Origin of the sequence: Bacillus sp. 37MA, assembly GCF_000372765.1 — a bacterium.
Lineage (GTDB): Bacteria > Bacillota > Bacilli > Bacillales > Domibacillaceae > Domibacillus > Domibacillus aminovorans.
In genome coordinates this window covers 3,453,565-3,539,324 of record NZ_KB889752.1, presented here as the reverse complement: position 1 = coordinate 3,539,324, position 85,760 = coordinate 3,453,565, and the positions used below count along the sequence as shown (strand labels likewise).

Here is an 85,760-nt window from a genome sequence, read left to right as displayed (position 1 = left end):
TGCATGTATTAGGCACGCCGCCAGCGTTCGTCCTGAGCCAGGATCAAACTCTCCAAAAAGTGTTTGACTTGCTCATTTGTTTATCTGCAGATGACAGGCATCTGCCAGATAAGATTTAAAACCAAAACGTTGACGTTTTTATTGATTTTGTTCAGTTTTCAATGTTCAATCAGTTATGGAGCGGGTGATGGGAATCGAACCCACGACATCAGCTTGGAAGGCTGAGGTTTTACCATTAAACTACACCCGCTTGATCGACCTTTTCATTAAAAGAAATGGTCGGGAAGACAGGATTCGAACCTGCGACCCCTTGGTCCCAAACCAAGTGCTCTACCAAGCTGAGCTACTTCCCGTTTTTTAAAATTCATATGGCGCGCCCGAGAGGACTCGAACCTCTAACCTTTTGATTCGTAGTCAAATACTCTATCCAATTGAGCTACGGGCGCTTATTATAATGGTGCGGCCGAGAGGACTTGAACCTCCACGGGGTTGCCCCCACTAGGCCCTCAACCTAGCGCGTCTGCCATTCCGCCACGACCGCATTAAGCATTTTACACACCTTAATTTCCCTTACCAACAGAATTATATGTTACACGAGCCATGCCAGTGTGTCAACACTTTTTCAAAAAACTTAATGGTGAGCCATGTAGGATTCGAACCTACGACCCTCTGATTAAAAGTCAGATGCTCTACCAACTGAGCTAATGGCTCAAAATGGCTGGGCTAGCTGGATTCGAACCAGCGCGTGACGGAGTCAAAGTCCGTTGCCTTACCGCTTGGCTATAGCCCAATCAAAATGAAAATGGCGGTCCGGACGGGACTCGAACCCGCGACCTCCTGCGTGACAGGCAGGCATTCTAACCAACTGAACTACCGGACCAAACGTAAAAATCACATAGAGAAGAGAAGCCTTGTAAAAAGCCGGCTTCCCGACGATGACCCCTACGGGATTCGAACCCGTGTTACCGCCGTGAAAGGGCGGTGTCTTAACCGCTTGACCAAGGGGCCTTTAAAAAATATTACTCTGGCGGAGAAGGAGGGATTTGAACCCTCGCGCCGGTTACCCGACCTACACCCTTAGCAGGGGCGCCTCTTCAGCCTCTTGAGTACTTCCCCAAATGAATATGGCTCCGCAGGCAAGACTCGAACTTGCGACCGATCGGTTAACAGCCGATTGCTCTACCACTGAGCTACTGCGGAACGACAATAGCGCCTTATCGACAATTAACATTATAGTTTTTTTTTCAATTTTCGTCAATACTTTTTTTATAAAGAAATAAATTAAAAAAAGCTGCTCAACTAAGATAGCAATTGAGACAGCTCTTGTCAATATGTTAATCAGTTATTTCTGATATTTGTCCTCGGCATGCTCCACACACATATTTATATACATTCATTTTCCGATATCGTTTATAAACAATCCCACATTCTAGACAACAATAGTGCAAAACCTGACGTACCTTCTTTTTCTCTTCTTTCCTTGGCAGTGCCTGGCAATAACGGGGAGAACTCGTTTCTATCAAAAGCTTTTTAAAATCAGCATCTCCATGCTTATACCCTTTTCTCTGCAAATGTAGGTGATAATGACATAGCTCATGCTTTATAATACCAATCAATTCTTCCTCCCCGTACTCCAATGCATATTTTTCATTTACTTCAATATGATGTGAATGGAGCAAATAACGGCCGCCGGTTGTGCGCAGCCGTTTATTTATATATGCTTTATGTCGAAATGGACGTTTGAAAAACTGAAGCGACAATTGTTCTGTCAGTTGCTGAACCATTTCATCCGTTATGATCATTGCTTATCTGTCTGAACCATCGTTAGTGCGATCCGTTCTTTATCTGCATCGACACTCTCAACCCAGACCGTTACAATGTCACCTACTGACACAATGTCAAATGGATTCTTCACAAATCCTTTTTTTAATTTAGAGATATGGACGAGACCATCTTGTTTTACCCCTATATCTACAAACGCACCGAAGTCCGTTACATTCCTTACCGTTCCTTCAAGTTCCATTCCTTTTTTCAAGTCTTCCATCTTTAAGACGTCTGTTTTTAACAATGGTGCTGGGAGTTCATCGCGTGGGTCGCGCCCTGGTTTTTGTAGCGATTCAATAATATCGTGCAATGTAATCTCACCGATATCAAGATCCACAGCTGTTTGCTGCACATCGAGTGATCGCAGTGATTCAGCCAATTTTTCCGTTCCGATTTCTTGCTTAGTAAAGCCCAGTTTTTTCAATAAAGCGGACACTTCTTTGTAGCTTTCTGGATGGATAGATGTCTGGTCAAGCGGTTCCTCTCCCCCCGTAATACGTAAAAAACCGATACATTGCTCAAATGTCTTCCCACCGAGACGCGGCACTTTTTTAATGACAGCACGCTTTTGGAATTTTCCATTTTCTTCACGATACTGAACGATATTACGAGCGACGGTTTTATTTAGTCCAGCTACATGTTCAAGCAATGATGGAGAGGCTGTATTTACATCCACCCCTACTCTGTTGACTGCTGTTTCAACGACAAATGAAAGGGAAGCGGATAATTTTTTTTGTGAAACGTCATGTTGATACTGACCTACGCCAATAGATTGTGGATCGATTTTAACGAGTTCTGCGAGCGGGTCTTGAATGCGTCTCGCAATCGACACAGCACTGCGTTCTTCTACCTTTAAATCCGGAAATTCATCGCGGGCAATGTCAGACGCGGAATACACACTAGCGCCTGCTTCGTTCACAATGATATAAGCCGTCTGTTTTTTCAGCTGCGGGATCATTTCAACGACAAATTGCTCCGATTCACGTGAAGCGGTTCCATTTCCAATCGCAATGATGTCCGCTTCATATTGATCGGCGATTTGTTTAAAGAGCTCCTCTGCCTCTTTTCTCTTCGCTTTTGGCGGATGCGGATAGATCACGTTAATAGAAAGTACCTTCCCCGTCTCATCGACGACAGCCAGTTTGCAGCCTGTTCGGTAAGCTGGGTCGACAGCCAGAACAATCTTTCCTTTTAAAGGTGGCTGCAGAAGCAGGTTTTTCAAATTTTCAGAGAAAATATGAATCGCTCGTTCTTCTGCAACTTCCGTCAGTTCATTGCGCACTTCACGCTCAACGGACGGGCGGATTAACCGTTTATACGCATCACGTGAAGCAGCAATAACGATCGATGTTGTTTCACTTCTGTCCGTTGTGATAAACGTTTTTGTTAAAAAGCGTATGACCCGCTCTTCATCGAATACAATGCTGACTTTCAACACATCTTCGCTCTCGCCACGGTTCACAGCAAGTGTGCGGTGAGGCGCAATTTTACTGATCGCTTCTTCATATTCATAATACATTTTAAATATTTCTTTTTCGTCTTCGCCTTTTAATTCTGTTTTTATTTTCCCATATTTCATCATATCAAGACGGATGCGCTGTCTGACGGATGCATCATCTGCTATTTTTTCAGCAATGATATCAGACGCGCCCCCAATAGCTTCTTCTACATCTGTCACCTGATCTGACATGTATTGCGCGGCTTCCCGCTTCACATTTGCCTGCTCCGGAAAGGTCAAAAGCCATTCTGCAAAGGGTTCAAGCCCTTTCTCTTTCGCAATCGATGCTTTCGTTCGCTTTTTCTGTTTGTATGGCCGATATAAATCTTCCACGGCCTGTAATGTAGCTGCTGCTTTTATATGCTGTTCGAGTTCAGGTGTCATTTTTTCCTGTTCTGTAATGGAACGGATCACATCTTCTTTACGCTGCTCCATGTTTTTCCGGTATGTAAATCGTTCAAGTATAGTTCGAATCTCTACCTCATCAAGTGATCCGGTCATTTCTTTTCTGTAGCGGGCAATAAACGGAATCGTGTTCCCTTCTTCCGTTAATTGAATGACTGCACGTACATTTTTCAATACGATATTCGTATCTGCTGCTGTCGCTTTTAATAATTGCTCCTCCATCACCAAGCCTCCGCTTCTTTTATTGAATAATTTCATTTTATCAAAAAAATAAAAAACCCGCTGAATCACAGCAGGTTTCCAACGATAAACGTTGCATCATCATTTGATTTTACCGCTACCTCGTTGAGTTCAGCAGCGATTTGCTCTATTGTTCGATAGCGCATTAATTCTTTCGTATTCAACAAGTTCACTCCGTCTGAATGAACGAGAAATTTACTGCCTTGCTCATACGGAAACCGTTCCATCCGGTAACGCTGCGGACGCCCAGACAAATAGCCGGTAACGGGGAGTGGGTATGTTAACTTCTCATCCGGTCCATATAAATAAAACCGAATATTACCGACACAGCTATATTCAAATTGACGGGTGCTGAATTTGATTTTAAAGAGAGCTGTAGCTGCTCCTCGTTTTTGATAAAGCGATTGATTAATCAATTCCATCAAACTCTCTATCGTCTCCGAGTGCCAATTCTGCTCTACCACTTCAGCAGCAGCATATGAGGATTCATAGGCATATCTGCCGCTTCCAAGACCATCAGCAAGCAGACAAATAAATTCATCGTCTTTCTGATCAACATAATACGTGTCTCCACAAAAAGAATTCCCATCTTTCGAATGGCTGCCAGCACTCATCTCAATGAATGTATTTTTCATATGCTCCATCAAGATAGACGCCCCGTTGAATACGCCTCTGCATGAATCGCTTCTTTCAATTTTTTAATAGCCCGTCTTTGCAGCCTTGATACATGCATTTGAGAAATACCTAACTTGTCACCAGCTTCTTTTTGACTTAAATTTTCCAAATAAGTAAACTGAATGATTTGCTTTTCACGATCAGACAAGACGTGCAATACTTTTTCAAGCACAAGACGCTGATCAACACGCTCATAGCCTTCTTCAGGATTTCCCACAATATCAAGAAGCGTAATCGTACTGCCATCCGAGTCCGCTTCAATCGAGTGGTCGACAGAAAGTGCCTGATAACTTTTCCCCATCTCCATCGCTTCGAGTACTTCTTCTTCGGAAATATCAAGATATTGCGATATTTCATCGACACGCGGCGAACGCTGCAACGATGTTGTTAATTCTTCATTTGCCGATTTAATTTTTGGCCCAAGCTCTTTAATCCGGCGCGGAACATGCACACTCCAAGTTTTGTCACGTAAGAAGCGTTTAATTTCACCGACGACTGTCGGGATCGCAAACGCTTCAAAGCTTTTGCCAAATGAATCATCGTAGCGGCGAATCGCACCTAGTAATCCCATCATACCTACTTGAACAATATCTTCGTGATGGGAGCGGCCTTTTGAATATTTACGTGCGATTGATTCCACGAGGCCTTGATAATGTTTGACAAGCCTTTCCTGTGCTTCTTGATCACCGTTTTCCTGAAATGCTTTAATCCAGTCTATGGCCTGAAGCTTTGCAGCTTGGTTAGGTCGAGACGGTTTCTGCATCCATCTCCACCTGCTCTCCTTCAAGATACTTAGTCATAAACAAAGTGATCCCTTCATTTTGATGCACTTTTACTTCATCCATTAATGTTTCGATTAAGTAAAGGCCTAATCCTCCCTCACGTAAAAATTCTACAGAATGATCTATATATGGGCCGAGCGACTCTTTTGTTTTATGAAAATCAAAACTTTTCCCATTATCGGAAACAACGACTTCGAGATGATCATCGTATAAGCCAAAACCGATCAGCACTTCGCCTTCTTCACCTTTGTACGCGTGCTGGACAGCATTCGTGATCGCTTCACTCGTTGCAATTTTCAAATCTTCAATTGTCTCGTAAGAAAAGCCCATTCGGCTGGCAATCCCAGACAGTGTTAAACGAGTGACTCCGACGAATTCCGGCTTTGCCGGGATTTTCATTTCGATGTAGTCAACTACTGCCATCATTACACGCCACCTTCTGCTACAGAGTTAATATTCATGATGTCTGCGAGTCCTGTTATATCAAAAAGACGTTTTAAACGGTCTGATAAGCCAACAAGTTTTAACGTTCCTTCATTTGCATTTAAGCTTTTAAAAAGGCCTACGAATACACCAAGACCTGTACTATCCATATATGAAACCCCGGACAAATCAATCACGACATTCGCATATTGTTTTTCAGTGTATGGAAAAGCTGTTTCACGCAGTTTAGGTGCTGTATATGCGTCGATTTCACCTGCAAGTGTGATCGTTGTCTGCAGTTCTTGCTCTCGTACGTCAATGGAAATGTTCATTCAAATTAAACCACCTTTTAATAAAATATCTAGATATCTCTATGCTTTCAATACCTTCCTTTTACCCAACTTACCCGCATGGTAAACCCCTGTTATGCTATTCGTTTTAATATAATCAACGTAAAATCATCACGCAGCTGAAAATCCTGTAAATATTCAAGTTCTTTGTAAACTTTATCAGCAATATCCTGAGCGCCGAGCTGTATGTATTTTTCTATATAGCCAATAAGTGTATCGACTTCTAAAAATCCATCTTTCGTCCGGCATTCTGTTACACCATCTGACATGAGCAAAATAACATCGCCTACTTCTACTTTTCTTTCATATTCATTATATTTCGCTTTTTTATCAACACCAAGTAACAGGCCTTTTGCTTTTAATTCTTCAAATATCCCTTTTTCACTGTTATAAAAAAAGCCTGGTTCATGCCCAGCCGAGGAATAATGGAACGTATGATTTTCAGGATGATATAACCCGCTAAACATTGTGATAAACATCGTCGGGTCTACATTTTGTTCAACGACACGATTCAAGCGCTCCAGCACGTCTCCCGGCGCCTGACTGTCATCCGGCATACTATCCATTGAATATTTAATCATCGACATGCAAAGTGCAGCAGGAATTCCTTTTCCAATAATATCGGCAATCGCTACACTAATTGCACCGTTTTCATGGGAAACAAAGTGATAGTAATCCCCACTCATCTGCTTAGCCGGCACACTGATTGCCCCGATATCCAGAGAAGAAAGATGAGGAATCTGTGTACCAAGAAGGGTTTGCTGCATGCTCGCAGCCACTTCAATTTCATTAATCAATTCCCGCTGAATGGTGCGTAAACTTTGATGTTCACGGTAGGCAAGACCATATGCCATCATCACTTCAAGCAAAATATCAAGCGATAAAAGCAATGATTCCGGCAGATCAGGCTCCAACTCCATAATAGATGTTTTATGGAGACTGATCATTTCTTCTGGAGACACTTTACATTCAAGCAATTTTCTGCTGAACTTCTCACTCAAATAAAGCGCCTGTTCAGTTTGATCGCTAATATATGTTTTTAATATTTCTTTATAATTATCGAGCATCGTGTCTCTGAAATTCATCCTTTACCTCCTACCTGAGCCACTTCACCGACTGAATAAGGGTACCTTCTCCTAGAGTGGATTCGATTGAAAATTCATCCATCAGCCGCTTAACGCCCGGCAGCCCTGCGCCAAGTCCACCAGAAGTCGAAAATCCATCTTCCATTACTTTGCGAAGATCGGAAATGCCCGGTCCTGCGTCGCGTGAAATGATCGTCATTCCTTTCTTTGCTCCATTCTCTACCTTTTCTATGATAATTTCCCCCTGGCCTGCGTATAAATAAATGTTACGCGCCAATTCGCTGATCGCAGTCGTGATACGGGCCTGATCCACGATACCAAAGCCAAGCTCTTTTGCGACATTTCTACCAAGCTGTCTCGCCGCTACGATATCCCATTCATTTATTATTTTAACACTAGAGTCCATCATTTCAGTCCCCCAGTTCCCGTTGAAGTTTCTCCAAACCTTTTTCGAGATCCAGTGCAGTCATAACTCCCTCTAAGTGAATACCAAGTTCAATCAATGTAATTGCAACAGCTGGCTGAATACCAGTAATGACCACTTTCGCGCCCATCAACTTTGACATACTAATCACATCACCAAGCACTTTCGCAATAAAAGAATCTATAAAATCAATAGATGTAAAATCGATAACAACGCCGCGTGCACTCGTTTCATGAATTTTATGAAGAAGGTCTTCCTGAAATTGAAGTGCCGTCTGATCATCAAGTTCCCATTGAATCGAAACGAGTAAACAGTCATGCAGTTTTAAAATCGGAATTCTCATGTTCATTCTTGCACCTCCACAATTTTCCTTGACGTGAGCGCTAGCGCCTGCTCGACACCTTTTTTCAGTGTACTAGTCGTTGTCACATCTTCCAGATTAATGCCTAAATTGACGATCGTCTGGGCAATTTCGGGACGAATGCCGACAATCGTACATTTCGCACCGACGAGACGGACCGCTTCTGCTGCTTGAATAATATGATGCGCGACCATTGTATCGACAACTGGTACACCTGTAATATCGATTAAAACGACTTCCGCCCGATGATTGACAACTCCTTCAAGTAAATTTTCCATAATCTGCTTTGCCCGTTCCGTATCGATCGTTCCGATAAGCGGCATAACCGAAATCTTATCAAAAACTGGAATAAGGGGTGCAGTCAATTCCTGAAGCGCAATTTTTTGAAGAGAAACGGTCCGCTCCCATGATGTTGTGTAGGCTTGTGTAATCGTTTTATACATGGGGAACATCCAGTTGTTAATTTCAGCAGCAAATTCGACATAGCTGTTATGATCAATGTTTCCTTCTTTTTTCATTCTATCTTCAACAATTTGTCCAAACACCCGCAAACCATCTGTCATCATCGTCAGCGGCCAGCCTAGCCGGACAATTTTTTCTGAGAATTCGATAGCTCGATCATGAAATGCTTCTACAGACTCTGAAAAATTCGACATGACTAGCTCAACAAATTCCGCACTTGTTTTAATAAACATATGATCGGACATTGTCTGAATAGCCCGTTCGTCTGCTTCTTTGCGCATAAGTTCAATCCATTCATTTAAAATCTCATCGTTATGAGAATATACATATTGATAAATTGTTTTACGCATTCAGTTCGCTCCAATCATCATTCCGTTTCAGCACATCGCAAGCGGTTTCGTCAAAAACGTTCATTATTTTCATTATAAAGGTTATAAGAGCAATTAAAAAGCAGAACCCTCTGCTTATTACAAAAAATTCAGGTTCATAAAAAAAGCATCTACGGTTTCCCCGTAGATGCCTTCATTAAAATTGTATAAGACCTAAACTAATTTGCAAGGCGTCGTCCACTTTCTCCATCATTCCATCGTCTAGCTGCGTTATTTTATCTGTCAGCCGCTGCTTATCTATTGTCCGGATCTGCTCGAGTAAAATGACGGAATCTCTTTCAAAACCGTACCGCTCAGCATTAATTTCGACATGCGTTGGCAGTTTGGCTTTCTGAATCTGAGCTGTAATGGCCGCAACGATAATAGTGGGACTGAACCGATTCCCGATGTCGTTCTGGACGACAAGAACAGGCCGGACGCCGCCTTGTTCGGAACCGACAACAGGAGACAGGTCTGCAAAATATACGTCACCACGTTTTACGATCACACGGTTTATCCTCCACTTACTAAACGTTCGACTGTGTTGCCTGCCTCATATTCAGCCTGCATCGCTTCAGAAGCAATAGCAAGGTTGATTTTCGCCATTTCCATGTATCCGCGGCGCATAGATTCACGAATATGACGCTTTTTTCGTTCACGCAAATACATTTTTGTAGCTCGATAAATAAATTCACTCCGGCTAATTTCTTCCTGCTCCGCAAAACAGTCAAGTTCATTTACAAACTGCTTGGGCAAGTTTACTAACACATCTGTCGTCGTACTGGATTCAGACAAGAACTACACCTCCACCAATCACTACACACGTCTCTTTTTTTTGTTACTGTCATAGACATCATACCATTGCATGTTCTAGGATGGAAGAGGCAATTGAAAAATATTGTATAACAGTGAATAAGGAGTAGCCCACACTGATTACAACAACGGATTAGATACATGAACGACTTGTCCATTCTCTTTATAGACACGCGGAACACGCGCGGTGATGACACACGGAACTTCGTAATTGATCGTCTCGAGTTTTCTTGCCACTTCATCCATTGTTATTTCATCATCACCCTGGCGGCCAATAAGCGTAACTTCCGTACCACAAGAATATTCTTGCGGAAGGCGGATCATACACTGATCCATACAGATTCGGCCAACAATCGGTGTCCGCTTGCCATCAACGAGCACTTCCTGCCCGCTCAGCTTGCGAATCCATCCATCGGCATATCCAATCGGCAATGTACCGATCCACTCTCCTTCTGAGGCTTCGTACGTCGCTCCATAGCTGACTTTCTCCCCCTCATGCATTTGTTTCACATGGATAAGTTTCGTATGCAAAGAAAAAGCCGGCTTCAATTCAAAAGGTAGTAATGATTGAATCTCAAGAGATGGCGTCAGTCCGTACATCGAAATACCAAATCGTACTGTATTAACACCAGCACCTTGAAAACGAAGTGTTGCGGCGCTGTTTGCACAATGAATATAGCGCGGTTTTTCTGAAATAGATGAAACAAGCTCTTGAAAAGTCTGAAGTTGCTTTTCAAAATAAGCTGTATGTACTTCATCTGCCGTCGCAAAATGAGTGAATATACCTTCGAATACATATGATTCAGATTGATTCAGTTTATCGATAATCGACTGCAATTCATCTATCGTTTTCACACCAATCCGTCCCATTCCTGTATCACATTTAATATGTACGCGCAGCGTTTGACCTTTTTCCATATGCACATGAGTCAGCCATTCTTTTTCATGAACGGTTAAAGAAATATTATGTGTTGCTGCAATACCCGCAGTATTAGGACGACTGGCACCGAGAACGAGGATCGGTGCTGTAATGCCTGCTTTTCTTAGTGACAATGCTTCATCTAAAAAAGCAACCGCCAGCCCTTTTGCCCCTGCACGAAGCGCAGCCTTTGCTACCTGCACGTTGCCATGGCCATACGCATTCGCTTTTACAACAGCAAACATTGTCATTGAATCTGCTAAATGTTGAATTGTTTTTGCGACGTTCCACTTTATTGCGTCAAGATTTATTTCCGCCCATGTATCGCGATAATAATCCATCTTTTTCACATCCTATTTTGTCAAAGTCATGATGCTTGCACTTCTATTTTACACACAAAAAAAGCGGCGGTAAACTATGACCGCCGTCCTTTACTTTACTGCACCCGGCTGCATGGAAGCTGCCGTATATTCCATCTCACCTTTCGTCATCACGTCGGATGCCATCATAAATTCAACATCATTATATACCCAGGTTAACGATCCTTCTGCTGATTCACCGGCTGCAAATCCCATATCCGTCATGTTACCTGATGCAGAAACGACACTTTGTCCATTTAAGGCGGATGCTCTTTTTTGAATAAGTGTAAATGGCTTGTCTCCTCCATATGTTAACACGACTCTATCCCCTATTTTCGTTTCATCAATCAGCGTGGAATCCGTTATAGCGACTGGATAATGAACAGTGAATTCTTCTTCCACCGAACCTGCTGTTTCTTTTGTTGTCGTTTCCTTCCGCTCAAAGTCCTTTTTCGAAAATGTTGGATTTAAATCCATATTTTTAAAAATAACAGTAATGACGGGTTTTTCCTGTTTGTCCATCACTTTGACCATCACTGGTGTCAAATCATCTTTATTGAATGTTATTTGCTGACGCGGCAGAATCTTACTATTTGTGTAGCGTGTTTTCGTTTCAAATACATAATGCTTGGCTGTTTCTTTAAATGTCGCTTCTCCATCTGCCTGTATATCTGCAGCGAGTGATTCAAATAAGTAAGACTGACTGCTGTTTTCCGGCCAATTATTATCATACTTAAAACTTTTACCAAGTGAAGGTGTCATAACGTAAATGCCTGATTTGTTTTTCAAAATCGTCTGACTATGCTTATTAGTAACAGAAGCAAGATGAACGCGGTAATACGTGTGCTGCTTATTCCAGATGTCTACGTTATAGCTTTGTTTTTCTTTGCCGGCTTGAATTTCAAGTACGGCTTTCGCTTTATATCCGGCAGCGTTTTTTGCTTTTTCGTTAATCTCCGTCACAACATCTTCTTTCGTCGGCGCTCCGCAGGCAGATACCAGGAGTAAAACGATTGCTAGTAAGCCAATCCACTTTTTCATTGCCGCACCCCTCTCATAAGCACTATATGAGGATGTTTAGGGCAATATTCATTCGATCACAACAACTGCCGCCGCATATTCACGGCTATGTGTAATTGTGATATGTACACCTTCTGAATAAGGACGAATTAAGATCGGTCGTCCCTTATCGTCTGAACTGATTTCAATATCTTGAAATGATAAATGCTCACCAATGCCTGTTCCTTCTGCTTTTGAAAAAGCTTCTTTCACTGCGAATCGGCCGGCTGCGTATTCCCACTGACGGCTTCCGTTTTTATCGTGAAAAAACGTCAGTTCCTGCGGTGTTAAAATACGTTCAATAAACTTGGGCTGCCGCTCGATCAAACGGCGAATCCGATCAATCTCCACAATATCCATGCCAATTCCTTTTATCATCCAGTTCACATTCCTCTCAAAAAAAAGCCATTCCAGTATAGACCGGAACGGCTCATTTCTTATTAATTTGAAGAATATTTACGACGTCCGCCGCCGCCTGATCCACCCGAACCGCCTTTACGGTCACGGTTTCCATAAGAACGTCCGCCGCCTTGACGACCACCACCGCCGCTGCCTGATTTGCGATAGCCACCGCCAGAATTCTTGCTGCGGAAATTATCACGTTTTTGCGGAAGTGAAGATTCATTTGTAATGTGAACCGGTGTACGGTCCGGCTCTTTTGTGATCAATTTTACAGCAGCTGCCACGATATCTTCAGGGCTGTATTGATCAAGCAAATTTTTTGCAAATGTACGATATTCTGTCAATTCATTTTTTGTAATCGTTGCTTCAAGCTCCGTTACAGCTGCTTGCTGCTGACCGCTGAGTGCATCGTCCCACGTTGGAGCTTCCATTGGCGTCATACGTTTTTTCGTTGTACGTTCCACTTCACGAAGATAGCTCATTTCACGCGGATCAACGAATGTAATCGCCATCCCTTCTTTACCGGCACGACCTGTACGGCCAATACGGTGAACATAGCTTTCCGGATCCTGTGGAATGTCATAGTTATAAACGTGCGTGACGCCTGAAATATCCAGACCGCGTGCTGCAACATCAGTTGCGACGAGTACATCGATTTTCCCGGATTTAAAACGGTTCAACACAGTTAGACGTTTCGCCTGTGTTAAGTCACCGTGAATTCCTTCTGCCTGGTAACCGCGAAGGCTAAGTGCATTTGAAAGCTCATCTACGCGGCGTTTTGTACGGCCAAAGATGATCGCTAGCTCAGGTGTTTGAACATCCATTAAACGAGAAAGAATGTCAAATTTATCGCGTTGCTGCACTTTGACGAAATATTGATCGATATTTGAAACCGTCATTTCCTTCGCTTTAATACGGATCATTTCTGGATCTTTCATGAAACGTTCTGCAATCGCACGGATTGGTCCTGGCATTGTTGCCGAGAATAGAAGCGTTTGACGTTCTTCGGGAACATTTGAAAGAATGGATTCGATGTCTTGAATGAAGCCCATGTTCAACATTTCATCAGCTTCATCAAGAACAAGCGTCTGAATATTTTCAAGTTTCAATGTACGACGATTAATATGATCTAAAATACGTCCTGGTGTACCAACGATAATGTGTGGACGTTGTTTTAATGCACGAATCTGCCGTTGAATGTCTTGTCCACCATATACAGCTAATACACGTGCACGTTTTCCGCTGCCGATTTTGTAAAGTTCTTCTGATACTTGAATTGCCAGCTCACGTGTCGGTGCAATAATAAGACCTTGGATTGAATCGTTTTTCGTATCGATTTTTTCAACCATCGGTACACCAAAAGCAGTCGTTTTACCCGTACCCGTTTGCGCCTGTCCAATAATATCTTTTCCTGCAAGGCCTAATGGAATTGTATCCGCCTGAATTGGTGTCGCTTCTTCAAAGCCCATTTTGTCAATAGCTCTCAGCGTCTCAGCGCTTAAGTTTAAATCTTTAAATTTCGTCAATAGTTTCTTCTCCTTCTATGTTAAACTGCTGTCCGCACAAAAAATACCCTTCTACGTTCATGCGAAGAGCAACATGTCTATTGTATCTTATCATTCCACGTCCGAATTTTCAATGCGCATTTTTATAACTCTACGTTACTTGCACAAAAAAGTAAAGACCTTCTCAAAAAGTTCTTTTTTACTTCCTGTATGACAAATTAAATGCTTCGCTTTTGGAGAGTAATAAAGGTGCCGCTCAGCTGATGAAAGGCGCTTGTAAATATATTCTGCACTTGTGACCGGAACAATACCGTCTTCTGTTCCTTGGGCAATAAATACTGGTACTGTAATCTTCTTTAGTTCTGGGCGAGCGAGACGCACTACTTTTTGAAACTGACGCGCGGCGGCCGGCGGCGTTATAATCAGTTTTTCCCGATAACGCAAAAATAATTCATTTTCATGAAGCTGCTTTTTGCGCAAATCCTGCACCATTTCCCGAACGTCTTCTTTTATTTGCGCCGGATTTACATATTTCGCTGCCGCGCTGAGCAGCACAAGTTTACTAATCGAGTAGCGGGCGGTCAAATATGCAGCAATCAATCCTCCCATCGAAAAGCCGATCACATACACTTCTTCACATTCCTCAAACAGTTTTTGAAGTGCTAATTCAGCGCAGTCAACCCAGTCTGTACAAGTACTATCTTTCAACGAAAGCGTATCGCCATGCCCCGGTAAAAGAGGCACAACGAATTTCCAGTCCGTGTGTTGCTGCAAGTAATCCACAAGCGGCTCTACTTCATATGGCGCTCCTGTAAACCCATGTATACAAAGGCAGCCAATCATGACTGCTCACCGCTTTCCACATCTTATTTTGACAGTCCGTCTACTACTTCTTCCAATCTCATACCTCTTGACGCTTTAATTAACAGCAGTTCGCCGCCTTCTAGAACACCATCGACTGCTTTAATTAATTCATGTTTGTCTTGAAAAGCAAAAACTCTGTCCGGACCCAGTGCATTTTTCGCTCCAGCTGCAATAAACTGGCCGAGTGCACCATACGTAAATAAGTAATCGATTTTATCTCCATCAATCACCTGACCCGTCTGATAATGAAACAGTTCTTCATCAAGGCCGAGTTCAAGCATATCACCAAGAATGACTATTTTCCGGTCATAGCCAGGCAGTTCCGATACGAGTGAAATAGCTGCTTTTACCGATGTCGGGCTGGCATTATATGCGTCGTTTATTATCTTTATACCCTTTTTACCTTTCACCCACTCCATCCGCATTTTCGTCAGTTCCACTTTCCGGAGACCTGCTGCCATATCTTCATACTGCACAGCAAACAGGCTGGCCGCTGCAATAGCTGCGAGCGCATTCGTGACGTTATGTTGACCAAGTACAGGTAAATCAAATCGTACGGACGGTTCTTTATTTATAGAAAAAATGCTTCCATTCTCCGTTTGTTCAACAGATACAGGATAAAATGTGTTCGACTCACCCAGACCGAATGTTATCGTTTGAAATAGTACTTCTTCAGTCATTTTTTCAGTAAGATACGGTTCATCTCCTAAATAAACAAGTGTTCCTTCACTCGATAAACCCGCTGAAATTTCCAATTTTGCGTCTGCAATTGCTTCTCTTGAGCCAAGATCTTTCAAATGGGATTCACCGATATTTGTAATAATGGCCACATCCGGTGTAGCAAGCTTTGACAAAAGCTCAATTTCACCTCTGTTGCTCATGCCCATTTCAAGCACGGCAACTTCCGTATCTTCACGTAATGACAGCATCGTTAACGGCAGACCAATATGATTGTTATAATTACCTTCTGTTTTTTGAACACGGTATTTCTCCGCAAACACGGCGGCCGTCATATCTTTAACTGTCGTCTTACCGTTGCTGCCAGTAATACCGACGACTTTCACGTTAAGTGAATCACGATATGCTTTTGACAGCTGCTGGAGCGCAAGCAATGTGCTTTCTACGATCAGCACCGGCAAATCCTCCGGTGCTCCAGGTATATCTTTTTGCCACAAGGCCGCTCCTGCGCCATTTTCAATCGCTTGCCGCACATATTTATGTCCATCTGTATTTTCACCAGTAAAAGGAACAAACAAACAGCTTCCTTCTACTTCACGCGAATCAATTGACACACCTTCAATGAACCGTTCATGCCAGATTGTTACATCATTTTCTACATTTATCATTTTCGTTAACTGCTCAACCGTTTTACGAATCATGAGCGCCCACCTTTAAACCGTATATTTAATCTTTTGTTTTTCTATATGACGTTCAACCGCTAGGCCAATCATCTTTTCAATAAGCTGTGGATATTCAACCCCTGCTTCTTTCCAAAGAAGCGGGAACATACTGAATGGTGTAAAGCCAGGCATTGTATTCACTTCATTAATTAATAAATCTCCACTTTCCGTTAAAAAAAAGTCAGCACGGACAAGTCCTGAGCAGTCAAGTGAGCGGAACGCACGAATCGCTAATTGTTCCATTTCCATTTTTTGAGCATCCGTTAGATCAGCGGGAATAATGAGCGCTGTATCTTCATCTTCATATTTCGCCTTGTAATCGTAAAAATCCTTTTTTGGTACAATTTCACCGATCACCGAGCAGACAGGCATCTCATTTCCGAGGATCCCCACTTCAATTTCACGGGCAACGACCCCTTCTTCAATGATGACTTTTCGGTCAAATTGAAATGCTTCTTCCATTGCACCTATAAGTTCTTCTTTGTTTTGGCATTTGCTGATACCGACACTTGAACCAAGATTTGCCGGTTTTACAAAACAAGGCCAGCCGATTTCACGTTCAATTAATGCACAACCTGCTTCTTTATTTTGTTCCCATTCTGTACGAGTCATGTGTGTATAGCCAACTTGTTTTAATCCCGCTTGCGCAAAGACATTTTTCATAATCACTTTATCCATGCCAGCAGATGAAGCGAGCACACCGTTCCCTACATATGGCACATTCAACACTTCCAAGAGACCTTGAACCGTACCGTCTTCTCCATTCGGTCCGTGTAAAAGCGGGAAAACAACATCGTATTTTCCTTGTGCAAGCATAGAAAGAACATGTTCCGTCCCACCATTTTCAGTTAACTGTAATTCTTCTATGGTGGAAGCAGGCGTTTCTAGTTTTTCTCCCTCTGTCCATGTCCCATCAATTGAAATGTATATAGGATATACATCAAATTTATATAAATCAAGCGCCGCTGTCACTGCTTTCGCTGTTTGCAGCGATACGTTGTGCTCCGCTGATTTCCCCCCATAAAGTAACCCAAGTTTCTTTTTCATTATAAGCCTCCAAAAATTTCGGTATTTTCTATTTTACCATGCTTTTCCGTCATAAGAATAAATTTTCCATCCGACTTCTTACTCAAATTATATATTATGCTTCTTTCATCTGAAGAATAACAATATTCCGTCTGTCCTTTTTCATCATGATTATTATTCTCCATCTTCTTTACTTGCTCGTTCAGTACAGTGTAGCAGGCTCATTGAAAAAACAGAATCCGATTGCGATGGTGCACACGATGATGCCGGCTTATTTTACCGCACTCGGTACACAGTCATCTGCATCAACCATTCCTGTCACACTTGCACAATGGAGCAATGTTTAAAAGTGTGACACTTGTCCTTGTTCGTTAAAAAACGGATTCTCAATGTGAGAATCCGTTTTTTATTGTGAAAATACGCTCCACTCATGTGTTTTCTTATCAAACACGAACCGGGCATTTGGCAATGTTCTGAAACTGGTCATATACTCGTCAAACACATCGTCCATATTAATATGATCACCGACAACCCAAATTGGCACTTCCACCTTTGAGCGGCTCTGCTCCGCTTTTGCCAATGAAATGACAATTCCTTCTTTCATATCTCCACAGGCAAGTGCAATCATTCCGGGTGGGATCGGCGGAAACGCCGATCCTTTCTTCAAAGCAAAAAATGACCGTTCACTACGAAAGAAACCGAGCTTTAATGAAATCACTTTACCGAGCACACTGTAAAAATCAGGCATGTGGCGATAATACGTTTTATTGAACCACTCATCATCGTGCGATAAGTACGCATAACGATTGTTCAACTTGATGTAAAACGGACGTCGCAAATGCTCCTTGCTATGGGCCAGATAAAGAAGCTCTGCAATTTCGCTTCCTTCTAGTTCATTCAGTCCATCTATATCCTCAAAATCAACCCAGCAAAAATCGCCATACTCTCCTACATCTTCCTTCAATAAACTTTTCAGTCCATCCGGTTCAATGTAATCGAAACGGGTATGCATATTAAAGTCACTATCCTCAAACTTGTGCTTCAATAATAGCAAATGCGGGGGTGTCTCCGGAATGGCCTTTATAAATTCTTGAAATTCAATTCCATACGATACGACATATTGATTAATTGGGTGTAAATGTATATAAATCAGTTCTTTCATGTTTCCGGGACTTTTCAATCATATGACCTCCACATCGCGACGAATTGCATAGCTGCCTCTATCTTTTTTTGTTATACTGTTATTTTATCAAAATTCGTTCATCTTCGTACGTAAATTTACAATGAATTTCACAAAATGTGTGAAACTTTTGTCCCCATTTCGTTTTATACTAAATGTGCAGCTGAAATTTCACAAAAAGGAGGGTCCCCTGTCTGTGATTTCGAACTTAACCGAAGACCAACTCACCCTGCTCGTCATCAAGCTCTTAAAAGAAGGCAAAAAAACGGACCTGCAGCATTTAATTGATGAACTTCACCCGTACGATATGGCAGCCATCTATCGCAACCTGCCGGAAAAACATCAAACGCGGTTTTTGCTTCATTTATCGATTCCGATTTTGACCGATATGATCCAGGAGCTCGAAAGTGACGAACAAATGATCGTTCTCAAAAATGTCGGGAAAGAACGATCCCGAAAAGTACTCGATGATATGGACAACGATGACCTTGCTTCTCTTCTTGATGACATGTCACCGGAAAATATTAAAATCTTCCTGTCCGGTATGAAAAAAGAAGAATCGACCATCGTTGAAACTATGATGAGCTTTCCTTCAGAAACAGCTGGACGCCTTATGACAAACCGCTTTGTATGGATTAAACATTCATACACAGTGAGAGAAGCTGTTGAAAAATTGAAAAGTTTCGCTGAGTTCGCAGAAACAATCAACTATTTATATGTCATTGACGATCATAAAAAACTCGTTGGTGTTGTCTCTTACCGTGACATGCTCTTGGCAGATACCCATGAAAAAATTGCTGATATTATGTACGCACGTGTTATTTCGGTCAGTGCGCATACAGATCAAGAAGAAGTTGCCCGTCTCATTCAACGATATGACTTCCTTGCCATTCCAGTTGTCGATGAGAGCAATGTTTTAATCGGTATCGTCACGTTTGATGATATTATCGACGTCGTTATTCAAGAAGCAAATGAAGATATCGAAAAATTATCTGCTTCCGGTAAATCGATTGACTTTGATACGAAAGCCGGTGTCGCATCATTCAGACGCCTTCCATGGCTCGTACTGCTTTTATTTATCGGACTCGTATCTGGCAACATTATTTCCGGCTTTGAAGATATACTCCATCAAGTCGTTGCGCTTACTTATTTTATGCCGATGATTTCCGGTATGACCGGCAACACCGGTACACAGTCTCTTGCTGTTGTCGTCCGCGGGCTCGCTTCACGTGATATTGATATGAAAACAGTTCTGAAGCTGATCATGCGGGAATTCGGTGTTGGATTGATCATTGGTGCTGTATGTGGCATCCTAATCTTTTTTATCGCTTTTTTCTGGCAGGGCAGTACCGTTCTCGGATTTGTCGTCGGTGCCTCTCTTTTGCTTACATTAATCATCGGAACGCTTGCTGGTACGATTATCCCGCTCATTTTATATAAGATAAACATCGACCCGGCAGTCGCATCCGGACCGCTTATTACAACAATTAATGATATTTTTTCACTCATCACATACTTTACGATTGCCTCATGGTTTTTAGCACATCTGTTATAGAAATGATTACGATATTTGACCGAATTATCTGTCTTTAATATAATAGAGATATTAAAGAATGAAACGAATGAAGGAAGGTGATCAAATGGGACATTGACGGTAAACATTGCATTATATTCTGCTGATTTTTCAAATTTGATCATCATATTTTATAGGAGGTGACTTCTTCTTTCGCACCATGCGGGAGAAGAAATCTGATTGGACATATGGATTGCACTTATTGCTGTTATCCTTGTAGCACTATCGTTTACAGCCATCCGGTTTATGAAAAGAAGAGAAAAAAATGAAACTGGAGACCCCCCCTCGACAGGGCGCTCCTCTGCTTTACTCGCTGAAATAAGCGGTGCACATAATGACAATACTCTCTCTGTCTTAGGTGACAGAAGTGCGACAGAAGTTATGGTGCCTCGCACAGAAATGGCCTATATGCCAAAAGATGAGACTGTCAAAGAATGCATCAGCTTGTTCCGAGAAACAAAATTCACACGTTATCCGGTCATTGACGGTGATAAAGACCGAGTCATCGGCTTTGTGAATTTTAAAGAAGTCATCGCAGAATACGTATCTGATCCTGTAGTGGGAGCAAAAAGTATTAAGCATTTTATCCGTCCCGTCATTCGTGTCATCGATTCTATCCCTGTTCACGAGCTGCTCGCGAAAATGCAAGCAGAACGCATGCAGATGGCCATTTTAATTAATGAATATGGTGGCACTGCAGGGCTCGTCACGGCTAAAGATATTGTTGAGGTCATTGTTGGCGAGCTTCACGATGAATTCGATATTGCTGCACCACCCGTCATTCAAATAGTGGGTGAGCATCATTACATTGCTAGCAGCAAACTGTCTGTATCTGAAACAGCACAACTACTAGGCATTGATATGAACGATGACGATGTTGATACGATTGGCGGCTGGATGCTGACGGAAAATTTCGATATTCAATGCGGTCAAACGATCGAATATAGTGGATTTTTATTCACTGTTTTAGAAATGCAAGATCATCAAATTCGTCAACTCGAAATCAAGCCGGTGACCGCTGTTAAACGAATCGAATCATCCGTAGATCCATCGGCTATCTCAATAGCTGCACCCAATAATGCTTAAAACCCGCTTTTCAGCGGGTTTTATTTTTTCTATAATAGGAATTGACTAAAAGACAGGACTTTAAAAAACTGGAGGTTTTTATGAAAAGAATCGTACAAACGGCTTTTCTGTTCGCTGCCGCGTGGACGATTATTCCGACTGCAGCAGCACGAACATGCTCAACACGTGTGAAAAAACGCGGATACGACCGAAAACAAATCGCACTGACATTTGATGATGGTCCAGATCCAGTTTATACACCTCTTCTACTTGAGACATTACATAAATACAATGTACAAGCGACATTTTTTATTGTTGGCAAAAAAGCAGAACGTCATCCGGATTTAATACGTCGTATACAGAAGGAAGGACACGACATCGGTATTCATAATGACCGGCACATTTCCAACTGGCTGCTATCACCTTCCGCTATGAATCATCAGCTCGTTCGTGCTTCAGAAAAAGTATCTGCCATTACCGGGGAACGTGTTACATTGTACCGGCCACCTTGGGGGCACTTCAATCCAGTGACGCTGTCAAAAGCAAAACGGTTTGAGACAATTATGTGGACAGCCATACCGGGTGACTGGAAAAAAAATATGACTGTCCGAAAACTAGCAGATAAATTACGCAATGCCCGGTCAAACGGCGCTATTATTACATTGCATGACAGCGGAAACACTTTCGGTGCCCATAAAACGGCTCCGCGTATGATGATTGAAGCACTTCACTTATTTTTATCCGATGAAGATTCTGAACAATACGAATTCGTTACAGTTACTACTTTGATTGGCAAACAGAGGGCTTAAATGGAATCATTAATCTTTGCTTATTTATCAAAATACGGATACGTTATCTTATTTTTCACCGGCCTATTTGGCATTGTCGGCATTCCCGCACCGGAAGAAAGTCTGCTTGTCTATATCGGTATGCTTGCGAAAAACGGCTCCATTTCCTTTGCTTATGCTGTTGCTGTTTTAACATCTGGAGCCTTTACGGGCATGCTCATTAGCTACACGCTCGGACGAATGATCGGGCAGCCGCTCCTTGACCGGTATGGTAAATATTTAGGTGTAACGAAAAAGCAGCTCCATAAAACGATTATGCACTGGAATTTATCAAAATCATTATTAGTCGGATTTTTTATCCCCGGTATTCGTCAGTTTAATCCTTACTTCGCCGGTATTACAAAATTTTCTATTCCTGCATTTATAGCTCTTTCCGTTTTAGGTTCCTTTACGTGGGTATTGATTTATATATCAGCCGGTTTTCTGATCGGTTCGTACATTCAAATTGAACCGATCTATTTAAGTATCGCCGGTGCATTTTTTTTCATCGTCTTTATGATTCATTTTATTTTAAAGTGGAGAAAATCATCACATTCCAGCCGCTAAAGGAGTCTAAACTATATGAAAATTATTGTACTTCCTTTATTCCGTCTGCCTTCAGGTCACCATAAAGCAGCGGAAGCCATTATTGAACGCATTACTTGTATACGACCTGACGTCCAAATTAAAACGGTAGATTTATTGAGCTATTGCCATGAATCGCTTGAAACAGTCGTTTCAAAAATGTACATGCAGTGGATCAGCAAAAAACCCGAATCGTACAGCAAGTTTTATAAATCGTTTATTTATACACCTGACGGTAAGCGAAATGAACAGATGTCCATTCACGTGTGGGATAAATATTTTGAGTTCCGTCTTGCCCGCATCATTGAAAAAGAACGGCCAGATTATATTATTTGTACGCACAGTTATCCGTCAAAGCTATTAAACCATTTAAAACGACTGCGAAAAATAGATGTACCTGTCATTAATGTGTACACTGACTTTTTCGTCAGCGATGTGTGGGGAAAACGAAGCATCGACTATCATTTTGTCCCTCATCTCGAAGCAAAAAAATGGCTTGCAAAATTCGATGTTCCAGGAAATCGAATTTTCGTAACTGGTATTCCTGTGCATCCTTCATTCGAAGTGGAACATGTGCATTCCGAACACCGCTCTATTCTTGTCGCCGGTGGAAACAGCGGGCTTGGCCACCTCGAAAAACTGCTGGACAATTTGCAAGGCAATACACTTTCTTACACGTATAATGTCCTATGCGGGCATAATGTAAAACTGCGTGAATTAATCTTGTCTCTCGATCATCCGCGTATTAAAGCACTTCCTTATATGAACAGCCGTGAAGATATGAACCGGTATTATGAAGAGGCATCTGCCATTATTACAAAACCAGGCGGCATTACTGTCAGTGAAGTTCTTGAAAAAGAACTGCCTGTTTTTATTGCAGGTGCCCTCCCTGGGCAGGAAGAGTTCAATGCGGACTATTTAAAAAAGCGGCAGCTTATTTATGAATTAACCAATGATAAACCGGTTGAGCAGCAAATTACGGCGATTATTGACAGTGACATCGAGCGCAGTAAATGGAAAAAACGGATTGAAATGTACCGCTTTGAAAAAGAACATTCACTCGAAACAACCCTTATCAATATATTCGGCAAAGAATCATCATCAATCCCGCTTTGAATGCGGGTCTTTTTAATGGTGAAGAAGAAGCGTAAAGTGCTATAATTTCATCTTAAGCGTAAATCTTTTGTGGGAAAGGAATGGCTATGGAAAATTGGATTATATCAATGATGGAGCAATACGGATTATGGGGTGTCTTTTTTTTAATCGCCCTTGAAAATTTATTTCCACCGATTCCATCTGAAGTCATTTTAACATTTGGTGGTGTCATGACCGGCTCAACGGATTTGACCGTCACCGGCGTTATTTTAGCGTCAACAGCTGGATCAGTCATTGGAGCCGTTATATTATACGGAATTGGCCTGTTAATTGATGTTGAAAATTTAGAGAAAATTATTGATCGGTATGGCCGTTTTCTTCGTGTCACAAAAAAAGATATTCATCGTGCGGATAAGTGGTTTGATAAGTATGGCGTATGGACTGTATTTCTTTGCCGAATGGTGCCCCTTATCCGCAGTTTAATCTCTATTCCAGCTGGGATGTCGAACATGAACTTCTTTTTATTTTTAATCTTCACGACAGCCGGAACACTAATATGGAATACAATCCTTGTGAATCTCGGTGCAGCATTTGCTGATTCATGGCATACAATCGTTGATTATATGGATGTGTATTCAAACGTTGTATATGCAATCCTTGCCATCCTGTTTGTTGCTGCGATTGTCTGGTACGTGAAAAAAATACGCCGTCGTTCATGAAAAAAAGTCCGGAAATCGTTTCCGGACTTTTTCAAATCGCATAACGATCCATCTTTCTTATCCGATATGATAAGACGTGACCATCTTTGCGCAACCAGCCGTTTCACAACTGCCCTGCAATGCTTTCCAAAGCTCCAATCTGGATTTAGTCGCTGTTACTTTTACACCGAGCCTGGCAATTTTATCAACTATTTCGCGAGTCCTATCTGCACTCTTCATCGTTATCCATCCTTTAATGTTTTTTTGTTTATACGTTTTATATAAAAAATTGTTTCACTTTTTTTAGATGTATTCTTCTTTTTCCCCGTTTCGCTAATTTCAATCCGGTTTATTCTGATTTTTTTCCTGTATAATAAACAGCAAGAACAATTTTGAAACAGGTCGGTGATAAACGTGACGATCGGTATTCCAATCTGGCCATGGGCTGCATATACTTTATTCGCATTGAATGTTACATTCGCCGTAGTCGTTATTTTCCTTGAACGACGTGATCCTAGTGCAACTTGGGCATGGCTTATGGTACTCTTTTTCATACCTTTTCTTGGTTTTTTTCTCTATCTCGTCTTTGGACAAAATTTAAGCAGAAGCCGCCTGTTTGATTGGGATGATAAAAAGAAAGTCGGCATTGAAGAGCAGATCGACCATCAAAAACAAGCCATCAAAGGAAGTGTTTTTCCTTTCGCCAACCCACATACCCAGAAAAACGCAAAATTGGTGTATATGCTGCTCAGTCACAATGACGCTGTTTTATCTGAAGATAACAGCGTCGATATTTATATAGATGGCAACGCTAAGTTTGAAGCATTAATAAAGGATATACGCAATGCGAAAGACCATATACACCTTCAGTATTACATCTTCCGCTTTGATGAACTTGGAAAAAAATTAATTCATGTTTTAACTGAAAAAGCGCGAGAAGGTATTGAAGTATGTGTGCTTTTTGATGACTTAGGCTCCAGAAAGTTAAGACGGCGCCATTTTAAAGAATTGATTGAAGCAGGAGGCGTTGTAGAAGTTTTCTTCCCGTCACCCATTCCTTATGTTAATTTACGCCTTAACTATCGTAATCATCGAAAAATCGTTGTTATTGACGGACAGATTGGCTACGTGGGCGGATTCAATGTCGGTGACGAATATTTAGGAAAAGATCCATCGTTCGGTTACTGGCGTGATACACATTTGCGCGTGAAAGGCAGCGCTGTTCATGCCCTTCAAACACGATTCATATTAGACTGGAACCAGGCGTCAAAACAGCATGACTTTGTGTATGAGGAACGACTTTTTCCTGCACCCGTAACAAAAGGCGATGTCGCACTTCAAGTGGTCACAAGCGGCCCGGACTCTGAATGGGAGCAAATTAAAAGCGGTTACTTTAAACTCATTACAACCGCTAAAAAGTCCATTTACATTCAGACTCCCTATTTCATTCCAGATGCGAGTATTTTAGATGCACTTCGGATCGCTGCTTTGTCTGGGATTGATGTAAAAATTATGATTCCAAATAAACCTGATCATATGTTTGTTTACTGGGCAACGTATTCATATGCGGGTGAACTTATGAAAGCCGGGGCAAAAATTTATATTTATGATGATGGATTCATTCATGCGAAAACGATTGTCGTAGATGATAAGTTAAGTTCGGTCGGTACAGCTAATATTGATGTGCGCAGCTTCCGGTTAAATTTTGAAGTGAATGCATTCATGTATGACTATGAAAGCGGCAAAGCGCTCGCAAAAATTTTTATGAATGATATGCTCGTCTCGTATGAATTAACACCTGAATTGTATCAACAGCGCTCTTTAATGATTAAGTTTAAAGAATCCATTTCTAGATTACTATCTCCAATCCTTTAAAAGAAGCGAAATTTGCTTCTTTTTATTTTTTTGTACCAAATAAGTAAAAAAGTTTTGAACTTTTTGTGAACATATAGTATTATATATTTACAAACTATTTATGAGGTGATTAATATGGATCGAGTATTGATGAAGCGTTTAAATAAACAAGGACTTATTTTTGCGGCGGTCCATACGGTATTTTTCTTAAACCTCGCATTCGAGTTCATTGTCTCTTCTTAATTTTAAAATAAGCATGGGTACACTGCTCAGTGCAGTGGCCTTTTTTATTTTGCAAATGTAAAATAAAAGAAACATCATAAAGGCGGGATTCTGATGAAAAAATCACAAATCGAATATAAAATTGCCGAACTGAAAATGGATTACATGCGTGTGCAAGGTGATATTGAAAAATTGGAATCAACTGGACATGGCACGACAAAAGCAGAAGAAATGTTGACAGCAATGGAATTAGAATTGAAAGCCTTAAATGAACAGCTGCTCGCAGCGACAGAATAATAAAACCTTGATTTTGATTTAGTCACAAAAAGAGCCGCCTCACTACCTGGGGCGGCTCTTTTCAATAATAACGCCACGAATTTTCATAGACTTCAATTAAATTCGGCCGTATTAATGTATTCGGTTTTAACGTCACTGGATGGCCGTTCTCATCTTCTATAAGGGCATCCTCATCTTTGCCGAATTCTGCTAGCGCCGGCAGCATATCCGTCGTTAAATAGCGTGTATCGTCCATAATACTCAGTTTAGATAACTGCACGGGTTCACGCGATGCTAAAATAAATCCCCACCCGCCGAAGCTTGGAATATCGGCATGTAAATTTTCCGTTTTCAATCCGGTTTCTTTAATTGTTTTATCAATCGTCCAGTATACTTCCGGCGCAAAAACAGGGCTTGTCGCCTGTATCACCGAAGCACCATCTGGCTGCAAATGATTGCGGATAAGCGAATAAAATTCCTGCGTATACAGTTTATTCAGCGATTCATTATTCGGATCCGGTAAATCGACGATAATAACATCATATAAACTATCCGCTGCTTCAAGAAACTGAAAGGCATCGTCATTCACCACATTCACACGACTGTCATCAAGCGAACCTTTATTTAATTCCGTCAATAAGTGATTCGTTCGCGCCTCTTCTGTCATTGCCGGATCGAGATCGACAAGTGTCACCTTTCCCAGATCTTCATATTTCAACAACTCCCGCACGGCAAGCCCGTCGCCGCCGCCTAGGACAAGTACATCGTTATGACGCTTGGATGCAGACATAACTGGATGCACAAGTATTTCATGATATCGATGCTCATCTGAAGAGCTGAACTGTAATTGCCCGTCTAAATAAAGACGTGTATCCCCCTGCTCACGCGTCAAAATAATTTGCTGATACGCTGTCTGCTCGGAAAACACGACTGGATCATGATACAATTTTTGTTCAAAATGAAAAGCTGCTTCTTCTCCAAATAATGCACCTGCGATTAAAATAAGCAAAAATACAACACCTGATACTGCATGTAACGTGAATCGTTTCAATTCTTTTTTAAAACGGAATACTATCCAAAGAGCAACGGCTACATTAATAAGGGCAACGAGAAACGATGTTTTAACTAATCCAAAGTACGGACGGAGTAAAAATAAAAAGAGCAGTCCGCCCACTAACCCGCCGGCATAATCGGAAAACAGTACTTTCGCTGCACTTTTTTGCAGTGAAACGCCAATCTCATTTGCTTTCCGAATTAAAATCGGCAGTTCTACACCGGTAAGCGTTCCAACTAATAATGTAACGCTGTATAAAAAAAGGGCATCGGTCCCGTCTGGCAAATATGCCGTTACGCCAAAAAGCAGCATCGATGAAAAACCACCGACAAGACCGATACCATATTCAATCCAGATAAATGATGCAATCAAATGATTCGTCATTTTTTCACTTATGTATGCGCCGATACCCATTCCGGTTAAAAAAAGGGAGATGGTGAGTGTATACTGCTTCACTCCATCTCCTAAAATGTACGAACCGAGTGCACCGAACAGCACTTCAAATATAATTCCGCAAATCGATACGATACCTGATGCGTAATAAATCGATCGGCTTTGCCGGATAGATTCCTGTTCAGTCATGTGAGCACCGCCTTACGAAATCGAGGCGCCAATAACAAACGCCAGGCCAATGGAAACAGAAAATGAGACAATACCTACTGCTAGATTTCCCTCTTTCAACTGCTCTTCCACTGAAAAATTTCTTGTGAATAGTTCAAATAAAACATAGGCTACTAATTGAAGCACCATTCCGAATAATCCCCAGTATACCGTCTCTAATATCGTATCGTTGTGGAAAATAGAAAACGTAAGAATGATGCAAATACCGATAGTTTTTCCGCCAATCGACAACGCAACCGCTGCATTGCGGCCTTTAATTTCATCCCAATCTTTATACTTTCTCGTTACCTGTTCAAAAATCACCAAACCTACTACCACGATTGCAATGGCAATCGCATAATACAAAAACGTCAACAAAAATGGGTTCACAACCGAATCCCCTCTCTTAATATACTATTACTTGCCTGATCCTGGGCCGCCGCCTCGAAACACGGAGCCTCTCCCGTATGTACCAGATGAAAATGAACCGTAGTATCCACCGCCCGAGTAGCAATCATCGTTATTTTGACGGCACTTGTTCGACTGCGTCCGCTCCCAGTTTGAACCGAAACGGCCATTTAAAAACGAGCCTAGCAGCATGCCCGAAAAGAAACCGGGATTGTAATGCGTACGGACAAACTCATCTTCTGCTACTTCAACAAGTGTCGATCCTGGATTGTCTGGATCTTCTGTTAATATAATAAACTCATCATCATAGACGAGCACTTGCCTGCCGTCTACTTCTTCACCGATTTGTTCCGGTTTCTGTACTTCGATCAATTCTGCTGCTGTATCCGGGACACTTTTATTTACCCGGTATACAAGTGCACGGTCATTTGAACTCGTGTTGTTTTGAACGGCGTCGACGAACGTATAATTTTCATCAATATAATCATCGGCCTCTGACAATCCGCACGCAGCAAGAAACACGACAAACGCAATCGTTCCGGTTAGCCATCCTTTTTTTATCATAAATGAAACACTCCAAATGAACAGAAACGGCCCGCCCATCTATGCGGGCCGCGGTTCCTTATTCTTTTCCGAGCTTTTGTTTAAGTGCGGCCAGTTCATCATCAACAGCACTGTTTTTCTTCAAAGCAGCCAATTCATCATCAAGGCTGCGCGACTCGGCACGCAAATCTTCTGATGTTTCCGCTTCTGCTTCATACTGCATCACTTTCTCTTCCATCCGTTCAAAGCCGCGGCGTGATTCATCACCGCCAACGGATGACATCGCACGGTTCATTTTCGTTCTCGTTTTTGCAGATTCCGCACGCGCTTTTAAGGAATCTTTTTTCAAGCGCATTTCCTCGTACTCTCGCTTCATTTCAGACAATTTATCGCGCAGGATCGCAACATCTGATGCCGCTTGTTCGTGCGCGGTACGCATGGAGTCCGCCTGCTGAGCGTGAACATTTTTATCTTCGAGCGCGCGGCGTGCCAAGTCTTCATTGCCTGCTTCAAGAGCGTCAATTGCTTGCTGCTGGCGCTTTTCCACCATGCTGTTCGCATCATCGTATTTCTTTTTCAACATTTTTTCATTTGCCAGCTGTTTCGCTACAGCTGTTTCCGCATCACGAATATCCGCCGCCATTTCCCGCATAAATTGATCAAGCATTTTAACCGGATCTTCTGCTTTTTCAAGTGCCGCATTTAGCTCTGATCCAACATATGTCTGTACACGTTTAAAAAATTGAAACATGTTATCTCCTCCAATTTGTTTAGCTTCCTGCCAAGATGGTCACTTCATATTCTTCAATTTCATATCCGTAACTGACTTCCACATCTCCGCCCCATACTTCAACAGATAAAAAATGTTCTCCCGAGTCGTCCATATAGTCATAATAGTCCACATTTTTTCCGTGGATGTTCTCACTGCGGCCTTCTCCTTTTACATATGCCTGGCCCTGTTCCTCTAAATAATATGTTCGGCCGTCATGCGTCACTTTTCGCGTACCCGGTTCGAGCCCCGGCAGGCGAATCGTTTCATACATCCCCACTTCAAGCTCATCATCAAGCTCAACGCTGAGCCAGATTACTTTCCCGCTTGCTGCCAACTGGTACGCATCCCACGTATAACCGCTGTCGTTATAGTGAATCTTGCCGGTCACTTCATAATCGACAAGATCATATGTGACGAAATCGCCTACACGTACATTTAAAAGCGTACGATCTTTCGTTTCGGGAATTTTTTCATCCGCTCCTTTAAACAGACGTTTAAAAAAACTCATTTGCTTTTCACCTCACATATACGTACGCACAAATTATTCCTCGGTTTCATTTTTCTGAGTATAACAAAAAATAAAGCATTAAAAACACGCAAATAATGATTTGATTCAATTGTCATCTGCAAAAACAACAGCCCGTCCAGCTATTTTAAGAAGTAAAAATAGTCAAATGACCTGGAAGCACTTTTAATTCAAGCGGCACAGTATCCGCCATATCACCGTCTATATTTGCTTTCAACTCCATCGATGAACTGATTTTCAATTTTTCCGATGTGAAATAAATAACATCAGGATCTTTTTGAAAGTCTCCTTTTAATAAATTTGCCCCAATCCGCAGCAATTTAGGCAGCGCTACATTTTTCACGATAAAGCAGTGAAAATGTCCATCGGCTACTTTAGCATCAGGTGCGAGCTTTTCAAAGCCAGCAACCGAATTCGTCAATGCTGCTAAAAAAAGAAGCGATTCTTCTTCATATGTGCCGCTATCTGCTTCCACTGTAATCATAAATGGTGTTTTATCCGTCAATGTTTTTAATCCTTCGATAATATACGCAAGCGATCCCATTGATGTTTTTTGTTCAGATGTGACTTCACCAGTTGCTTCAGCAATGCCTCCTAGTGCTAAAACATTCAAAAAATAGCGGTCATTTATTTTACCGATATCCGCCAATTCCGTCTTGCCCCCTAGCACACCAATCGCTTCTATCAGATCAATTGGCACATTGAGCGCACGTGCAAAATCGTTCACTGTTCCAAGAGGAATGACACCCATCTCAGGACGATACGGCTGTTCGGCAAGGCCATTGACCGTTTCATTCATCGTCCCATCGCCGCCCATTGCAATAACGGCATCATACTTTGAATCACACCCTTCTTTTGCAAAGCACATCGCATCTCCTTCCCCTCCCGTCAAACGTATATCAACGTTATACCCGGATTTTTCAAGCTGTTCCTTTACTTGATCAATGTGTTCTTCTACTTGCTCCTTTCCAGATGATGGATTTGCAATAATCATCGCTTTTTTCACTGCGGGGACCCCCTGTTTTTTTGATTTGCGATTATGGTAAAAGTGACCGATGCCTAGTTCGTCATTTAATCGCTGTTCCATTTGTTCAAGATTTTCTTTCGTCACAGGTGGATCGTTTTCCGACCAGTTGACATTATAAACGAAGTAATATCGGTTGATGGGCCGAAAAATGACGGTTGAATTCGGAAACTCGGCATAAATTGCTTTTATGTTATATCGCTTTGTGTAAGACCACTTTATTAAATTCATGCTTCTTCACCTAAGCATGGTATACCCGAAAATTGACGAAAAGAACATCGTCATGTGTGCTTTTTCGCTAAAATTAGTGAAAGGAATATACGAGCGGACGAAGAAAGAATTAAATATAAATAGGAAACGGAGGGATACAATTGGCTGAAAGGTACAGTGCAAAAGAAGTTGCAGCAGCGCTTGAGATCAGCCTGTCGACGCTTGGCAAATATGTGATGGCACTTGAAGGGGCAGGGTTTCGATTTGAAACAGGCAAACGCAATGAACGGCTGTTTGATGAAAAAGAGCTGGCGACGCTCCGGCGCATAATCGAAACCGCTTCTTCCAAAAAATTGCCCCCGGGTCAAGCAGCAAATCTTATTGGACAAAACGCATTTTTCTCGATTATTGACAGACGCCTTTGCGCACTTGAAGAACAGCAGACACATATACTGGCGCTACATACAGAACTGGCTGAAAAAATAGCTCGGCTTCCGGTCCAGCGTATTCCCGATTATACTCCGCCCCCTTTTTTATCTTTTCCACGTCGAAAAGGAGGATTTTTACGCTTTTTGTCGAAATAGCACCTAGACTACGCATATATGAAGGAGACAACATTTTGAAAAAAGCACTATTCTTTGACCTCGATGACACACTTCTCAACGATAAAAAAAGCATTCAAACGGCATTTGACGTAACGTGCGGTGAGATTGCCGAAAAATATGAAAAAGATGCTGGAGAGATTGAACAGCATGTCCGTACTGCTGCTCATGCACAATATGAAACGTATTCTTTTTATCCAGTGACGGTTTCTATTGGTATTAACCCATTTGAAGGACTATGGGGTGATTTTGGCGACGTTCATTATAGTCTATTCCGTGATATGGGTGAAAACATTGCGGATTATCAGCTAAAAACGTGGAAAAATGGCCTGTCTGCAGCAGGTATCCCTTCTTTTGAAGCTGAATGGGCACGTGAGCGTTTCCGTTCCGTTCGCCGCGAATCACCATTTGTCTATGAAGAAACGTTCACGGTACTTAATGAACTCCGTGAAAAAGGATACCGTCTTCTTTTATTGACAAATGGAGCGCCTTCCCTTCAGTTAGAAAAATTAACGATGACTCCGGAGCTTGTCCCTTATTTTGATTATATTTTAATTTCGGGCCATTTCGGGTTTGGCAAGCCGGAAAAAGCAATTTTTGATCATGCGCTGAAACTAATGAATGTCGAAGCAGCAGACGCTCTTATGGTTGGTGACAATCAAGGGACGGATATTCTTGGTGCAACGCGTGCCGGCATAGAATCCGTCTGGATTGATCATGGTGAAGGCAAAATCATTGATGGAGCAAACCCTCATCATACGATTGGCCGTTTAAAAGAAATTTTGACGATCGTATAAAAATGGTTTATTCTTCTCTGAAAACGGGTATATGAGTTTAAACAAAGAGATAGACCTGTTTGACAGGGCAGAGGAGAGAAATGGATGAATAAGCATTTTGAACCGTCTAAATTGGACATTAAAGTTTTTGATCAGAAAGATAGCCGCCCGTTCGCAGAAAATGTGATGATCGATAAAGAAGTATATGAACTTCGCGACGACACGATGAGAACACCGCTTGAAAAAGCAGAAGTCTTTGAACAGCTGCTACAAACCGAAGATGCTTGTGAGCTATGGATCATCCCAGTAACAGAATCGACGTCTTCATTCACACAAACGTTATCAGAAGAAAAGACATCAGCTCTTTTCGGCATGCTGTCAATGATCCGTGAAAGGGTACAGCGCGACCGTACTTTTTTAGTCGTTGGTCCCGACTGCTCTAAAAATATGACCAGTAAAGTCGAACAGCTCGGCTATACCGTCGTTCCATGTGAACAATCTGAACTTGAATCTCTAACAGTCGAATATTAAAAAGCGATGAGCGCTCTGTTGAGTGTTCATCGCTTTTTTATGCATGCATTCATATTTAGTTATTAATATATTTTTCAAACACTTTCCCAAAATCTTTTACGCGATACCTTGAACTTGATTGCACTAACCAGTTAAATGCATAATTATTTATTTTTTCAAATTCGCCCGCCAGATCGATTTGCGTCTTTGTAATATGTTGAACGCTGCTTGCTGACATATCAAGACTTTTCTGTGAATAGCCAAGATACATCTCATTTTCATGCTGCATTTCGGCAATTTTCAATAATGCCTTATACAAATCTTTTAATTCTTCAAGATGCTTTTTGTGCACGTCGATTGAATACGTTTCATTGCCGAGTGTAAATTTAATTTCCACATCAAGGTCAACTGTACCTGCCGTCTCCAGCATGACATTCGAGACGCGATTCGTGACATAGTTAAATCGGCGCAGCATTCTCTTTTTGCTAACGGCATTCGCACCGTCAACGTGAACGAGACCGAGATTCGTGAAGCAATACTCATCTGCTTTTGATTTAATTAAAAAATAAATTTTTTCATTATCTTCATGCATGATGTAATCATCAGCATCTACCTTATCGTAATCCGCTGGTTTAATAACCGCTCCAACATCGCTCAATCCAAGTACATCCGCTGCTACTTTTCCAAACATAAATACCCTCTCCTTTTTTATACAGTATGTGAATGAATACGTTTAAAAAATTTAAAAGTTTCATTATATGTGCAACTAATTTCTTTTTTCCTTTTTAGTCACATTATAATCAATTTAGAATAAAAGCACCTATGTTTCCTTCACATTCGATACTCACTTCTGATCAAATAAAAAAGCTTCAAAGTCTCATTGACTTTGAAGCCTGAACTGTTTATTCACCAACTACAAATTCAAAGAATGCCCCGGACTCTGCCCGGAACACTCCTTATTAATGAATATCTTTTTTCTTAAATCGACCGCCACGCACTTCAGCGATATCCCCTACCGCAAGAAAGGCACCTTCATCCATATCTTCCACGATCGATTTTAGTTTAGCTTCTTCAAGGCGGTTAATCACACAAAAAATAACTTTCTTATGATCGCCGGTGTATGCACCTTCCCCGTTCAAATAGGTCACACCGCGTCCGAGGCGGGCAATAATTGCTTCCCCGATTTCCTGGTATTGATCGCTAATGATCCATGCTGATTTCGATTCATCAAGACCTTGAATAACAACATCAATCGTTTTAAATGCGATAAAATAGGCAAGAACGGAATACATCGCTCGGTCCCATCCGAATACGAATCCACCCCATAGAAAAATAAAAATGTTAAAAAACATGACAATTTCACCTACGGAAAAAGGCAGTCTTTTATTAATTAAAATGGCGAGAATCTCTGTCCCGTCAAGCGAGCCTCCATAGCGAATAACGATGCCGACACCCGCTCCAAGCGCCAGCCCACCAAATACCGCTGCCAGTAAAATGTCCTCTGTAAACGCGGGGACTGGATGAAAAAAAGTGGAGGCAACCGATAAAATCGCGATACCGAAAACCGTCGATAACGCAAATGTCTTTCCGATTTGCTTATAGCCGAGGTAAAAGAAAGGAATATTTAATAAGAATAAAAACAGACCGAGTTTCACACCTGTCAATTTCGATAAAATAATAGAGATCCCGACAATTCCGCCGTCCATTATCGAATTCGGAACAAGAAAAATTTCAATTCCAACCGCCATCATAACAGCACCGATAAAAATAAATAAAATCCGTTTAATCAACCTTCTAAATGTCAATCTTCGGTGCTGTTTTTGAAGCAGACTTTCCTGTTCCGTCATTGGTTCATTATCCATGCGTCCACGCCCCTACACTCTATTTCCTTTATTATAACTATTCTTTACACAAAAAAAAAGCGATCTTACTGAAAGCGATTTCTTTTTTTTGGGGGGTAAGCATTCTTTTTTCTATAAAAAAACCTTTCGAAAAGGAGATCCTTTTCGAAAGGACTGGATGATCTTATTTCGCCTGCAAAATTTCAGTCAAAACTGGAACGATTTGTTTTTTACGTGATACAACACCTTTTAGAAGAGCCGTGTTGTTATCAAGTTTCACATTGTATGCTTCTTCAACAGCAGATGCTTCCGCTCCGATCGCAATCGCAACCGAGTCACTGTTTAAAATGTCCGTAATGACTACGAGGAACAGATCCAATGTTTTTTCATTAATCGCATTTGTTACTGCTTCTTCCAGATCTGCTTTAAGAGCCAGAACGTCAGCTGGATCAATGGCATTAATCTGAGCAATTTCAACCTTTTTGCTGCCCATTGGAAATACTTTTGCATCAATTGAAATAAGCTCTGCAGCTGTTTTTCCGTTTAAATCAGCGCCTGCTTTCAACATATCAAGACCATATTCGTCTACGTTTACACCAGCAATTGCAGCTAATTCTTTCGCTGCTTTTACATCTTCTTCTGTGCAAGTCGGTGATTTAAATAAAAGAGAATCGGAAATGATCGCAGACAGCATTAAGCCAGCGATATTTTTTTCAATTTCCACACCGTTTTCTTTGTACAATTTGTTCAAAATCGTTGTTGTACAGCCAACCGGCTCAGCGCGATAGTACAACGGATCAGCTGTCTCAAAGTTTGCGATACGGTGATGGTCGATGACTTCGAGAACCCGCACGTCATCAATGTCGTCAACACTTTGCTGACGTTCGTTATGGTCGACAAGAATAACCGTTTCGACTTCAGATGCTGCTTTTTCGATTAAACGTGGTGCTACTGTATTGAACTGTTTCAATGCATATTCTGTTTCACCGTTTACATCGCCAAGACGGACTGCTTCTACGTCAAAACCTAGCTTCGTTTTCAAGTCTGCATAAACAAGCGCAGAACAGATTGTGTCGGTATCCGGATTTTTATGACCGAAAATAAATGTTTTTCCCATGTGTTTTCCCTCACTTTATGTATAATGTTCCGTTTTATTTTAACGCAAAACGGAAAAAGATGCTTACTTAATTTTAGTATAACTGAAAATCGATTAAATTCACATAAGATTAATTGGTTTAAACATTAAGTTATTATAAAATGGCAGGATACATTCATTAAAGTGCGAATTAGTATTAAGATGGAGGTGTTTTATGCAAAAAAGCCAGGGCTGGAAATTATTTTTAACCCTTCCTGTACTTTCATGGGCGCTTTACGATTTTGCAAATACTATTTTTTCATCTAATATTACGACCATTTTTTTCCCGTTTTACGTGCAGGAAGTAGCCGGGGGTGACGAACGGCTCGATCAAATTGCCAGTACATTTTTATCTTATGCGAATGCCGTATCAAGCTTTTTCCTCGTATTATTTTCACCGCTCTTCGGTGTATGGATCGACCGGACGGGACGAAAAAAACGATACGTCATGGCATTTGCGCTGGCAGCAATTATTTTCACTGCTTTAATGGGCTTGATAGCCCCGCTCAGTCTCGGTCAATTTGGCGGACTTCCGGCAGCATTTGCCTCAGTCGTTGCGTTATTTGTCGCCGCAAAGTTCTTTTATCAGTCTAGTTTAATTTTTTACGATGCGATGCTGCCTGATATCGGGACGAAAGACACGATGGCTGTGCTGTCTGGCTTTGGAGTCGCAGTCGGTTATATGGGGACGCTTGTCGGATTAGCTGTCTATCCGCTCGTAAGTAAAGGCAATTATGCAGATGCTTTTATTCCGACCGCTGTTCTCTTTTTCATCTTTACAATGCCGATGCTATTTTTATACAAAGAAACACCGGGTCCTGCCTTAGAAAAACGGCCATTTTTCGCCGGTTACCACGATGTTTGGCATACGTTTAAAGATATGCGCCGCTATCGGCCGATTTTTCTGTTTATGATTGTCTACTTTTTCATTAATGACGCAATTGCCACGGCGATTGCCATGATGGCTTTATATGCAAAAGCGATTGTCGGTTTTACATCCGGCGAATTCATTTTGCTTTATCTTGTATCGACGATTTCAAGCATTATCGGCTCGTTTATTTTCGGCTATATTACCCGGGCTGTTGGCGCGAAAAAGGCCGTCTTTTATGTCGGCATTATTTTATTCTTCGCTCTGCTGCTCGGCACATTTGCAATTAACCGCCCCATGTTCTGGGTAACCGGCAGCCTGTTCGGCGTCGCACTTGGCGCAGTCTGGGTGACATCGCGCATTTTCATTATTGAACTGTCACCTGAGGACAAGCGCGGCCAGTTTTTCGGTTTGTTCGCTTTTTCAGGCAAATTATCGGCGATTGTCGGCCCGCTCATGTACGGGACGATCACGCTCGTACTTGCTGGCTATGGCAATATCGCGAGCCGAGTGGCACTCGCTTCTCTTATGTTATTCGTTTTAATCGGACTGCTCATTCACCGGAAGATTCCCGAGTAATTCACGCAAATTTTTCATATCAGAATGAATAAGTTCCAGTAAACGACGATTGTAAAAAATCGCTGCCGGATGAAAGGTTGGAAAGATCCTGTATTCTTTTCCCGTCCATTCATATTTATCTCCATTCAAGCGCAAAACAGGCTGAATAAGCAATTTACCATGAAGTTCAGATACTTTTTTCTCTTTGCCGATGAGCCGCTTTAAGCCAATGTTGCCAAGTGCGACGATCACTGGGGCTTTTACATGTTCAATTTCATAATCTAAGAGCGGCGCATGAGCTAGAATTTCGCCGCTTGTCGGCGCCCGGTTATATTTTCGTTTAATTTTCGTACCGTCTGGACCGTTTTTCTCACCCCATTTATAGGGACGGCTCCGGACGGCACTCGTTATGTATACCTCTTCTCTTGTGACACCGGCTATCTCCAAAAACTTCATCAATTCATTACCCGCGCGTCCGCTGAACGGAATGCCGTTGCCGATCTCTGTTTCACCGGGTGCTTCACCGACAAGCATCACTTTTGCGTATTCCGGACCGCTTCCGTATACAAACCCTTCCACTGGATACGATATAATTCTCTTCTTCCCCTGTTCTGCCAGCTCATCCGGGATTCTCATATCATTCACCTCCTTCTCTTTTCTAATAATGCCCTCATTCCCGCTATCCATCCGCAAGAAACCCCCGTTTTTAAACGGGGGTTTCACTGAATATTACAGCTGTAGTTCCTGCGCAGTGTTCACGATGTCTTCTGGTACTATGATCGCTTCTACACCATTGTAATTACTGTAGTCGGACATTCATCACCTGATTCATTTCCATCGATTCGCCGTCCATTTTCATCGTCATATCCATGATCATGTCAACTGCCGTTGTCTCGAACGTTTCTTTATCGATATGAATCGTGTAATCTACTTTTTGGATGTTCATACCGGCCATCATTTGATCCATCATTGCCTGGCTCTCTTCTCCCTCAAGCGTCGGCATAAACTGGCTCATCTGTTCTTCAATGAGTGCATTAAACTTTTCACCTTTTGTAGAAAAAATCATAATAATGACTCAATTCCATCTACATAAATAACCGAGCCGGTCACATGGCTTGCGGCGTCGCTTGCCAAATAATGAACGAGATCCGCGACCTGTTCCGGCTTTCCAGAACCTCCTGCAAGCGGTTGATTGCCTTCCGGATACTCAATTGGTATACGAATTTCTTTCAGCTTCTCATCTTCCATATTTGTACTTTCATCAATATTCGTTTCAATCGCGCCTGGGCAAATAACGTTTACACGCACTTTAAACTGTGCGAGTTCAACAGCAGCCATTTTGCCGAGACCGACTTGACCCGCTTTCGTTGTTGCATAGGCAGAAAAACCAAAATTTTTAAATGTCCTTGTTCCATTAATAGACGATGTAATAATGACGCTTCCACCATTTTTTTTCAAATAAGGTATAGAATATTTTAACGTTAAAAAGGTGCCGGTTAAATTCGTCATTATAACGGAATTCCAGTCGTCCGGATCCAAATGTTCAAGCGGTGTAAATGTCCCATTTTGTCCGGCATTTGCAAATACAATATCGATGCCATCCCACTTCGCAGCCGCTTCATTAATCGCTTTTTCCATCTCATCTGCTTTTGACACATCCGCTTTTACATGCAAAGCACGGTCTTCGCCGATTTTTTTCACAAGATCATCTGAATTTTCCGGGCTCCGATCCAGAAGGATGACATTGGCTCCCGCTTCTGCAAAACGAATGACTGTTGCGCGGCCAATGCCGGAACCCCCGCCTGTGACGAGCGCTGTTTTTCCTTTTAACGAAATATTCATTTATTTTTCTCCTTTCTTAATGACGCATACTGGTTCTCGAATCGTAACTTTCTCTTCTATAAAAACGGGTAACCCATTTTCCTCTATTTTAAACAAGGCAAGTTCATTTGAATCTTGATAAGCTGTAACTAAATACGGTGCGTCCGGCAACACGTAAAAACTGCGTGGTGTTTTCCCCGCTCCTTCTACGTGACGCGGCTGTGAAAGTGCACCTTCTCCTTGAATATCAAAAATAGCAAACCCGTTCCATCCACGAATAGACACGTATAGAAACCTCTTGTCGGGACTAAATTGTAGATCAGCACCTGTATGCACGCCGGTGTATCCGGCCGGAAGCGCAGCGATTGTGTCTAAATGCATAATATTTCCGCCAATTTCCACCTTGTAAATTGAAACAGTTGAATCTAGCTCATTTATGACATATAAAACCGGCAAGTCCGGATGAAAAAGCGCCATTCGTGGTCCCGAACCCGGTGCTGTTTTCACTTTCTTTACGAGCTTAAGTTCATTTTTTTCATATACAGCAAGCGTATCGGTTCCAAGGTCGCACACGACTAGATGCAACCCATCTGGAAACGGTGTAACAGAATGAACATGCGGTGCATCTTGCCGTTCTGCATTCGGTCCGCTTCCTTCATGTTTCACAAATGCCGTTTTCGTCAAGCGATCGCCGTCGCGTTCATATTTTGTCACTGATCCCCCATAATTGGCGGTCCAGGCTGATGTGTCTTCTGCATAAATATGACATGGTGCCATTTCACCCGCATCTGCTGTCGCTCGTCTATCCAATCCTTCTTCATCAATTTTAAAAAGATCTACCTGACCCTTCATCATTTCGGATGCCGCAAATAAATATCCTTCTGCTTCTGCTAAAAAAGATGGATTTTCAGCACCGGCGTATCGGCCCGTCACATTTAACTTTTCATTGTCCGTATCCACATTTACCTTATAAATGCCTGGTTCTTCTTTTTTCGCATAGCTGCCAATCCAGATTATATAATTCAAACAGTCATCTCCTCTATTTTAAACATCTCTTTTCTTATTACCCGCCATTCTCTTTTTCATACGTAAAAAGAAAAGTTTACACTTTTTCTGGTATATATTTTTCAGCAAACGTATGAAATTGGCGGGCTGACTGCCAGAACCGCACAATTCAGAGAAAAAACATGCGACATTAAAAGAAATGCTGTTTGCCTACAAGATACATTCATATAACTGATCACTGTCGTATCACTCGGCTTTTTATTAATAGAGCTCCCTTACTCATTTTATCGGATTCATTTTCATCGTTTTTTTAACCGGCACATTCCGCTTATTTATTACGCAGAGAACCGTGAACCTAGTGTCTACTCAACACTAAAAAAGAAAAAAGCTCAAACGCGATGGACTGCGTCTGAGCTTTTTTCTTAATTATTTATTTGTTTGTTTCCATCATTTAAATGAATCAATTCATCGACCGTTAATTCATAAAGCTGACGGTTACCATATTTAAAAATCCCTTTTTTCATTAACCGTTCAATCCATATCATTTGTTCCTTCTCTGTTTGCATACGGCTTCCCCTTTTTTCTTATTACCTTTATTCTATTCCCTATATGCGCATGTTATGAAACATATTTCACGACATATTTTTACAAAAAATAAAATAAAGCTTGTTTTCAAATAAATTCCGTCATTTTGTCTTGTGCTTTTACAAATCATTTTCATAGGTGACATTATCTGAATAATATGATAAGCTAAAAAAAATTGAATATTAATCCACTGGAGGTGCCTTTTTAAAAGGCTGAGATCAAAGTGATTACTTTGGGATTCCTGGAACCTGATCCAGTTCGTACTGGCGTAGGAAAGTGGCGAGACCTTTATTTATATTGTGTTATTTATACAGCGCTGCTTTCCATACTGGGAAGCAGCGCTTTTTGTATGTTTAAAAATGGAGATGATGCATTTGATTCATGCAGTAACGGACGGTACCGGCCTTTCTGAAAAAGCTATAGTGACTGCTGCCTCTCTTTATCCAAATGTTGAAGCGATTTGTATACGCGAAAAGCAGTTATCTGAAACAGACATTGATTCAAAAATAAAGCACATGATAAAACGCGGCATCTCGCCCGAGAAATTAATCGTTCATTCCTGCCCTGATATCGCTGTTCGTTATAGATTACAAGGGGTTCACTTTACGGAATTCGATGAACGCTTGAAAATATTCAAGCGTTCCCATCCAGACATCCAGGCCGGCAAATCTGTTCATTCTGTAGATACAGCGAGACAAGCAGAGATAGATGGCGCTGACTACATTTACTTCGGCCATATTTTCACGACCCCTTCAAAAGAAGGTCTCCCCGGTCGCGGACTAAATGCGCTGCGCGGTGTAACAAAGGCCGTTTCTATTCCTGTCATCGCAATCGGCGGCATTCATTCCGGTAACGTGAAAACAGTAATTGAAGCGGGCGCGGCTGGTGCGGCGATGATTTCTGCTTTTTTTAAAAAAGAGGAGTGAAAACGATGAGACGATACGATGTCATTATTGCTGGCGGCGGTGTGATTGGCTGTTCAATTGCCTACCGGCTAGCGAAATCTGGTTTGTCTGTGGCGGTGTTTGACGCCGGTACAGCAGGTAAAGCGTCGATTGCAGCAGGCGGAATGCTCGGTGCTCAAAATGAATTTGAGTATGAAAACCCGCTTATGAATATAGCACTTGAAAGCCGGGCGATGTTTCCAGATCTTCGCGATGAGTTGTTCGAAGAGTCCGGTGTGGATATTGAATTGCGCAAAGCCGGACTGTTAAAAGTAGCGGCTACAGCCGATGATAAGCCAGCTCTTCTCAAGCAGTATGCCTTTTTATCCGGCAAAGATGCATCTGTTAAGTGGCTCGAACCAGATGATGTGCCGTCTGTAGAGTCGTGTATGTCAATTGAAACAGCCGGTGCCATTTATTTAGAAAAAGACAATCAGGTGAAAGCACCGTTGCTTGCCCGCGCGTTTTTGCAGGCGGCGGTGAATGCTGGTGTGCACGTGTACGAACGAGAGGCTGTCATTCGCGTCGTAGTGGAAGCGAATACAGTATGCGGTGTACAAACAGCCCGCGGAGTGTTTCATTCAGACCGGGTCATTAATGCGGCCGGCGCGTGGAGCGGTACATTATTTGCGGAAGCGGATTTCATGCCTCCGATCATTCCGGTAAAAGGCGAATGCATATCAGTGAAACTGAGCGAAGCGGCGCCTGTAAAAACCGTTTTTGCCGTTGATGGCTGTTACATCGTGCCAAAGCGCAATAAGGAACTGTTGATTGGTGCGACATCTTATCCCGGCTCGTTTGACTCATCTGTTACAGCAGGCGGCATCCGCTCTTTATTAAACCGGGCGGCGCGGCTTTTGCCAGTGCTTGACGAAGGGATCATTGACCGTACATGGACCGGGGTGAGACCGCAATCATCTGATGGATTGCCAATTATCGGCGCCCATCCTTCGATTAAAGGCCTTTCCATATGCACAGGTCATTATCGGAATGGTATTTTATTAAGTCCTGTAACCGGGGTGTTAATGGAACGGTATTTGAATGGCTGTGAAAAAACAGCCGCTGTTCTTGCTCCTTTCTCTCCATCCCGGTTTCAAACAAAAAAGGAGGAATTACTTGTATGAACATGACCGTAAACGGACGTGACGTGCAACTTCCAGATCACGTCACAACAGTTCGCGATTTGCTTGATCACTTTAAGTTGAATAAAGAAATGGCTATTGTTGAACTTAATCAATCGATTTTAGACAAAACAACACGCGATGATGCGGCGCTCAGTGATGGCGACCGGATTGAAATCGTTCAATTTGTAGGAGGCGGATAATATGTTAAACATTGGACCTTATTCATTTAAATCTAGATTGTTGCTCGGAACCGGGAAATTCCCGAATTTCGATATTCAAAAAGAAGCGGTAGAAAAATCAGAAACAGAAATTTTAACGTTTGCGGTACGCCGGATGAATATTTTCGAACCAAATCAACCGAACTTTTTAGAAAAGATTGATGTAAAGAACTATACGTTGCTGCCAAATACGGCTGGCGCGAAAACAGCGGAAGAAGCGGTCCGCATCGCAAAACTTGCAAAAGCATCCGGACTTTGTGACATGATTAAAGTCGAAGTGATCGGCTGTAATAAAACGCTATTGCCAGACCCGATTGAAACACTAAAAGCATCTGAAATGCTGCTTGAAGAAGGGTTTATCGTTTTGCCCTACACGTCAGATGATGTGCTGCTCGCAAAACGGCTTGAGGATCTTGGCTGCCACGCGATTATGCCAGGTGCATCGCCAATCGGCACAGGTCTTGGCATTATCAATCCGCTCAACATCCGTTACATTATTGAACAGTCTTCTGTACCAGTTATTGTCGACGCTGGAATTGGCGTGCCTTCTGATGCGGCAAAAGCGATGGAACTCGGTGCCGATGGTGTCCTTCTTAACACAGCAGTGTCGGGTGCAAATGACCCAGTGAGAATGGCTGAAGCGATGAAATACGGCGTTCTCGCAGGACGTGCCGGATTTGAAGCTGGACGTATCCCGAAAAAGATGCATGCTGCTGCTTCAAGCCCACTGGAAGGAATGAGTGTACTTTGACCGAACGGTATTCGCGCCAAGTACTATTCCCCGGGATCGGAAAAAATGGGCAGGAAGCACTTCGCAATAAGCATGTCTTAATTATTGGAGCTGGTGCACTCGGTGCAGCGAATGCCGAAATGATCGTCCGTGCCGGCGTTGGCCGCATCACAATCATTGACCGGGATTATGTTGATTTTTCCAACTTACAGCGTCAAAACTTATACACCGAGCAAGATGCGATTGATCGGATACCAAAAGCGGACGCTGCAAGAAAAAGGCTTCTGTCGATTAACTCGGACATCATCATTGATTCATTGACTCTTGACGCAGATGCTGATTTTTTTGAGCGATTTTTATCTCGCGAAGTTGTTGACCTCATCATTGACGGCACCGACAACTTCGACATCCGCTTTATCATTAACGATGCTGCTCAAAAATATGAAATCCCGTGGGTATACGGCGCTTGTGTCGCATCAGGCGGTCTGTCACTACTTGTCATCCCCGGAAAAACGCCATGCCTTCATTGTTTAATGGATACAATTCCTCAAGCAGGTGCTACGTGTGATACAGCTGGGATTATTTCTCCTGCTGTTCAAATGACGGCTTCTGCACAGACCGCAGAAGCATTAAAATGGCTAACAGGCAATGCCGATGCTTTACGCGGTACGGTTTTTTCATTTGATTTATGGACGAATCAGTTTTCATCAGTTGACGTAGCCAGACTACAAAAACCGGACTGCCCATCATGCGGGGCAAATCCAGTTTATCCTTTTCTTTCATATGAACGATCGACAAAGTTTGCTGTATTATGCGGACGGGATACCGTTCAAATCCGACCAGCAGGCATTGACCGGCGCGATCTCCATCTTTTATTTGAAAACGTGAAAAAGAATGCCGATGTAACGCATCAAAATGCCTTTTTGCTTTCATTTAAAAATGATCCTTATACAGTTACCGCGTTTAAAGATGGCCGCGTATTTATACAAGGTGTATCCTCTGTAGAAGAAAGTAAAAAAGTATATTACCGCTACTTCCAGTAACCCCGTCGTCAAACCGGCGGGGTTACCTGCTGTAGACGTTCGGGTTCCCCCATATTCTAGGTGTCGTTCATCACACCTTTTCCTTTTAAAAACTACAAGCATTTATTCTTTCGACTAAAAAAAGCCCTGAATCACAGGGCCCTTTCACTTATCTTACTAAACTTTTATGGTATCCATATAGAAAATCCGTTGCGCTATAATCGTTTGCTTCACGTGATTTGAAGATCGTATCACGTAGCAATAGAGACAACTGATCTTCTGCATGGATAATTTCGCCCCACGTTCTTGCAGTTGTTTGCACTTTTGCTGTACGTGGAATACGTTGTTCTTGATAGTTTTGAAAAATCGTTTCGTAATCGTTTTCATTTTTCAACAGTTCATCTGCCATACATGCCGCATCTTCAAGCGCCTGACATCCACCTTGCGCTAAGTATTGGAGCATCGGGTGAGCCGCGTCGCCAAGAAGTGTGATCTTCCCTTTCGTCCAGTTATCAATTGGTAAGCGGTCGTACATCGGCCAGCGTATTTGACGCTGAATGAATGACAGAGCATTGACAACGAGCGGATGGCATCCTTCAAAGCGTTTATCCATTTCTTCAGGTGTACCCCAGTCTTCTGATCCTTCTTTATATTCAAACGATTTAAATACAACAACCTGATTGTATAGTTCACCACGGCGAACTGGATATTGAACGAGATGAAGATTCGGTCCGATCCACATAATTACGTCATCAAGGTTGTTATCTGCTGAGATTTCATTAATTGGAATTGTACCGCGGTATGCAACATATTCAGAGCAAATAGGCTCATCGTCGCTAAATAGTTTTCGCATGTTCGATTTAAGGCCGTCTGCCCCGATCAATGCTTCTGCCGCAAATGTTTCACCACGCTGATTCGTTACTAAGATACCGCTTTCATTTTCAACCGCCGATTGAACAGCTTGATCATTGAATAAAGTAATTTTATTAGATCTTTGGCACGCTTCCAGTAACACTCTATGCAAATCGGATCTGTGCATGACAATGTATGGCTGGGCGTAACGTTCTTGAAATTCCTCGCCAAGATCCAACGCTGTTAATTCTTCTCCTGTATACACATCTTTTAATACAAGACGTTTTGGGAAGACAGCTAATTTATTAATTTCGTCAACCAGTCCAAAACGATCAAGAACCGCCATTGCATTTGGGCCAAGTTGAATGCCAGCGCCTACTTCTCCAAATTGTGGAGCTTGTTCAAGAACCGCTACTGTTTTTCCTGCTTCTACCACACCAAGTGCTGCTGCCAGTCCACCAATACCACCGCCAACTACGATTACTTCGCTTACATGCTCCATATAAATTCCTCCTTCTTTATTCCACTAATAGAGAACTTAGTACATCATTAATATAAATTCTAAGCTATTTCTTTGTTTGTGTCAATATTTTTCGTGAAATTCAGCCATTCCCCTTACAATATTCTGCTTTTTTCAGCAAAAGATGACGAACATGAAAAGAAAATATAAAAACAAAAAAGCAGGTGTGATGAAAAATCATACCTGCTTTTCTCATTCTTTATTTAATTCTCACGTCAAATAATTGCTTACTCCACTAATTTAGCCTCTGCTATTTTGATTTTCTCTTGATCAGATCTATTGGTCTGATTAAGATAGTAAGCTTGCTTTGCAGGAACGAAAGATAAAGCGATAGCCGCAATCAGACCTGGTATAGCAAAAGCAATAAAATTGAATTGAATCGGTAATGTAACGGATAATAGGAATCCTCCTAATATCGGACCAAGCATTCCACCCATTCGACCAATTCCAGAAAACATTCCTAGAGCTGTAGAACGTATAGTTGGTGAATAGTATTGTGATATATAAGCTTGAACAATATTTTGAGCCCCAATTGTAGCAGCTCCTGCAACCGCTACCAATAAATAAATGACAAATGTATTTCCGCCAAATCCAAGCAATGTTAGGGCAACTGCACCTGAAGCATACATTGGTACAAGCATTTTTTTAGAACCATATTTATCACATAGACGCGCAATAATGAGAGTCCCTACAATCGCTCCACCTTGAAGTGCGATAAGGAAACCTAAACTTGAATTCAACGCATAACCTGCTTCAATCATTAATTTAGGCAACCATGTATTCAAACCATATACCATTAACAAACAAGTAAAGGAAGCAACCCAAAACATAACCGTACCTAAAGCTCGTTTTTCTTGGAACAACCCTACAACTGGAACTTTAGATTCCGTTACTGGAAGTTCCATGAACTCATCATCTTTACTATACGTAAATTTAGGATCGACTTTTTTCAGTATACGAAACAGTTCTTCCTTTTTACCCGTTTTAGCTAAGTAAACTGAAGATTCTGGAAGACTTTTATACATCAACGGTAAAAACACTAATGGAAGTGCAGCAAACCAAAAGATAGATTCCCATCCAAGTGTCGGCATAATCAAAATTCCTAGTGTTGGTGCAAGCATCCCACCAACAGAATATCCACAAAGAACAATAGAAACGGTCATACTTTTCATGTTTCTCGGAGAATAATCCGTTAATAGCGCAATAACATTTGGCATAATACCGCCAAGTCCTAAACCGGCTATAAAGCGATAAATAGAGAAAGTAGTCGGATCATCTGCAAACCCGCATAATGCGGTAAATAAACTGAACAATATGAGCGATATAGCTGTTACTTTTTTTCTACCAATTCGATCAGCCAAAATCCCTAAAAAAATCGCACCGAACATCATACCGAATAATCCGTAGCTACCCATCGCTCCTACTTCGACCGTCGATAAGTTCCACTCTTGAATCAACTTCGGAACAACCGTTCCAAAAACAACTAAATCATATCCATCAAATAAAATGATCAGAAAACACCATGCTAACAGCCCAAAATGAAAGCGGTTAAATTTACCATTATTAATAATTTCAGTTGTGTTGACTTTTGCCATACAAATGATCCCTCCAATTCGAATTCAAAGATATTTAAAGCGCTTACTTTTCACGCTTCAAGAAATAATTTTCATTATTTTTATAATCATCAATTATAAAAATAATGAACAGCGGTTCTTAATAGGAGTATAAATGATGTTGGACTATGTTTCAATAAAAATTTTAATATACTTTTGTTATTCTGAAACTACGCGTATTAATTTGATATAAAAAGCTAGCAAAAGTATACCTTTTTTCAACATACCCATTATCTCTACTTGTTTTTCTTGGTCCTTCACCGTACGATATAGATTAAACAGACAACCATTGAAAGAGAGGTGAGTTCTGCGCTAAAAAAGGCACGAATAGTCTAGTATAGATGAATCACTATATTTATCTATGTTTTTAGTGGCAGGGACTATATGACAAACAATAAAAGTCCTCAAGGGATTCAATCACTGCAACTTGGCATTAATATTATCGATGTCTTTCTAGAGCAGGGAAGACCATTAAAGTCTTCTGATGTTCAAGAATTAACTGGGATGACGAAAAGCAATTTGTACAAATACTTATACACACTTACTCAATCCGGTATCTTATACCGCGATCCCGTACAAAATGCGTATTCACTTGGCAGTCGGCTGATTGAATATGGAAATGCAGCACTCGGCAACATGGACATCATTGGCCGTATTATTCCTCACTTAAAGGACATCAGCCAGCAAACGTCTCTAACAACACTACTGGCAATTTGGTCACATGATGGTCCAGTTATCGCCCACATCTGGAACGCTAATTATGGCATTAACATTGGCGCTCAAATCGGTGCGAAATTGCCTCTACTATCATCTTCCGGAAAAATATTTGCTGCTTTTATGAACGAAACGGAAGCACGGGAATGGGAATTGCGAGAGCTTAGCAAATTGACGGAAGTAAAACGAAAAACGTTCATCGCCGAGCGCGAAGAGATAGAAAAAAACAAGTTCACATACGCAGTAGAACCGCTCATTGAGCACATTTCATCATTTAGCGTACCTCTTCTTGACTTTGAAAAAAATTTACTCGGTGCATTAACCATCGTCGGGTTTACACCGCTTATTCCGACCAATGCCGACGATGAAATCAGTCAGTATGTAATCCGGCAGGCCAATAAAGTGTCAGCATCATTCGGTCACCGTCCGTAAAACCATTCTTCACTGAATGGTTTTTTATTTTATCGTGCGAATCCGCTCCGCTTTTTTGCTTCCAAAACAACGCAAAAAAGCGCCTGCCGCTAAACTTCAGCAGCAGGCAAATTCCTATTCGTGTATTAAGATATTATCTGATCAATTATTATCTGTTACAAAAGCTGATGATGACTACATCAACGAGCAATACTTTTCATTTTTAAGGTAAGAAAGGTTTGAACTCAGATGTCACTTCTTGTTGACCATTGTTTTTATCATAAACTTCTTGTTTTTCAATATCGAATTTTTCCATGATCGGAAGATCATTAACAGTGAAGAAATAAGTGTCTTCAGCAGCCACATGTTCAACCCAAGCCCAGTTTGGAACAGCAAGGAAATCTCCTTCTTTCCAATCGAAACGAACACCATTAATAATACTGTATCCAGAGCCTTTATAAACTTGATGGATCGATGCACTTGTATGACGTTGTGCTTTCGTACGGAAGCCTTTAGGAAACTTCTGAATCCAAGCAGCAATCGTTGGGTTCGCTGTTTGACCAGTAGATGGGTTGATGAATTCTACCGCATACCCTTCGAATGGATCTGGGTCAAACTTGCTTAATGATTCAATCGCCTTATACGTATGTTCCCATTTATATGAACCTAATGGTGCAGTAGACGGTTTACGATCAGTAACGGGACGTAACATACCCGCAGCGTAACGTTGTGAACTATAGTTATCAGGTACTTTCGGTTGTTCAATTCTTTCTGGATAGTTTTCAAAGAATGTACCACCCAACGCATAAATGGTTGGAATATCAAGAACATCTGTCCAAATCATTGGTTTTGTTCCTTCATGACCGTGACCATGCCAAAGGTTTTTCGGTGTAATTAAGAAGTCTCCTTCTTCCATAAAGATTCTTTCACCTTGAACAATACTATAAGCACCTTCCCCCTTCGTAATGAAACGGAGTGCATTTTGGGAATGACGATGAGAAGGAGCCACTTCACCAGGTTGAAGCAATTGAACCGCTGCATAAAGAGTTTGTGTTGTAGAAGCCCAGCCCCAAGGTTGACGATAATCTAAACCAGGGTTTTGTAAATAAATCGCTCTTCTTTCCCCACCACGGTCTGGTGTGAAAATTTGAGCCGCTTCCATTAACTTTTTCTCCAGTAAACTAGCTTTCCAAAGATACGCTTGTGCATGTGGTTCTGGATTTTTATGCATCAACGCTGGAATGGCTTCCCATAATGGTCCAAGATTATATTGGCGAATATCTTTCGTAAAGTCTTGTACGATTTGACTTTTCATAAATTCAGTTGTTTCTGCCATGTTCATAACCCTCCTATAATATTTAATTGCTTACTTTAGATAAGTTACGTTGAATTTGACCCTCATGTTTATTTACATGCTGATCAATTAAATGATCAATAATAAATGAAAGTGGTTTCGTACCGAAGTTAGGATTTTTGCTTGGTGCCTCAGCTGCAAGCTGCTCAGCAGTTAAGTTTTCAATCCCGTTTTTCACCTGTTGTTTCACATCTTCTAGCTTTTGTAACATCTCGGTAACACTCATCGAATCAACTGTAGCAGGCCTTACTGCTTGTAAACGAGGCTCATGCAGATGATTTCTACCCCATTCTTTACCGGGAGATTGAACAAGCTGATCAATTTCAGTTACCCAATAAGGTAATGCTTCGACAATATGAGCCGTAATTTGCATGATTGACCATTCTTCTTCAGTTGGATTCCAGCGAATTGTTTCTTCTGATAAACCTTTAACCGTTTCGATGATACGATCAATTGACCCACTTACTGAAGTAATCGCGTTTTGTGTCATGCTTATTACTCTCCTTTAACAGCGCGTACTTTATTTTCTAAAACACCAACTTTGTCGATTTCAACGCGAACCACATCGCCATCTTTTAACCACACTTGTGGATCCATTGCTTGAATGACACCACCCGGAGTTCCTGTAATGACGATATCACCTGGCTCTAATGTAGCAATACTAGATAAAAATGATACTAAGTATGGAACCGAGAATACTTGGTTAGCTGTGTTCGTCCGTTGACGCTCTTCACCATTTACCGTTAGAACCATTTCCAAACCGGAAGGATCTGTCAATTCATCTGAAGTCACCATCCACGGCCCCATTGGTAAACTGCCATCTACCGTTTTACCTTGTAACCATTGAAGAGTACGGCGTTGAAAGTCACGATAGGTAACATCGTTTGCTACGGCATAACCCGCAACATAATCAAGCGCATCTTCTTCAGAAACATTTTTCGCACGTTTCCCGATCACAAATGCGAATTCTGCTTCGTAATCAAGCTGTTCCGAAATTGGATAGAAAGGAATATCATCTTGTGGCCCAATGACCGTGTTACCAAACTTAGCGAATATAACTGGATGAGACGGAAGTTCACGTCCCATTTCAAGAATATGTTCGCGGTAGTTGTGCCCTACAGCAAAGATTTTCCCTGGCTTTGGAACAGGAGCCCCAATTTTCACTTGTGATTTTTCGAATACGAGCGGTACGTCACTTTCGTTGTTTTCAAGTGCATAAGCCACTGCTTCTTTTGCATACCCAAGACTTTCAGCCCCCCCCTGCAAAAACCCGTTCATGTCAGCAGGTACATATGCTTCCGCAATTTGAGCTGCACGAATTTTCCCTTCAGAAGCGAGTTTTGCTTTGTAGGCAGCGTTTAGATCTACCACTTTTTCTCCTTCAAGAGCCGCAATACGTGTTACGCCATTATGTGTAAATGTTACTAATTTCATTTCTTAGAACTCCTCCTTATTCCACTTTTAGTTAACACTGTTCATTATTTATATAAAATTTATCGTATCCGCTTACATTTGTCAACATTCAAATCACAATATTGTTCAATTGGACAGCTTTCTGAAGTTATGCCATGATTATGTGAAAAAAATTATCGAAAGGAGCATCACTATGGAAACGAATAAACCGCTGCCGGTTATCGGATCATTGCAGACTGGTATTCATATTATTGAAACGCTTATTGAACAAGGCCAACCGCTTAAATTTACTGAAATTCAAGAACTGACTGGCATCACAAAAAGCAATTTATATAAATATTTAAATACGTTAACGATGCTCGGCCTGCTGTATCGCGATAAGAAACAAGGTTCCTTTTTTCTTGGCAGCAAATTGATTGAATACGGCAATGCAGCCATTGGAAGTGAAGATGTCATCAGTCGCGTCACCCCGTACTTGAAAGACATTAGCCGTCATACGAAACTGACTGTTCTATTGTCTGTCTGGACGCATGACGGACCTGTCATCGCCAACATATGGAGTGCCAGTTACGGATTAAATATCGGCGCACAAATCGGTACAAAGCTCCCATTGCTGTCATCTTCAGGTAAATTGATCGCTGCGTTTCAACATTCATCGGATGTGTTTGAATGGAAAACGAACGAACTACAGAAACTAACAGATGATGAGAAAGAACAGTTTGAACAGGAACTCGAGATCATTCGGCGTACATATTTTTCATACGCCGTCGAACCGCTTGTCGATCACGTTTCATCGTTCAGCGTGCCTATTTTAAATTATAAAAAAGAATTAGTGGGCGCTGTTACCATTGTTGGCTTTACGCAATTGATACCTGAAACGCTCGATACTACTATTAGTCAATTCGTTTTAAAGAGTACATTCGAACTGTCAGAATCGTTCGGCTGGCATTAGGCATTAAGTCCTTCCTGCTCTTGAGTCTACTGGTAGACACGATCTGGAGAACGACGGACTGTTAAAAGGCAATAACCTCACTATTTCCCTGCGAAAACGGAGCACACAATTCCATATCACTTAGATTTGGTACGCTAGGTTTCCACCATTTTTCCAGTCATCTTCTTTGACCATAAAATCTTATTCCTGTAATGTGAAATAGAAGGTAAATTGGGAGGGGTCAAGATGCAGTACACGACACTCAAGAAAACGAATCTCAACATTTCAAGAATTGGTCTCGGTACGAATGCAGTAGGCGGTCACAACTTATTTGAACATTTGAATGAAGATGAAGATTTAAAGAAAATTGAAGAGATTTTAGGATAATTTGTAGGCAGCCGGGGTTCATGGTTGCTTTTATTGTCATCAACATAATACTGACTAAATCCACATTTTTTAATGCAAAGTCCCTGGCTCGATATATTTTATTAAAAGTCAGCGTGCGAGTTGTGCTACACTGGAAAAAAGAACGTGAAAGGACGGACAGACAGTTAATGAAACGATTTATTTTTGTCATTCCAGTTATGGTCCTCGTTTTTTCGATTGCAACGTGGATGTTAAATAAAGACTTTTCAATGATTGACGCGCAGACACGCACATTGATTGCAATTGGAGCTTCTTTGTTTTCTGGCATTATTACCTTCTTTCTTATGCGCAGTGACATTGAACACATCACTGAAGCACATCTGGAAAGAAAGAATGCAAAACGAAAAAAGTAAAGAAACGCCTGTCCATTATGAGGATAGGCGTTTTTGCTCGGATTTCTTGAATATTCTTTTTTCATACACCAGCGTGATTAAATAGCCGTGAAAAGCAGCGAGTAGTTGTTGGAACAACATACAGACGATAACTGGAACCGCGACTTTTGGCGGAAAAAAATTAACGGCAATGACCGCGCCGGCGCTAAAATTGCGCATACCGCTTGTATAAATGATCGCAACTGTATTTTCTTTGCTTTGTTTAAATGCATAAGCAATCCCCCACGAAAATAAATAGACAGATAATACAATGAGAAAGATCGTTACCAAAATTCCTAATAATTCCAAATCAATGTTTTTCATATAGGGGGCAATAACTGAACTATTGATCGCAACGACAACCGGCAATGATAGTTTTGAAAATGGCGATAATTTCTGGCTGATACGGCTTGCCCGTTCCGCCTTTAGCCATTGATTTACACCCATCCCTGCCAGTGACGGAATGACAATCATCCAGAAAAGTCCATTCATCACATCCATAAAGCTCATTTCAACATTGCTTCCGACTAAAACGGATAAGCTGAACGGCACGATAATAGGCGACAACATCGTATCAATCAAAATAAGCGCCAGCGACAGCGTTACACTTCCCTTATACATCGTTACCCAGATCATACTCGTAATCCCCGTCGGAATGACAAGCGCTAATGTGATCCCTGTTACGGTCAATGGATCATGTGGAAAAACGATCTGCCCAACGACAAGCGCCCACACCGGCGCAACAATATGCAACGTAACGAGTGCTATCACAATTGGAAACGGATGGGTCATCGTATGATGAAGCATGTTAAAACTCGAATTCACACTGCCTGCAAACGTCATAAAAGCAAATAGCCATGGGACAATAAACACCCACGAATGCAAGTATTCGGCAGCGATGATCCCTGTTACGACACTAATCGGTGTCAAAATAGGCATCCATTTCCCGAGCAATGCATTCAATAATTGCAGCATAAACAAGAACTCCATTCAATTTTTTAAAAATATTGTATCATTTTGTCGACAAAAAAAGCGAACCGGTATAACACCGGTTCACCATTATTCACTTATTGGTTCCCTTTTTTTACCCATTCTGCTACTGTCACAGTTCGTTTTGCTTGATGTTTAACAGCAGCCTGTACGTCTTCTACCATTTTGCCATTTTGGTCAACACTTACACTTGTACCATACGGATTGCCGCCGGCCGCAAATGTTACCGGATCTGTGTAACCAGGTGATGCAACGAGCGCTCCCCAATGGTGCATTGTCGTATAAAGTGCCAAAATCGTTGCTTCCTGACCGCCATGCGCATTTTGTGCGGATGTCATAGCGCTAACCACTTTGTTTGCAAGCTTTCCATGGAACCAAAGGCCGCCCGTTGTATCTAAAAATTGTTTTACTTGTCCAGGCATATTTCCGAATCGCGTTGGTATGCTGAAAATAATGGCATCCGCCCATTCAAGATCATTCAACGTTACTTCTGGAACACTTTTCGTTTCTTCTACATGTGCTTTCCAGGCTGGATTTGAATCAATCGCTGACTGTGGAGCCGTTTCAGGTACTTTTAATACTTTCACTTCAGCACTTGCAGCTTTCGCGCCTTCTTCTGCCCATTTCGCCATTTGATAATTCGTTCCTGTTGAGCTGTAATAGATCACCGCTAATTTCACATTTTCCATTGTTTGTTCCTCCCTATGATTAGATGATTTCCCAAATAATTTACTTAAAAATCCCATTTCCTTCACCGCCGATTTATTTTTGAAAATCTGCTTTACGTATTATGTCCGCTCCCTTGAAAAATCTATCTTAGTTTTGATTTTTCCCTATCAGCTGACCAAGTGAGTATCTTTTGCTGCCATTGATCGCAAGGTACAGTGCGATAGCTAGTAATGCTAAATCTAATTCATATCCGGCCATTTGCCCATTGCCTAGGAAACCGACGGCCAATTTCACTTTCAAGATAGCGCCAATCATAAGCAACGCCAACAAAGCTGACACAATTTTCGTTCCAAATCCAACGATTAATGCAATACCACCAACTAATTCAATGATCGCCACAATGTAAGCGATTCCTCCTGGAATGCCAATACTGTCAAACCATCCTACAGTATTCCCAATTCCCCCTTGAAACTTCACTAAACCGTGCACAAAAAAGATAATTCCTAATACCACCCGTAAAATAAGGGTTCCTGCTTCTGCTTTTACTGACACTAATCATCTCTCCAATTCATTTTCATTTATTATTTTTTAAAAATGCTGAAATGTATTAACCGTTTAGTTCTCTTACTTCAATAGGGATCAAAGTGTTCTCAAGCTTCTCTCCGTGAATTTCATATTGCGCCGGCAGTTTTAATTTTTCACCCATTGTTTTCTGTGACTCATCATGAGCAAATCCTGGTGGATCCGTCGCAATTTCAAATAAAATTTCTCCGTGCTCTCTGAAATAAATGGCATTAAAGTAATTTCTATCTTGTACAGGCGTCACTCCGTATCCATGCTGCTCAACGTGCTTTTTCCACTTTAATTGATCTTCATCATCATCAGCACGCCAGGCGATATGATGAACGGTACCTGTACCCATTTGGCCACGGCCGCTTCGTGTTGTCTTAATGTCAATCACGTTGCCAATGTCTCCAGAAGAGCGAAAGCGCACCAAATCCCCTTCTTGTCCAATAAATTCCAGACCCATCACCTTCTTCAGCAATGCAGCCGTTTGTTCAGGCTGTGCAGACAATAATGTGGCACCGCCAAATCCTTTAATCGCCACATCCGGTGTCACACCACCAAATGTCCACTCATTTTCTTCTCCTACTGCCCGTTCAACGATTTCTAAACGAAGGCCATGGGGATCATCAAATTGTAAGTACTGTTCACCGAAACGTTCTGTTTTTATAAATGAAACATTAAATTTTGCCAATCGCTTTTCCCAAAATCCAATGGCTCCTTCTGGTACAACATAAGATGTGACGCCTACCTGTCCATCACCGATCGTTCCACGGCGAGCGCCGACCCAAGGGAAAAATGTAATAATGGTTCCCGGCTTGCCGCCATGATTGCCGAAATAAAGGTGATAGGTTCCTGGATCATCAAAATTGACCGTTTTTTTCACTAAACGAAGTCCTAAAACACCGGCGTAAAAATCAACATTTTCCTGAGGATGACCGACAATCGCTGTAATGTGATGAATACCTACTGTTTTTTTAGTCATCTTTCTCCCTCCTATCGTTGTACATTTGCTCTTCGTATGTTTCTTTTTTATATCTCAAATTCATATATTTTTAATTAAAGGTATTACCCAAAAAATTACTTTTTACTTGCATGAAGCCCTATTTTTTTCAATAAACAAGTGACGGTTTCCAGCTCTTCTTCTGACAGCTCTTCAAAAATTGAATCAACTGTTTTTTCATGCCTAGGAAATACTTCATCTATAAACTTTTTTCCTGAATGAGTGAGAACAGCATAGGTGACGCGGCGATCTTTCGGGCAGTCTTTACGAACGATCAGTCCTTTTTTCTCAAGTTTGTCGACGACATAGGTAATACTACCGCTTGAAAGCAATATCTTTTTGCCAATATGCTGAATGGGCTGATCGCCTTTATGATACAAAAGTTCAAGCACCGCAAACTCTGTTGTATTTAACCCATACGCTTTAATGTCTTTTCGCAATACATCCTGAACCATCTGTGAGGCACGCATTAACACAACTAACGCCTTCAATCCAGAATTCATTTCTGATCACTTCCAGTCATTATCTCAATTTAATTTATCTCTATTTCGAGATAATAGTATCATGCTTGGTTTCATGTGTCAACAGAAAAAACAGCAAGCCATCATTGACTCACTGTTCCACTATTAAACATTTACTTGCTTCATGAGACGGGCACTTTGTCCGTTTAATCCTATTAACTGAACCAGAACTCCGTTTTCCCGGTATTTCATGATCACTTTTTCAATCGCAGCGACCCCCGAATCGTCCCATATATTTGCTTCTGTTAAATCAATCACAATCTTGTCTACTTCTTCTTTATAATTAAATTCATTTAAGAAATCGGTCACTGATGCGAAGAAAATTTGTCCTGTTACGCGATAGATCTTTTCATTCGAATCGCCCGCTTCTTTCGTAACGTTTACTTTCGATATTTTTGCGGTAAAGAACAACGCACTTAAAATAATACCGGCAAATACACCTTTTGACAGGTCATGGGTCCAGACAACGACAGCTACTGTGACGATCATGACGATTGTATCTGTGATCGGAATTTTGCGTACTGTTGTTAGTGACGCCCAGTCAAATGTGCTGATCGACACCATGATCATCACGCCGACGAGCGCCGCCATCGGGATTTGAATGACGATATCGCTTAAAACAATAATTAACAAAAGAAGAACGATGCCTGCTGTAAATGTCGAAAGTCTACCTCGGCCGCCAGATTTGACATTAATAACCGATTGTCCGATCATCGCACATCCTGCCATGCCGCCAAGTAAACCGGTCGCAATGTTCGCAATTCCTTGACCTCGCGCTTCTCTATTTTTATCACTTTCCGTGTCGGTCATATCGTCGACAATGGACGCTGTTAATAATGACTCAAGCAAGCCGACGATCGACATTGCCAGCGCCGTTGGGAAAATAATGGACAGCGTTTCGAAATTGAGCGGGACATCTGGGAAGAAAAACGATGGAAGCGTGCCGCTAATATTGCCAAGATCTCCGACTGTCCGTAAATCGAAGCCGGCAGCAACCGCAATAATTGTCATCACAACAATCGCCACAAGCGGTGATGGAACGGCTTTTGTTATACGCGGCAGCAAATAAATAATCGCCAATGTCGCCGCTACAAACACATACGTCATAGCAGATACGCCGATAAATTGCGGCACTTGTGCCATAAAAATTAAAATAGCCAGCGCATTGACAAATCCAATCATAACCGATCGCGGGACGAACTTCATAAACCGGGCCACTTTCAAAAAACCGAACGTTATTTGCAAAAGACCGGTTAAAATCGTCGTCGCAAATAAATATTGCAGCCCGTAATCTTTTACGAGTGTGACCATTAAGAGCGCCATCGCACCGGTCGCAGCAGAGATCATCGCCGGACGACCACCCATAAAAGCAATCACGACAGCCATTGAAAACGATGCATACAAGCCGACCATCGGATCGACACCGGCAATGATCGAAAATGCGATCGCTTCTGGGATGAGCGCAAGCGCGACAACAAGACCCGATAGCAAATCCCCTTTTACATTGCCAAACCATTCTTTTTTCATTTTTTGAACGGATAACTCCATACTTCACCTCTTATATATATGTCACTTTCGACTCTCACGAAAGGTTACTTCATGTGTGAACGATTTTCATCGTATCATATGTCATTCTTTTTGAACATGGATGAAAAACAATAAAAGGCTCAACCATCAAAACAATGATGGTTGAGCCTTTTATTGTGGATGCAAGCATCTTCTACTTTTTTCAATTTAGCATTTGACTGATGCCACCGTACTGGATCGCAATAACATCTACTTTTTTTATTTATGTTTAGTTTTCGTACTCAACCAACCAGCAATCATTTTTCTTTCCTTCATGCAATGTATGTTCAGGAAGAAGCTTCACTTTTTTAAATCCGCACTTTTCATAACAACAAATAGCCCGCTCATTCCACGACTGCGGATTCATTACAATTTTCTTTGCTTGCTCTTCTTTCGCTAAATATTCAACGATCGCTTTGACAAGCACTTTACCGATTCCTTTATTCCAATGATCGACTTCTCCAATTAATTGATCGGTTCCATAAATAACAGATTCGTCATCTGCATAGCCATATAATTCTCGTTTCTGCTCACAGAGTGGATAGTATTGTGCATAGCCAATTTCATCACCTTCAAATTCGATGATACAACGGGTGATGTCTTGTTCATCGTTATAAAAATGCGCTTTCACTTTTTCTAAATCAAACGAGTTGTCACGCCCTTCATAAAACTCCAACACGATTGGGTCAGATAACCATTTCACTAGCAGCTCCTGATCCTTTTCTTCCAACGCACGAACTTTTAGCTTTCCTTTTTGAAACAGCATGTCAAACTCCTCCTGTTCCATTTTGTCTTATCATCAAAATACATAATATTCAGACAAAAGTAAACTAATTCGCACGAAAGAAATAAAGGAAATTGGCTGTTCTTTGGAGAAAAAGGCTAATTAGCACATGAAATATTTGGAGGTGAAAACTTCATGATTTTCTTCCGCAAATTGTTTTTTAAAGCTGTTCATATGAGCAATTGGACATTATTTTTCACCACGTCCACACTTATTTTGTTCAGCAGTTTTTTTATGTATTATGTCGAACCGGAAACATTTGTCTCACCATTTGAAGGATTATGGTGGACAATGACAACGGTCGTAACGGTTGGCTATGGGGATGTATTCCCGGCTACAGTACCTGGCAAACTATTTGCGATGTTTCTATATGTCATTGGCATCGGCTTGATGACGGTATTGATCGGCAAAGTTATTGACACATTGAGCGTGCGAAAACGGATGAAGGAGGAAGGCCGATTGCAAATTACACGCGAAAATCATATTTTACTTATTAACTGGACGAACCGGGCGCAGATTGCGTTAAACGAATTGCTTGAATCTTTCCCTGACATTCATGCTGTTATTATTGACGAAGTGACCGAAAAAACGCCTTTTCTACATGAACGTGTTGATTTCGTAAAAGGCGCACCGGCAGCAGAATCAACATTAATGCAGGCCAATTTATTACAAGCAAAATCGGTGATGATTTTTTCACCGGATGACGCACGCAACTCATCAGCGGCCGATGGATTAACGTTGCTTATTGCTTCCACACTGGAAGCAACGGCGAAAAAACATGATCAAAACATATATACGATCTGCGAAGTGGCTGATTCTAAACATATCAGCGCGTTTACTCATGCTAATGTAGAAGAATTTATTACACCGAATGATACAGCAGCCCATCTCGCTGCACGCTCCATTCTATTTAATGGTTCGAGCGAAATTATTCGTCAGCTGACATGCAACGACGGACATGATTTGTATCATATTCCGAAACAGTCGGACTGGACGACATATCGTGAGGCGAAAAATGCACTCGCTAAAAAAGGTATCCTTCTCGTCGCGAATCATCAAGACTTATCTCTTATGTCCAAACTCGATGAACCAATTCCAAACGATGCCCGATTGTTTATTATTTGTGATGACGAAGCATATAGCCGCCTTTAAACCGATAAATCTTTTCGTTTATAAACGGCGTAGGCAACCAAAACGCATATGACGACAATACCGGCCATAAGACTAACATACAGCGGCTTGATAGCCGTATGTTCGATAATGTAAGCTGAATCCACGTATTCAAACGGCGTCACATATTTCAGCGGCTCGAATTTCTCTGCAATACTCTGCACGATATCGAAAAAGTACGAAAGAAGCACAATCGCCAGTGAAATCGATGTGACTGCCCGGCTTTTTCGCATAATCGCCGAGATCGCAAACGCGATCGCCGCAAACGTCAAATGAAGCAAGAATGGCGCAAGCGAGATCATGAAGAAGATCTTCATATCAATTGCTTCGTCCCCCGCATAGCGGAATCCGGCATAGTTGATTAAAGAAAGAACAATGTTGAACAAAAGTAAATTCGTGAAAACAGCGAGTGCTTTTTCTGCTACAATCCGTCCTCTACTGACCGGTTTTGACAGCAAAAACTCAACTGTTTTCTCGCTCTCCTCTTTTACGATCATGCTCCCTGCCATCATTGCCGCGTAAATACTGCCGAACAATGTGACAAACAAATATCCTTCAATCGCGTAAAATCCAAGTGGCGTATCAAAGCCAAGCGAGTCCATATTAAATGCTTTTAACATCGCTTCCGGATATAGTTTCATCACATCGTCTAGTTGCTCTTTATTCGCCGCAAACTGCGGATACACGCTCATAATTAAAAATGACATGCCACCGAGCGCAATGATCCAGATCCATAATGCTTTCTGTGCTTGTTTCACTTCACGCTTATAAATCATGATTCCACGCCGCCTTTCTCATAATAGTGAATAAACACTTCTTCAAGCGAAGGTTCTTCAATGAGAATGTCATCAAATGGCACAGTTTTCAATTGATCGAGCAGCGCCCGGCTTGATCCACTGTATAAAAAGCGGATGCCATGCGGGATGCGTTCTTTCTGCAACATTCCATCGATGTTCACATTTGCTTTGCTTGCATCATGAAAAAGTAGTGAGACATTTTTAAATTGATTTGTACGGATGTCTTCCATATTTTCAACTTTAATGAGGCGTCCTTCTTTTATAATGGCCACACGGTCACATAATTTCTGCACTTCGCTTAAATAGTGAGAAGAAAAGAATATCGTCGCCCCCTTGTCTCTCGCTTCCCTGAGCAGGTCAAAAAAGACGTTTTGCATAAGTGGATCAAGGCCCGAAGTTGGTTCATCTAAAATAAGCACCCTCGGATCGTGCAGCATCGCTTGAACAATGCCGACTTTTTTCCGGTTGCCGAATGACAAATCTTCAATTTTCTGGCTTTTGTCAAGCTCCAGCCTCTCAGCTAAATACGATGCGTTTCGGGCGCAGTCTTTTTTATAAAATCCGCCAGAATACGCAAATAACTCTTTCACTTTCATTTCTTCATAATAATGCACTTCAGATGGCAAATAACCGGTGAACTTTCGTATTTTCTGTGAGTCTTTCACAACATCACGCCCCATAATCATCGCACTTCCTTTTGTCGGATAAATCAAATTGAGCAGAGTCCGGATCGCTGTACTCTTTCCAGCGCCATTCGGTCCGATAAAACCGAAAATCTCTCCTTCCTCCACTGAAAATGTAACATCTTCAATTCCACGGTTTTTCCCGTAATATTTTGTAAGCCCGTTCAGTTCAATAATCGTCATATCTATCCTCCACTCTTTTCGCCTTACAGCTTATCTATATTCGACAAAGAGCATAAATACCCTATCATTCTGTATGGCCTGCAAGCTATTTTGATCGAAACGAATGAATGATTCACTATGATGAAAATCAGTAAAAGCAAGTCTTCATTACTCTTTTCAAATGAATAGAAGAAGCTGCCCGAAATCAGTGAATAACTAACTTCGAGCAGCCTCTTCTTATCTTGCTGACTGCGGCAGCATTTCTTCAATTTTGCGCATTTTATGATCCCAGCATGCCGGACTTAAATCGACCGGATATTGCTCCGGATTATCAGGACGCTTATATTCATCCCAAAAAACATCCAAACCTTTTTTAACGTGCTGACGAATATCTTCAAGCGACGGTAGCTCATACACCCGTTTCCCATTGAGGAAAATATCTTCATGTAAATTGCGAGCCGTAAAGTTTGTTACAAATTTACTAATATACGTGTGTAGTGGATGAAACATTTTTAGTTTTTCTTCCTTTTGCGGATCTTCATTTTCTAACGCGATGTAATCGCCTTCTGCTCGGCCACTGGCGTTGTTAATGATGCGATAGACATTCTTTTTACCTGGTGTCGTCACTTTTTCTGGATTACCAGAAATTTTAATCGTATCGACCATTTCACCTTGCTTATTTTCAATTGAGACGAGTTTAAATACAGCGCCAAGCGCAGGCTGGTCAAATGCAGTAATGAGCTTCGTACCAATTCCCCAGCCGTCAATTTTTGCTCCTTGGGCGCCCAAACTCATAATCGTTTCTTCATCAAGATCATTGGATGCCATAATTTGCGTATCTGGGAATCCTGCCTCATCCAACATTTTCCTTGCCTTTTTTGATAAATAGGCAAGGTCGCCACTGTCAAGCCGGATACCTTTAAAGTTAATTTTATTGCCAAATTCTTTTGCTACACGGATCGCATTCGGTACACCAGAGCGCAGTGTATCATACGTATCAACGAGGAACACGCAATCGCGGTGTGTTTCGGCATATTTCGTAAATGCCACATATTCATCCTGATAGGCCTGTACCATTGCGTGAGCATGTGTCCCGGATACTGGAATCCCAAATAATTTACCCGCACGAACATTGCTCGTGCCAGCAAAACCCGTAATATACGCAGCACGAGCTCCCCACACCGCGGCCTCTGTTTCATGCGCTCGTCTTGTGCCAAATTCACTCGCCGTTCCATTCCCTATCACTTGCATCATGCGAGATGCTTTTGTCGCAATAAGCGTTTGATAATTAATGACATTCAAAAGCAGCGTTTCAAGCAGTTGTGCCTGCGCAAGCGGTGCTTCAATGCGCATCATCGGTTCATTGCCAAATACAATTTCCCCTTCACGCATTGATCGGATCGTACCGGTGAATGTCATATTTCCTAAAAATTCAAGATAGTCTTCCTGATAACCTGTTGAACGTAAATAATTAATGTCGCTTTCTGTAAAACCAAACTGCTCAATTAACGATATTACTCGTTCAAGACCAGCAAACACCCCGTATCCATTACGGAAAGGCAGTTTCCGAAAATAAATATCAAATACGGAATTGCGGTCATGTATGCCGTCACGCCAGTACGTTTCCGCCATATTAATTTGATATAAATCTGTATGCAGCATTAAACTATCATCCATGTACGTTTTCATTCATTATTCCCCCTTTTTCGCCCCGAGCGTATTTGTAAAATGACCAAGTGCCCAAGTGTGGCCCGCTTCGTTAAATGAGGCAACGGCCTGTTCATGAATCACAATTCCGTATCCTTTGTTGTACGCATCAACTGCTGTATGCAAGATGCAAATATCCGTGCAGACTCCGACAAGATGTACTTCCGTAATCCCTCTTGCACGCAACTTCATATTAAGATCGGTACCCGCAAAAGCTGAGTAGCGTGTTTTGTCCATATAATACACGTTGTCACGGTCTTGATTTTTCTCATACACATCTTGCAGCTTTCCATATAGGCTGCGCCCTGTTGTACCGCGAATGTTATGCGGGGGAAATAACGTTGTTTCTGGATGATACGGATCATTTTCATCATGAACATCCACCGCAAAGACAACGTAATCCCCGTCTCCGACAAACTGTTCCGTCAGCCTGACAATTTCACCTTCCAACGCCTGGCCCGCTTCCCCGCACGTCAATTTCCCGTCTGGGGCAACAAAATCATATGTGTAATCAATATTGAGAAGCGCTCGTTTCATTTGAAACCCATCCCTTCATTTTTCATCCATAAATGGATTCGATCATATCAATTTGATTAAATGTGTAAAGACGTGACGGCCGGTACGAATGGCGCGTCGTTTTTTTCGGCTGTCCCGATTCATCCAGCACCAATTCAATAAATGGCAGTTTCGGTGCTCTCGTGAAAAAGACCGGATCGGAGGCAATCTTCGGATCATTTGTTACCGTCAACAGCACCCGCTGCAATTCAGAGAGCGTAAACTCTTCTGGTAAAAAGTTCTTCGCCGTCGTTGTTCGGATCATTTCCGAACGGATCATGGTCAGTGCATCCGTAATAATATCGCGGTGATCAAACGCCAAATCCAGTTTCAATACGTCTTCGATGCTAAACAATTGAACGTCCGCTGCATCATCAGCGGCTCGCCGACTGGCAAGTGCTGATTCTGGTACAATGGCATAAAACGCATTCGAAATAATCCAACCGCGCGGGTCACGTCCTGGTTTATCATAGACACCAAAATGACGAATGTGAAGTCCTTCAACACCTGTTTCTTCCACTAACTCTCGGGCAGCAGCTTGTATTCCAGTTTCATCCATCTGAATGAAGCCGCCTGGAATCGCCCATTTGCCTCCTTCGAAATTCGGATTGCCTTCACTGTCTGTTTCAGCACGCTGAATGAGCATCATATGAAGCGTCATATCCGGCGGTGCTTTTTCTTCTTTTTTTTCGGACAGAATCGTGAAAACTGCAATATCTGCTGTATAACCGTCCGGTGTTCGATATTTTGAGGAATCGTAATCGTTCATTGGCTCTCTCCTACTAATTATTAATTTTATAATTACTAATTATATGCGAGGATAACTCTTTTTGCAAGTAGTTATTAAAAAACAGCTTCACTCAACCGGTGTGTGATAATTATGATTTGTGTTCCCTTTCGAAAAATCCCTCAAATTGCTGTATTTTAACTTCTTCTCCGCCTGCTTTCAATGCAGCCCTGGCCACTATTACTTCAACTACACTAAGTACTAGCAACATAAAAATCCCCAACATATTTGCCACTCCCTCTTTTGTTTTTTAAACTGTAAAGTATGAAACGCATTTCAGAGCAAGCACTTTTTTAAAAAAGAGGGATGACAATGGGGAATATTCACGATATTGCCCGGATCGCCGGGGTGTCAACTGCTACAGTTTCGCGCGTGTTGAATAACCATCCTTATGTAAGTGAAGGAAAAAGACTGGCAGTACTCAACGCTGCCGAACAGCTTCACTACGAAAAAAATATTAATGCCGTTCATTTATCACGTGGAAAAACGGAGACAATCGGCGTCATTTTGCCATTTGTAAGCCATCCTTACTTCGGAACCATTTTAAATGGCATAGCATCCGCTGCTGAAAAAAGCGGCTTTAAATTAATGATTGTGCAAACGAATTATGACATCGCTCAAGAAATTGGCGCACTTAACATGCTGAAATTAAAGCAGGTAGACGGGATTATCATTACATCGCGGGAGTGTCCGATTGAACTGGTGGAAGACTACAGTGCATATGGAAATATCGTATTGTGCGAAGCGAGTTCCAGTGAACAGATGTCATCTGTTTTTGTAAATCAATATGAAGCGTTTAAAGAAGCTATTTCTTTTTTTATTGAAAGAGGGCATTCAAAAATTGGTTACACAGTCTTCCGAACGGACGGAAAAAGCAGTCAAGCTCGTAAAAAAGCGTATGAAGAAACATTCGGGTATGTGCAAGATAAGTGGATTTTTGATCAAGCATTGACGATTGAAGATGGCACACGTGTCGCTGGTGAATGGGCAGCACTTGATGAACCTCCTCCTGCCATGCTGATCACGAATGATTTTGTTGCGGCGGGATTTATACTAGAGTGTAAGCGATTAGGCTTTAATGTGCCGGAAGACGTGGCCGTCGTTGGATTTGACAATCATGCTATCGCCTCACCGCTCGGCATCACGACGATCGAACTTCCCCTGAAGCAGCTCGGAATAATCGCTTTTCAACTAGCCATTTCAGAGGATACTGTTTCACATCGTGAAATAGCGTATAAATTAATCGAACGGGACAGTGTTTGAACGCGAGAACATTTTAGTAAGCACCGTCATATCACTCGAATGTGACCAAATTCCAATAAGCGTGAATAATAACGGCTTTTCAATCATGAAAAGGCTGCCGGAATTTCTTCCGGCAGCCTTCTTTACTTACCATTAAATTCAGCGGGCACTGGGCCTGTTCGCTCACCGCGGTCAAGAGCGGTAATTTGATCCATATCTCCCTGCGTCAATTCAAATCCGAAGACATCGATGTTTTCTTCAATTCGTGATGGTGTCACGGATTTCGGAATGACAATTGAGTCGTTTTGCAAATGCCAACGTAAAATAACCTGCGCTGGTGTTTTGCCGTGTTTTTTTGCAATCGACTGCACTGCTTCGTTTTCAAAAATAGCGCCACCCCGCATAAGCGGACCCCATGATTCCACATATATATCATTCTCCTGACAAAATGCTTTCAGCTCTTTTTGAACAAGGTACGGATGGCATTCGATCTGATTCAAAACGGGCTTCACTTCACACTCATTCAATAGACGCTGCAAATGATCAATATTAAAATTACATACACCAATTGCTTTCACACGTCCGTCTGCGTATAATTTTTCAAGCGCTTTGTACGTATCTACATATGTATCTTCAGTTGGCATCGGCCAGTGAATCAAATACAAATCAAGATAATCAAGACCAAGCTTCTCCATGCTTTCATCAAAAGATTTCAGCGTCTTCTCATAACCTTGATCACTATTCCACACTTTTGTTGTAATGAATAACTCTTCACGTGGTACACCGCATTCCCGTACCGCCTTGCCTACACCACGTTCGTTTCCATAAAAGGCTGCCGTATCGATTGAACGGTAGCCTGCCTCAATGGCTTTCAAAACAGCTGGCGTCGCTTCCCCGTCTCCTACCTTATATACACCGTATCCAAGCTGTGGCATTTTAACTCCATTATTTAACGTAACAAATTGCATTTCCCTACATCCCTTCTATCGTTTACTTTACATAGAAAGTATAGCACAGCATACGTTTTTCTTTCCTTTATACTGTCTTACAAACCGATCCATGAGCCGAAAAATCCGGCTGCACATGTTAACGTAATATAAAAACCCGCTTTTTTCATTTCCATTTTATCCGCTTCCAACATCCACGTTGAAAACGTCGTAAAGGCACCGAGGAAACCTGTTCCACATAGAAGCAGCCTGTCCCCTTCTATCCCGCTCCCAATCAACAGACCAAACAAAAAGGCACCACTGACATTCACAAACAACGTTCCATACGGAAATGATCCTTTATTCAAATGATTTCCAAGCCAAAATCGTGCGATTGCCCCAAAAAAACCACCTATCGCAACGAAAATCATATCAGGCGCTCCTTTCTATCACCGAGCCGCACAAAAACGAGTCCACCTATAATACTTAAAAAAAGATACAGCCATCCTTCGAATATGTTGCCAGATTCAAACAACACAATCGTTTCAACACTAAATGCGGAAAACGTTGTAAAAGAACCAATCATACCTGCTGTGACCGCTTTTTGTACATCCGTTGATACCACACCTTTTAGTTTGAACGAGAGAAATGGCAATAAAAAACAGCCTATGTAATTAGCTAAAAGTGTCGCAACCGGAAATGAGCCGCTCCACCATAAAGCCGTTAATATGCTGACGCTATACCGCAAAACTGCTCCGATCATGCCGCCGATTCCGACGAGTATGTATATGTTCAAATGAAAGCCTTCTTTCCGTCAATACGTCTCTTTTATCATTATTTTTAGTAGCAATTTTGTCAAGAAACACTCATAATAGATTAGGTTGTTTTTAACATGAAATGAAAGAAGGAAAACACATGCAGCGTTCCATCATACTACCACTTACGATTGCGATTATTGCGATATCGTTTTCAGCCATATTCGTCAAATGGTCAGACGCACCTGCTTCTATTTTGAGTATGTACCGTATGTGTCTAGCAAGTTTGTTTTTAGTACCGATCGTCTGGACAAAGCGTACAGACTTTCGAAAAATCACAAAAAAAGACTCGCTTTTATTATGTTTCTCTGGCCTCTTCCTCGCTCTACATTTTGTTCTTTGGTTCGGTTCTCTGAAGCTGACAACGGTCGCAAGTTCGACCATCATTTTGACCCTGCAGCCGATTATCTCTCTTATCGGAGGCTTTTTTCTGTTTAAGGAACGTACAACGGCCGCTTCCTTCATAACGATGGGCATCGCCATCATCGGTGCTGTTATGATCGGATGGGGCGATTTGGGCTTAAGCAGCGAGGCGATTTTAGGAGATATTTTATCCTTTTTAAGTGTCATTGCGGTTGTCGGTTACTTATTAATCGGACAAAGTATCGTCCGAAAAGTCTCGCACTGGATTTATAGCTTTTGCGTATTTGCCTTTGCATCTATTTTCTTAATTGCGTATAACCTGGGGACGGGAGTGGCATTTGGCGGCTATGACACGCGGGAATGGGGCATTTTTCTATTGCTCGCCATCGTCCCGACAGTAGCTCATGTCATTAATAACTGGCTTCTAAACTACGTCAATGCGACAACCATTTCAATGAGCATCCTCGGAGAACCCGTGGGCGCCACATTGCTTGCCGTTCTCCTGCTCGGCGAACGTCTCACCGGCTGGCAAATTACTGGCGGTTGCCTCGTCCTGCTCGGCGTCTTTTTCTTTTTAATGCCGCAAAAGCAAAGAGTATACGAAAGAGCGGGGTAAATATATTCCCGCTCTTTTCAAGCACGGCGGCGGAACGGTTTCTCCACCGGCAAACTTCTTTCTCTTTGTCGTAACAACAGCCAGATAATAATGCTTAAACTGAACGCGAGCAACTCTAGTGAGACGATATACCACGGATAGGGGCCGAGCAGATCAAGCAAGCTTGTGCTTTTGGGCTTATGGCTCAGGTACAAATAATTGCCGCCTGTGAGCCAGTTCACGATCATCACAAACGGCATCAATATGTTTAAAAACAACATCGTTTTACCAACAGAATAAATGGATGGTCTATATCCCTTTACCCACGTAAAATAAAGCGGGATGCAGAAAATAAGCAGATGCGTCATAAAAAAATGAAAAAAGCGAAAATGCGGAAAGTCATAATTTAAGTACGGCGTAAAAAGCGCCTGCGATGCACCGAGCAATCCTGTAAACAGCAAAATTTCATACACTAGTTTCTTTTCACTAATTAATAAAATAATAGCTAGGAACAAGCTAATGCTGCACAGTTCTAGTGGAATAGCATGGCTGAGCTGCCAGTTGCCATTCACTATCATCCAGACGTGATACATCATTTCAAGCAATATCAAGAAAACAGCTGTCCCTATTTCAGCTTTTCTCCATTTTGATGACTTCAGCCGTTCTTTAAAAATATAGAGACAACCGACAATTATTATTAAAATGGCTAGCACAGTAAAATGACTCGCTGAAAACATATTGAAGTCATACTCTTCATAGCTTCCCCCAAACCAGCTCATTCCCAAACCCCTTTCTGCCGGCTCATAATAAAATAGGCGGCCAGTATGGTTACCTTTCTATTTCCACAATGATGAACAAAATACACGATCGTCATTTTCCAATTCCATTCCAAGTGTACCATATAAGAATCGGCCTGGAAGAGTTTTTCTTATTCCCTTTATACTTACGTTTTCATTTGAAGGATAATACAAAAACTTCCCTAGGAAATAATGCTTTCCAGAGAATCTTTCTACATTTAAAACCACTTTAAATAATCCCGTCCTTTTATATGTCACTTTTTATAACATTAATTTTAAAAATGTTCAGAAAACTATTGACTAATCTTTACTTCCCACATATCATAAGTACATGTTACAAAACATAACATAATATAGTTATTAAAAATAACGTTTAGGGAGATGTTGAAAATGGATGATATGTTGTATTTAATGAACAGTCTGTGGGTTATGCTTAGTGCCATTTTAGTTATTTTTATGGCTGCCGGGTTCATTATGCTGGAGGCGGGGTCAACGCGCATGAAAAATGCCGGACACATTGCTGGCAAAACTGTTTTTACATTCGGTCTTGCCTGCCTCGTTTTCTGGGCTGTCGGATTTGCTTTCATCTTTGGAGATAACGCAAACTTTTTCATCGGATTATCGAACTTCTTTTATTCCGGTTATGAACTTGAAGATATGAATTTATCATCCTCCGTCTTCTTCTTATTCCAGATGGCATTCGCAGGGATCGCGGTCACAATTGCGCTCGGCGGTTTCGCGGAACGTGCGAAGCTCTCTGTATACGTCCTCTTCACAATTTTATTTTCAGCACTCGTTTATCCAGTTATCGCTCACTGGATCTGGGGCGGCGGTTGGTTGGCTGAGCACGGCAAACAAGATTTTGCTGGCTCGACCGTCGTACATTTAACAGGTGCGATGGCTGCACTTGCCGCAACGATTTTGCTTAAACCACGTATTGGCCGTTTTAATAAAGACGGTTCTGCTAATGCAATTCACGGTCACAATCAGGTCTTCACATCACTTGGCGTCCTTATTCTCTGGTTTGGCTGGTTCGGTTTTAACGCAGGCAGCACATTATCAGTCGATGGCGGTTTTTTCGGATACGTTGCACTGAACACGAACCTCGCGGCGGGTGCCGCTGCTGTTTCAGCATTGATTATTTCATGGGTTGTTCTTGGCAAGTCCGATATTCCAACCATTTTAAACGGCGCACTAGCAGGACTTGTTTCGATTACCGCGTCATGTGCATTCGTTGACACATGGGCAGCGGTCGTTATCGGTTTAATCGCCGGTGTACTCGTATTCTACAGTGCACGTTTGATCGAAAAAATGGGCATTGATGATCCCATTTTCGCCCTTTCTGTTCATGGTATTCCTGGTATTTGGGGTACATTATCCACTGGTCTCTTCGCTACACCAGAACTTGCAACGATCGGTCGGCCTGGGCTTTTCTACGGCGGTGGTTTCACACAGCTCGGTGTACAGGCAATGGGTGTATTCGTCAGCGGCGCTTTCGCTTTCGCAGCGTCATTCATTATTCTTTTCGCCATCAAGAAAGCACTTGGCGGACTCCGAGTTTCAGAAGAAGAGGAAATTATGGGCCTTGATATGAGTGAACACGGCAGCTACGGCTATCCAGAAGTATTTGCTGATCATACAAATCAAACTATATCAGGAGAAAAATAATATAATTCATGCGCAAAGCGACTCCGCTTTGCGTATTATTAGTTAAAAAGGATGTGTTTAGGTATGACGACGCGTGCCCACACATACGCAGACATCCGCCTTGCAAAAGACTCAAGCATGGAGCAATACCTTCATTCAACACAGCGGTTAAATGCATTTCACGATGCGATTATGATGAAGGTATTTTTAACGGCCTTGCAAAAGCATGAAGAAACAAACGGTGCTCCGCCTTGCCTATTCACATTATTTTTACTCGGCAGTGCTGGTCGGTGTGAACAAGGAACACTCAGCGATCAAGATCACGGCATGATATATGAACTTCATACAAATGATGCGGCGGATTATTTTCTAACTCTCGGCCAAACGTTTTCAGATGGTTTATACGAGGTAGGCTATCCGTACTGCGATGGCAAAGTCATGAGTTCGAACCCAGTCTGGTGCCGATCGATTGAAGGATGGGAAACGCAGATTCATTCATGGATCGAAGAGGAAACACTTGATACGATTCGCTCGCTTCATATGATATGCGATGCGCGGGTGCTCTACGGGGAGAAAACATATATTTCTTCATTTAAAAAACAAATTTCAACACTGTTAAAAAACGATCGGTATTTATTGAAACGTTTTTTCGAAAACATTCAATATATGAAAAAATCCGTTGGGCTGTTCGGACAGATTTTCACTGAACAAAACGGTCAACATACAGGTGCACTCAATTTAAAACAGGCGGCATTTTTCCCGTATGTCAATGCGATCCGTGTGCTAGCTGTCAAAGAAGGAATCGAACCTTCCTCGACATTGATGAGAATGAAAGCATTAAAACAAATTTCTGCACATGCAAGCCGGATGGAAGAATGTGAAGAGGCGTACCGGATGCTACTGGACTTTCGACTTCGTGCGCTCAAAAATGCACCCGATTATGACAGCTCTCATTACATTCATATCGACACGCTCGGACCGATCCGAAAAAAAGAACTGCGTCACATTTTAAAAACGGCAGAGGCACTTCATCATTACGTGCAGCGACTTGTAGAAAAAGGATGATCAACCATGGGATTTAACGATTTTATGAAAAATTTGAGCGGCAACCGATTTACCGGTTTACAGGGCGGCCGGCAGGATATAGCATTTATGCGTAGCTTACAGCGGGATTTGCGAACGAAGGAGACGACTTCGATTCCACTTGATGAATTGCAAGTGATTGTCTTTGATCTGGAAACAACCGGCTTTCACCCCGATAAAGGTGATCAAATCTTGTCCATTGGTGCCGTGAAAGTGACCGGCTGTCAAGTAGAAGATGAATACTATTCGCCCGTTCGTTACGAAAAGATTCTTCCTCCTTCTATTAAAGAACTGACCGGTCTTGATGAAGCAGAATTAAAAAATGCACCGGAGCCGGCTAATGCGCTGGAACAATTTTTCAAATTTAGTGGAGCGTCTCCGCTCGTTGCCCATCATGCAAGCCATGAAAAAGCATTTATGCAGCACGCAAGCCGAAAATACTTTCGCACCCCTTTTTCTCACCGGCTCATCGACACGTCATTCATGTACCGTATTGCTGAACCGGATAACCCGTATGTCCGGCTGGAAGACTGCTGTACACATAATCAAATTACCGTCACTGGACGCCACCATGCACTTGGTGATGCCCGGCTCACCGCCGCTTTATGGGCTGTCTATATTGATAAACTACAAAAATTAGGAATCAATACGTTGTCACAAGTATACGAAAGACTCGCCGCGATTCGATGAGCGGTGAGTCTTTTTCATTATTTTTCCTGCTCTATGAATCTTTTCTTTCTAAACAATCGTAACATCTTGTATAAGGAGGCGACTTCTATTGAAAAAAACAACTCGCGTTTTTCGTTCTTTTTCTCTTTTTATTTGCACCATCTGTTCACGCCCGCTCTTATTCTATGGATGAAGTAAACATTCGAACCTGGATTCAACCTGACGGAGACGTACTTGTAAATGAAATTTCCCATTACACATTTCCGGATAAACAAAAAGGGCCGAACCGATGACGATTACAGAAGCGGTCGACGTGGAAAACACACTCGCCCAATCTTTTTATAAAAAGGAAGAGCAAAAAGACAACCTCGAGATACTATTGATGGTATTATCCGCATATGATACAGCCCCTTTTTTATGTAGATACACCCGGCATGACAATGTGTTTTTTCATACTACGATTTACAACCGAGATAATTCGGCCAAGCGTCAACGCAATGATGACTGTGCCAATGCCAACTGGTCCACCCAGTAAAAATCCGATCGCGACACCTGTCAATTCAATCAAAATTCTCGCTGTGCTAAGACTCCAGCCAAACGCAATGCTAAGCGCGAGCATCAATCCATCAAGCGGTGTTTTCGGCAGTTTTGCTTCAACATAAATACCGATACCAAGTCCGACTGCAAAAACACCTAACGCAAATGTCATCCATTGTATCACAGGGGATGAAGTAAAATTTATATCATTTAAGATGACATAAAACCAGAGATCGAGAAACCAGCTCCGCAGCATAATCGCCAAGATCGATTCGAACTGAAATCTCGCCCGCTCGATAATGGCAGTAATGAGCACAACACACCCTTGTGCAATAATCGACCACATGCCAATCGTCAATCCGAAATGAAGTTTTAATCCAACCGCCACAGCATCCCACGGACCCGCTCCTACATCAGAATGAACAACAAGCGCAATTCCTAGTGCAGTGATGATTAAACCTACAAAGTAAACCGTTATTCTTTTCCCCACTATATATACCTCTTCCTAACAAGCATTTATCTTTTTATTGTAAACCTTTAGCCTCCTTTTAAGTTCTTCGCCGGCACAGTAAAAAGTATGATGCAATAGCTGCCAGATGACACGATACCATAATCATCCCCATCGGGAGCGGTGTTCCGCCACCAGCAATGCCGACAAGCGGTGCAACCGTGGCACCGAAAATGTATGGCATTAAACCGAGCAGTGCAGACGCAGCACCAGCCGTTTTTTCTTTTCCTTGCATCGCCAGAGAAAAACATGCTGTCGCTACAACACCAACGCTTGCGACAGAGAAAAATAACGGAATTAATACAGCTATTAAATGAGCTTTCATAAGAAGCATTAAAAACATCATACTGCTTCCGCCAAGTGCCATCGATAAACCAAATACGAGCAGCACGGATTCTTTCACTTTCCCCGCGAGGCGCCCAGTTACTTGCGATGCAAGAATAATTCCGACACCATTTGCTGCAAAACATAAACTAAACTCTTGCGGCGACAAGCCGAAATAGTCTTGCAGAACAAACGGTGAACCTGAAATGTACGCGAACATTCCTCCCATGACAAACCCTTGGGCCAGACAATAACCCATAAATACTTTATCAACGAGCAATGTTTTAAATGTCACAAGCGTATTTTTTAATCCGCCCGCTGATTTCCGGTCGTCCCGAAGCGTTTCCGGCATCCCAAAAAAGACAGCCATGACCATAATGATACCAATGGCCGCAAGCACACCGAAAATGCCGTGCCACGAAACAAATTCCAATAGCTGTCCGCCGACAACCGGTGCGGCAATTGGTGCAACACCGTTAATTAACATTAAAAGCGCAAAAAACTTTGTCAATTCCGGCCCATCATACATATCACGTACAACTGCACGTGCGATAACGATTCCAGCTGCAGCAGACGCACCCTGCACGAACCGCATCGCAATTAATCCCCAGATCGAAGGCACAATCATACATAACATAGACGCAATCGCGAATACGACAAGGCCTGCTAGAAGTGGCTTCCGTCTCCCCTGCACATCACTGAGCGGCCCCATCACAAGCTGACCCGCTGCAAGACCGATTAAAAAAGCAGTCAAACTAAGCTGGGCTATCGACGCTGTTGTCTGCAAATCATTTGCTAAAATCGGCAATGACGGCAAATACATATCAATCGACAATGGACCGAACGCTGACAACGAACCGAGCAGCAGTGCCATCCATACGCGTTTCGAACGGCTGTGTACTTGCTGCTTTTCCAAAACAGACTCTCTCACATTTTTCCCCTACCAATCTATTTATCTGGTTTTTCCATCATACAGCATTTGAAGATAGAAGAAAATGCCTGTTTCCAAAGTACAACTAGCACACCATGGAGACAGACATCTTATATTATTCTTTACCTTCCAGCTGAAACGCTCATAAAATCCTCCCTAATTGCTGCTCCTTCGTCGTCAGTCTGTTTTAAACACTTTATTGTAATCTGTTGCTTCAATGAGTGCTTTTTCTTCGACCTTAATCCGGATTGATAGTACCATCATGTTCAGCACTGAAAAGATAATGGCTGTATAGTACGCTTGAAACAGAAGTGGCAAAACAAGAATTTCAGCAGCAACAATGGTATAATTCGGGTGCCGGATCCACTGGTAAGGTCCCCGCTTTACAACGTGCGCACCTGGTAAAATAATAATTTTCGTATTCCAGAAACGGCCGAGAGAAGCGAGACTCCACACTCTGCCAGCCTGCGCAAGTAAGAAAAGGGACATCCATACCGGCCACCATTCGCTTATGGATCTTTCCAACAAGATCACTTCAGCTGCTAAGCTAACGAAAAAGCCTACATGAAGAGAAACAATCAACGGATAATGCCCCCCACCAACTTCATAGGCTCCCCGTTCACGCATCCACTTTTCATTTCGTTTTGCAACAACAAGTTCGACAAGCCGCTGCAGACACACTACAGTGATTACGAATAAGAACAGTGTCATGTTTCCTTCCCCCATTCCAGAAGAACTAATTCTCCGCAAAACCCCGGGCCAAGTGCTGCCATCAATCCATAATCCCCTTTCCTCACCTCATCTAACATAAAGCGTTCAAGCACATATAAAACAGTTGGTGAAGACATGTTACCGAATTCAGATAGTACGTCCCAAGCGTGTACTGTTTTCTCTTTTGTTAGATGAAGTGTATCCTCATACGCATCGAGCACTTTTTTGCCGCCTGGATGGGCAACAAAATGCTCGATTTTATCGATAGAAAGATTCTGCTTTTGTAAAAACGTCTCAACAAACCCACCGAGCCAACTGCGAATGATCGACGGGATATCACGTGAAAAAATAACATGAAGACCGCTGTCTTTCATATCCCATCCCATCACATCTTCCGAATCAGGCATTAGTTTTGATTCCGTACGCAAAATGGATGGCGTAAGCCACTTTGTCTTCACATCCGCGTCATCACCGGCGATGAGTACACAGGCAACACCGTCTGCGAACAATGATGTGCCAATCAGATTACTTTTGGAACGATCGTTTCGTTGAAAAGTTAAGCTGCATAATTCGACCGAAAGAACGAGCACTTTCGCTTTTGGGAACGCCAGGCAGTATTCATGCGCACGGCTGACACCCGCTGCCCCTCCCGCACAGCCAAGACCCCAGATGGGAATCCTCTTTGTATCCGCTGAAAATGGCAGCCGGTTCATAATTCTTGCTTCAATCCCGGGTGTTGCCATACCGGAGCTGGAGATGAAGAAAATAGCATCGATCTCTCCAAAGGACACTGGTTTTTGTAAAAAACGATCGTCTTTTAAACAGCTCTCCACTGCTTTTACTCCATATTGTGTCGCTAATTTAATATATAAATCATTCCGTTCCTTTAGACTATGTTCATGACGAAACCATTCAAGAGGCATGGATAAATGGCGCTTCTTAATTTGGCCGTTTTGAAAGACAGGCAGCAGTCGTTCGATATCTTGAAAGTCTTCTTGAAACAATTCCCGTACAAAGTCCATCACCTTCCCCTGCATAAGTTCATGCGGTGGATGAAACGTGCTGACCGAGACAATTTTCGGCATACGAAATCCCCCCTTTTCTTTTTTTACTAGTTTGCCCTGTTTTTTTCCAATTATTCAATCATTATATTAACATCCGTATTCAGTAGAGGATCACTGCGAACGTATCAGCAAGAAAAATATTACTTTCCCTTCTCTATTTGTCCACATTATTCCACTGTACTGATTTCCCAGTCAAATTCTCTCTATTTCAAAAACTCAGTTTCTATTTCCAAACAGAAAATGATTTCTACATTATATTACTGTTAAGATACAAAACCTTTCAATGATTGTTCAATACAAAAAGCACCTTCAAAAGAATTCTTTTGAAGGTGCCTCTGCACTTATAAAACTTCTTTCATTATTTTCCGGTAGTAGCCAATCGTAAACGCCGCGAAAATAGCATAAATAGCAGCGTATACGATAAAAGCAACTGTTGCCGGCAATAAAATGCTTGTCGAAAATAAGAAAGATGATGCTGATTTAATCGCAAAAATGCCGTGCAGAATACCGATTGCGAGCGGTAATCCGAAAATAAACAGCTGCTTCCATATGATGCTGTTCATCATATCTGGAATAGAAAAACCGAGCTGACGCAGTGTGCGGAACGTCTGTCTTTCCTGTTCGGCTTCTGTCATCTGGCGGAAATAAAGAATGCTGCCTGTTGTTAACAGAAAGACAAGACCGAGAAAACCGGTAATGAAGATCATCAATCCATTCGCTTCAAATTGCTGTGCCAGCATATCATAGTAAACAACCCGCTGTTCCTTTTCCGGCACTACTTTTTTATAAATGGCTGTCGCTTCTTTACTGTCTTCTTCTTGCTCAAGTGTGAACACCAAGTATGGTACTTCTTGTGCACCTGACTCTAATTTTTCATACGTAGTGCGGTCAACTGCCAGCTGATAAAAGCTTGTATCGGTATTCATTGCAAGGTTTTCTTCGACTTCTTTAATCGTAATATCCAGCTCATTATCCGGCATTTTAAGCGTGACATCATATCCGACATTCGATCCAAACATGTCACTATTGGCAAATGAATCAAATAAAACAGCACCGCCTGCCGGATCTACAATTGTCATCCCTGCCTGCTCAAGTGAATCATTTGAAAAAACAGATGCTTTTAAATCAGCCCAATAAGCGCTCGCCTGACTAGGCAACTTTGCTACATCGACAGGAAGTTCCACAGAGGCGAGTTCTTTCTGTTCAAAAGAGATGCCCACTGCCGTTAATTCTTTTTCAAATGAAGAAGCGAATTCTGCTTGATTTTGAAAAGCAAAATCGTATGGAAACATGCCGCGCGTCGAATTTTCAACAGAGTAATAAAGGGAATACGCGACACCGATCATGCCTAGTGTCATGGCAGACAACGTTGTAATAAGTGTCAATGAACGCGCATTGCTTTTCATCCGGTGCATAATCGCTGCAGTGGAAAGCGTATCACGAAACGCCAAGTGGCCATCTTTTCGTTTTCTCCATAAATGGAGAAGCCATCCGACCGTTGCACGGAAAAAGAAAAATGTACCGAAAATCGTCGCAGCGAGCACGATAAAGGCATTTAAAATAAAATAGCTGTTCACCATACGCCCTGAATACCAGTAGCCAAATACAATAAACACAATGCCGAGCACACCAAATAGCAACTGACTAATTTTACCCGGTTGTTTTGGCAATTCGGTTGTCCGTCTTGCTGTAAACAAATCAATCAATGTGCTTTTATACACAACCCGCAATGATTGAAGAGATGTCACGGCCACGAGAACAATAAAAACGATAGCTGTTTGCATAATTGCTGGAATGGAAATCGATAATTCTATAAATGCTTCTTTTCCCATCAGCTTGACGAGCAAAAGCAAAAATCCGCGCGAAACGATGATACCTGTCGCAATCCCGACTAAAAGCGCGCCTATGCCAAGCAACATATTTTCGATCATAAGCATGCGGGCGACTCCGCCTCTTGTCAGCCCAATCAACTGGTATATACCGATTTCATTGCTGCGCCGTTTTAAGAAAATTGAATTGGCGTACAAAACAAACACCGCAACAATTGCCAACAACAAATACGCAGCCACTTTAAAAGACTGATCTAAGCGAAGCGACAACTCCGCTCCTTTTATGACCGACTCATCATGCTGCAGCGTCGCAAATACGAAATACAGCATAACGCTAAAAATAAACGAGAAGAAGTACAAATAATAATGCTTAATATTTTTCCGCATGCTTCGCCGGACGAGATCAAACAGTGTCATAGCCGTCACCCCCGAGCGCACTTTGCACACGCATAATGTTCCCGAAGAAATCTTTCCGCTCTTTATCGCCGCGATATAATTCCGTATACAATTGCCCATCTTTTAAAAATACCACTCGGCTGCAATAGCTTGATGCGACCGGATCATGGGTGACCATCATAATCGTCACATTCCGTTCCCGGTTAATTCCTTCCAGATTACCAAGAAGCGATGACGCTGACTTCGAATCAAGTGCACCAGTCGGCTCATCCGCGAAAACAAGCGATGGATTGTTAATAAGCGCCCGCGCTGCCGATGTCCGCTGCTTTTGGCCGCCGGAAATTTCATTCGGGTATTTATCCGACAGTTCCGTAATGCCTAGCGCTTTCGCAATATCAACGAACCGCCGTTCTGACTCCATTCGGTTTTGCTTTCCGAGCGACAGTGGCAATAAAATATTTTCTTTCACCGTTAACGTATCCAACAAATTATAATCTTGAAAAATAAAACCGAGTTTCTCACGGCGAAAATTGGACAAATCACGGTCTTTCATACGCGCAATGTCCGAGCCGCCGATTTCGATCACACCTTCTGTCGGCCGATCAATCGATGCCAGCACATTTAAGAGTGTCGTTTTCCCAGCACCCGACGGCCCCATAATGCCGACAAATTCTCCCGCGCGTACGTTGAGATCAATGCCTTTTAACACTTGATACACCTGATTTCTCGATCCAAATGATTTTCGCACCTGTTTTGCCTCTAAAATGTTCATCATGTGCCTCCCTGTTTTTTTTCTATTTTCATCGTACACCGCGACTGTACTCCCAGTCGTTCGATTCACATGACAAAACAGGGAGTGAATGTTACATTTTTGTCACTTCGTCGAAAGGATTTCTTGGGAAATAGGTAATCGTCACAGTCGTCCCCTTTTTAGATTCAATGTGAATACGGTGACCTAATTTTTCCGCCACCACAGCCGCCAAGTACAGCCCGAGTCCGGTCGCCGCATTCGATTTCCGGCCCGCATCACCGGTAAACCCTTTTTCAAACACTCTTGGCAAATCGGCGGGATTGATTCCGCGGCCTTCATCTGTGATGCGAAGCGAGATCTGCCCGTCTTTGTTGTTCACACCTTCGATATGAATCGTTCCGTCAACTAGGCTGTATTTCACTGCATTCGAGAGAACTTGCCTGATTAAAAAACGACACCACTTCGGGTCAGTTGTGACGATTTTATCCACACCAATTAAATTAATTTCAATATTTTTTTCGATGCACCATTTTGCGAGATCCTGTATTTCCGGCACGACCATCGACTGCAATGCAACGTCTTTTATCATAAAATCCCGCTGCAATTCCGCCAAGCGGGCCACGTGCAACTGCTGATCGACGAGTGCATGAATGCGGATCCATTGATCAAGTACATCATCTAGTTCCGGCTTCTCTTCCAGAATTAATTTCATCGCCGTCAGCGGTGTCTTTACTTCGTGCACCCAGGACGTGACGTAATCAAGATGATCCGCCTGCTCCGCTTTCAATTGGGACAGCTGTGTCTGCAAGGAGCGGGATGCATGGAGAATGGCTTCCCGTGCAATATCTTCCACTCCCGAATGGGCTTCCGGTACTGCTTCATTCCAGTCGCGCACCTCATGCGTCTGCATCGTCATTAACGAGCGGAAAAAGGCCATTTCGACTATATAGCGCCATGTCAAAAAAAGAAAAAACAACATTAGCTGAAACCCATTCCAGTACACGAGTGATTCCGTTTCAATGACAATCCCATCATCAAGCAAAATAAGAGCATCTCCTGCCGCAATCCATAAGATAAAAAAGAAAATCCAGCTCATCCGATCCTTTAAAAACAGCTTAATCATGACAGAGTCACAGCCATATAGCCCTGCCCTTTTTTCGTGACAATCGATCCTTCCAACCCAATGCCCGCCAGCTTTTGCCGCAATCTCGTTACGTTCACCGTCAACGTATTGTCATTGACAAACTGTGCATCATCCCAAAGTTTCTTGATTACTGTTTCTCTTGAAACAATGCTGTCACGTGAATCGACGAGCACCGTTAAAATAAACAATTCATTTTTCGTTAAATCCACCTCTTCTCCATCATGACGGATCATTCCTTTTTTCAAATCAATCACCGCCCCGTTCCACTGCAGCGCATCCGCCGGCTCATCACCGTATGCATATACTCGTCGGAGCAGCGCCTGCACTTTCGCGACAAGCACATCCATATGAAACGGCTTCTGTATGTAATCATCCGCACCCATTTGCATCGCCATCACCATGTCCATCGGATGATCCCTCGATGACAAAAACAGAACCGGAACCGTCGACACCGCCCGAATTTCCCGACACCAATGAAAGCCATCAAATGCAGGCAGCTGTATGTCTACAATAACCAGATGCGGTTCTTCCTTTATAAACGTCGCCATCACATCATGAAAAGACACCGGCAACACTGTTTGAAACGACCATTGCCCAAACCGTATCTCCATCTGTCGGGCAATTGCCAGATCATCCTCAATGATCATAATCTTCATCTCCATCGCACCCATCACCCTTCCATTTATCAGTTTTAGGCGAGAATACCCCTTCCTTAAGGAATGTGTAGGGAGGAGATGAACCGCCTTCGGACAAGGGATTGTTTTAACTATCTCGATTGTCCGAATGTTCGAGCGCATATTGAATGAGATAAATAATTGTTTGAGTACGAGTTGTAAAACCCTTCTTTTCTTTAAACTCATCAATACGCTTTAATAATTCTTTCGGATAACGCATGTTTAAAACTTGTGACATTAAAAAACCCTCCTTGTGCATTAAAATAATACACGGAGAAGGAGGTGAAAATCAATGATCTTTAACAAGGCGTATAAATTTCGTGTCTACCCAAACAAAGAACAAGAAATTCTGATTGCGAAAACAATCGGATGCAGTCGTTTTGTCTTCAATCACTTTTTGTTGTACAAGGTTAATCGAATGATAACAAGAAAACATTTTTTCCGGAAAAGTTATTTGCCTTAACCAAATTGAATAACCTTCTAAGTGATAATTTTTTAAGGGGGAATTGCAGTGGGGTATTATTTAAGAGTAGAACCAGATGTAAATATTTATGTAGAAGATGTGAATCGGGAAAGTGAGAAAACAATCTTATTTATACACGGCTGGCCAGCAAACCATCAGCTGTTTGAATACCAGTTTAATCACTTGCCTTCTCTCGGCTATCGCTGTATCGGCATGGATTTGAGAGGATTCGGCAACTCGGACAAACCATCGAGCGGCTACTCCTACGATCGGCTAGCCGATGATGTGCGGGCAGTGGTGGATCAGCTTCATTTACAAAACTTCACGCTCGCAGGTCACTCTGTAGGTGGAGCGATTTCCGTGCGATATATGGCACGTCATAACGGGTATGGGGTGTCTAAACTTGCCTTAATCGCAGCTGCAGCGCCCAGCTTGACGATACGCCCTGATTTTCCGTCCGGACTTCCAAAAGAAGCGGTCACGAACATCATTCAGAATACGTACATTGACCGTCCTAAAATGCTTCAAGATTTTGAAGGCGAATTTTTCTTCCAGCATATAACGCAGCCTTTCTCCCAATGGTTCCTCCAAATGGGATTACAGGCAGCCGGCTGGTCTACCGCAGCAGTTGCCACTTCGTTTAGAGACGAAAGCTTATTCTCTGATCTTAGACAAATACATGTTCCAACGATCATTCTTCACGGTGTTCATGACAAGGTTTGTTTGTACCCACTTGCTGTAGCACAAAATAAAGAAATTAAAAATTCCAAGCTTGTTCCGTTCGAAAATAGCGGTCACGGTTTGATGTGGGAAGAACATGAAAAATTGAATCGAGAATTAACACAATTTATAGGATAGGGATGGGATCCTAAGCATACCAATTTACTGTATGAATGTACTTTCCTATGCAAAAAGAAATTCCAATGATTGCATTTCTTAGACAAAAGCTAACTTTTGCATATTTCCACTTACTATATTTGCTGCTTTGAAAAAAGACAGTAGCAATCACTCCTGAACAAAGAACCACCAATAAAAATTGGTGGCTCTGCCACTTACTTGGTACTCCTAAGGTAACACAATAAAACAAGTATTATTGTGTTACTGTTATTTTACTCTTTTTATATTATCCCATAATTCATAAGGATGTTCAGAATCTGTAGTATTCTCTATTTGCCTAATCAATAAGGATTGCTTTTCAATAGGGAGCGCCATTTGCTCATATAGATGGGCTGTAGATAACCCGAATTCCGTAGCTTGTTCATTAGAATAAGCAAAATAAACAGCCTTCACTCCTGACAAGTGTATGGCACTTAAGCACATAGGACAAGGTTGACCACTCGCATATAATTCACATCCCGTAAGCTGTGCTGTCTGCAAGTATTGAGAAGCTTTGCGAATAGCTTGGATCTCAGCATGAGCAGTAGGATCATGGGTTTCTAAGATATCATTAACACCTGTTGCAATGACTTCTCCATGCTTTACAATTACTGCTCCAAAGGGTCTTCCATGTTTTATCTTTACGTTTTCTCTTGCTAAGTCTATTGCTTGTTTCATAAATTTACTTATTTCCATTATAGTTACACCTCTAATCTTTAATTAAAAAAAAGAAGAACAGCTGTCGCTGTTCTTCTTGTTGCCTGGCGGCGTCCTGCTCTCACAGGGGGAAACCCCCAACTACCATCGGCGCTGAAGAGCTTAACTGCCGTGTTCGGGATGGGAACGGGTGTGACCTCTTCGCTAATGCCACCAGACTGTATAATGTAGAAAGAAATCATTCCTTCAAAACTAGATATTATTCGTATAAGTAACCCACAAACCACGCCATATGGTTGATTCTTGTCTTCCAGCGTCAGACGCTCGAGAGCGCCTGCGCTTTTATTGGTTAAGTCCTCGATCGATTAGTATTCGTCAGCTCCATGTGTCGCCACACTTCCACCCCGAACCTATCTACCTCGTCATCTTCAAGGGATCTTACTTACTTACGTAATGGGAAATCTCATCTTGAGGGGGGCTTCATGCTTAGATGCTTTCAGCACTTATCCCGTCCGCACGTAGCTACCCAGCGATGCCTCTGGCGAGACAACTGGTACACCAGCGGTGCGTCCATCCCGGTCCTCTCGTACTAAGGACAGCTCCTCTCAAATTTCCTGCGCCCGCGACGGATAGGGACCGAACTGTCTCACGACGTTCTGAACCCAGCTCGCGTACCGCTTTAATGGGCGAACAGCCCAAC

At 42.1% G+C, this 85,760-nt stretch carries 95 protein-coding genes, 10 tRNA genes, 1 rRNA gene, 3 pseudogenes, 1 riboswitch and 1 other annotated feature; of the genes and pseudogenes, 30 read left to right on the top strand and 79 right to left on the bottom strand.

Translation table 11 applies throughout. The annotated features are described in order from the left end of the window. Positions 1 to 176: 176 nt before the first annotated feature. The 30 genes from A3M5_RS0119535 to A3M5_RS25860 all read right to left on the bottom strand — a co-directional run bounded on the left by A3M5_RS0119535 (position 177) and on the right by A3M5_RS25860 (position 17,429). Positions 177 to 250: transfer RNA gene (locus tag A3M5_RS0119535), tRNA-Gly, on the bottom strand. A 26-nt stretch (positions 251 to 276) separates the two neighbouring features. Next, a tRNA-Pro gene (locus tag A3M5_RS0119530) sits at positions 277 to 353 on the bottom strand. A gap of 16 nt (positions 354 to 369) precedes the next feature. Further along, positions 370 to 446: transfer RNA gene (locus A3M5_RS0119525), tRNA-Arg, on the bottom strand. A gap of 9 nt (positions 447 to 455) precedes the next feature. After that, positions 456 to 541: transfer RNA gene (locus A3M5_RS0119520), tRNA-Leu, on the bottom strand. A 94-nt stretch (positions 542 to 635) separates the two neighbouring features. Further along, positions 636 to 711, bottom strand: a tRNA-Lys gene (locus A3M5_RS0119515). A 4-nt stretch (positions 712 to 715) separates the two neighbouring features. After that, a tRNA-Gln gene (locus A3M5_RS0119510) sits at positions 716 to 790 on the bottom strand. 13 nt (positions 791 to 803) lie between these two features. Beyond that, a tRNA-Asp gene (locus A3M5_RS0119505) sits at positions 804 to 880 on the bottom strand. A gap of 56 nt (positions 881 to 936) precedes the next feature. After that, positions 937 to 1,008, bottom strand: a tRNA-Glu gene (locus A3M5_RS0119500). Positions 1,009 to 1,025: 17 nt separating this feature from the next. Next, a tRNA-Ser gene (locus A3M5_RS0119495) sits at positions 1,026 to 1,116 on the bottom strand. Between the two features lie 9 nt (positions 1,117 to 1,125). Next, positions 1,126 to 1,200: transfer RNA gene (locus A3M5_RS0119490), tRNA-Asn, on the bottom strand. 134 nt (positions 1,201 to 1,334) lie between these two features. Further along, positions 1,335 to 1,796, bottom strand: coding sequence for a SprT family protein (locus A3M5_RS0119485; protein ID WP_026221833.1), 462 nt, complete (start codon positions 1,794 to 1,796; stop codon positions 1,335 to 1,337). A gap of 2 nt (positions 1,797 to 1,798) precedes the next feature. Next, positions 1,799 to 3,949 (bottom strand): Tex family protein, encoded by a 2,151-nt coding sequence (locus A3M5_RS0119480; RefSeq protein ID WP_034299616.1) that lies wholly within the window; start codon positions 3,947 to 3,949, stop codon positions 1,799 to 1,801. Positions 3,950 to 4,014: 65 nt separating this feature from the next. Further along, entirely contained in the window at positions 4,015 to 4,611 is a 597-nt protein-coding gene (locus A3M5_RS0119475) for a PP2C family serine/threonine-protein phosphatase (protein ID WP_018395459.1), read from the bottom strand. Next, positions 4,611 to 5,405 (bottom strand): RNA polymerase sigma factor SigB, encoded by a 795-nt coding sequence (sigB, locus tag A3M5_RS0119470; RefSeq protein ID WP_018395458.1) that lies wholly within the window; start codon positions 5,403 to 5,405, stop codon positions 4,611 to 4,613. The genes A3M5_RS0119475 and sigB overlap by 1 nt, the downstream gene beginning before the upstream one ends. Beyond that, the gene (gene rsbW, locus A3M5_RS0119465) at positions 5,383 to 5,850 is read right to left on the bottom strand and encodes an anti-sigma B factor RsbW (RefSeq protein ID WP_018395457.1); all 468 of its coding nucleotides are present in this window, start codon (positions 5,848 to 5,850) and stop codon (positions 5,383 to 5,385) included. The genes sigB and rsbW overlap by 23 nt, the downstream gene beginning before the upstream one ends. Then, on the bottom strand, positions 5,850 to 6,179 hold the full coding sequence (locus tag A3M5_RS0119460; RefSeq protein WP_018395456.1) for an anti-sigma factor antagonist: 330 nt from the start codon (positions 6,177 to 6,179) through the stop codon (positions 5,850 to 5,852). Before A3M5_RS0119460 ends, rsbW begins: the two co-directional genes overlap by 1 nt. 92 nt (positions 6,180 to 6,271) lie before the next feature. Then, positions 6,272 to 7,282 (bottom strand): PP2C family protein-serine/threonine phosphatase, encoded by a 1,011-nt coding sequence (locus A3M5_RS0119455; protein WP_018395455.1) that lies wholly within the window; start codon positions 7,280 to 7,282, stop codon positions 6,272 to 6,274. A gap of 10 nt (positions 7,283 to 7,292) precedes the next feature. Beyond that, a complete protein-coding gene (locus A3M5_RS0119450; RefSeq protein WP_018395454.1) occupies positions 7,293 to 7,691 on the bottom strand; it encodes an anti-sigma regulatory factor in 399 nt (132 codons plus the stop codon). A 1-nt stretch (position 7,692) separates the two neighbouring features. Beyond that, the gene (locus A3M5_RS0119445; protein WP_018395453.1) at positions 7,693 to 8,055 is read right to left on the bottom strand and encodes an STAS domain-containing protein; all 363 of its coding nucleotides are present in this window, start codon (positions 8,053 to 8,055) and stop codon (positions 7,693 to 7,695) included. After that, positions 8,052 to 8,879 (bottom strand): RsbT co-antagonist protein RsbRA, encoded by an 828-nt coding sequence (gene rsbRA / locus A3M5_RS0119440; RefSeq protein WP_018395452.1) that lies wholly within the window; start codon positions 8,877 to 8,879, stop codon positions 8,052 to 8,054. The genes A3M5_RS0119445 and rsbRA overlap by 4 nt, the downstream gene beginning before the upstream one ends. Before the next feature lie 175 nt (positions 8,880 to 9,054). Then, positions 9,055 to 9,405: a type II toxin-antitoxin system PemK/MazF family toxin gene (locus tag A3M5_RS0119435; protein WP_018395451.1), complete on the bottom strand. Its 351-nt coding sequence runs from the start codon at positions 9,403 to 9,405 to the stop codon at positions 9,055 to 9,057. A gap of 5 nt (positions 9,406 to 9,410) precedes the next feature. Beyond that, the gene (locus A3M5_RS0119430) at positions 9,411 to 9,692 is read right to left on the bottom strand and encodes a CopG family ribbon-helix-helix protein (RefSeq protein ID WP_018395450.1); all 282 of its coding nucleotides are present in this window, start codon (positions 9,690 to 9,692) and stop codon (positions 9,411 to 9,413) included. A 138-nt stretch (positions 9,693 to 9,830) separates the two neighbouring features. Continuing rightward, positions 9,831 to 10,970 (bottom strand): alanine racemase, encoded by a 1,140-nt coding sequence (gene alr / locus A3M5_RS0119425; protein ID WP_018395449.1) that lies wholly within the window; start codon positions 10,968 to 10,970, stop codon positions 9,831 to 9,833. Between the two features lie 90 nt (positions 10,971 to 11,060). Then, positions 11,061 to 12,029: a LolA family protein gene (locus A3M5_RS0119420; RefSeq protein ID WP_018395448.1), complete on the bottom strand. Its 969-nt coding sequence runs from the start codon at positions 12,027 to 12,029 to the stop codon at positions 11,061 to 11,063. Positions 12,030 to 12,077: 48 nt separating this feature from the next. Further along, entirely contained in the window at positions 12,078 to 12,425 is a 348-nt protein-coding gene (acpS, locus tag A3M5_RS0119415; protein WP_018395447.1) for a holo-ACP synthase, read from the bottom strand. 62 nt (positions 12,426 to 12,487) lie between these two features. Then, positions 12,488 to 13,975: a degradosome RNA helicase CshA gene (gene cshA, locus A3M5_RS0119410; RefSeq protein ID WP_018395446.1), complete on the bottom strand. Its 1,488-nt coding sequence runs from the start codon at positions 13,973 to 13,975 to the stop codon at positions 12,488 to 12,490. Between the two features lie 135 nt (positions 13,976 to 14,110). Beyond that, positions 14,111 to 14,797, bottom strand: coding sequence for an alpha/beta hydrolase (locus A3M5_RS0119405; protein ID WP_018395445.1), 687 nt, complete (start codon positions 14,795 to 14,797; stop codon positions 14,111 to 14,113). A gap of 23 nt (positions 14,798 to 14,820) precedes the next feature. Beyond that, positions 14,821 to 16,197, bottom strand: a complete 1,377-nt coding sequence (locus A3M5_RS0119400; RefSeq protein ID WP_018395444.1) for a UDP-N-acetylmuramoyl-tripeptide--D-alanyl-D-alanine ligase — start codon at positions 16,195 to 16,197, stop codon at positions 14,821 to 14,823. 12 nt (positions 16,198 to 16,209) lie between these two features. Beyond that, the gene (locus tag A3M5_RS0119395) at positions 16,210 to 17,265 is read right to left on the bottom strand and encodes a D-alanine--D-alanine ligase (RefSeq protein ID WP_018395443.1); all 1,056 of its coding nucleotides are present in this window, start codon (positions 17,263 to 17,265) and stop codon (positions 16,210 to 16,212) included. Then, on the bottom strand, positions 17,265 to 17,429 hold the full coding sequence (locus tag A3M5_RS25860; protein ID WP_018395442.1) for a hypothetical protein: 165 nt from the start codon (positions 17,427 to 17,429) through the stop codon (positions 17,265 to 17,267). Before A3M5_RS25860 ends, A3M5_RS0119395 begins: the two co-directional genes overlap by 1 nt. On the opposite strand from A3M5_RS25860, the pseudogene A3M5_RS0119385 reads away from it, so the two are divergent. Continuing rightward, positions 17,406 to 17,576: pseudogene (locus A3M5_RS0119385) on the top strand (cation:dicarboxylate symporter family transporter); the annotation flags it as partial. The gene A3M5_RS25860 and the pseudogene A3M5_RS0119385 overlap by 24 nt on opposite strands. Positions 17,577 to 17,650: 74 nt before the next feature. On the opposite strand, the gene A3M5_RS0119380 reads toward A3M5_RS0119385, so the two are convergent. Further along, entirely contained in the window at positions 17,651 to 18,424 is a 774-nt protein-coding gene (locus tag A3M5_RS0119380; protein ID WP_018395440.1) for a hypothetical protein, read from the bottom strand. Between the two features lie 196 nt (positions 18,425 to 18,620). On the opposite strand from A3M5_RS0119380, the gene mgtE reads away from it, so the two are divergent. The 6 genes from mgtE to A3M5_RS0119350 all read left to right on the top strand — a co-directional run bounded on the left by mgtE (position 18,621) and on the right by A3M5_RS0119350 (position 24,288). Then, positions 18,621 to 19,979, top strand: a complete 1,359-nt coding sequence (gene mgtE, locus A3M5_RS0119375; RefSeq protein WP_018395439.1) for a magnesium transporter — start codon at positions 18,621 to 18,623, stop codon at positions 19,977 to 19,979. Positions 19,980 to 20,177: 198 nt separating this feature from the next. Further along, positions 20,178 to 21,083, top strand: coding sequence for a hemolysin family protein (locus A3M5_RS23335; protein WP_018395438.1), 906 nt, complete (start codon positions 20,178 to 20,180; stop codon positions 21,081 to 21,083). An 80-nt stretch (positions 21,084 to 21,163) separates the two neighbouring features. Beyond that, entirely contained in the window at positions 21,164 to 21,871 is a 708-nt protein-coding gene (locus A3M5_RS0119365; protein ID WP_018395437.1) for a polysaccharide deacetylase family protein, read from the top strand. Next, the gene (locus A3M5_RS0119360; RefSeq protein ID WP_018395436.1) at positions 21,872 to 22,456 is read left to right on the top strand and encodes a DedA family protein; all 585 of its coding nucleotides are present in this window, start codon (positions 21,872 to 21,874) and stop codon (positions 22,454 to 22,456) included. A gap of 15 nt (positions 22,457 to 22,471) precedes the next feature. Continuing rightward, the gene (locus tag A3M5_RS23330; protein WP_018395435.1) at positions 22,472 to 23,590 is read left to right on the top strand and encodes an MGDG synthase family glycosyltransferase; all 1,119 of its coding nucleotides are present in this window, start codon (positions 22,472 to 22,474) and stop codon (positions 23,588 to 23,590) included. Between the two features lie 86 nt (positions 23,591 to 23,676). Next, the gene (locus A3M5_RS0119350; protein WP_018395434.1) at positions 23,677 to 24,288 is read left to right on the top strand and encodes a DedA family protein; all 612 of its coding nucleotides are present in this window, start codon (positions 23,677 to 23,679) and stop codon (positions 24,286 to 24,288) included. A gap of 57 nt (positions 24,289 to 24,345) precedes the next feature. Here A3M5_RS0119350 and A3M5_RS25855 read toward each other — a convergent pair whose 3' ends face one another. Beyond that, positions 24,346 to 24,507 carry an Lmo0850 family protein gene (locus A3M5_RS25855; RefSeq protein WP_018395433.1) on the bottom strand — a complete coding sequence of 54 codons (162 nt, stop codon included), beginning with the start codon at positions 24,505 to 24,507 and terminating at the stop codon, positions 24,346 to 24,348. 174 nt (positions 24,508 to 24,681) lie between these two features. Here A3M5_RS25855 and cls point away from each other — a divergent pair, with 174 nt between their 5' ends. Beyond that, on the top strand, positions 24,682 to 26,142 hold the full coding sequence (gene cls / locus A3M5_RS0119340) for a cardiolipin synthase (protein ID WP_018395432.1): 1,461 nt from the start codon (positions 24,682 to 24,684) through the stop codon (positions 26,140 to 26,142). 315 nt (positions 26,143 to 26,457) lie between these two features. After that, positions 26,458 to 26,640: an SE1832 family protein gene (locus tag A3M5_RS0119335; protein WP_018395430.1), complete on the top strand. Its 183-nt coding sequence runs from the start codon at positions 26,458 to 26,460 to the stop codon at positions 26,638 to 26,640. A 61-nt stretch (positions 26,641 to 26,701) separates the two neighbouring features. Here the strand turns inward: A3M5_RS0119335 and A3M5_RS0119330 are convergent, their stop codons facing one another. From A3M5_RS0119330 to A3M5_RS0119305, 6 genes are all read right to left on the bottom strand, one after another. Next, positions 26,702 to 28,255 carry a polyamine aminopropyltransferase gene (locus A3M5_RS0119330; RefSeq protein WP_018395429.1) on the bottom strand — a complete coding sequence of 518 codons (1,554 nt, stop codon included), beginning with the start codon at positions 28,253 to 28,255 and terminating at the stop codon, positions 26,702 to 26,704. A 12-nt stretch (positions 28,256 to 28,267) separates the two neighbouring features. Beyond that, positions 28,268 to 28,663, bottom strand: a complete 396-nt coding sequence (locus tag A3M5_RS0119325; protein ID WP_018395428.1) for a DUF350 domain-containing protein — start codon at positions 28,661 to 28,663, stop codon at positions 28,268 to 28,270. Positions 28,664 to 28,690: 27 nt separating this feature from the next. Continuing rightward, positions 28,691 to 29,245 (bottom strand): DUF4247 domain-containing protein, encoded by a 555-nt coding sequence (locus tag A3M5_RS23325; RefSeq protein ID WP_018395427.1) that lies wholly within the window; start codon positions 29,243 to 29,245, stop codon positions 28,691 to 28,693. A gap of 58 nt (positions 29,246 to 29,303) precedes the next feature. Further along, the gene (locus tag A3M5_RS0119315) at positions 29,304 to 29,975 is read right to left on the bottom strand and encodes a PspA/IM30 family protein (protein ID WP_018395426.1); all 672 of its coding nucleotides are present in this window, start codon (positions 29,973 to 29,975) and stop codon (positions 29,304 to 29,306) included. Between the two features lie 19 nt (positions 29,976 to 29,994). Further along, entirely contained in the window at positions 29,995 to 30,504 is a 510-nt protein-coding gene (locus A3M5_RS0119310) for a DUF4178 domain-containing protein (RefSeq protein WP_018395425.1), read from the bottom strand. Positions 30,505 to 30,649: 145 nt separating this feature from the next. After that, complete coding sequence (locus A3M5_RS0119305) at positions 30,650 to 31,777, bottom strand: protein YuzH (protein WP_018395424.1); 1,128 nt, start codon at positions 31,775 to 31,777, stop codon at positions 30,650 to 30,652. 140 nt (positions 31,778 to 31,917) lie between these two features. Here A3M5_RS0119305 and A3M5_RS0119300 point away from each other — a divergent pair, with 140 nt between their 5' ends. The 3 genes from A3M5_RS0119300 to A3M5_RS0119290 all read left to right on the top strand — a co-directional run bounded on the left by A3M5_RS0119300 (position 31,918) and on the right by A3M5_RS0119290 (position 33,665). Continuing rightward, complete coding sequence (locus A3M5_RS0119300) at positions 31,918 to 32,340, top strand: hypothetical protein (protein ID WP_018395423.1); 423 nt, start codon at positions 31,918 to 31,920, stop codon at positions 32,338 to 32,340. A gap of 35 nt (positions 32,341 to 32,375) precedes the next feature. Next, positions 32,376 to 33,155 (top strand): HAD family hydrolase, encoded by a 780-nt coding sequence (locus tag A3M5_RS0119295; protein ID WP_018395422.1) that lies wholly within the window; start codon positions 32,376 to 32,378, stop codon positions 33,153 to 33,155. A gap of 84 nt (positions 33,156 to 33,239) precedes the next feature. Further along, on the top strand, positions 33,240 to 33,665 hold the full coding sequence (locus A3M5_RS0119290) for a hypothetical protein (RefSeq protein WP_018395421.1): 426 nt from the start codon (positions 33,240 to 33,242) through the stop codon (positions 33,663 to 33,665). 55 nt (positions 33,666 to 33,720) lie between these two features. Here the strand turns inward: A3M5_RS0119290 and A3M5_RS0119285 are convergent, their stop codons facing one another. From A3M5_RS0119285 to A3M5_RS0119275, 3 genes are all read right to left on the bottom strand, one after another. Beyond that, positions 33,721 to 34,335 (bottom strand): PH domain-containing protein, encoded by a 615-nt coding sequence (locus A3M5_RS0119285; protein WP_018395420.1) that lies wholly within the window; start codon positions 34,333 to 34,335, stop codon positions 33,721 to 33,723. A 268-nt stretch (positions 34,336 to 34,603) separates the two neighbouring features. After that, positions 34,604 to 35,491 (bottom strand): YitT family protein, encoded by an 888-nt coding sequence (locus A3M5_RS0119280; RefSeq protein ID WP_026221827.1) that lies wholly within the window; start codon positions 35,489 to 35,491, stop codon positions 34,604 to 34,606. Positions 35,492 to 35,669: 178 nt separating this feature from the next. Further along, positions 35,670 to 36,602 (bottom strand): manganese-dependent inorganic pyrophosphatase, encoded by a 933-nt coding sequence (locus tag A3M5_RS0119275; protein ID WP_018395418.1) that lies wholly within the window; start codon positions 36,600 to 36,602, stop codon positions 35,670 to 35,672. Between the two features lie 193 nt (positions 36,603 to 36,795). Here A3M5_RS0119275 and A3M5_RS0119270 point away from each other — a divergent pair, with 193 nt between their 5' ends. Further along, positions 36,796 to 38,067, top strand: coding sequence for an MFS transporter (locus A3M5_RS0119270; protein ID WP_018395417.1), 1,272 nt, complete (start codon positions 36,796 to 36,798; stop codon positions 38,065 to 38,067). Here the strand turns inward: A3M5_RS0119270 and A3M5_RS0119265 are convergent. From A3M5_RS0119265 to A3M5_RS24940, 5 genes are all read right to left on the bottom strand, one after another. Continuing rightward, entirely contained in the window at positions 38,029 to 38,682 is a 654-nt protein-coding gene (locus A3M5_RS0119265) for a uracil-DNA glycosylase (protein ID WP_018395416.1), read from the bottom strand. The two genes, A3M5_RS0119270 and A3M5_RS0119265, sit on opposite strands and share 39 nt — an antisense overlap. 163 nt (positions 38,683 to 38,845) lie before the next feature. Further along, complete coding sequence (locus tag A3M5_RS0119260; protein ID WP_018395415.1) at positions 38,846 to 39,112, bottom strand: DUF6612 family protein; 267 nt, start codon at positions 39,110 to 39,112, stop codon at positions 38,846 to 38,848. Further along, positions 39,109 to 39,888, bottom strand: coding sequence for an SDR family oxidoreductase (locus A3M5_RS0119255; protein WP_018395414.1), 780 nt, complete (start codon positions 39,886 to 39,888; stop codon positions 39,109 to 39,111). Before A3M5_RS0119255 ends, A3M5_RS0119260 begins: the two co-directional genes overlap by 4 nt. Then, a complete protein-coding gene (locus A3M5_RS0119250) occupies positions 39,889 to 40,893 on the bottom strand; it encodes a lactonase family protein (protein ID WP_018395413.1) in 1,005 nt (334 codons plus the stop codon). A 401-nt stretch (positions 40,894 to 41,294) separates the two neighbouring features. After that, a complete protein-coding gene (locus tag A3M5_RS24940; protein WP_018395412.1) occupies positions 41,295 to 41,438 on the bottom strand; it encodes a Fur-regulated basic protein FbpA in 144 nt (47 codons plus the stop codon). A 201-nt stretch (positions 41,439 to 41,639) separates the two neighbouring features. Next, positions 41,640 to 41,749: riboswitch (TPP riboswitch) on the top strand. An 82-nt stretch (positions 41,750 to 41,831) separates the two neighbouring features. On the opposite strand from A3M5_RS24940, the gene A3M5_RS23320 reads away from it, so the two are divergent. Genes A3M5_RS23320 through A3M5_RS0119220 form a run of 5 tightly spaced genes read left to right on the top strand, consistent with a single transcriptional unit; the run spans position 41,832 to position 45,516 of the window. Then, positions 41,832 to 42,383: a thiamine phosphate synthase gene (locus A3M5_RS23320; protein WP_196803576.1), complete on the top strand. Its 552-nt coding sequence runs from the start codon at positions 41,832 to 41,834 to the stop codon at positions 42,381 to 42,383. A gap of 5 nt (positions 42,384 to 42,388) precedes the next feature. Further along, positions 42,389 to 43,525, top strand: a complete 1,137-nt coding sequence (gene thiO / locus A3M5_RS0119235) for a glycine oxidase ThiO (protein ID WP_018395410.1) — start codon at positions 42,389 to 42,391, stop codon at positions 43,523 to 43,525. Next, positions 43,522 to 43,725, top strand: a complete 204-nt coding sequence (thiS, locus tag A3M5_RS0119230; protein WP_018395409.1) for a sulfur carrier protein ThiS — start codon at positions 43,522 to 43,524, stop codon at positions 43,723 to 43,725. Before thiO ends, thiS begins: the two co-directional genes overlap by 4 nt. A 1-nt stretch (position 43,726) precedes the next feature. Beyond that, entirely contained in the window at positions 43,727 to 44,494 is a 768-nt protein-coding gene (locus A3M5_RS0119225) for a thiazole synthase (RefSeq protein ID WP_018395408.1), read from the top strand. Continuing rightward, positions 44,491 to 45,516 (top strand): ThiF family adenylyltransferase, encoded by a 1,026-nt coding sequence (locus A3M5_RS0119220; RefSeq protein WP_018395407.1) that lies wholly within the window; start codon positions 44,491 to 44,493, stop codon positions 45,514 to 45,516. The genes A3M5_RS0119225 and A3M5_RS0119220 overlap by 4 nt, the downstream gene beginning before the upstream one ends. A gap of 148 nt (positions 45,517 to 45,664) precedes the next feature. On the opposite strand, the gene A3M5_RS0119215 is transcribed toward A3M5_RS0119220, so the two are convergent. Both A3M5_RS0119215 and A3M5_RS0119210 read right to left on the bottom strand, forming a co-directional pair. Continuing rightward, the gene (locus tag A3M5_RS0119215; RefSeq protein WP_018395406.1) at positions 45,665 to 46,849 is read right to left on the bottom strand and encodes an FAD-dependent monooxygenase; all 1,185 of its coding nucleotides are present in this window, start codon (positions 46,847 to 46,849) and stop codon (positions 45,665 to 45,667) included. A gap of 245 nt (positions 46,850 to 47,094) precedes the next feature. After that, positions 47,095 to 48,462: an MFS transporter gene (locus A3M5_RS0119210; protein ID WP_018395405.1), complete on the bottom strand. Its 1,368-nt coding sequence runs from the start codon at positions 48,460 to 48,462 to the stop codon at positions 47,095 to 47,097. A gap of 402 nt (positions 48,463 to 48,864) precedes the next feature. On the opposite strand from A3M5_RS0119210, the gene A3M5_RS0119205 reads away from it, so the two are divergent. Next, complete coding sequence (locus A3M5_RS0119205; RefSeq protein ID WP_018395404.1) at positions 48,865 to 49,626, top strand: IclR family transcriptional regulator; 762 nt, start codon at positions 48,865 to 48,867, stop codon at positions 49,624 to 49,626. A gap of 202 nt (positions 49,627 to 49,828) precedes the next feature. On the opposite strand, the gene A3M5_RS0119200 is transcribed toward A3M5_RS0119205, so the two are convergent. The 3 genes from A3M5_RS0119200 to A3M5_RS0119190 are packed head-to-tail and all read right to left on the bottom strand — an operon-like array spanning position 49,829 to position 52,393. Beyond that, entirely contained in the window at positions 49,829 to 50,941 is a 1,113-nt protein-coding gene (locus tag A3M5_RS0119200) for a cupin domain-containing protein (protein WP_018395403.1), read from the bottom strand. A 22-nt stretch (positions 50,942 to 50,963) separates the two neighbouring features. Further along, positions 50,964 to 51,449, bottom strand: coding sequence for a DinB family protein (locus A3M5_RS0119195; protein ID WP_018395402.1), 486 nt, complete (start codon positions 51,447 to 51,449; stop codon positions 50,964 to 50,966). Between the two features lie 5 nt (positions 51,450 to 51,454). After that, complete coding sequence (locus A3M5_RS0119190) at positions 51,455 to 52,393, bottom strand: fumarylacetoacetate hydrolase family protein (protein WP_018395401.1); 939 nt, start codon at positions 52,391 to 52,393, stop codon at positions 51,455 to 51,457. A 172-nt stretch (positions 52,394 to 52,565) separates the two neighbouring features. On the opposite strand from A3M5_RS0119190, the gene A3M5_RS0119185 reads away from it, so the two are divergent. From A3M5_RS0119185 to A3M5_RS23905, 3 genes and pseudogenes are all read left to right on the top strand, one after another. Further along, positions 52,566 to 53,324, top strand: a complete 759-nt coding sequence (locus A3M5_RS0119185; RefSeq protein ID WP_018395400.1) for an IclR family transcriptional regulator — start codon at positions 52,566 to 52,568, stop codon at positions 53,322 to 53,324. A 225-nt stretch (positions 53,325 to 53,549) separates the two neighbouring features. After that, positions 53,550 to 53,684 (top strand): annotated as a pseudogene (locus tag A3M5_RS25585) (aldo/keto reductase); the annotation flags it as partial. A gap of 173 nt (positions 53,685 to 53,857) precedes the next feature. Next, positions 53,858 to 54,082, top strand: coding sequence for a hypothetical protein (locus tag A3M5_RS23905; protein WP_051080887.1), 225 nt, complete (start codon positions 53,858 to 53,860; stop codon positions 54,080 to 54,082). A 15-nt stretch (positions 54,083 to 54,097) separates the two neighbouring features. Here A3M5_RS23905 and A3M5_RS0119170 read toward each other — a convergent pair whose 3' ends face one another. The 7 genes from A3M5_RS0119170 to A3M5_RS0119140 all read right to left on the bottom strand — a co-directional run bounded on the left by A3M5_RS0119170 (position 54,098) and on the right by A3M5_RS0119140 (position 60,179). Next, positions 54,098 to 55,075 (bottom strand): bile acid:sodium symporter family protein, encoded by a 978-nt coding sequence (locus tag A3M5_RS0119170; RefSeq protein ID WP_018395397.1) that lies wholly within the window; start codon positions 55,073 to 55,075, stop codon positions 54,098 to 54,100. Positions 55,076 to 55,167: 92 nt separating this feature from the next. Beyond that, positions 55,168 to 55,836, bottom strand: a complete 669-nt coding sequence (wrbA, locus tag A3M5_RS0119165) for an NAD(P)H:quinone oxidoreductase (protein WP_081898077.1) — start codon at positions 55,834 to 55,836, stop codon at positions 55,168 to 55,170. A 70-nt stretch (positions 55,837 to 55,906) separates the two neighbouring features. Continuing rightward, positions 55,907 to 56,311 carry a DoxX family protein gene (locus tag A3M5_RS0119160; RefSeq protein ID WP_018395395.1) on the bottom strand — a complete coding sequence of 135 codons (405 nt, stop codon included), beginning with the start codon at positions 56,309 to 56,311 and terminating at the stop codon, positions 55,907 to 55,909. Between the two features lie 55 nt (positions 56,312 to 56,366). Then, positions 56,367 to 57,308, bottom strand: coding sequence for a ring-cleaving dioxygenase (locus A3M5_RS0119155; RefSeq protein WP_018395394.1), 942 nt, complete (start codon positions 57,306 to 57,308; stop codon positions 56,367 to 56,369). 95 nt (positions 57,309 to 57,403) lie between these two features. Then, positions 57,404 to 57,829 (bottom strand): MarR family winged helix-turn-helix transcriptional regulator, encoded by a 426-nt coding sequence (locus A3M5_RS0119150; RefSeq protein ID WP_018395393.1) that lies wholly within the window; start codon positions 57,827 to 57,829, stop codon positions 57,404 to 57,406. Between the two features lie 123 nt (positions 57,830 to 57,952). Next, positions 57,953 to 59,395 (bottom strand): SulP family inorganic anion transporter, encoded by a 1,443-nt coding sequence (locus A3M5_RS0119145; protein WP_018395392.1) that lies wholly within the window; start codon positions 59,393 to 59,395, stop codon positions 57,953 to 57,955. A gap of 247 nt (positions 59,396 to 59,642) precedes the next feature. Further along, on the bottom strand, positions 59,643 to 60,179 hold the full coding sequence (locus A3M5_RS0119140; protein WP_018395391.1) for a GNAT family N-acetyltransferase: 537 nt from the start codon (positions 60,177 to 60,179) through the stop codon (positions 59,643 to 59,645). Between the two features lie 153 nt (positions 60,180 to 60,332). Between A3M5_RS0119140 and A3M5_RS0119135 the strand changes: the two genes are divergently transcribed. After that, on the top strand, positions 60,333 to 61,349 hold the full coding sequence (locus tag A3M5_RS0119135) for a potassium channel family protein (protein ID WP_018395390.1): 1,017 nt from the start codon (positions 60,333 to 60,335) through the stop codon (positions 61,347 to 61,349). Here the strand turns inward: A3M5_RS0119135 and A3M5_RS0119130 are convergent. The 6 genes from A3M5_RS0119130 to A3M5_RS26515 form a co-directional block, all read right to left on the bottom strand. After that, complete coding sequence (locus tag A3M5_RS0119130; RefSeq protein ID WP_018395389.1) at positions 61,346 to 62,143, bottom strand: DUF2705 family protein; 798 nt, start codon at positions 62,141 to 62,143, stop codon at positions 61,346 to 61,348. The genes A3M5_RS0119135 and A3M5_RS0119130 overlap by 4 nt on opposite strands. After that, positions 62,140 to 63,030, bottom strand: a complete 891-nt coding sequence (locus tag A3M5_RS0119125) for an ABC transporter ATP-binding protein (protein WP_018395388.1) — start codon at positions 63,028 to 63,030, stop codon at positions 62,140 to 62,142. Before A3M5_RS0119125 ends, A3M5_RS0119130 begins: the two co-directional genes overlap by 4 nt. A gap of 216 nt (positions 63,031 to 63,246) precedes the next feature. Next, entirely contained in the window at positions 63,247 to 64,698 is a 1,452-nt protein-coding gene (locus A3M5_RS0119120) for a nicotinate phosphoribosyltransferase (RefSeq protein ID WP_018395387.1), read from the bottom strand. 3 nt (positions 64,699 to 64,701) lie between these two features. Further along, positions 64,702 to 65,253, bottom strand: a complete 552-nt coding sequence (locus tag A3M5_RS0119115; RefSeq protein WP_018395386.1) for a cysteine hydrolase family protein — start codon at positions 65,251 to 65,253, stop codon at positions 64,702 to 64,704. A 22-nt stretch (positions 65,254 to 65,275) separates the two neighbouring features. Beyond that, positions 65,276 to 66,040 (bottom strand): NUDIX domain-containing protein, encoded by a 765-nt coding sequence (locus tag A3M5_RS0119110; RefSeq protein ID WP_018395385.1) that lies wholly within the window; start codon positions 66,038 to 66,040, stop codon positions 65,276 to 65,278. A 109-nt stretch (positions 66,041 to 66,149) separates the two neighbouring features. Then, the gene (locus A3M5_RS26515) at positions 66,150 to 66,284 is read right to left on the bottom strand and encodes a hypothetical protein (RefSeq protein ID WP_018395384.1); all 135 of its coding nucleotides are present in this window, start codon (positions 66,282 to 66,284) and stop codon (positions 66,150 to 66,152) included. Between the two features lie 86 nt (positions 66,285 to 66,370). Between A3M5_RS26515 and A3M5_RS0119100 the strand changes: the two genes are divergently transcribed. Beyond that, positions 66,371 to 67,321 (top strand): LacI family DNA-binding transcriptional regulator, encoded by a 951-nt coding sequence (locus tag A3M5_RS0119100; RefSeq protein ID WP_018395383.1) that lies wholly within the window; start codon positions 66,371 to 66,373, stop codon positions 67,319 to 67,321. Positions 67,322 to 67,443: 122 nt separating this feature from the next. Here the strand turns inward: A3M5_RS0119100 and A3M5_RS0119095 are convergent, their stop codons facing one another. From A3M5_RS0119095 to crcB, 3 genes are all read right to left on the bottom strand, one after another. Beyond that, complete coding sequence (locus A3M5_RS0119095) at positions 67,444 to 68,268, bottom strand: aldo/keto reductase (RefSeq protein ID WP_018395382.1); 825 nt, start codon at positions 68,266 to 68,268, stop codon at positions 67,444 to 67,446. 77 nt (positions 68,269 to 68,345) lie between these two features. Beyond that, positions 68,346 to 68,657, bottom strand: coding sequence for a fluoride efflux transporter FluC (locus A3M5_RS0119090; protein ID WP_018395381.1), 312 nt, complete (start codon positions 68,655 to 68,657; stop codon positions 68,346 to 68,348). Next, positions 68,654 to 69,022 (bottom strand): fluoride efflux transporter CrcB, encoded by a 369-nt coding sequence (gene crcB / locus A3M5_RS0119085; RefSeq protein ID WP_018395380.1) that lies wholly within the window; start codon positions 69,020 to 69,022, stop codon positions 68,654 to 68,656. Before crcB ends, A3M5_RS0119090 begins: the two co-directional genes overlap by 4 nt. Positions 69,023 to 69,141: 119 nt before the next feature. Here crcB and A3M5_RS0119080 point away from each other — a divergent pair, with 119 nt between their 5' ends. Then, the gene (locus A3M5_RS0119080; protein ID WP_018395379.1) at positions 69,142 to 70,020 is read left to right on the top strand and encodes a DMT family transporter; all 879 of its coding nucleotides are present in this window, start codon (positions 69,142 to 69,144) and stop codon (positions 70,018 to 70,020) included. Positions 70,021 to 70,037: 17 nt separating this feature from the next. On the opposite strand, the gene A3M5_RS0119075 is transcribed toward A3M5_RS0119080, so the two are convergent. Beyond that, entirely contained in the window at positions 70,038 to 70,778 is a 741-nt protein-coding gene (locus tag A3M5_RS0119075) for a YwaF family protein (RefSeq protein ID WP_018395378.1), read from the bottom strand. 408 nt (positions 70,779 to 71,186) lie between these two features. On the opposite strand from A3M5_RS0119075, the gene A3M5_RS0119070 reads away from it, so the two are divergent. The 3 genes from A3M5_RS0119070 to A3M5_RS0119060 all read left to right on the top strand — a co-directional run bounded on the left by A3M5_RS0119070 (position 71,187) and on the right by A3M5_RS0119060 (position 74,216). Further along, positions 71,187 to 72,464, top strand: a complete 1,278-nt coding sequence (locus tag A3M5_RS0119070; protein ID WP_018395377.1) for an ammonium transporter — start codon at positions 71,187 to 71,189, stop codon at positions 72,462 to 72,464. Positions 72,465 to 72,527: 63 nt separating this feature from the next. Then, positions 72,528 to 73,508 carry a DUF294 nucleotidyltransferase-like domain-containing protein gene (locus tag A3M5_RS0119065; RefSeq protein ID WP_018395376.1) on the top strand — a complete coding sequence of 327 codons (981 nt, stop codon included), beginning with the start codon at positions 72,528 to 72,530 and terminating at the stop codon, positions 73,506 to 73,508. 6 nt (positions 73,509 to 73,514) lie between these two features. Next, positions 73,515 to 74,216 (top strand): exonuclease domain-containing protein, encoded by a 702-nt coding sequence (locus A3M5_RS0119060; protein WP_018395375.1) that lies wholly within the window; start codon positions 73,515 to 73,517, stop codon positions 74,214 to 74,216. Between the two features lie 394 nt (positions 74,217 to 74,610). Here A3M5_RS0119060 and A3M5_RS0119055 read toward each other — a convergent pair whose 3' ends face one another. From A3M5_RS0119055 to A3M5_RS25850, 9 genes are all read right to left on the bottom strand, one after another. Further along, entirely contained in the window at positions 74,611 to 75,222 is a 612-nt protein-coding gene (locus tag A3M5_RS0119055) for a YczE/YyaS/YitT family protein (RefSeq protein ID WP_018395374.1), read from the bottom strand. 58 nt (positions 75,223 to 75,280) lie between these two features. Further along, positions 75,281 to 76,438 (bottom strand): multidrug effflux MFS transporter, encoded by a 1,158-nt coding sequence (locus A3M5_RS0119050; RefSeq protein ID WP_051080886.1) that lies wholly within the window; start codon positions 76,436 to 76,438, stop codon positions 75,281 to 75,283. Positions 76,439 to 76,672: 234 nt separating this feature from the next. After that, a complete protein-coding gene (locus A3M5_RS0119045) occupies positions 76,673 to 77,206 on the bottom strand; it encodes an isoprenylcysteine carboxyl methyltransferase family protein (protein ID WP_018395372.1) in 534 nt (177 codons plus the stop codon). Beyond that, entirely contained in the window at positions 77,203 to 78,291 is a 1,089-nt protein-coding gene (locus A3M5_RS0119040) for a type III polyketide synthase (protein ID WP_018395371.1), read from the bottom strand. The genes A3M5_RS0119045 and A3M5_RS0119040 overlap by 4 nt, the downstream gene beginning before the upstream one ends. A 320-nt stretch (positions 78,292 to 78,611) precedes the next feature. Then, complete coding sequence (locus A3M5_RS0119035; protein ID WP_018395370.1) at positions 78,612 to 80,516, bottom strand: ABC transporter permease; 1,905 nt, start codon at positions 80,514 to 80,516, stop codon at positions 78,612 to 78,614. Beyond that, a complete protein-coding gene (locus tag A3M5_RS0119030; protein WP_018395369.1) occupies positions 80,503 to 81,267 on the bottom strand; it encodes an ABC transporter ATP-binding protein in 765 nt (254 codons plus the stop codon). The genes A3M5_RS0119035 and A3M5_RS0119030 overlap by 14 nt, the downstream gene beginning before the upstream one ends. Positions 81,268 to 81,358: 91 nt before the next feature. After that, positions 81,359 to 82,369 carry a sensor histidine kinase gene (locus A3M5_RS0119025; RefSeq protein ID WP_018395368.1) on the bottom strand — a complete coding sequence of 337 codons (1,011 nt, stop codon included), beginning with the start codon at positions 82,367 to 82,369 and terminating at the stop codon, positions 81,359 to 81,361. Further along, complete coding sequence (locus tag A3M5_RS0119020; protein WP_026221822.1) at positions 82,366 to 83,052, bottom strand: response regulator transcription factor; 687 nt, start codon at positions 83,050 to 83,052, stop codon at positions 82,366 to 82,368. The genes A3M5_RS0119025 and A3M5_RS0119020 overlap by 4 nt, the downstream gene beginning before the upstream one ends. 100 nt (positions 83,053 to 83,152) lie before the next feature. Continuing rightward, positions 83,153 to 83,302, bottom strand: a complete 150-nt coding sequence (locus tag A3M5_RS25850; protein WP_018395366.1) for a ribbon-helix-helix domain-containing protein — start codon at positions 83,300 to 83,302, stop codon at positions 83,153 to 83,155. A gap of 54 nt (positions 83,303 to 83,356) precedes the next feature. Here A3M5_RS25850 and A3M5_RS26240 point away from each other — a divergent pair. After that, a pseudogene (locus tag A3M5_RS26240) lies at positions 83,357 to 83,464 on the top strand (helix-turn-helix domain-containing protein); the annotation flags it as partial. Positions 83,465 to 83,575: 111 nt separating this feature from the next. Continuing rightward, positions 83,576 to 84,385: an alpha/beta fold hydrolase gene (locus A3M5_RS0119005; RefSeq protein WP_018395364.1), complete on the top strand. Its 810-nt coding sequence runs from the start codon at positions 83,576 to 83,578 to the stop codon at positions 84,383 to 84,385. A gap of 246 nt (positions 84,386 to 84,631) precedes the next feature. Here A3M5_RS0119005 and A3M5_RS0119000 read toward each other — a convergent pair whose 3' ends face one another. Together A3M5_RS0119000 and rrf are read right to left on the bottom strand one after the other, a co-directional pair. Continuing rightward, positions 84,632 to 85,099 carry a nucleoside deaminase gene (locus tag A3M5_RS0119000; protein ID WP_018395363.1) on the bottom strand — a complete coding sequence of 156 codons (468 nt, stop codon included), beginning with the start codon at positions 85,097 to 85,099 and terminating at the stop codon, positions 84,632 to 84,634. Between the two features lie 63 nt (positions 85,100 to 85,162). Further along, positions 85,163 to 85,278: ribosomal RNA gene (rrf, locus tag A3M5_RS0118995) — 5S ribosomal RNA — on the bottom strand. 139 nt (positions 85,279 to 85,417) lie between these two features. Next, positions 85,418 to 85,679 (bottom strand) — a sequence feature (23S ribosomal RNA rRNA prediction is too short). Positions 85,680 to 85,760: the final 81 nt, after the last annotated feature.

Coding starts and splice junctions, on each gene's coding strand:
- A3M5_RS0119020 (WP_026221822.1), bottom strand. CDS start 83,052: ATGGAGATGAAGATTATGATCATTGAGGATGATCTGGCAATTGCCCGA.
- A3M5_RS24940 (WP_018395412.1), bottom strand. CDS start 41,438: ATGCAAACAGAGAAGGAACAAATGATATGGATTGAACGGTTAATGAAA.
- thiS (WP_018395409.1), top strand. CDS start 43,522: ATGAACATGACCGTAAACGGACGTGACGTGCAACTTCCAGATCACGTC.
- A3M5_RS0119405 (WP_018395445.1), bottom strand. CDS start 14,797: ATGATTGGCTGCCTTTGTATACATGGGTTTACAGGAGCGCCATATGAA.
- A3M5_RS0119305 (WP_018395424.1), bottom strand. CDS start 31,777: ATGAATTTAATAAAGTGGTCTTACACAAAGCGATATAACATAAAAGCA.
- A3M5_RS0119190 (WP_018395401.1), bottom strand. CDS start 52,393: ATGAAATTAGTAACATTTACACATAATGGCGTAACACGTATTGCGGCT.
- A3M5_RS0119140 (WP_018395391.1), bottom strand. CDS start 60,179: ATGCTGTTTCAAAAAGGAAAGCTAAAAGTTCGTGCGTTGGAAGAAAAG.
- A3M5_RS0119125 (WP_018395388.1), bottom strand. CDS start 63,030: ATGACGATTATTGAACTGAACGGGCTTACAAAATATTACGGGAAAAAC.
- A3M5_RS0119070 (WP_018395377.1), top strand. CDS start 71,187: ATGGATGATATGTTGTATTTAATGAACAGTCTGTGGGTTATGCTTAGT.
- A3M5_RS0119350 (WP_018395434.1), top strand. CDS start 23,677: ATGGAAAATTGGATTATATCAATGATGGAGCAATACGGATTATGGGGT.
- A3M5_RS0119365 (WP_018395437.1), top strand. CDS start 21,164: ATGAAAAGAATCGTACAAACGGCTTTTCTGTTCGCTGCCGCGTGGACG.
- A3M5_RS0119115 (WP_018395386.1), bottom strand. CDS start 65,253: ATGAAACGAGCGCTTCTCAATATTGATTACACATATGATTTTGTTGCC.
- A3M5_RS0119450 (WP_018395454.1), bottom strand. CDS start 7,691: ATGATGGACTCTAGTGTTAAAATAATAAATGAATGGGATATCGTAGCG.
- A3M5_RS0119215 (WP_018395406.1), bottom strand. CDS start 46,849: ATGGAGCATGTAAGCGAAGTAATCGTAGTTGGCGGTGGTATTGGTGGA.
- A3M5_RS23905 (WP_051080887.1), top strand. CDS start 53,858: ATGAAACGATTTATTTTTGTCATTCCAGTTATGGTCCTCGTTTTTTCG.
- A3M5_RS25850 (WP_018395366.1), bottom strand. CDS start 83,302: ATGTCACAAGTTTTAAACATGCGTTATCCGAAAGAATTATTAAAGCGT.
- A3M5_RS0119090 (WP_018395381.1), bottom strand. CDS start 68,657: ATGATTTTCGTTGCGATAGGTGGTTTTTTTGGGGCAATCGCACGATTT.
- A3M5_RS25855 (WP_018395433.1), bottom strand. CDS start 24,507: ATGAAGAGTGCAGATAGGACTCGCGAAATAGTTGATAAAATTGCCAGG.
- A3M5_RS0119030 (WP_018395369.1), bottom strand. CDS start 81,267: ATGAACATTTTAGAGGCAAAACAGGTGCGAAAATCATTTGGATCGAGA.
- A3M5_RS0119225 (WP_018395408.1), top strand. CDS start 43,727: ATGTTAAACATTGGACCTTATTCATTTAAATCTAGATTGTTGCTCGGA.
- A3M5_RS0119075 (WP_018395378.1), bottom strand. CDS start 70,778: ATGAGCTGGTTTGGGGGAAGCTATGAAGAGTATGACTTCAATATGTTT.
- A3M5_RS0119330 (WP_018395429.1), bottom strand. CDS start 28,255: ATGACTGAACAGGAATCTATCCGGCAAAGCCGATCGATTTATTACGCA.
- A3M5_RS0119400 (WP_018395444.1), bottom strand. CDS start 16,197: ATGATTCGTAAAACGGTTGAGCAGTTAACGAAAATGATAAATGTAGAA.
- A3M5_RS26515 (WP_018395384.1), bottom strand. CDS start 66,284: ATGTTGGGGATTTTTATGTTGCTAGTACTTAGTGTAGTTGAAGTAATA.
- A3M5_RS0119455 (WP_018395455.1), bottom strand. CDS start 7,282: ATGAATTTCAGAGACACGATGCTCGATAATTATAAAGAAATATTAAAA.
- A3M5_RS0119205 (WP_018395404.1), top strand. CDS start 48,865: ATGACAAACAATAAAAGTCCTCAAGGGATTCAATCACTGCAACTTGGC.
- A3M5_RS0119170 (WP_018395397.1), bottom strand. CDS start 55,075: ATGCTGCAATTATTGAATGCATTGCTCGGGAAATGGATGCCTATTTTG.
- A3M5_RS0119130 (WP_018395389.1), bottom strand. CDS start 62,143: ATGATTTATAAGCGTGAAGTGAAACAAGCACAGAAAGCATTATGGATC.
- acpS (WP_018395447.1), bottom strand. CDS start 12,425: ATGATAAAAGGAATTGGCATGGATATTGTGGAGATTGATCGGATTCGC.
- A3M5_RS0119275 (WP_018395418.1), bottom strand. CDS start 36,602: ATGGGAAAAACATTTATTTTCGGTCATAAAAATCCGGATACCGACACA.
- A3M5_RS23325 (WP_018395427.1), bottom strand. CDS start 29,245: ATGATAAAAAAAGGATGGCTAACCGGAACGATTGCGTTTGTCGTGTTT.
- A3M5_RS0119135 (WP_018395390.1), top strand. CDS start 60,333: ATGATTTTCTTCCGCAAATTGTTTTTTAAAGCTGTTCATATGAGCAAT.
- A3M5_RS0119095 (WP_018395382.1), bottom strand. CDS start 68,268: ATGCAATTTGTTACGTTAAATAATGGAGTTAAAATGCCACAGCTTGGA.
- A3M5_RS0119185 (WP_018395400.1), top strand. CDS start 52,566: ATGGAAACGAATAAACCGCTGCCGGTTATCGGATCATTGCAGACTGGT.
- sigB (WP_018395458.1), bottom strand. CDS start 5,405: ATGCAGAAACCGTCTCGACCTAACCAAGCTGCAAAGCTTCAGGCCATA.
- A3M5_RS0119260 (WP_018395415.1), bottom strand. CDS start 39,112: ATGATTTTTTCTACAAAAGGTGAAAAGTTTAATGCACTCATTGAAGAA.
- A3M5_RS0119360 (WP_018395436.1), top strand. CDS start 21,872: ATGGAATCATTAATCTTTGCTTATTTATCAAAATACGGATACGTTATC.
- A3M5_RS0119000 (WP_018395363.1), bottom strand. CDS start 85,099: ATGGAAATAAGTAAATTTATGAAACAAGCAATAGACTTAGCAAGAGAA.
- A3M5_RS0119145 (WP_018395392.1), bottom strand. CDS start 59,395: ATGGAGTTATCCGTTCAAAAAATGAAAAAAGAATGGTTTGGCAATGTA.
- A3M5_RS0119200 (WP_018395403.1), bottom strand. CDS start 50,941: ATGGCAGAAACAACTGAATTTATGAAAAGTCAAATCGTACAAGACTTT.
- A3M5_RS0119255 (WP_018395414.1), bottom strand. CDS start 39,888: ATGAATATTTCGTTAAAAGGAAAAACAGCGCTCGTCACAGGCGGGGGT.
- A3M5_RS25860 (WP_018395442.1), bottom strand. CDS start 17,429: ATGGAGAATAATAATCATGATGAAAAAGGACAGACGGAATATTGTTAT.
- A3M5_RS0119025 (WP_018395368.1), bottom strand. CDS start 82,369: ATGATTAAGCTGTTTTTAAAGGATCGGATGAGCTGGATTTTCTTTTTT.
- A3M5_RS0119080 (WP_018395379.1), top strand. CDS start 69,142: ATGCAGCGTTCCATCATACTACCACTTACGATTGCGATTATTGCGATA.
- A3M5_RS0119480 (WP_034299616.1), bottom strand. CDS start 3,949: ATGGAGGAGCAATTATTAAAAGCGACAGCAGCAGATACGAATATCGTA.
- rsbRA (WP_018395452.1), bottom strand. CDS start 8,879: ATGCGTAAAACAATTTATCAATATGTATATTCTCATAACGATGAGATT.
- A3M5_RS0119050 (WP_051080886.1), bottom strand. CDS start 76,438: ATGGCACTGCTGCTCGGTTCGTTGTCAGCGTTCGGTCCATTGTCGATT.
- A3M5_RS0119395 (WP_018395443.1), bottom strand. CDS start 17,265: ATGAAAAAGAAACTTGGGTTACTTTATGGGGGGAAATCAGCGGAGCAC.
- A3M5_RS0119045 (WP_018395372.1), bottom strand. CDS start 77,206: ATGACACTGTTCTTATTCGTAATCACTGTAGTGTGTCTGCAGCGGCTT.
- A3M5_RS0119270 (WP_018395417.1), top strand. CDS start 36,796: ATGCAAAAAAGCCAGGGCTGGAAATTATTTTTAACCCTTCCTGTACTT.
- A3M5_RS0119460 (WP_018395456.1), bottom strand. CDS start 6,179: ATGAACATTTCCATTGACGTACGAGAGCAAGAACTGCAGACAACGATC.
- A3M5_RS0119285 (WP_018395420.1), bottom strand. CDS start 34,335: ATGTTTGGAAAAGTAGCAGCGGATGTACTTGGATTGAGCGATGTTGGA.
- A3M5_RS0119150 (WP_018395393.1), bottom strand. CDS start 57,829: ATGAATTCTGGATTGAAGGCGTTAGTTGTGTTAATGCGTGCCTCACAG.
- A3M5_RS0119065 (WP_018395376.1), top strand. CDS start 72,528: ATGACGACGCGTGCCCACACATACGCAGACATCCGCCTTGCAAAAGAC.
- A3M5_RS0119120 (WP_018395387.1), bottom strand. CDS start 64,698: ATGAAAACGTACATGGATGATAGTTTAATGCTGCATACAGATTTATAT.
- A3M5_RS0119210 (WP_018395405.1), bottom strand. CDS start 48,462: ATGGCAAAAGTCAACACAACTGAAATTATTAATAATGGTAAATTTAAC.
- A3M5_RS0119445 (WP_018395453.1), bottom strand. CDS start 8,055: ATGAACATGAGAATTCCGATTTTAAAACTGCATGACTGTTTACTCGTT.
- A3M5_RS0119335 (WP_018395430.1), top strand. CDS start 26,458: ATGAAAAAATCACAAATCGAATATAAAATTGCCGAACTGAAAATGGAT.
- alr (WP_018395449.1), bottom strand. CDS start 10,970: ATGGATTATTATCGCGATACATGGGCGGAAATAAATCTTGACGCAATA.
- A3M5_RS0119290 (WP_018395421.1), top strand. CDS start 33,240: ATGAATAAGCATTTTGAACCGTCTAAATTGGACATTAAAGTTTTTGAT.
- A3M5_RS0119040 (WP_018395371.1), bottom strand. CDS start 78,291: ATGCCGAAAATTGTCTCGGTCAGCACGTTTCATCCACCGCATGAACTT.
- A3M5_RS0119035 (WP_018395370.1), bottom strand. CDS start 80,516: ATGACACTGTTTGATCTCGTCCGGCGAAGCATGCGGAAAAATATTAAG.
- A3M5_RS23330 (WP_018395435.1), top strand. CDS start 22,472: ATGAAAATTATTGTACTTCCTTTATTCCGTCTGCCTTCAGGTCACCAT.
- A3M5_RS0119475 (WP_018395459.1), bottom strand. CDS start 4,611: ATGGAGCATATGAAAAATACATTCATTGAGATGAGTGCTGGCAGCCAT.
- A3M5_RS0119195 (WP_018395402.1), bottom strand. CDS start 51,449: ATGACACAAAACGCGATTACTTCAGTAAGTGGGTCAATTGATCGTATC.
- A3M5_RS0119110 (WP_018395385.1), bottom strand. CDS start 66,040: ATGAACGATTACGATTCCTCAAAATATCGAACACCGGACGGTTATACA.
- rsbW (WP_018395457.1), bottom strand. CDS start 5,850: ATGATGGCAGTAGTTGACTACATCGAAATGAAAATCCCGGCAAAGCCG.
- wrbA (WP_081898077.1), bottom strand. CDS start 55,836: ATGGGATTTTTAAGTAAATTATTTGGGAAATCATCTAATCATAGGGAG.
- A3M5_RS0119265 (WP_018395416.1), bottom strand. CDS start 38,682: ATGAGAATCCCGGATGAGCTGGCAGAACAGGGGAAGAAGAGAATTATA.
- A3M5_RS0119280 (WP_026221827.1), bottom strand. CDS start 35,491: ATGACGGAACAGGAAAGTCTGCTTCAAAAACAGCACCGAAGATTGACA.
- A3M5_RS0119310 (WP_018395425.1), bottom strand. CDS start 30,504: ATGAGTTTTTTTAAACGTCTGTTTAAAGGAGCGGATGAAAAAATTCCC.
- A3M5_RS0119155 (WP_018395394.1), bottom strand. CDS start 57,308: ATGACTAAAAAAACAGTAGGTATTCATCACATTACAGCGATTGTCGGT.
- A3M5_RS0119060 (WP_018395375.1), top strand. CDS start 73,515: ATGGGATTTAACGATTTTATGAAAAATTTGAGCGGCAACCGATTTACC.
- A3M5_RS0119315 (WP_018395426.1), bottom strand. CDS start 29,975: ATGTTTCAATTTTTTAAACGTGTACAGACATATGTTGGATCAGAGCTA.
- A3M5_RS0119420 (WP_018395448.1), bottom strand. CDS start 12,029: ATGAAAAAGTGGATTGGCTTACTAGCAATCGTTTTACTCCTGGTATCT.
- A3M5_RS0119100 (WP_018395383.1), top strand. CDS start 66,371: ATGGGGAATATTCACGATATTGCCCGGATCGCCGGGGTGTCAACTGCT.
- thiO (WP_018395410.1), top strand. CDS start 42,389: ATGAGACGATACGATGTCATTATTGCTGGCGGCGGTGTGATTGGCTGT.